Raw genomic sequence first — 113,208 nt, forward strand, 5'->3', positions numbered from 1 at the left:
CAGCTCGCCGGAAACACGGACGAGCTGATCAGCCGAGTTCGGGATAGCACGTACGGGAAAGATCTGGACGAAGCGCTCGACGAGCTGGAGCAAGCCGAGAGTCTCATCGGATTCGAGCACGCACTCGACGCGGCACTGCTCAAATACTCCGAGCATCTCTCACGCGTGTTCCCGCTGTCGGTGTGTCCAGTACTCGCGTACGTGCTCGCCAAGCAACGTGAGGTGGAGAACATCCGTGCCATCGCGCGTGGACGCGAAGCAGGACTGTCCGAAGACGAAATCGAAGACGAACTGGTGGTACTATGAGCCAGGAAATAGCCGTCATTGGAAGTCCGGACTTTACGACCGGATTCCGACTCGCAGGCGTCCGGAAGTTCGCAAACGTTCCAGACAGCGAAAAAGACGCTGACTTGGACGAGGCGGTTTCCGAGATTCTGACCGATGACGACGTGGGCATCATCGTGATGCACGACGACGACCTTTCACACCTCTCTCGAAACGTCAGAAACGACGTGGAGACGAGCGTGGAACCCACCCTCGTGACGCTGGGTGGTGGCGCGGGAAGCGGTGGACTCCGCGACAAAATCAAGCGTGCAATCGGTATCGACCTTATGGACGAAGACGAACAAGGAGACAACGAATGAGCCAGGCAACAGACAGCGATGTCGTCCGTGAGGACGGCGTCATTGAGAGCGTGAGTGGTCCGGTCGTGACCGCCACGGACCTCGGTGCCCGGATGAACGACGTTGTGTACGTCGGCGAAGAAGGGCTAATGGGCGAGGTCATCGAAATCGAAGGAAACAACACGACGATTCAGGTGTACGAAGAAACCTCGAACGTCGCACCCGGGGAACCCGTCGAAAACACGGGCGAACCGCTTTCAGTTGATCTCGGGCCGGGTATGCTGTACTCCATCTACGACGGTGTTCAGCGCCCGCTCGACGTGCTCGAAGACAAGATGGGCGCGTTCCTCGACCGTGGTGTCGACGCACCCGGTATCGACCAAGAGAAGACCTGGGAGTTCAACCCCGAAGTCGAACCAGGTGACGAGGTCGAGCCCGGCGACGTCGTCGGTATCGTCCCCGAAACCGAGAGCATCGATCACAAAGTGATGGTGCCGCCGGACTACGAGGGTGGCGAAGTCGTCTCCATCGAAGATGGCGACTACGCCGTCACCGACACCGTCGTCGAACTCGACAACGGTGAAGAAATTCAGATGCAACAGGAGTGGCCGGTTCGTGAACCGCGCCCATCCGTCGACAAACAGACGCCACGGACGCCGCTCGTGTCCGGTCAGCGTATCCTCGACGGCCTGTTCCCTATCGCAAAGGGTGGAACCGCCGCAATTCCGGGGCCGTTCGGCTCCGGAAAGACGGTGACCCAGCATTCGCTCGCAAAGTGGGCAGACGCGGACATCGTCGTCTACGTCGGCTGTGGTGAGCGCGGCAACGAGATGACGGAAGTTATCGAGGATTTCCCGGAACTGGAAGACCCGCGAACCGGCAAACCGCTGATGTCGCGGACGTGCCTCATCGCGAACACGTCGAACATGCCCGTGGCAGCACGTGAGTCGTGCATTTACACGGGAATCACCATCGCGGAGTACTACCGTGACATGGGATACGACGTTGCGCTCATGGCCGACTCCACCTCGCGGTGGGCAGAGGCGATGCGTGAAATTTCCTCGCGTCTCGAAGAGATGCCCGGCGAAGAGGGCTATCCGGCGTACCTCGCCGCCCGACTCGCCGAGTTCTACGAGCGAGCAGGCAAGTTCGAGAACATCAACGGCACGGAGGGTTCGGTGTCGGTTATCGGTGCAGTGTCGCCGCCCGGTGGCGACTTCTCCGAGCCGGTCACGCAGAACACCCTGCGTATCGTGAAAACGTTCTGGGCGCTGGACGCTGACCTCGCCGAACGGCGGCACTTCCCGTCCATCAACTGGAACGAGTCGTACTCGCTGTACAAAGACCAGCTCGACCCGTGGTACGAACAGAACGTCGAGCCGGACTTCCCGGAGAAGCGCCAGTGGGCGGTTGACGTGCTGGACGAGGAGGACGAACTCCAGGAAATCGTTCAGCTCGTCGGTAAGGACGCACTTCCGGAAGACCAGCAGCTCACGCTCGAGGTCGCACGGTATCTGCGTGAAGGTTGGCTCCAGCAGAACGCGTTCCACGACGTGGACATGTTCTGTTCGCCGGAGAAGACCTACCGGATGCTCGAAGCCATCCAGACGTTCAACGAGGAGGCGTTTGCCGCGCTCGAAGCGGGCGTCCCCGTCACCGAAATCACGGATATCGACGCCGCGCCGCGCTTGAACCGAATGGGAACGGCCGAAGAGTGGCAGGACTTCATCAGCGAAGTCGAAGAAAACATCACCCAACAGCTCAGGGAGAAGTACTAATGAAAGAATACCAGACAATCACGGAAATCAGCGGTCCGCTGGTGTTCGCCGAGGTTGACGAGCCGATCGGATACGACGAAATCGTCGAAATCGAAACACCTGACGGCGAAACACTGCGTGGACAGGTACTCGAATCAAGCGACGGTCTCGTCTCGATTCAGGTGTTCGAGGGAACCGAAGGTATCGACCGACAGTCGTCGGTTCGATTCCTCGGCGAGACGATGAAAATGCCCGTCACGGAAGAACTCCTCGGCCGCGTGCTCGACGGTTCCGGCAACCCGATCGACGGCGGCCCGGAAATCATTCCGGACGAGCGTCGTGACATCGTCGGTGCGGCTATCAACCCGTACGCTCGCGAATACCCCGAAGAGTTCATCCAATCCGGTGTGTCCGCAATCGACGGCATGAACACGCTGGTTCGTGGACAGAAACTACCCATCTTCTCGGCGTCCGGTCTGCCGCACAACGAACTCGCGCTCCAGATTGCGCGACAGGCGAGCGTGCCGGAAGAGGACGAGGGTGGCGACGGTGAAGGAAGCGAGTTCGCAGTTGTGTTCGGCGCGATGGGAATCACCGCCGAAGAGGCGAACGAGTTCATGGAGGACTTCGAGCGAACCGGTGCGCTGGAACGCTCCGTCGTCTTCATGAACCTCGCAGACGACCCCGCAGTCGAGCGGACGGTCACGCCGCGTCTCGCACTCACCACGGCAGAGTACCTCGCGTTCGACAAGGATTACCACGTGCTGGTTATCCTGACGGACATGACGAACTACTGTGAGGCACTGCGTGAAATCGGTGCCGCGCGTGAAGAAGTGCCGGGGCGACGTGGATATCCCGGTTACATGTACACTGACCTTGCGCAGCTGTACGAACGCGCAGGTCGTATCGAAGGCCGTGAAGGGTCTGTTACGCAGATTCCGATTCTCACGATGCCGGGCGACGACGACACGCACCCGATTCCTGACCTGACCGGGTACATTACCGAGGGTCAGATCTACATCGACCGTGACCTGAACTCGCAGGGAATTCAGCCACCGATCAACCCGCTTCCATCGCTGTCGCGCCTGATGGACGACGGTATCGGCGAGGGACTGACCCGTGCAGACCACTCCGGTGTGTCTGACCAGATGTACGCCGCGTACGCACAGGGTGAAGACCTTCGTGACCTCGTGAACATCGTCGGTCGAGAAGCACTGAGCGAACGTGACAACAAGTACCTCGACTTCGCAGACCGCTTCGAGAAGGAGTTCATCGACCAGGGATTCGAGACGAACCGAACCATCGAAGAGACCCTGACCATCGGCTGGGACTTGCTCAGCATGCTCCCAAAAGAAGAACTCAACCGTATCGACGAGGAGTACATCGACAAGTACTACCCCGAAGAGCAGGCCGAAGAAGTCGCGGCTGACTAAGTCGGATTCTCGTTTTATTCTTTCTTCGAAATCCACACAGAATCTACCGTTTCTCGTGCATCCGCTGTTCGAACTGCGAATAGCGTTCAATCCGCGACCTTCAACAGAAGGCGGAGAATTGGATTATCAAGGACTGTTTTCCATTCACTACCATCAGCTGTCGGTATCGGATGTCGTTCTCACCCTCGGCCGAGGTGTACGACGTTGTCTAGCAGTAGAAGGATAATTTGCCGTGAGAGCCGAGTTTCTCCCGAAGCGTGGCGTCGGTCTCGGATATCGGGTAACCGAATTCAGAAATTGGATTCGCCAGAACACGAAGGGTTGAGACGCGCCAGATAGACACGTCAGTTTGTGTAGAACCCATCGCAGTGGATAGTCGTCGTCCAGATTTCGAAATCGCCAAATCGTTTGGCATCTCTTCGCAGTTCCGAAATAAATACGTCATCGCTACGGTCTTCCGACACCAGCAGTTTTCCATAGCGAGAGCTAGTTCCGCACATTGCGTACCATCACAGTCGGCGCAGAGATGACACTACTGAGAATAGCGATTGCCACGGTGTAGAAATTCAGGGTGCGTGAAAAATTCGCCCGGTCGCTCTTCTCGTATTATACCGTGAAGAGGGTGACCAGTGCCAGAATGACCATCGTTTCCGGAAGGACGGTCATAACGAGTGCGACACCGAAGGAAACCGAATCCTCAGCGAGTGCACCGACTGCTGCGGATCCGATGCTACGCTCTGCAATACCTGCACCGAGGGCAGCAAGCCCCACGGAGAGTGCTGCAAGGCCAGTTGCCGGGAGTGCAGGCCCGCCTGCGCCCTCTGCGCCGGTCTGTTGCATTAGTGTGAGCGCGTCCATAAACATAGCTGTCTGTTCCATCATGTACCTAGGTGTTACTGGTTCTAGGCCATCAATAAAGCTTCCTAAATGCCGTCGCGCCAGTGGTTCTTGGGTCACGAGGATAACCATTTAAGATATTAGATATACAACAATAAATGGCGATATTCAGATACTGTTCAGTTCATTTCCAACTGATTATTGAAAATTCAGGGGTGAATATTCGAAGCATTGGTGTTCGACCGACGGCTATTTTTCGATTGATGCGGTGTTCAAAACATACTATATTCTGTTTCCAACACTAACAAAAATTCATAACGAGAAGTCGAGACTATGGACGGATATTCAAGGGAGAAAAAATCGTCGTCGCTTACTCTTTCGAGGTGTATCGACGTTCGTAGCCGAACGGTTTGTACACCTTACCACCGCCTTCGTAGTACTTGCTGAGGAACTCGACGAACTCCAGACGCAGGGCCTGCAGTCCTGCACTCGTGATACCGAGCGCGAGCACGACGAAGTGGCCGACGAGGAAGATTAGCAAGGCGAAGATGACACCGGCGATTCCCGAGTGGATGAGTCCGGGGAACATGATGGCGGCTTCATGCCCGTAGTGATGGGTCACCCAACTCGGACCGTGGTCGATCAGGAAGTGGAACTCGCCATGGTGGTTGTACGCACCGAAGACCAGCAGGTTGACCACGAACGCCATCCCGGCTTTCGCGAGCAGCACTGCCGCGATTCGCACGTACGAGAGGACGTTCACCAGAACCTGGAGGCTCTCCAACGCACCGGCGATGATACCGGCACTACCGTAGTGGAGCATTTCGCTGATAACCCTCGACGGGAATCCGATTCCAAGACCGACGGCGAGCGCCGCCCATCCGACCGTCGTGGAGAATCCGGCGAAGCCGAGTGCCAACGGATCCCCGTTGAACACGGTAAACAGGAAGTCGGGTTTTGCCCCCGTCATGGTCTTGCTGAAGATCCAAATCCAGACACCGACCATCAGGACGACCCAGGAACCGCTCTCGAGGTACGCGTCCTTGATTCCGTGAGACTCCAACTTCTGTGCGAAGTCGAAGATGTAACCCAGCGAGACGTGCAGAAGTCCTGCTAGGAGGCTGAGGACGATCCAAACGCGTGCGAAGTCACCAGTCGCTGGCGAGAGACCTTTCTCGATTGGCGGGTGCCCACCTGGCCAAACGACTTCACCGAGTATGTGGAGGCCGAACACCTCACCGAACAGCACACCGAACAGCGCTGTGAATCCGCCGGCCCACATGCCGATTTCACCGAGATGTTTGAGCGTCCTGCTGTCTGCCTTGCTATAGATGAGATATCCGATCAACGTGTACAACACCCCATAGCCAAAGTCGCCGATCATGAACCCGAAGAAGAGCGGGAACGTGAAGAAGAGGACGATGGACGGGTCGAACTCCGAGTATTTCGGTCTATCGACCAGCCTGACGAGTTCCTCGAAGGGTGTGACCGGTTCGGGGTTTTTCTGAATAACCGGTGGCTCGCTCGTCGTTTTTGTAGCGGTTCCACCGTCGGTTCGGGCAGTCTCACCGCCGTCCGCGGCAGTTGGGGTACCCTCACCTCCCTCGACAGTGTCGTGTTCCACGACTTGTCCTCTGTCGTTGTAGGACACGCGTTCGAGTTCGTCGATCTGGATGGATTCGCCCAACTCCTGGTTGAGACTGGATTCCAACTGAGAGTACTGCTTGCTCGGAAGCCATCCCTCAGCGACGAAGGCGTGTTCAGTCGTTGCGAACTGAAGCGGAGCTTCGGCCTTCTGCACCTCGATGGTCAGCTCTTCTTCGGCCGCAAGCAGGAACTCCGCTGAATCGAGCTTGATGTTCTCGAGGTCGTTCTCGACGCCCTTGAGCTTCGATTCGTACTGTTGGTATTCGTGCTGTAACTCGGCGACGTACTCTTCCGGACTACCGGAAGCGTCCGGAACCTCGATGGGCGTGAAGTCGACGCCAACGAGTGTTTCATCGAGCACGTCTTCTTCGGCATCCTCGACGGGGTATGCAAAGACGGCGATGACGCCGTTTTCGACAAATAGCTCGAATTGCTGAATTTCGTCGGAGTTACTTACAGCATCTCTGACGGCATTCTCGTTTCCTTTGCCGACTGCAACGAGGAGGTTTTCGTATCCCGACAGCAGATCGATATCGATTCCGAGATCGGTGAGCGGTTTTGCCGAATCGATTTTCTCCTCGACTGTGTGGAGGTCGTCCTCCAACTCACTTCGTCGGTCGTCGAGTTCGTTGACCCGAACACGAATATCCTCGAGTTCGGTCTCGACCGCTTCGTCAGTGACGATTCGTTTGACGTCGACCTCGTCCTCGTCGATGTCGAGCGTACTCTTGATAGCGCGGATCGTAACGAGCTTCTCAGAGATATCGTCCGCTTTTTCGACTGGATTACCTGGGTCAAAACCTTCCCAAGAACCATCGTAATCCGTCAAATCCATCAAACGTAGATCATAAACGATCTCGATCACATCGTGTAGAACCCGTTCCGATCCGGTGATCGAGACGCGACTCATCTGTTCTGGTCTAAGCATGTAACCCCCTTACACGCTTTTTAACGCGCTTTTCTTGCGTCCCTTTTTTTTGGTCGATAGTCTCGCTACTCATCACGCACTCATTCGTAGAGTGGCTATTAGTCGTTTACGAAGCCGACCGCTCTATAGCTATGCAGCCGGCCTGTCTCGGCAAGTGTCTACTCTCCCCGTTCAAACTTCCTTCCGGTCGTTTCGAACGCGTGGAACGAAAGTATACCGAAATCAGATGTAACCGACTGCCGACGCGAGAATGACACGCTGATTTTCTTTCGCTGTTGGTCGTGGTAGGGGTTCAAACTCCGGTGAACGCCAATCGAGTCGATTGGTTCATACTAATGCCGTGCGTGGGTTCTTGTTGAGGTCACACTGTCGGTATTTTTCCGGACACTCAGACGCCACCAATCCCGACTGTAAAGTATTATCCCCTTCGAGTTTTTACAGTCAAGCAAGATGGCCAAGGACGTCAAACCCACTCGGAAGGAACTGATGCAGATAGAAGACCGCATCGACCTCTCCGAGCGGGGCCACGACACGCTGGAGAAGAAACGAGACGGCCTCATCATGGAGTTCATGGATATCCTCGACCAGGCACAGGACGTTCGCTCCGGTCTCGATGCGGACTACCAGCGCGCACAGCAGACCATAAACATGGCTCGCGCGATGGAAGGCGACGTGGCGGTTCGTGGGGCTGCCGCCGCACTGCAGGAACACCCGGAGATTACGACCGAATCGAAAAACATCATGGGTGTCGTCGTTCCGCAAATCGAATCCTCGAAAGTCAAGAAATCGCTGGACGAGCGCGGATACGGTGTGCTCGGCACGAGCGCCCGAATCGACGAAACTGCGGACGCCTACGAGGAACTGCTCGAAAGCATCATTCTCGCCGCGGAAGTCGAGACGGCGATGAAGAAAATGCTCACCGAAATCGAGACGACCAAGCGCCGTGTCAACGCGCTAGAATTCAAACTGCTACCCGAACTGTACGAAGCGCAGGATTACATCGAGCAGAAACTCGAAGAGCAAGAGCGCGAGGAGATCTTCCGAATGAAGAAGATCAAGGCCAAGAAGGAAGAAGAGGAGAAAGAGGACAAGCAGGCTCGCGAACCGGAGCGTGCGGAAGGCGAAGTCGCCGTAACGAGCTAACTTTCGGTATCGTTTTTCTTTCTGCGGTTTCTCAGCAGTAAAACCGGCTTCGAGAGTAGTCCAGGCTACGAGCTGAGCACTGTCGTACCACCATCTCCACTGGAAGCGAAGGAGGTATCAGCGAGGAGTTTCGGAAGTGTGTCGCCGATTTTTAGTATCACACGCGTGGGCTGACAGGGTGATAGACAAACTCAACGAGCCGTTTGCACACTACGACATTTCTGACCTCTGGCGTGCGCTATTCGTCACGATGAATCTGTTTCGCTGGGTTGCGAAAGAGGTCAGGGAGGAGTCAGGATGCGAGTATCCGGATGGGGGAGGATGCGGCGGTGACCGCGTTGGTGGAGGAACTTTTCGAGGGAAGGGACTCCTGAAAACCTTCAACGGTAGTTCTACCGTAAACCGTGAAGAACCGAAAAGCTGCGAAGCCGACTATTCGTTAATGTACGTGAACCACTCTTCGTGGTCGTCGATGCGCCGGTTCACGAGGTCGAAGAAGCGCGACTGGATTTCCTCAGTCACGGGACCGCGGCTTCCGTTGCCGATTTCGACGTTATCGACCTGTCGGATTGGGGTGACCTCCGCCGCACTGCCGGTGAAGAACAGTTCGTCGGCGGTGTGGAGTTCACCGCGGCTGATGGTTGCATCGTCGTGGACGGTGTAGCCCATCTCGCGCGCCACCGTGATGACGCTGTCGCGGGTGATACCATCGAGGATGCTCTGGGAGAGGCCGGGCGTGTAGATCTCGCCGTCGCGCACGAGGAAGATGTTCTCGCCGGGACCTTCCGCGACGTTACCTTCTTTGTTCAGGACGATTGCCTCGACGAAGCCGTTTCGTCGGGCTTCCTCACCAGCGAGCAGGCTGTTAACGTACAGACCGGTCGTTTTGGCGTTCGTCGGAATTTGGCTGGAGGAATGTTTGCGCCACGAAGAAACCATCACTTTCACGCCGTTTTCGAGGGCTTCGTCACCGAGGTATGCGCCCCACGGCCATGCGGCGATGGTCACGTCGGTTGGGCAGTCGCCGGGACTGACGCCGAGGCTGTCGTAGCCGTAGTACGCGATTGGCCGAATGTAGCAGGAATGGAGGTCTTGGCGGTCGATGAGTTCGAGCGTAGCCTCCGTGAGTTCCTCCGGTTCGTACTCGATTTCCATATTGTAGGGCTTGCAGGAATCATAGAGGCGCTGAAGGTGTTCCTCCCAGCGGAAGATTGCGGGGCCGTTTTCGGTGTCGTAGCACCGTACACCCTCGAAAACACCGGTTCCGTAGTGTAGTCCGTGTGTGAGGACGTGGATTTTCGCGTCGTCCCAATCGACGAACTCGCCGTTCATCCATATCGTATCCACATCCATCTCGTCAAAGCTCATACGTTCGCCTCAATGAAGGCCAAGGTAATCAGTTTTGGCGATTGTCTCCGAACGATTGTTCGGAATTACTCGAGCGGGAGTAAGCAGTGAAGCAAGTTAATCCAGCGTCTCGATAATCTGTGCGCCTTCGAGATACGGGAATCCGTGGCGTTCGGCGTACGCTCGTGCGTCGTCGGGTGAGAGCGCGCCACCGGTCTGGTCGTCCAGCATTTCACAGACGACGACGGCGGGTGCCTGCTCTGCGGCATTCGCCAGCGCGATACCGAGTTCGGTGTGGCCACGTCGTTCATCGAGCAGGCCGGGTGCGGCGCGCAGCAGGTGGACGTGCCCCGGCGCGCGGAACTCGTCGGCAAAGTCGAGTTCGTGAGGAGCGCTCGCCGCGTTTGCCAGTTCGGTGATCGTCAGGGAACGGTCGTCGTCGGTGATGCCGGTGTAGGTGTCGCGGTGGTTCACGGTCAGCGAGAAAGACGACCGTGAGTCGTAGCCGAGGTCGTGGCCTTCGCTTGCGGGATGGTCGATGATTTCGTCCATGTACGCGAGATCAAAGGCTTCCGCAACATCGTACGAAAGCGCGACACAAATCAATCCTCCTGCATCGTTGCGGAGGCGGGAGACTGCCTCCGGGGAGACCGCTGCCGCGGGGTAGATGAGATCCGTTTCTCCCTCGCGGTCGGCGGCGTCGTGGACGAGCAAGGGCGAACCCGCCCGGAACTCCTCAATTGCCCGCTCGACCGCCGCAGCGGCGGTCTGACTCATGGTGCCTCCTCGACGTGAACCGTGACGTGGTCGTCGTCACCCAAGTCGAGTTCGTTGCGGAGTTTCTTGGGAGCGATGAGTTCCAACTGGTTTTCGTCGTGGTGGGTTCGTTCGGGTGCGATAACGTGGGCTCGTTCGTACGAATCGCCATCCGTCGTTTCGATGGCGGCGGGGTAGCAAACTGCTGGGCCATAGGTTCGGTCGCCATCTTCCCAGCCGTTGATCGGGACTGGGTCGAGCGCGTCCATCGCGGATCGGGAACGGACGCTTTCGGCCGTCAATTCGACGTTCAACGTGCCGGGGAAGGGTTCGTAGCCCAGTCGTTCCATGAACTGCTCCATATATCCGGACAGTGAGATGTAGTGGCGGCCTTCGCCCATGCCACCGGTAACCGTACCAGAAAGATCGACGCCGGAGAGATTTTCGAAGATGCGCCGATAATCCTCGTATTCGCGTTTCAGTTCCCATTCGCCGTCGTCGGTGATGGCGACCCACTGGCCGTTACTGACTATTTCACGGGTGATGAGGCCCGCATCGTCGAGCTGTTGGAGGCGACGCGACGCCGTCTGATTGGAGGCATCGAGGCGGTCGGCGAGGTTGGCACACGAGACTTTGACCTCGCTTTCGAGTGCGCCATCGATGGCAAGTAGCTTCAACGCGGCGAGTTCGTCGTACCCGACCACGAGCGATGTCGCTGGCATACTCGACATTCCGTGCTTCGTTCGTTTAAGCATACCGGAAACGATATGCGTAACAGAAATGTGATGCTGTGACGCGAAGTCCCGCAGTTGGGATAGCAGATAGTCCGTCACCCCATCTAAATTTGCTGGTTTGTGGCGGTGTTCAAACGCCCATTTCACTGAGAACCACGACGAGGGCGCACACTCACAGTATCATCTCGCGCATGCCTTCGTCCTCACCAGCGAGGGGACACCGATGGTGTACAACCTCTACCCGAACGCCATCTTGGACGACAGCGACGTCAACAACATGGTCTGGGTCAAGAAGAACCTCGCGGGCGGCGAAACGTACTGGCGACACGTCGACGGCGACCTCGCGGTGTACGAGCGATACAACAACCTCCTCATCGGCATCAACAACGGCGGAGGGTCGCGCACGCAGTCGGTGTACACTTCGTGGACGAACACGACACTCAAGGATTACAGTGGAACCGGCGGCGACATCACGACCGACGGAAACGGCTGGGTCGATATCACGGTGCCATCGGAGGGTTGGGTGTTCTACGCGCCATACTAGAACTCAGTTGGTCTTTTTCCACTCCCCAGTCACCGAATCGCGCGCCCAGAACTCGCTATCCTTCTTCAGTTTCGGAACCCACGTATCCTCGGTTTTCGACAACAGTGCGACCCGCGAGGCAGGCACTTGTTTCAGCACATCGTGGTCGGGCATGTATTCTTGCACTTTCTCGGTGAACTCCACGACCTCCTCGTGGTCTAACATCGCCGAGCGGTCGAGGCGACCGCGCGAGTGGCCCACGTGCATGTACGCCTTGAGTTCCACGAAATCCGGGTCGGCGCGCTCGTAAAACCCGGCGTACCAGTCCGGATTGGCGACGTTCTCGCCGCCGACGAGCGTGGTTCGGAGGACAGTTCGTGTGTCCTCTTTCTCGGCGAGCACGTCCATCGTGTCGATGAGTTTCTCCCACGCATCGTCGTCCACCGCCCGAACCACGCGGTCGAAGGTGGCCCGGTCTGCGGCGTCCACGCTGACGTAGAGTTGCGTCGGGTTGCACTTCGCCAGCATCTCCGGATTCGTTCCGTTGCTCACGAGGAACGTGGTGATGTCTCGGTCGTGGAACGCCTCGATGAGTTCAGGCAGGTACGGATACAGCGTCGGTTCGCCGTCGAGACTGATTGCGACGTGACGCGGCTCCATCGACTCCTCGAAGATTTCGCGGGGAACGTCGTCGTTCCCACCGAATCCCGACAGGAGTTTGCGCTGGAGGCGGATGCTCGCATCGACCACGGCTTCGGGGTCGTCCCATTCCACGTCACCGAGTTCGTAGGAGTGGCCGCGGTGGTCGCGCCAGCAAAAGACACAGCGCTCGTTGCATTTCACCACTGGCGTCATCTGGATACAGCGATGAGACTCGATGCCGTAGAAGATGTTTTTGTAGCATTTCCCTTCCCCTCGAAGGGCGTTCGCCGTCCACCCACAGGTTTGGGCGGCGGTGTGGTTTTCGCTGTGGTAGTTAGGGCTGTCTACCTGTTTTGGCCCGTCATCAGAACTCGAAGCGTTCTGATTGCTCGTCGAGGTCTCCTCGACGGTGTCTGACTCGCTCATTAGGGCGGCGTAAGCGTCGTGGCGTCAAAAGATGCATGGGTCTCGGAGTTCCGAGTTCGGAGGTGGGTGTCATCCTCCATCGCCGAAGTCGAAACCGAAACGCCGCGATATATCACTGCCATCGGTTTTGATTTGGTTTCTCGTTCGATTGGAGTCACGACCGGATATGCCAGCCACGAGTGACGTGTTTCGCGTTCGGATGCACGTATCTGGTGGATTACCTCTCGAAACGGCACGTCAGTTGCTCACATCTCATCGAGCAGTTCTCGTTCCAAGGTTTCGAGTGAGTACTGTTGAAGTGGTTCGTGGCCATCTCGGAGTGTGCTTATCGTAAACGTCGATTTGGTTCGTTGGACGCCATCGATCGCTTCGAACTCGCTGATGAGTGTTTCGACCATCGACCGGTTCGAAAGCTGTGAAATGACGAAAAAATCCGTATCCCCGGCTGCGAAATAGACGTGTGTGACTCCCTCAACGTCGCGTAGGCGCTCACCGACGTTTTCGTGGTACCCCTCACCGTACTCCGCGATCACCTCTACGATGAACGTGATCGGAAATCCGAGTGCTGCCATATCGATATCGTAGTGGTCGTTTCGAATTACACCGTTTTCCCTGAGAGCGTTGATGCGATAGTTGACCGTTGAAAGCGGAATGCCAGTCTCCTCTGCAATGAATTCGGGACTTCGCGTCTCCTCGTCGGCTATCGTCTTGAGAATCAGGAGATCTTTTTCGTCAACATCCATACGTCCCGATTCGCAAATCGGCTACTCCAGTCCTTCGGTCAACCGTGCTCGCGGTATACAGCCATCGAATGCAGGTTTTCCCACCAATATCAGAATTTTGTCTTTTTGAGTCCGATTGCACTATAGACCAACTATCGAACGTTAATTGAATCGAAAGACTAAGATAGTGATTTGTCGGTGTTACTACTATGGCACACGAGCACTCACATCAGGAGACACGTATCGTCACGGGCGAAACCGTCGAACGGCTCGTCGATATGGAGACGGCAATCTCAGCGGTTCGCTCTGCCTTTGTCGATATCGGATCGGACGATGCTGTGATGCCACCGAAAACCTACGTCGATGTCCACGCCGAAAACGGGGACTTTCGAGCGATGCCCGCCGCTGTCGATGGGAGTGCTGGTGTAAAGTGGGTCAACGTCCACCCCGACAACGAAGAGCGGTTTGGTCTCCCGACCGTGATGGGCCTCGCAATCGTGAGCGATCCCGCTTCGGGGTATCCGTTGGGAATTCTCGACGGAACGACCCTCACACGGATTCGGACAGGGGCCGCTGCGGCGGTCGCTACCGATGCCCTCGCTCCAACCGACGTATCCTCGCTGGGAATCCTAGGGGCGGGTGAGCAGGCTCGGACACAGCTCGACGCGATTTTGCAGGTTCGTGACCTCGATGAAGTTGTCCTCTCGGACCTCGACGACTCTGCTATCGAGCGATTCATCGACGCCGAATCGAACCGCAACCTCTCGATTCGACCTGGTAGTCCGGAAGACGTCGCCGCGTGTGACATCGTTTCGACTACGACACCCTCTAGAGAGCCGATCCTTCGTCGGGACTGGATCGAGGCAGGAACACATATCAACGCCATCGGTGCTGACGCCGAAGGAAAACAGGAACTCGAGACAGAACTGCTCACCGACGCCGCAGTCGTCATCGACGATTGGGAGCAGTGTGCTCACTCCGGCGAAATAAACGTGCCAGTTTCGAATGGCGCACTCACTGAAGTCGATCTTCTCGGAACACTGGGTGCCGTCCTCACCGATGGGACTGAGACAGCAGCGGATTCAATAACTGTCTTCGATTCAACTGGACTGGCGATTCAGGATATCGCCGTCGGGTCAGCGGTGTTTGAGGCTGCGAAAGCCGAAGACGCTGGAGAACGTATCGATATCATCGGAGCCCAACAATGACGGTTACACTCGACGACATCGAAGCCGCTGCGGAGCGGCTCGAAAAGTCGCCCGAAATCAGAGAGACGCCCGTCGAACGGAGTTCGACACTTGGAGACCGTGTCAACGCAGAGGTGTGGTTCAAGTTCGAACACCTGCAGAAGACGGGGTCGTTCAAACCCCGTGGGGCATACAACAAGATCGCACAGATTGCGGAGGGTAATACTACTCGGGTGGTCGCAGCGAGCGCGGGTAACCACGCTCAGGGAGTGGCGTTCGCGGCGACGGAGCTGGGGTTGGATGCGCTAGTCGTGATGCCCGAAACGGCGCCGCAAGCGAAAGTCGATGCGACCCGAAGCTACGGTGCAAGTGTCGAACTGGAAGGGGATACGTTCGCCGACGCGATGGCCCTCGCGAAGTCGTACGCTGACGAACCGGGAACCACGTTCGTCCACGCTTACGACGATCCGGCGGTCGTCGCCGGGCAAGGCACGCTCGGGCTTGAACTCCTCGAACAGCTTCCCGACCTCGATACAGTTATCGTCCCCATCGGAGGCGGTGGCCTGATCAGTGGAATCGCAACGGCAGTCAAAGCGATCGATGATTCGGTGCGTGTCGTCGGCGTTCAAGCGGAGATGGCGGCAACGGTTCCGCAAAGCCTTGAGAAAGGGCATCCCATCGAGAACGCGACACCACAAACGATCGCCGATGGGATCGCCACGGGAAGCATCTCTGAGCTGACGTTCGAGAGTATCAACACCCACGTTGACGAGGTATTGACGGTATCGGATACGGATATCGCTCACGCAACGCTATGGCTACTTGAACGCTCGAAGCAGCTGGTCGAAGGTGCGGCCGCAACGTCCGTCGCGGCGCTATTCTCCGAGAAGTTCGAGTGCAGTGGGGAAACGGTTGTACCGCTCCTGTGCGGCGGCAATATCGATATCGCGACGCTTCAAGACGTTCTGACTCGTGCCCTCGTTGACCGTCGGCAGTTCGTCACGCTGTACGTTCGCATCGACGACCAACCGGGTACCCTCGGCAATATCGCTCAGATCATCGGGCGGCATGACACGAACATCAGAAGCGTTCGACACGACCGCTCGGAAGACGGGCTACCAGTTGGAAAGGCAGACCTGGTAATCCGCGTATCAACGCCGGGGGAGGCGACGATAAACAGAATCGTCTCGGAAGTGAGCGATGCGGGCTATCAGGTTCGGCGCGTCGTGCCGTCGTAGGGAGTACTCGGAATATGGCACTCACACCACCACTTGCGGAAACGTTCACGATTGCGAACGCCATCGGGCTCGTCGCGTTCGCGCTTGTTGGAGCGAGTAAGGGGATTCGTGAGGAGTTCGACCCGTTCGGAGTTCTCGTTGTCGGCTTGGTCACCGCGTTCGGTGGCGGAGCCATGCGGGATATACTCGTGGGACGGCTCCCACTGTCACTCCAGCAGTTGTCGAACGTCGGTTTCGCACTCATGGGAGTCGCGCTCGCAATCCTGCTCTCGGTGCTTCTCGAAACCCCGGATAGACACCCCATTTCGATCGGGGCTGACGCAGCTGGTTTGGCGGCGTTCACGACCGCCGGGGCGCTCGTTGCGGTCGATACGGCCGTCTCGCCGTTTGGCCTCGTCGCAGTCGCGACCATCAACGCTGTCGGAGGTGGCGCGTACGCGGATATTCTTTTGGATCGATCGCCATTTATCCTACTGCGGGGCTTTTATGCCAGCTGTGCGGTTCTCGGCGGAGTCGCGTTCTGGGTAGTAGTAGCAGGAGGCTTCGGGACGGGTACTGCTGCCATCGGATGTGCGATTACAGTTTTCTGTACTCGAAGTGGTGCAATTCACTTTGGAATGGGGTTTTCGGCGGTTTCGACGATGGTTCAGTATCGAGACAACTTCTGAATTGACGAACCGTATCAGCTGAGATCGGATGCTAATGAACTGGACGAGACGGTGGCGCTCGCATGAGAGCCACGGAAGACCTCTCGTGGGGCGGTTCGGTTTCGAACGTTTCGTTCACACAACCCCTTTAGGAGTGGACGACGCTCTTTCGACCATGGATTTCGACCCTGACCAACTCGAAGCACGGTTGATGAGCCACGGCGTTTACGTCACTTCGGTCGAAACCGACGAGGAGCGAATCGAAGTGGAGTACGAATCGATTACCGCCGGAAATTCGGGCGCGGTTCCCCACCGGGAAGTCGGGCGCGTCATCAACGTGGTTCGCGAATTGACCGAGACTCAGAGGAACCTCCGTGGGTGGGTGACCGACCTCGACGGCGAGCAGGTAGGCCGCTGGCAGGCGAAAGCTGAATGGCTCGAAGCACTCGAAGACGGTGAGCTGTCCGAAGTGGATTTTTCGGGGCGTGTAATCGAGAGCATCGACCATTCGTAACGGGTGTTTCGAGAGATTGTAGAGATGCGGACTCGGTGCGGATCCGATTCCGCGATTCGTTCTCCTCGTGGTGGTTCATGCGAAGACCTATTTCGAATCGAGAACATCGTTCTGGAGATGAGCGACTGGTCGCCGACCAGACGGGATTTCGTGCGAAACGCGGCCACGGGAGTGCCCCTAGGGAGCGCGATTGACCAACTTCCACCGGAGCGATTCGTACCGGAACCGAGCACGGTGTGGACACATCCCGTCAGCGACCGGCCCGTACGGATTCTCGGGATAGAACAAGGGACACTGTATGCGAAATCCGAAGAAACCGTGCACGCACTCTCGGCAAAGAATGGACTCGAATACTGGCGATTCGAAGCCGAAAAAGGACGATTGGACGTACACGCAACCGCTGGCACGGTGTTCGTGGAGAACGTCAAATCGATTTACACGCTCTCCGCGACGGACGGGAGCGAACGGTGGCGATACGATGGAAAGCGATTTCCACGGGTACAGTTCGTCGTGGACGATAACGTAATCGTGAGCGACGAAAGGCTACTCGCACTCTCGCTGAACGACGGTGCTACCGAGTGGCGAATCGACCCACAGAATGCCATCACGCACGCCCCTCTCCGTCACGGCGACTATCTGTTCGTCGGGACGTCCGAAGCGAAACTGTACGCGGTTTCGGCCCGCTCCGGTGCGTTCATTTGGCTCAACGAAATCGGTCAGCGCGGAAGCAGTAGTTCGAGGCTGCTACCCGTCGGAGCGACGGACGAGCGAGTTTTCGCGTGGAACAGCGATGATGCAGAACTGTTCGCCTTCACAACGGAAAACGGGGCGAAACGGTGGGAGTTCGATGCGAAAGAAAACGTCGTCAAATTTGGCGACTCCCAGTTTTTCGGAGCGATACGGAAGGATGCCGTATTTCTAGCGGATAGAGGGAATCTCCGAGTGCTCTCTGCAGCGGACGGAACCGAGCGATGGCGCGCGACCATCGACGCGAAGACGAACTGGTCGCCGCGACTGTTCGGCGACACGGTGTACGCTGGCGTCCCGGGACGGCTACGAGCCTTTTCAGCGCGAGGTGGAAACCAACGATGGCAGATGTCTGTTGACGCCGATTTGACGCCAACCGCGATTGGAGCGACGAACGATTCGGTCGTCGTCCACACCACGGGGGGGTCGGGTCAAAGTATATACGACTCCATACGCGCACTATCACCGTCCGACGGCCACGTTCGCTGGCAGTACGAGCCGTCCGCGGACGTTGCATGGAATCCACACGTCGCGGACGAAACGGTCTATTTCAGTACGGTCGGCGGAGCAATCCACGCGCTTACCGACCCCGGTTCGACACCCGTGTACGACGTGGTTCGAACTGCCACGTCTCCGCTCGGGTTGGCCACGGGTGTTCTCCTCGGCGGGGCAGCAGTCGCCGGAGCGTATCGTCGCTATCGCGGTGAGGACGCCATCGAAAGTGACGAAACGGGCGTTCCGATGTGGAACGGCTATGTACTCCACGACCGAATCCACGACGAAACCACCCTCGCCCGCGTACCCGGCGAGGAAAGTGTTCTCCTCCGGCGATTCGAGGGACAACCGAGCAACTTCGAGCAGGACGCGAGGGCGTGGGATTCCCTCGATTTTGATGGCGTCCAACGACTCCACGACTGGGGCGACGACCCGGAACCGTGGATAGCGTTGGAGCGGGTTGAGGGGCGAACACTGGCCGAACTATGTGGCTCGCTCGACCAGCACGAAATCATTCGAACGGTCGCTCGAACGGCCGAAATTGTCCATCGAGCGCACAAAAGGGATGTCGCGCACGAAGACCTCACTGCCGAGAACGTCGTGATGACAGAGTCGGGGGTGACGGTGACGAACTGGCGTTTTACCGGAGCCGACGAATCACAGGTATCGACTACCGAAGAAACCGTTTCGCGACTCGGGAACCTCGCCGAATCAGTGCTAGCCGAGAGCGGCGCTGAGATTTCCGAACCGCTCTCCGACGTGCTGCGACGAGCAACCGCATCCGCCCCCGATGAGCAGTACGACTCAACCCTGAAGTTCGCGGATATGCTCCGATGGGCCGGACGTGCCAGTCGCTAACTGGACACCCGTCGGACGAGGAAAGTTGATAGTTGCGCGAGACGATACTACGTAGTGCGATTACGCGGGGGTTCCGATGTGGGGAATGGGGAGACTTCGATTCGAGGGAGTGCTGGGTACTGCGCTCAGAAGTGTGCGGTCTGAGTTACGGATAGCGTTCATCGTGGGCGTCGTCGGCTTTCTGTTGACGTTTTACGCACTTCGACTGTTCATCTGGCCCGAACTGGCGGGCCAACTACTCAAAATGGACGCGGTGGTCGTCGCAGTTACGCCGTTCGATGTCGTGCTATTACAGGCGAAAATCGGGCTGTTCGCTGGCATACTGTTCGCTGGCGGCTGGATTCTATATCGTTCCCGGGAGACCCTTAGCGCACGAGGACTCACCCTTCCGGGACGGCGACGGACGCAGTTGCTGGTCGGGATACTAGCCGTCGTCCTGTGTCTCGGGGGCGTCGTCTACGCCTACTTCGTCTTCCTCCCGCTCCTGTTCGGCTTTCTCATCAGCAATGCGGTGACGTCGGGCTTTCAGCCGACCTACTCCATTGTGGAGTGGACGCAGTTCGTCTTCCTGCTGACGCTCGTCCTGGGCCTGACCGCCGAACTCCCGCTGATCATGGGTGGGTTGGTGTACGCCGACATCGTCTCACCCGACCTGTTTCGGGAGTACTGGCGGCACGCCGTCTTCGCCATCGTCGTTATCAGTTCGATGGTGAACGGGTCGCCCGACCCGTTCTCGATGTCGCTCGTTGCGATTCCGATGACGACGCTGTACTTCGTCGGACTCGGAACCGCGAGGGTGGTTGAACGAACCAGCGGCAGTAGCAACTCGCGGGGTGGCCACTCTGAAAGTGGCCATCCCGCTCAAATCGACCTCGCCGACCTCGATGCAAGTGGAGTTCGTGCCGCGCCGCCCGAATCCTTCGCCGACATGACGGAACACGAAGCGCTCGAACTCGCAGACAGCGCACTCGATGCGGGCGATTCCGAGAAAGCCGACGCGATTCTCGACCGATTCGACGAGCGCGATGAGTCCGATGGACGAGTTGTGGAGGGGTCACAGAACGACAGGAAAGAGGGAGGGAACGGGAATTCCGACATGTCGAGCACCGTCGAACGAACAGCGAGCAGGATGGCGACAGCGTTCGCCGAGGAGGAAACAACGGAGGATGACATCGGCGGTTACTACTACGACCTGCGGTTCGTTATCGGAAGCCTGCGGAGCAAATCGTTCCGTCTCGTCGTCGTCTTCATGGCCGTCGTCGCGCTGGTGTTCACCTATCTCTACCAAGGCGGTATCGGCGCGATCAAGCGCGATTTCCTGATTCATCTCCCTGCGGGAACACCGATCAGCGACGTGAACATCGTCCTCCTGCACCCCGTCGAAGCACTCGCGTTCGAGATGAAGGTTAGTCTCCTCGTCGGCGTCGTCGCCGTGCTACCACTCGTGCTGTACTACGCGTGGCCGGCCATCGAAACGCGAGAGTTGGCGCGTGCCAACCGCAACGTCTTTTTCGTCTGGGCGGGCGTGCTCGCGGTCGGCCTCCTCGGCGGAAGCGTCGTCGGCTATCGGTTCCTCGCGCCGAGCGTGATTTCCTACCTTGTCGCCGACGCACTCGCCGCGGACATGATTATCGCCTATCGCACCGCCGCGTTCTTTTGGCTCGTCTTCGCCACGACGGTCGGCGTCGGCCTCTGGATCGAAATCCCGGTGACGATGCTGTTGTTCCACCACAGCGGCGTCGTCCGCTACCGAACCATGCGCACCTACTGGCGACAGGTCGCTGTCGGCGTGCTGGTCGCCTCCTCCCTCCTGCCGGGCGGCGTGTTGTTGATGGTCGGGGTCGGAGTCGCGGTCATGCTGGCCTATGGCGTCGGTCTCGGAATCCTCTGGGTGGATTCGCTCGGCGAGCGGTTGGTTCGTGCAACCACCTAACCGCCGCTATATTCAGAAACCCATTTACTGGCGCACCAGAAACGAGTGGGTATGTTCCTGACGTTCAGGGAGGAAGTCGAGGCCGCCCTTCACGGGGCGCTCTCTTCGCTCGACCTCCCGACCGACGACCTCGGAATCGAAACGCCCCCGGAGGGTGTAGACGCCGTCCTCGCCTCCAGCGCGGCGTTCCGACTCGCCGGGGAAGTCGGCGCACCGCCACCGAAGGTCGCGGCAGACATCGCAGGGGAAATCGACGCCGACGAGTTCACGTACATCGCCGACGCGACACCGCAAGGACCCTACGTCAACTTCCTCCCAAGCGGTGCGTACTACGACGAGACGGTTACCGCGGGACAGAACGACGAGTACGGCCGCCTCGAATCCACGGGCGAGAGTGTCGTGGTCGAGCACACCAGCGCGAACCCGACCGGCCCGGTTCACGTCGGCCGCGCCCGTAACCCGATAACGGGGGACGCCATCGCGCGCATCCTCGATTTCGCGGGCCACGACGTTGACCGTCACTACTACGTCAACGACGCTGGCCGACAGATTGCGGTGTTTACGTGGGCCTACGAAACCTTCGACGAGGACGACCTGCCCGAACCGGAACGCGAACGCGCCGACTACGACCTCGTGCGCTACTACCGCAAAGGAAACGCCTACCTCGAAGAGGCCGACCCGGAGGACGTGGACGAGGCCGAAACCGAAATTCAGGCAATTCTACAAGGACTCGAAGACGGCGACGAAGCGACCTACGAGCGCGTCAGCGAAGTGGTCGATACCGTCCTCTCCGGCATGCGCGTCACATTAGACCGCCTGCCTGCGGAGTTCGACGAGTTCGTCAAGGAAACCCAGTTCATGTTCGACGGGAGCACCGACGACGTGGTTTCCCGCCTCAAGGAGAGCGAATATGCGGTGTACGAAGAGGATGCGTGGCAACTCGACCTCTCCGAATTCGGCTTCGAGAAGAACCTCGTCTTCCTGCGCTCGGACGACACGAGCCTGTACACGACCCGCGACTTGGCCCACCACGAGTGGAAATTCGACAACTATGACCGCGCCGTGACGGTCATCGGCGAAGACCACAAACTGCAAGCCGAGCAACTCGCGCAGGCGCTGGAAATCCTCGGCAACGACACGGAGAAATTGACCGCGTTCCACTACTCGTGGGTCAACCTCCCCGAGGGCGGGATGAGTACCCGCGAAGGGACGGGCATCGACATGGACGACCTGCTGGACGAGGCCGAAAAACGCGCCCGTGAAGAGGTCGAAAAGCGCATGGACACCCGCATCCGTGACGACGAACTCACCGAGGCGGACATCGACCGCATCGCCAGGCAGGTCGGAATCGGCGCGGTGCGTTACGACATCATCTCGAAACAGCCGACCAAGACGATTACGTTCGAGTGGGAGCGTGCGCTGGATTTCGAAGCCCAGAGCGCTCCGTACGTCCAGTACGTCCACGCACGCACCTGTGGGATTATCGAGGAGGCAGGTGGGGAGGTTCCCACGGAAATCGACCCGTCGCTTCTCGACAGCGATGCGGAACAGGAACTCATCGAGGTCATCGCGCGCTTCCCGCACGTCATCGAGGAGGCCGCGGACGACCTCGAACCGCACGCCGTTGCCACCTACACCCGCCAGTTCGCGGAGACGTTCAACACGTTCTACCGCGAATGTCCGGTTCTCACGGCGGATGACGACGACCTGCGCGACGCCCGCCTCGCGCTCGTGGCCGCGTCGAAACACACCATCGCGAACGCGCTGAACGTCATCGGCATCGAAGCACCCGAGTCGATGTAGAGAAACCGGAGGCTCACGAACAACTCACCGCCGACGAACAGTATCGCGCCAGCCCCGAACCCAAGCGCGAGCAGTACGAACAGCACTATCCACCAGAACGGAACCGAACCCTCTTCCGCCATTCCACGTCCCTAAACCACGCCGGAACACTTGGCTGTTATCGACGTTATCGGAACAGGGAACCGATTCGACCGAACAGTCCGTTCGTTTCTTCCTCATCGGGATGTTCTTTCTCGTCGGTTTCGTCGGCATTCAACTCCGGACGCACGGGTTCGTCCTGAAACGGTACCGCATTCATATCCTGTCTTTCGTCCGACTCAGCTTCGACGATTTCATCGGGTAAGTCGGAAGATTTGTTCCCGATTGCATTCGAGTCATTCGTGGTCAGAGTAGCGTTCTCGGTCGATTCCTCGGGTTCTTCGATGGAGTCGGCGAGAGCCGTGTCGAAATCGTCTTCGTTCGAGTCAGAATCGACAGTCGTCCCGTCGTCCCCCTCTTCCGTAGGGTCGATAGATGGTGCGGAAAATTCGTCGTCCGGAGCCTCCTCCAACTCGTCGAAGCTCTTTTCGAACTCCGGTTCGGTGTCCTCGGAGTCAGCCGACGCCGCAGCGGTGGAGGGAGCATCGTCCGGCACCGCCTCGACGGTCGGTTCACCGTCGTCGGACGCGTCGTCCGTTTTGATGACGCGCCTGTCGATGAGGTCGTGGTCGGGGTCGGAACCGAGAATATCGTGGTTCGTGTCGGCATCGACTTCCTGGCCATCGGATTCACGCTGGTTGGACTCCGTATCAGGGTTCGACTGGACTGGTTCCGGTTGGTCAGAACCCGACTCGGAGTCGGCAGCCACCGACTCCGAGGACACCGTCGAACTCGGACTGGGTTCGCCCGAGAATTCAGGCGTGTCCGTCTCGCCGGTGAGAATGTCGGCGAGTTCGCGGTACGCAGTTGCGGCGGAGGCGTTCGGTGCGAACACTGCCAGCGGTCGACCCGCATCGATTCCCATCGGCACCGTTTCGTCGTCCGGAACCACGGTGAGAACATCCGTGTCGAGGGTTCCCTCCACGTCGTCCGCGTTCAGGATGTCGTTACTTCGGTGGGTGAGCACTGCACCGCGAACGGTTCCTTCGACACGGTTCGTGAGTTCCGCAGTTTTCGCGGTGTCGCGGACTGCGGCAACGTCCGGCGTCGTGACGAGGAGAACGCCGTCCGCGAGCGAGAGAGGGAGAATGGTGTCGTAACTGATGCCCGCGCCGGTATCGAGCAAGACGTACTCGTACTCGTCGCGGAGTTGGGCGACAACCTGTTGTAAGTTCGCCGTTTGCGACTGCGCGAAGGCGTGAATGTCGGTGCTGCTGGGGAGCACGTTGATATCGCCCGGCGCGTCGTAAATCGCGTCCTCGACGGTCGCATCGCCCGCAAGCACCTCGTGGAGAGTCGAGCCAGTCGGCTCGAAATCGAGGTAGCCTTCGACGTTCGCCATCCCGAGGTCGGTGTCTACGACGATTACCTCGTGCTCCGCCGACGCGAGCATCGCGCCGAGGTTGATTGCGGTCGTCGTTTTCCCAACACCTCCTTTCCCACTTGCAACCGCGTATACTGTCCCGGTCATGGTTGTTACGTCAAACCGAACAATAGCACGTATATAAACCTAGTCCGTTGGCGGGAAGAAACTATCGTGCATCAACGAATCGCTACCGGCCTGCAGTGGCGAACGATAGAAGTGATAGACCGCCCCCTATCCACGTATGGCTCTCGAACTCACATCAGACGACGTCCTGCTCGCTATCGACTTCCAGCAGGGCTTTCGAGATTCTTCGTGGGGAAAGCGCAACAATCCCGATGCCGAAGAACGCGCGAGTGAACTGCTCGCTGCGTGGCGCGGTGCTGGCCTCCCCGTCGTCCACGTTCGACACGACTCCCAAGAAGAAAATTCACCACTCAGAGGCGACAGCGAGGGATTCTCGTTCCTCCCGGAGATGCAACCGGAAGCCGACGAACGAACCTTCGACAAGCAGGTCAACAGCGCCTTCATCGGCACCGACCTCGAATCGTGGCTCCGCAAAGGTGGGTACGAAACCCTTGTCGTCGTCGGATTGACCACCGACCACTGCGTCTCGACGAGTACCAGAATGGCCGAAAACCTCGGATTCCGACCAATCGTCGTGTCCGACGCGACGGCGACGTTTGACCGTATCGCGCCGGACGGAACCGAAATCGACGCCGAAACGAACCATCAGGTCGCACTCTCTCACCTTCAAGACGAGTTCGCCACGATTGTGGACGCCGACAAGATGCTGGCCGTTCTGCAGTAACTTTCGAAGAATTGAGCGCGTTGGAATCGAATGGATTCGATTCGTCCGAACGAGTAGTGAAAGGGAGTGTTGTCAACAGTCGCCGAACACGTTTGCGTTCTGAGCCGTCTCGTACCGCTTTGCAACGCTATCCCAGTCTACGACGTTCCAGAAGTTATCGACGTAATCGCCGCGAGCGTTCTCGTACTGGAGATAGTAGGCGTGTTCCCAGACGTCCAGGACGAGGAGCGGTGTCGAGCCTTGAACTGCGATATCGTTGTGATTTTCCGCCTGAATGACCATTGGTTCGTCCGAGATATGGTCGAAGACCAGCATTCCCCAACCGGATCCCTCGACGTTCTTGGCCGCCGCGGAGAAGTCTTGCTTGAATCCCTCAAATGAACCAAAATGCTCGTCGATAGCATCGGCGAATTTACCGTACGGTTTCCCGCCACCGTCCGGTGACATACTCTTCCAAAACACGGAGTGATTAACGTGTCCTGATAGATTAAACGAAAGGTCGCGTTTGACTGCTTTCACCTCGTCGAAATTTCCCGATTGTCGCATTTCTGCTAGCGATTCGAGCGCAGCGTTCGCACCATCGACGTAGCCCCGATGATGTTTATCGTGATGCAATCGCATGATTTTCGCGTCGATCGTCGGTGCCAGTGCGTCGTACTCGCACGGGAGCGGGGGAAGTTCGTACGTCATGGTTGTGTTGGAAGTTTCGTCTTCTGCGATGGCGGTCGGCATGCTAATACCGACGATTCCGGCAGTAAGACCAGTCATTTGGAGGAACGACCGGCGCGTTGAGGCTGCGGACAGCGTCGTCGGTTCGTTTCTGTCGCTCATATTCTATGCCACCATAGTAAAATATTAATTCGAGTAGTAAAATATAATTTTCCGATTCAAAAATGGGTTTGTCGTCAAAGACGATGGAAGGTCAAAGGGTACTTACCGATAGAAGCGGCTAGAAGGGAGTAATGAGCCAGCAGGAGGAAGGACAGTCCGACAGGAAACGATACGAGTTCCAGAAGGTCATCGAGGATCTGAAACAGTACGAAGGCTCTGGGACGCAACTCGTTACTATCTACATCCCATCGGACAAACAAATCAGCGACGTAGTCGCGCACGTCACACAGGAGCACAGCGAAGCGAGCAACATCAAGTCAAAACAGACGCGAACGAACGTTCAGGACGCGCTCACGTCCATCAAAGACCGTCTTCGGTACTACGATACGTTCCCGCCGGACAACGGTATCGTCATCTTCAGTGGTGCCATCAACTCCGGTGGCGGCCAGACGACCATGGTCACGAAGGCACTAGAAGACCCGCCGGAACCGGTGCAATCGTTCCGGTACCACTGTGACTCGGCGTTCCTCACGGAACCGCTGGAGGAGATGCTCGGCGACAAGGGACTGTATGGCCTCGTCGTGCTCGACCGACGCGAGGCAAACGTCGGCTGGCTGAAAGGGAAACGGGTCGAACCCGTCAAATCCGCCTCGTCGCTCGTGCCGGGGAAGCAGAGAAAAGGTGGTCAGTCCGCTCAGCGTTTCGCCCGCCTTCGATTGGAGGCTATCGACAACTTCTATCAAGAAGTCGCAGGAATGGCGAACGACCTGTTCGTTCCGAAGCGCCACGAGATGGACGGCGTCCTCGTCGGCGGTCCCTCGCCGACCAAGGACGAATTCCTCGACGGAGATTACCTCCATCACGAACTTCGGGACATGGTTCTCGGGAAGTTCGACGTGTCCTACACCGACGAATCCGGACTCTACGACATCGTAGATGCGGCGTCCGAGACGCTCGCCGACGCCGAGGTGATGAAGGACAAACAGGAGATGGAGACGTTCTTCAAGGAACTCAACGAGGGCGACCTCGCCACCTACGGATTCGAACCGACGCGCAAAAACCTCGTGATGGGCGCGGTTGACCGCCTACTCCTCTCCGAAGACCTCCGCAAAGACGTGGTCGTCTACGACTGCGGCGACAAGGAGGAGTACGAGTTCATCGACCGCCGAAAGAACACGCCGGAGCACACCTGCGGTGACGGTTCGGAAGCCGAGATGGTCGAGCGCGAGGACGCCATCGAATACCTGATGACCATCGCCGAACAGCGCGGTACGGAGACGAAGTTCATCAGCACCGACTTCGAGAAAGGCGAACAACTGTTGAACGCCTTCGGTGGCGTCGCTGGCATCCTTCGATATTCGACCGGCGTCTAAACTGGCTGTTGTCCTTCCGACGTCGATTCGTTTTTATCGTGTTTCGAACGGACTTCGAGACAGTGAACGCGTCGTCGATCATTCGTCGCTCGATTGCTTTCGACCCTTCGGCATCGTGGAGTAGTTCAGCGTAACGTCGATATCCGGGCGATTGCTCGGCATCGTCGAGAATCTCGTACTGACCTCCATGTCCGGGCGGTTTTCCGGCATTGTCGAACCGGCGGTGACGCTTTCGCTGGCGGATTCCCCCTCACCACCCGAACCTAATTCGCTCGCTTCTATCTGTTCTTGCAGTCGGTCACGGGCCGTCTCGATTTGCTCGCGGAAATCCTCCACGTTCTCCGCCAATTGGGACTGCAACTTTCCTTCGGTGGCCTCCGAAGCGATTTCGGACTGTTCGTCCGCCGTTTCAGCGAGTTCCGAATCCGCGTCGTCTTCCCCGCTGTCGTCGCCGCCGAGGGCATCCGAGAACTCCTTGCTCTCCTCCCATATCTCCTGCATCTCCGCGGAGCTCCAGAACTCGCGGAAATCGACCGCCGTCGCGAGCGCTTTGAGGTCAAGCGCCTTTCGAAGGTCACCACTCTCGACCGCTTCCGGAACGTTCGAGAATTCGATGACGTTCGGTAACTCCGAAACGTCAACCGTTTCAAAAAACGTCTCCGCGTCGAATGAATCAAAGACATCCTCACCTTCGTCAAGCACCGTCCAGAGGTCGTCGGCCGTGGTGGTTACTTCGTCGAACGTTTCGGCGGATTCGAAGGCATCTTCGAGTCGTCCGACGGACGCTCGAACGCGGTTCGTGAACGCGTCGAGGGAGCTATCGGCGTCGTCGTCCGCAGGTGGCTGTTCCGACCGCGAACTCTCGAAGTCCGCGAGTGACTGTTCCAGTTCGTCTGTGAGATCGTCGAATCGGTCGGGCATTGGAATCACCAGAGTTTGGGAACTCACGAAAGCAGTTACGGACGACCGGAACGTGTGTTGACGGTGCCAAACACGGTTCTCCGGGAGGCCCGAGAGACTGTATCGGAGTCCTGTCTGTACACTGTCCGAGGGACTGGTTTATAAATTTACTCTCTGATATTGAAAGCCAGAACCACAACTGGAACTGAGCATCGATTGTCAGTGTATGCAGTCAAGCAATCTCCAGAATCCGCTCGTACTGACGCCGGTAGACAAGAACGTACGTGACTGAAAGAGTCACTGCGAAGCAGGCAGGCACGAAGAGCGTCCGCGTAAATTGGTCGGGTGGTGCGAAAAAAGTCGCGACAACCGTCGCAGAGAGACTGCTGATTGCGAACGTCTGCGCGATGAGATTTCCGCGCGTCGGTGGCCGCTGTCGCTCGTGCAAGTGGCGATACCTGATGAGGTAGTACAGTGCGGGGAGCCAGAAGAAAATGGACGAAATGCTCCAGAACGAAGGAAACGAACTTCCTCGGGCGGTGGCGTCGGAGTACACCCAGTAGTTCACCGAGAGAACCGTGACCACGTACATGGCAAGGGATGCGAGATACCAGGGAGACAGGGAGGGAATAAACATGAATTCGAGCAAACACTACAAGTATTTACCGTAGAATCGGCTCGAACCCACGCTGCGTCACGGAGTACAGGTCAACTGCATAACCGAACCCACTTTATTGTCGGGGGCACTCACATCGCACATGAGTAGATTCGCGGAAGTAAACGACCAGTACGAACCCGAGTCGGTCGAAGACCGGGTGTTCGACTACTGGGACGAGGTGAACGCCTACGAGAAAACGAAGGCAAACCGGGAGGGTGCGGAACGATTCTTCTTCGTTGACGGCCCACCCTACACCTCCGGGGCGGCCCACATGGGAACGACGTGGAACAAGTCGCTGAAGGACGCCTACATCCGCTACCTGCGAATGTCCGGCTACGACGTAACCGACCGCCCGGGCTACGACATGCACGGGTTGCCCATCGAGACGAAGGTCGAGGAGCGGATGGGCTTCGAGAACAAGAAGGACATCGAGGAGTTCGGGATGGAGAACTTCATCCAGGAGTGCAAGGAGTACGCCGACGAGCAGTTGGCGGCGATGGACGAGGACTTCCAATCGTTCGGCGTCTGGATGGACTGGGACAACCCCTACAAGACGGTGAACCCCGAGTACATGGAAGCCGCATGGTGGGGCTTCCAGCAAGCCCACGAACGCGGTCTCGTAGAGCAGGGCAAACGCTCCATCAGCCAGTGTCCACGCTGTGAGACCGCAATCGCCAACAACGAGGTCGAGTACGAGGACGTGGACGACCCGTCCATCTACGTGAAGTTCCCATTGAAGCACAGAGAAGGAAGTCTCGTCATCTGGACGACGACACCGTGGACGGTTCCGGCGAACACCTTCGTCGCCGTCGATTCGGAGGGCACTTACGCCGAAGTTCGTGCAACCAAGAACGGCAAGACTGAGACGCTCTACGTCGGCGAGCCCAAGATCGAGGAAGTTCTGAAGAAAGGTCGCTACGACGACTACGAAGTCGTGTCCGAACTGACCGGCGAGGAACTCCTCGGGTGGGAGTACGAGTACCCGCTGGACGACGAAGTGCCGAACCACCCGAGCGGCGAAGGAACGCTTCAGGTGTACGAAGCGGATTACGTCGAGGTCGATGGGGACGGTACCGGACTCGTCCACTCCGCGCCCGGCCACGGTGAGGAGGACTTCAACCGCGGGACGGAACTCGGTCTGGACGTGTTCTGTCCCGTCGGCGGCGACGGCGTCTACGGCGACGCAGGCGGCAAGTACGAGGGACAGTTCGTCAAGGACGCCGACGAGGAGATCATGGCCGACCTCGATTCGAACGGCCACCTCCTCGCCTCCGGCACCGTCAACCACAGCTATGGCCACTGTTGGCGGTGTGACACGGGTATCCTCCAGATCGTCACCGACCAGTGGTTCATTACGGTCACCGACATCAAGGACGAACTCCTCGACAACATCGAGGACAGCGAATGGTATCCACAGGAGGCCCGCGACGAGCGGTTCTACAACTTCGTAGAGAACTCGCCCGATTGGAACGTCTCGCGCCAACGCTACTGGGGCGTTCCGATCCCCATCTGGACGCCAAGCGCGGACGAGTCCGCGAACGGGAGCGGTGAAACCGCGGACGGCTGGAACGGAAACATGGACGATGTGGTCGTCGTCGGCACCCGGGAGGAGCTCGCTGAAGCGGTTGACCAAGACGTAGACCCGGAAGAAGTCGACCTTCACCGACCCACGGTTGACGACCTGACCATCACGAAAGAGGGCACGACCTACACCCGCGTTCCGGACGTGTTCGACGTGTGGCTGGATTCCTCGGTCGCGTCGTGGGGAACGCTCGACTATCCCAGCAACGAAGAGGACTTCGAGGAACTGTGGCCCGCCGACCTCATCATGGAAGCCCACGACCAGACCCGCGGATGGTTCTGGTCGCAACTCGGCATGGGCACCGCCGCGCTCGGCGAAGTACCGTACGACGACGTGCTGATGCATGGGTGGGCGCTTGCCGAAGACGGGCGGAAAATGTCGAAATCAATCGGGAACATTGTCTCCCCCGAAGAGGCAATCGAGCGCCACGGGGCGGACCCGATGCGCCTGTTCCTCCTCTCGCAGAACCCGCAGGGTGAGGACATGCGCTTCTCGTGGGACGAGATGCAGAACATGCAGCGGAGTCTGAACATCCTCTGGAACGTGTTCCGATTCCCTCTCCCCTACATGCGATTGGACGGCTTCGACCCGAAGGAGGTCGATGTGGAGGATGCCGAAACCGAACTGGTAGACGAGTGGATCCTCTCGCGCCTCCAGACCGTGACGGCGGAGATGACCGAGCAGTGGGACGAATATCGCCAGGACCGAGCGCTTCGTTCCCTGCTCGACTTCGTCGTGGAGGACGTGTCGCGATTCTACATCCAGGTCGTCCGCGAGCGGATGTGGGAAGAAGAGGACAGTGAGAGCAAGCAGGCCGCCTACGCGACGTTCCACCACGTCCTGAAGACGGTCGTTGCACTGCTCGCACCCTTCGCCCCCTTCGTCAGCGAGAAAATCTATCAGAACCTCACGGGCGACGAGGGTAAGGAGAGCGTCCACATGCTCGACTGGCCCGAAGTCGAGGAGTTCTGGCACGACGAAGAGATGGAGGCCGACGTGGCAGTGCTCCGCGCCGTCGAGGAAGCGGGCGCGAACGCCCGCCAGCAGGCCGAGCGAAAGCTCCGCTGGCCCGTCTCCCGAATCGTTGTGGACGCGCGGGACGACAGCGTCGTCCGCGCGGTCGAGAACCACAGCGACTTGCTGGCGGATCGCTTGAACGCCCGCGATGTCGAACTCGTCTCGCCCGACGAAGGATGGGGCGAACTCGCGTACAGCGCCGAGGCGGACATGAGCGTCCTCGGCCCGGCCTTCGGTGGCGATGCAGGCAAAGTGATGAACGCGCTCAACGAGGCTCGCGTCAGCGACGCAAGCCTCTCGGAACTCGAAAGTGCGGTCGCGGACGCGCTCGGCGAGGGGGTCGAACTGGACGACGAGATGGTCGAGTTCGTCACGCAGACGCCGGAGGACGTGACCGGCACGCCGTTCACAGTAAACGGCGACGAATTCGGCGTCGTCTACGTCGATACGACGCTCACCGAGGACATCGAAAGCGAGGGTTACGCCCGCGAAGTCATCCGCCGTGTCCAGGAAATGCGCAAGGAGATGGACCTCGATATCGAGGAGGAAATCCGCCTCGAACTCGACGTTCACGACGACCGAGTGGCCGACTTCGTCGAAGACCACATGGAGCTGGTGAAAGACGAGGTACGTGCCGAAAGCGTCTGCGACGTCGAAGATGGCCATCGCAAGGAATGGGATGTCGAAGACGTGAAAATGACCATCGCTATCGTGCCGCTTGCGGAAGCCGAGGCGTAGGGATCGACTGCAAACAGAATCGAATTGCAGTTATTTATCAGCCGTTTTTGAGTTGAGTTGAAAATGCGCGTGATTAAGTGAGTACAGTCGCCAATTTACGCGAAGTAGCGGCCACTTGGTGGCGAACGTCGAATATGAATGAGTTACGAGAATAATGAATATCCAGCCACTGGCGAACGAGTCGGGAATCGAGATCATCGACCCCATCGAAAAGACGCGGTACGTACTCCACACTCCAGAACCAGTTTCGCTTACGCCGGTCGAAGCAGAAGGTCTCGATTTTCCGGTCGAGAAAGCGGTTGAACTGCAAACGTCGGCAATCATCCGTCAGAAAGGAAGCTACACATTCATCCGCGACGATGATTTTTCCGTCGTTTTTGATAGTAACGAAGCGAGTGCCATCGAACGGTTACCGAGCGACATGTACTGTGTCGAAGTCGGTGGGACACCGATGAAAATATATTTTTCAGTCACCAGTTCGATCGTCTTCGAACAAAGTAATTCTACATCGAAATTCAAATTCGGCAGCGAACAACGGGTCGTCGTCGGTGCTCGTTCACGGCATAAAACACCTGCTGGCACCATCTCGGTCACCGACGATACCGAAGACGTGATGCAGGCGATGTCGTTACTCGGGTCATCGGTAAAGACGGGAAGCCCGGAACGCTCGTTTCCAACGCTTCGCGGGCACCCGCCACTCATCGAGCGTGGAGACGAATTTCACGTTCCCGAATCGGTCGAAGAGCCGACGACGAACGCGACGCTCGTTCTCCCGTCGAAACGCAAGTATTTGTACCCGGCGACCCCGCTCGCGTTCTACCTTGGTGCGTCCATCGAAGCGGGAAACAGCCCACGACTAGTGGTGGGGGACTTCGAATACGATTTACTGCATCATGACACATACGAGCGAACCGTCGAGCGCGTCTTCCAGCAAGCGTTCTTTCTGGACTGTCTCACACGGACGAACGGCTTATATCCGGTAACGCTTCACGAGCGTGAATTGGTCAAAGGGAATATCGATTTGGATTTCGAAAGTCTCTACGGGGCATCGGTATCGGAACGCCTCGACGAGTATCTCGATGTTCCGTTCGATGCCCTCGAGCCAGCCATGCCGACATGGCATCTCGCCGTCGATATGGTTCCGGCCACGAAAAACGTCGAATTACTCCCGTTTTTGGCGAACAGTCTCGCACTGATTCGAACGGCGAACCCGCCAACAACGCCAAAACCGATGGCAGAGGCGGCTGAATCGATGACCGATTTTTATCGGGAAACGTACTCGGAACCCGACTTCCCACCGAACGGCGAGCAGATATCATCCTCTCACATTTTCGAACTGGCGGGCGAAACCGATACGAAGGAACCTGCATGGGTTGGGCCGGGGTACCCACTTCAGTGGAACAAACTGACCCACGCGAGCCTTTATCGGAGCGCTGTTCGGAGCGAACGCTTCGATGCGACGGATTCGACTATCGACATCGAAATCGTCTGTAACGACCCCTCGATGGAGAACGAAAGCGATGTCATCCGTTACTACGACCTTCGGGACTTGCCACAGTTCGATGTGTCCGTTCACCACCGGACGACGATGGCCGAACTCGTGGAACTCCTCGGTACACAGTCAGACTTCTTTCATTATATCGGGCACATTTCCGACGACGGCATCCGTTGCGTAGACGGATATCTCGACGCAGAGAGCCTCGCCGAAGTGAACGCCAAAACGTTTCTGCCCAACGCGTGTAGCTCCTACGAGCAAGGGAGCACACTCATCGAACGTGGCGTGGTTCCACGGCAGAGGTCGTTACGCTCTCGAAAGTCGGCAACACTTCTGCGACGGATATCGGCCAAACATTCGTCCGGTTGCTCAGTGTCGGATTTGCGTTCCGAACTGCGCTGTCGATAGTTCATCAATATTTCCTAACTGGGTATCGCTATGTCGCCATCGGCGATGGCAGTGTGAGAATATGCCAAGGGGAAAGTAATTATGGAGCCATCCCTCACATCAACTCCATCGATTCGGATACGGTCATCGTCGAAATGTCGGTATTTACACAATTGAAGAGTCCGGGGGGATCGTCGAACTACCCGTGGAGAGACGATGCATCACGGTACTACCTTTCTACCGACCACTACCCGTGGAGGATGCATCACGGTACTACCCTTCTACCGGCCAAATCGCGACAGTTCGTGTCTCCTTAGACGAACTGGATGAGTTTTTGAACGAGCAGAACGCGGCCATCGAAATCGACGGGGGACTGTACTGGAACAAAGAGATGTCGGCGAACGGTGTCCTAGAATTACTGGAATACGATCCTCATAACGCGTCAGCGATGTCGGGCGCGACGGACACCTGACTCACCGCGCGTTCGATGGTGTCCGTCCCGTACACCGCTTCGACACCTGCGTTTGCGAGTTTCGTCCGGGCATTCTGTGCCAGCATCGGGTGGACGCAGGTGACGAATACGCGACCGACATCCCGTTTCTGGAGCAGGGACACGGCTTCACTCATGGTCGAACCGGTGGCGATGATGTCGTCGGTGACGACCACATCCCTGCCGCTCACGTCGGTATCGCTGGGTGTCATCTCGACTTCGGTTCCGGAGAGTCGCTTCTTCTCGAAGTAGTCCGTGACACCGCGACCGTACGTCTTTTGGACGGTGTCGGCGATATCGAGCGCCCCTTCGTCGGGTGAGAGAAACACGGGGTCGGTCAGGTCGGCGGGCAGTGGGTCGGCGAGACGGCCTGCGGCGTCCACCGATTCGGCGGGAACGTCGAAGAAGTCACAGACGGCGGTTTCGTGTGGATTGACCGTGAGCACGCGGTCGGTTCCGGTGCTGATGGCGCGCGCGACTGCGCGGGACGAAATCGGCTGACCGCGTTCGAACGTTTTGTCCTGCCGGGCGTAGCCCATGTACGGGAGGACGGTAACGACTTCCTCGGCACCCCACTCGGCGGCGGCGTCCTGCAACTGGAGCAGTTCGAGATGCGCGTCGCTGGAAACAGTCGAAGCAATGACGATGGCACGAGTGTCCTCGAATCCAGGCGCGCTTGCGAGCAATTCGCCGTCCGGGAACGACCGATACTCCACGGACGCGAGCGGTTCGTCCAGTTCGTCGGCAAGTGTGGCCGCCAAAGATTGCGAGGCAGACCCACTGAGTATCATACGAAAAATCTGGGTAGCCCCGCTTAAACCCGTTTTCACTCGGTCGCCCGAGTGACCGTGGCTCCTTTAGACAAACGGACCCGACGCAACAGATCGAGAGAACGGGCGCTATATTCCTATATGAATATAATAATATTTTATTTATATTTTAAAATAGTAGTGTCGTTCAATGGTCTCGGTAACCCGGCTCAGTGTTGATGTATCATTGCCGGTAGACGAAACCGACCTCACGCCAGCCGAGACAAGTGTTTTGAACCTGCTCGCGGAAGGTCGGTGTACCCCTGCATACGTCGCCAGCGAATTAGCAGTCAGAGCAGATACAGCGAGAGCCACGCTTGACGGATTACGGGAACTCGAACTCGTCGAGAAACCGTATCGTGGACTGTACGAGCTACGACTCGATACCGACGATGACGCGAAATACAGGACGACGGAAACGCTCCTCGTGAACGTTCCGTTCGAAGACGACGAGTTCACGCCAACCGAACGAGGAGTTCTCAATCTCCTCCTCAAAGGACGAGCGATACCTGCCTATCTCGCACAGGAACTCGACGTTACACAGGCATGTGCTAAAGACCGCCTCCGCGAACTCACTCGGCTCGAACTCGTCCGGAAGGTTCATTGCGGACTTTACGAACTCGATGTGGAGTAGCACACCGAAAGCGCCCGAACCCCTGTTAGTCCCAGATGGCGGCTCCGCCACCCATTCCCGACCGACGAAAGAAACGTTCCTGATTCGGTCGCGACGTACACTCCCTCACCGAATCCGATAGCCGCGACGGGGTCAGCCACCGGAAGCGCGACTTCTTGCCAGTCGTCTCCATCGCGAACGAACAGCGCGTCGGCGGCAGCATACGCGTCTTCATCGGTCGAACTCACGACGCGAAAGTCACCATCCAGTGCATCTATCCAACCGTTTCCGAGCCAGTAGAGGCCCTCAGCCGTGGCCGCGAGTGGAACGCCGTCGGTAGAAACGTCTCGAACGTCGTTCAGACCGACGTTCCGGACTCCGTCGTCCACGATTTGATAAATACCGTCGGCAGTCGCCAGCATATCCCCGTCGATAGCCCGTACTTCGGGAAGCGAGGCCAGTTCATGCCATTCGTCGTCGCCGTCGTCGTACCGCGCGAGGGTTCCGTCGTCGCCCGCCGCGAGGAGGGTATCGCCGTCGAAACCGACCGCAACTGTCGGGCCGAATCCGAGCGTGCGGAAATCGCTGTCGAGCGCGTCTTCGTCGGTGGCGACTGCGAGCGAATCGCCCACAGTCGCCACATCACGGGCAACGCAGCGGTGGGCCATCGAAAACTCACCCACGATGTCCCCGGAGATTTCGACGCGGACGACGCCCAGTTCCGTAGCGACGTAGACGGTTACCGTCCCCTCCCGGTCGTTGTAGACGCGTTTCTCGTCGATACTGGTCATGCCCGAGTTAGGGATGCGAATCGTGGAAAACGTTCGGGTTCGGATTACCGCCGTTCGGTTTCGGTCGAAACGACGGTTCCCTCGTCGTCGAACGTCAACTGTAACTCCTCGCCGTCGAACGGGATTCGCAGTCGGAGGGAAAGCGGGTCGTCTTCGATGACAGAAAGGTAGTTGCGGTGGAGCGCCCAGTCGACATCCCACAAGGGACGGGCATCGATATCGACGCCGTGAGCGTCGTGAAAGCCGACGACTCGCGGATGGTCGCGGACGAGACAGCCGAGGGGAAGGTTCGCCATCGCCCAGCATTCGCGGCACGTCACCCGGAGTCGGTACGGCACGTCGCCGATGCTGAGGTTCGGGTCAGTGTCGGTCAGTTCCCCGTCCATGTGGGAACCACATTCCGGGCACGTTCCAGCGGATGCGAGGGCGTTCCAGCGACGAGTCCACGCGTCGAAGGCGGAAAGAAGGTCGTCTCTGCGCGTGGTTGGAGCGGGTGGAAACGGGTTATGGAGGATTTCTTCGCTGCAGTCGTCACAGGTGATGCGGATTCGTTCGTGTTCGTATTGTGCGGAGAGCGCTTCGTTCCCGCAGTTGTAGCACGTTCCGGATGCCGAGAGGGTCGTGCCGTCCGCTTTTTCGGTGAAAATTCCGGCCGTCAGCGCGCTGGCAACTTTTCGCCCCGCGTAGGTGAGTTCGTAGCCCTCCGGCGTTTTTCGGACGTACTGCCCGACGAGACGCTGAAGGTGGTAGTTGAAGTTGCCACTGTCGCGGAGGCCGACGCGTCGTTTGAGTTCCGCGTAGGAGAGGGCGTATTCACCCTCGCGGAATGCCTGCTGGAGTTCGTATAGCATCGACACCAGTCGCTCGTTTCCGATCGCGGCGAGTACGTCGCCCGGGTCTGGACGTGAGTCGTCCATCGTAGCTACAAGTCGCCTCCCGTCCCGTATATCTCCCTCGAAAAGATGTCAACTATCTATGTGCAATCTCGTGCGCAGAACGATTTCAAAACGGCAGTCCCTTCGGTTTCGTATGCGGGGTTTGAGTCGAAATATCGGCCTCTACTACGCCTATAAGGCGACCAAGGCGGTCGAGTTCTAGCGCCCGATAATGTATCTCTACTTCCTCTCGCTCGGGTTGGATTTCACCGCCATCGCAGTTCTCGAAGGGATTTACAACGTTACGACCGTTCTCGGCGAGATTCCGACAGGCTACGTCGGCGACAGAATCGGGCGCAGAAACAGCCTGCTCATCGGAACCACGGTCATCACGCTGACGCTCGTCGGTATCGGCTTTGCGGAAACCTTCCTCGAACTCGCCGTGCTGTACGCCTGCTGGTCGATGGGGTACAACTTCCGGTCGGGAAGTGACGACGCGTGGCTATACGACACGCTCACCGACGAGCTGTCGGCAGACCAGTTCGCTGACGTTCGCGGGCGCGGACAGGCAGTCGCTCTCCTCGTCGGCGTCCTCGGCAGTGTCGCCGGTGGCTATCTCGGCAACATCGACCTGGCGTATCCGTTTCTGGTGGCCGCCGGAGTGTCTGCTATCGGTGTGCCGATATTGCTGAGTTTGGAAGAACCGACGAGCTACGAGGAAAGCGATGCGGATGATCTCGGTCTGCGGGAGGCGGTCGGCGTCATCGGCGAAACGCTCTCGCATCTTCGACTTCGTGCGTTCGTAGTTTACTACTTCGTCCTCTTCTCGGCGGTCTCGTATCTCGTCTTCATGTACGTTCAACCGGTACTCGAAACGGTTCTCCCGCAGGTTGGGGTTTCTGCTAGCGAAGTCGAACCGCTTCTCGGCTGGTTCTACGCGGCGATTAGCCTCTTTTCGGCGGGACTGAGCTATCACACCGGGACGATTCGAGAGCGGGTGGGACTTCGACAGTGGTTCCTCGCCATTCCGTTCGTCGTCGGAATCGGACTCATCGCGCTCCGAGCACTACCGATTCTGGCGATTCCGGCGTTCCTGTTCGCTCGTGGAATCGCCGAAACGTCGCGGTCGCTGGCTTCGCAGTACGTCAATGACAGAATCGACACCCTCGGACGGGCAACCGTGCTCTCCGCGTTGGCCATGGTGAGTTCCTGACGGTCATCCCGTTCCAACTCGGCAGTGGCCTGATTTCGGATACGACATCGCCGCTGACAGCACTCGCGGTCGCTGGCGGGGTTTTGATAGTCGGGTCGTTCGCCGTCCTCGCGTGGGAATCTCCTGTCAAATCGGCCATCGGACACCCTTCTGAGGCGGAGTAGCGCGGGTATTCGGAATCTCTTTCAAGACAGAATCCCCACCCCAGAACATGAAGGTGTTCGGGTCGAGCGGAACGCGAGGGGTCGCAAACGACGAGTTGACCCCCGAGTTCGTGCTCAAGATTGCGAAAGCGGCAGGGACGGTGTGGCGCTCCGACCGAGTCGCTCTCGCACGAGATACGCGGGCCACTGGCGACATGCTCGCCGATGCCGCCGCCAGCGGGTTAGCGAGCGTCGGGGCGGACGTATACCGCCTCGGTGTCGTGCCGACGCCCGGTGCGCAGGCGTACGCGGAACGCGAGGGTGTTCCGGCATTGATGATAACAGCGAGTCACAACCCGCCGGAGTACAACGGCGTGAAGCTCATCGGCAACGACGGCATCGAACTCGCCATCGGGAGCCTAGAGCGCATCGAAGGGAAGTTCCTGACCGAGGCGTTCGAAGCAGTTCGCTGGAGCGAAACGGGCCACAGCCACCGTATCGAGGATGCCCGTGATTGGTACATCAGCCAGCTTCTCGAAAATATCGACACGACGAAAATCGTCGACACGAACCTCACCGTCGCCCTCGACCCCGGACACGGTGCAGGCTCGCTCACCTCCCCTGAGTTCTTCCGAAAACTCGGCTGTGACGTCGTCACGGCGAACAGCCAACCCGACGGTCACTTTCCCGGACGCAATCCGGAACCGGTTCCGAAGAACCTCCGTGACCTTGGACGACTGGTCGAATCGAGCGGTGCGGACGTGGGAATCGCACACGATGGGGATGCAGACCGCGCCATTTTCTACGACGAAAACGGCGACTACATCGAGGGCGACGCGACGCTAGCCGCGCTCGCCGCCGCACAACTCGAACCCGGCGATGCCGTCGTCTCCGCCGTCAACGTCTCCCAGCGTCTCGTGGACGTTGCCCGCGAAACGGGTTCGACGCTCGAACTAACACCCATCGGCAGCACGAACATCATCACCCGTATCCGTGAACTAGAAGACCAAGACGTGACGGTGCCCGTCGCTGGCGAAGGCAATGGCGGCATCTTCTTCCCGAACTATCGACTGACCCGCGACGGCGCGTATACCGCCGCGAAATTCCTCGAACTGCTGGTCGACCGAAACGCCAGCGAAGTTGTCGAACCGTACAACGGCTATCACAACGTCCGAACGAACATCTCGTACACGACGGACGCCGAACACGACGCGCTGCTTTCCGCCGCCGAGCAGAAAGCGAACGAGTCGGACGCGGAGTTGAACACCCGTGACGGCTATCGACTCGACTTTGGCGACGCGTGGGTGCTCGCGCGATCCAGCGGTACCGAGCCGATGGTTCGAATCTACGCGGAGGCACGCGAACGCCACCGCGCCGAAGAACTGTCGGAGGAGATGGAAGACGCCCTTCGAACCGCGAAAGCAAGCGTCTGAGCGGAAGAGCTGAAAATTATCGTTCCGGAAAGTCCGCTAATGCGTCCGACAATTCCGTTTTTCTCACACGAGTCCGTTCGAGTTCGTCTTCGACAGCGCCGCTGGTAAGACGCTCGCGTTCCTCATCGGTCAACTCCGCTCGCGCCTGTGCCGCCGTTCGCAAAGTGTCGAACCGGGAGTCGTGGGTGAGTCGCTGAACCTCGCGGAGTCGAGCGACCGCCTCCGCCGACGCGAATCGGTCTGCGACGCGAATCGCTTCCTCACACCACCATCGGAGTTCGTTGGCAGGGGCTGGCGGCCACCCGATCATGAGAGGGTCTGCGTCGAGGCGGTCGAGATACGTCTCGTTCGTGGCAACGGCGCGTTTCAGTTCGGCGGGGTCGGTCACGTAGTGGTCGAGTTTCGACCGGGAGTAACGGGCGAGTTCGAGCAACTTGGGAATCGGTTTCTCGCCCGCGTCGGTTTCGAGCACGTAGGTTCGGAGTTCATCCGGCGGCGAATCGAACTCGATGAGGGGGTACTGCTCGGTCGCGGTGAGAAACCGAACGACCTCGCGGGCGCTCGATTGGCGTTTGAACTCGCGGAACGCCACAGAGACGGCCTCGTCCGCGGTTTCAATCGGCTCGCGGAGTTCCTCGGTCGGGGCGTCCAAGTCGGCCGCACCCAACTCCTGAAGTCGCTCTAAATCGTCGATCCGTTCGTCCAACTCGGTGATTCTGTTGGCGACGTCGTGACGAGCGTCGCGGTATCGCTCGCGGCGTTCTCGACGCTTGTCGAGGAGGGCTGCGATTTCCTCGGCGGGTTCGAGCGTGCTGCGAATCCGGTCGAAATCATCCTCGCTCAATCGGCGTTTGTTGGAGATGTCCTCCGCCCGCTCGAACGACTCGCGGGCGGGAACGTCGTCGGGGAGGTTCGTCACTAGGTCGGCAAACTGGCCCTGAAACTCCACGAACGACTTGAAATCCCCGGTTCCGGTGGCTTTGCCTTCGTACCGGTTGAGCAGTTTGGTGGCGCGGTCGTGGGCGTCTCCAACCGCCTCGACCCGCGTTTTTCCGTGTTCGGTGACTGCGGCCTCGACTTCTCGACAGGCTTCGTCCGCACTCCGGAGGTCGGTGAGTGGGTCGCTCATCTCACTCATATGTTTCGTCGGGGTCGAACACTTTCTCGCCGACCACTTCGGCTTCGGCAGTAGCGTCCTCGCTCAGGGAGTCCAATTCGCGGTAGAAACAGGATTCGTAGCCGGTGTGACAGGCCCCGCCTTCCTGTTCGACGCGGTAGAGAAACGCGTCCCCGTCGCAGTCTACGCGAATGTCTTCGACGTGCTGAACGTGGCCGCTGGTGCCGCCTTTCTGCCAGAGTTCGTCTCGGCTTCTGGAGTAGTAGTGTGCGAGGCCGGTTTCGAGGGTTTGCTCGACCGCTTCAGGTGAGACGTAGGCCAGCATGAGCACGTCGCCAGATTCGGCGTCTTGGGCAATTGCGGGGAGCAGGTCGGCGTCGTCGAACGCAAGCGCGACTTCCGTAGTCATAGTTGGGCGAAGGTAGTGGTGGGGAATAGGCTTTTTCGCTCGGACTGGGGTACAAAATCAGTCTTCGACGAGTTGCGCGAAATCGTCGATCGGAATGATCTCCATCGTCTGCATATCCATCCCGTGACTCTCGACCGCGATTCCAGACTTGAACGCCGTGTCCCTGTCCGGGGCATCGAAGATGAGGATGTAATCGTACTCGCCCAACACTGCGTAACTGCCGTCAAGGGTGATGCCGAATTCCTCGAATTCGGCCCGAACATCGCCCCAGACCGACGCCAACTCCTGTGCGTTTTGGATTTGCTCGCGAATATCGACGAGAGCAACGTATTTTGCCATGTGAACTTCTAACGCACTCCGTCCGAAAAGGTGTTTTCACCGATGTTTCAAAAGAGGGGGTGATATCCGCGGGGCTAGCGAACTCGAATCGGCTGGCAGACGACTCAGTTACCACCCATCACCTCGAAAACTTCCCGGTCGCCGTCCTGAATCTCGCCGACCACTGTGCTGAGGTCTGCAAATTCGACGTCCGGTTTCGTCCGCATGTGCCCGATCAACTCCTCCAAGCGTCGCGTTCGCGGCGGTTGACCGATGACCTGTGGGTGCATGGCGAGGGTGAAAATTCCGTCGTCCACGTTCTCGTACATCCAGTCGAACTGCGCCTGCCAGAGGTCAAACACCGACTGTTCGTCGGCGAATCCCCACAGAATCGACTGTTCCCAGACGAACATCAACGCCGGGAAATCGGCCCGTTTCCACGAAATCGGGACTTCGACGATGTCGGTCGAATCGCCGAGTTCGAACGGGTCGGAATCAGGTGCTTTCCAATCTTTGCGGAGATGATACGGCACGAAGTCGTTGCCCATCTGGCTCGAATCCCACTCGAATCCCAATTCTTCGATGATTTCGAGCGTGTGCTTCGAGAACTCCCATGCTGGCGAGCGAAATCCGGTGGGTTTGCGTCCCGTCACGTTCTCGATGTTGGAAATTGCGCGCTCGTATTCCGACTGTTCCGCCTCCTTGCTGTCGAACGTGCTCGGGTTGACGTGTCGCCAGCCATGACACTGCACGTCGTAGCCGCGGTCGTGAACCTCCCCGACACGGTTGGGGAAGCTCTCTATGGTGTGGCCGGGGACGAACCACGTCGCGGGAACTCCACGTTTGTCGTGCAGGTCAAGGAGGCGAGGCGCGCCGACCCACGCGCCGTAAATTCCACGGGAGAGTTGCGTCGGCGCGTTTGACGCGCCGAACGTGTGTATCCAGACGGACACCGCGTCGAAATCGTAGGTCAGGCAGACGGTTGCTCGGGACATCGCAATGGGAGTCGACTGAAAATGTGATATCCCTATCTCATTCGTGTGGCATCGCTGTTCGTTGGATTAGCAAGGGGAGAAGCGGATATGGTTCGATATTTACTGCGTACGGAACGCGCGGTCGCCAGCGTCGCCCAATCCGGGAACGATGAACCCGTCGTCGTTGAGTCGGTCGTCAATACTTACCGTCAGCAGATCCGCTTGTGGGAACTTCTCGTGGACGTTGAGGAGGCCATCGGGGGCGCTGACCGCGGAGAGGACGAAGAAGTTCTCCGGGTTTGGTTGCTCTTTGAGCACCTCTTCGAGGACGGCACACATCGTACTGCCAGTAGCAAGCATCGGGTCGGCCACGATGACCGTGTCCTTCTCCGTGATTTCGGGCAGTTTCACGTAGTCGATGGTGATTGGGAACTCGCCGTTCTCGTTCATTCCGGCATCCTCGTTTCGGCCAGCACTGATGACGCCCTGCTTCGCGCGGGGGAACGCCTTCAGGAGGCCTTCCACGAACGGCGTCGCGGCACGAAGCACGTTGATGATGACCACGTCGTCCAATCCTTTGACGCGCTCGCCGGTCGTCTCGGTGAGGGGAGTGTTGATGGAGACATACTCGGTATCCATCGCGCCGTCGATGATTTCGTAGCCACAGATGCGACCGAGTTTGACGAGGCCTTTGCGGAAACCGACCTGTTCCGTGTTCTCGTCCCGGATTTTCGAGAGGGTGTCTTTCGCCATCGCGTGCGTGATGAGGTGAGCGTCACCTCGCTGCTCGATAGTCATATGCGATTCGTGCATGGCGAGGGGCTATAAGCTAACGATACGAGCGAAGCATCGGGAGGTTCTGACACGGAGGAAAGGTCACTCGCCGAACGTCAACAGTCCGTCTTCGGACTGTGGAAATGGATTTTCGAACCCGGCCCAGTCAGCGTCCATTTCCTCGTCGGTCAGCAAGCAGTCGTCCAGTTCAGCGACGATGGTGTCCTCGTCAAAATTCGTTCCGATAAAGACGAGTTTCGTCTCGCGGTCGCCCCATTCCTCGTCCCATTTGAGGTCAGAACGATTGTTGCGGTAGAGCTTCTGGTCGATTTCGGGGAGGCTCGCGATCCACTGGCCCGCCGTATCGACGCGGGCGGACGATCCGGCCTGTCCGTACTCCATCATCCAGTCCTGTCCGGCGAGCCAGAACGTTCCCTTCGCCCGAATGATGCCGTCGGGAAGCGATTCGAAGAAATCGACGAGGCGTTCGGGATGGAACGGTCGGCGTCGGCGGTACGCGACCGACGAAACGCCGTAGATTTCCTCCGGATGGCGGTGGTCGTGGGAGTGGTCGGCGTGAACGTGGTCGGGAGAATGGTCGTGGTCGCCAGTGTGCGCCATCGCTCGCTTCCACCCCGCGGAATCGCTGACTGCGTCCCGGTCGAACAGCCCGCGTTGAAGGACTTTGTCGGGAGAAACCCGACCGTGTTCGGTTCGAATCAGTTCGGCTCGGGGTTGGAGCGCGCGGAGAGTCGCCTCGATTTCGTCCAGTTCCTCGTCGGTCACCAGGTCACATTTGTTGAGCACGAGCACGTCACAGAATTCGATTTGTTCGATGACGAGGTCGGACAGCGGGCGCGTCTCGCCGTCTTCGGTTTCGGTTCGCTCGACCGGCGAGTCGCCATCGAAGAAATCGCGGAACTGGCGCGCGCTGACGAGGGTGACGGTCGTATCCACGTCGTACCGTGCAGCGGCGCGCGATTCGGTCGTGAACAGGCGCGCAATCGGAGCGGGTTCGCTGATGCCCGAGGATTCGACGACGAGGGTGTCGAACTCCCACTCGCGGGCGAGTCGGCTGACCTCGGTTCGAAGGTCATCCTGTAGTTCACAGCAGATACAGCCGTTGGAGAGTTCGGCGACGCCGTTTTCGGCGGTGAGTTCAGTTCCGTCCTCTATTAGTTCGGCATCGACGTTTATCGTACCCATATCGTTGACGAGCACCGCGATGTCCCTATCATCGCTCTCGTTCAACAGGTGGTTGAGCGTCGTCGTTTTGCCAGCACCGAGATTGCCACTCAAAATCGTAACCGGGATTCGACCCTTACTCATTAGCTATCCCGTGGCACGAACTGAAGCGTCTTAAGCCTACCCGCGGGGCGAGCGACAAGAGAAGAATAGGGAAGCATGCGATAGGAACCCGACCCGGTTGCTTAAATAGCGAGGACGATACTGTGGTAGTATGTCACTAGCCGACAGGATAGAGACGTACCGTCGGCACGTCTCGGAGTGGCTCCGCGGCCTCTATCACGGGATGATTTCGCATCCGGCGTACGAGTTGATAGAGAAGGAAGCCGAGGATACCGAGGACGAATTTATGCTCGCGTGTTTTCCCGACGTGTTCGGCGTCCCGAGTCCGATTTCGTACTATACTGCCGAACTTCTCCCCTACCTGACCGACGAATTCGAGGCATGGGAACGCCGAATGTGGGACCGCGAATCGCTCATCGAACGCAAAGGACAGCAGTATCATTTTTAACATGAAGAAGTTCGTTTTCTTCGGCGGCAAAGGCGGCGTCGGCAAAACCACGGTTTCGAGCGCGTACGGACTGAAGAGTGCGAACGCGGGATTGAAAACACTCGTCGTTTCGACCGACCCCGCACACAGCACCTCCGATGTGTTCGACCAACAGTTCGGTGACGAACCCACGCCGGTCGATGGCCACGACAACCTCTGGGCGATGGAAATCGACCCCGAGCAGGAGGTCGAAAACCACCTGATGGAGATAAAACGGTCGATGGGCGACCAGGTGAGTCCGGGGATGGTCAACGCCATCGACCGCCAAGTCGAGATGGCACACCAGACGCCCGGCGCGTACGAATCGGCGTTGTTCGACCGATTCGTCGATGTGATGCAAAATGCGGAGGAGTATGACCGCGTTGTATTTGACACTTCTCCGACAGGTGGGACGCTCCGACTGCTCTCACTGCCGGAATTCCTCGAAGGGTGGATCGAACGCCTCCTTCACAAACGGAAACAAAGCATCGACCTGTTCGAGAAAGCCGCCATTGGCGACCGAGAACCCCGACGAATGGTCGAAGGCGACCCTATCATCGCCCGATTGCAGGAGCGAAAGGAGATGTTCGAATTCGCCGGCGAGGTGCTTCGCACCGAGGCGGCCTACTTCCTCGTGCTCAACCCGGACGAGCTATCGATTCGCGAGACGGGGCGGGCCGTCGAGGAGTTGACCAAGTACGACCTCGCCGTCTCGGGACTTGTCATCAACAAAGTCACCCCCGAACCAGAGGAGGACGAATCGGGAAGCGGGGCGAAATATCTCCGAGACCGATGTCGAACCGAGCGCGACCGAATCGAACACATTCGCGAATCGTTCGACGAACCAGTGGTTGCGGTCATCGAATCGCGTGTCGAGGAAGTAAAAGGTTCGTTGCTGTCGAACGTGGCAGACAAATTAGACGTTACTGTCGAGCCGACACCGAAATCTACCGGATAGTTGTCGAACGAAAGACGACATTGTCACAGAAAGTGGCGATTCAAACCCATCATACTGCCAAGAACAAAAAGAACACTTATTACCGTTCATCATATTTTTGGCCATGAGGCACAATACCATGGCGACCGCAATCATATGGCTAGTATTGGGTGTGCTGGTGCTTTTCAGTGTGGGGTATATCGGCTACTCACGGTACCTTGCACAGTTCGTTGAACTGGACGACGACCGTAATACACCAGCACATAAGTACGAGGACGGGCAGGAGTACGTTCCTGCAAAGAAAACCGTCCTCTTAGGACATCACTATTCGAGCATCGCAGGTGGGGCACCCATCGTCGGCCCGATTACGGCGGGCGCGGCGTTCGGGTGGCTTCCCGCCATTCTATGGATCGCAATCGGAAACCCAATTCTCGGCGCAGTACACGACTTCATGGCCCTATCGGGGAGTCTCCGACACGAAGGGAAATCGATCGGGTACATCATGGGCGAGTACGTCGGCGAGCGCGGCAAGAACATGTTGCTGTGGTTCGCGTTCCTGACCATTATCCTCGTCATCGCGGTGTTCGCGCTGGTGGTCGCAGTCGTGTTCAACGCCTTCCCGAGTGCGGCGACTGCAAGCGTCCTCTACATCATGCTCGCGCTCGTGTTCGGCGTGTGGCTCTACCAACTCGACCTTCCGTTCGGAGCGGGAACAGTCATTTTTGTCTCTGGTGTTTTCGCCAGTGTCTGGGTCGGTATTCAGTACCCACTTGCGCTGTTTCCGGCGGCAGGTGACGCCGCGTATCCGGCGGGCACCATCGTCCTCTTTTCGGGTGGGACGGGACTCCCACTCGCAGGGTCGTACGGTGCGAACGTCGCAGGATGGGTGCCAGTCATCATCATCTACGCATTCATTGCAAGCGTTCTTCCGGTGTGGACGCTCCTACAACCACGAGATTACCTCTCTTCGTTCCTGCTGTACGCGGGGGTCGGCGGGATGGTGCTGGCTGTTATCGTCGGATCGTTGGGGCTGTTTAGCCCAGTTACCGTCGATGGAACGACCTATTCGTCGCTCTCAACACAACTTCCGGCATTTACGGGATTAGTCAGTCCGACGCTCGGGCCGATTTTCCCGTTCCTCTTCGTCACCATCGCCTGCGGGACGATTAGCGGGTTCCACTCGCTCGTCTCCTCAGGGACGACGGCGAAACAACTGAACACGGAAAGTGACGCTCGCGTCATCGGCTACGGGGGAATGCTCGGTGAGGGTATTCTCGCCGCAACCGCGGTTTCCGCGCTGGCAATCGTCGGCGTCACCGACTTCGGTAGTGGGCTGGCAGGCGCACTGGCGAACTTCCCGACCGGTGGCGGCATCATGCTCACCAGTTTCGGGATTCCGGCCCGATACGGTATTCCGTTCATCGGATTGGTGTTCGTGAGTTTCCTGCTGACAAGCACCGACACAGCAGTTCGTCTCGGACGGTACATGTTCGAGGAAATCGTCGGCACGCCGGAAACGAGCACCCAAAAGACGCTGACGAACCGCTATACCAACGCGGGAATCCAGTGTGTTCTCGCGTACGTTCTCGTCTCCAGCGGAACGTGGGAGAGCCTCTGGCCCCTGTTCGGTAGCGCCAACCAACTGCTCGCTGCGCTCGCGCTGCTGGCGGCAACCATCTGGTTGGTCAACTGGGACGACAGCAAACAACTGCTTAGCACTGGCGCACCGCTCGTGTTGATGTTCGCCGTGACAATCGTTGCACTGCTGTGGATTGCACTCATTCGCGCACCACAGGGCATCATGGAAGCCGAATCGACGGCGACCGCAATTTCGCTCGGCGCACAGGCAATCATCTCGCTCGTCCTTACAGGGTTAGCGCTCGCGCTGGCTAAAATCGGTTACGAGAACATCATGTCCACCCGACGTGAGCGCGCCGGACCTGCGGTCACGGACGGTGGCGAAGCGGACGACTAAAACCGAATTCCAACGTTAGGGTTTGAGTCGGCGCACGACACGCCGGAAAAAGCCCGATTTTTTCGAATTGAGTGGTCGCCAAAGAGCAAACGCCTCGCTCACGTCGGCGTTTTTGTTGTCGATGAGTTCTTCTCGGTCGGGAGCGACGACGACGAGGTTGATTTCGTACCGTCCGTAGTAGCCGTATTTGAGAAGCGTCCGGTCACGGAATCCGGAGACGAACTCGCGTACGTCGGAAGGGATTTCATCGGCAACGAGGACGAACGTGAACTCGGTGCCGAAATGCTCTTCGTCGGCGTCTATCCAGTCTTCTGCGAGTTCGTGGCCGAGGTCAACAAGCGATTTGATATTCGAGACGCGAGGTGAGTCGGTTCGCCGGACGAACAGATGTTCTTCGGCGGTGTGGTTCGCGTAGTTGAGCGATTCGTGAAAGAACTGTTTTTGATTTTCCATCAGCAGTCGACCGTAGAGCGTAAACTGCTGGTCGCGAACCGAGTAGGATTTCTCCAGGTCGTAGTTGATGAACAGTCGGTCACTCACCCGGTCTACGTACACGTCCTCCCAGTCAGGAATATCGATTTCGCTCTCCCCGCCAGAATCATCATCCCGTTCCTGGGACGAGTCGTATGGCTCGATACCGCCATCCATGCTCATTCGGTTGGTCGGGAGCGATAAATATCCACTGCTGGGACGTGAGTCGGTACCGAGACTCATTATATTTTTATTACAAATGATAGTGTGTGACACACTGTGATGAGTGCAGACCCACTCGGCCGAGCGATGCTCGACTACCAGCGCGGTGGACTGCGTGGTGATTGTCAATACCGGGACGGTGTGGACACACAAGACGGCCACATCTACGAGAACTACTTCAAACCGCCAGCGGAGTGGAACGACGACTTGAAAAGCCTCCTCGATTCGCTCGAATCGCCCATCGTTGACGTTGGCTGTGGGTCGGGCCACTATGCCGAATTTCTGCAAGAGCGAGGTGAGGTCGTCGCCATTGACGTGAGTCCGGGTGCAGTCGAGACTGCCAGGGAGCGCGGCATCGAAGACGCTCGCGTGATGGATATGTTCGCGTTGGATTTTCCACAGGACAGATTCCGCACCGCGCTCGTCAACGGAACCCAAATCGGCCTCACCCAGTCGCTCGCCGGAGCTCGCGACTTCCTTTCCGACCTCGCTCGAATCACCGACGAGGATGGCGTGGCGGTCGTGGACAACTACGACCCATCGACACTCGACCACGAGGAGTTCTTCGGCTACCGACCCGACCCGCGTCCGGGTGTCGCCCATCGAACCTTCCACTTCGAGTACGTTCGCGACGTCGAGCGCGAAGTGGGGCGAGACCTCCATTTCGTACTCTTTTCCCCCGACAGACTGCGGGATGTGACCGTCGGAACGCCGTGGGAGGTCGCCGAGGTGCGACCGAGGGAGGGCTACTACAAAGCGGTACTGCGGAAACCGTGAAACGGGACGGATGAAACGTCGAAGAGGGCCAGGGATAACACATAACACGAAAGCGTCCGTATCGGGGAGCATGGGTGGAAAGCGAACGGAAGCGTGTGGCAGGTGTGGTCTGTCGTCCGTCGTCGATGCCGCCTCGGATGGCGAGACACGCGACGTGTACGGCGATGACCGAATCGAAGTTTCCGAATCGGAGATGCGAACGGTCAGCAGACACGCGGAACTGCTCGGCAAGGCAAAAGACAAGCTCAACACGTTTGCCGAGCGGGTTGCATACGGAAACGTGCGAGAATAATAGTCCATCGAGCAAGGGCAAAAATACTTATTTCGGCCAGTGAGACGGGAGTTTGCGGGGGCTGGCAGTAAGAAGTAAAACCCTGCATGACATACCACCCATCGACCGAATGGAAGAGAGTATCTCTGGCTTCAAGCTCCGCGGTAGCTGGGGAGATATCGTCGAGCATGGCGAGCGAATCACGCAGGCCCTTCGAGAGGCAGATGTTTCAGGTACAGCGTTCGAAGAGTGGGACGAGTGGCGACCGAAATCGCACGAGAGACTCGGGGAGGACGTTGCCGAAAAAACTGCCGAGCAGGCGCATGTGAGCGAAGGGAAGGGCGAGCAAGCGGGTGAGTCGCCGGACGACGACCTCCGAACAGCAGGAGAAAAACTGACCGAATCGTACGAGAAGCTCGAAAAAGACGACACCGAGGGCGCGATGGACAGGTGGCAGGACTCGGTTAACTACGTCGCCCGTGCCGCAGACTCGGCGAGTAGAAAGGCGATTCGCAAGGTCGAGGATACGGTGTACCAGCGAGTGATGACTCAACTCGCACCGTACTACTTCGACAATGACCTCGTCAGCGCCAACATTCAACAGACGAGTCGAATGGAAGACGGCGAGGAAGGCTTCATCTTCGAGGTGAACGTCAACGACGACGAACTCAAAGAGAGCGTCTCCGCCCTGCTCAGCACCTACGAGGACGAAATCGACCGATGGCACGTGGATGTCGAAAAGACGACCGAAACGGTGGAGGCCGCAGAAGGTGTCGAAGCGCCGAAGCAGGATGACGGCCCGCGCGCCGACACGACATAAGAGTTGTTACATTTCGAGTCGGTACACTATTCACACGAGGGAGAATACTGGCCAGACATGGATGGCGGGTTGTTGACGTTGATTATTGCCGGTGTTGCAAGCCTGTTCATGGCGTGGGCCATCGGCGCCGGTTCGAGCGGTTCGACCCCGTTCGCGCCGGCGGTGGGAGCAAATGCCCTTTCAGTGATGCGCGCCGGATTTTTGGTCGGGATTCTCGGCTTTCTGGGGGCGGCTTTACAGGGTGCGAACGTCTCCGAGGCGGTCGGAAAGGAGTTAATTCTCGGCGTCCAGTTATCACCGCTCGCCGCGACCACGGGACTCCTCACCGCAGCGATACTGGTCGCAATCGGGGTGTTTACCGGGTATCCTATCGCAACCGCGTTCACGGTTACGGGGGCAATCGTCGGCGTCGGGTTGGCGCTCGGCGGTGCCCCTGCATGGGCAAAATACCAACAAATCGTCGCACTGTGGGTGTTGACCCCGTTCGTCGGCGGCGGGGTCGCCTATGCGACTGCCCGAACTCTTCGACACGAGGATGTTTCCGAAAAAATCGCGGTGCCGATACTGGGCGGCATCGTCGGACTCATCGTCGCCAACATCGGCTTCGTCTTCCTCGGGCCGCCGGAAGTGAGCGCGTCGATCGCGGAAAGCGTCGCAAACACCGTTTCGCTACCTACGATTGGCGGGGTCGATTTCGGAATCATCCTTGCGTCGCTCGTCATCGCGGGGGTGGTTGGATTCGCGCTCCGACGAGAGCTCCTGATAGACATGACACGGGGGCAGCGTCGGTTTCTTCTCGTGCTCGGTGGATTGGTCGCGTTCTCGGCGGGCGGGAGTCAGGTCGGACTCGCAATCGGACCGCTTCTCCCGCTGTTAGAACCCTTCTCGATTCCATTGGTGCCGGTGCTCGTCGGCGGTGGCCTCGGCCTGCTCGCTGGTTCGTGGACCGGAGCCCCTCGAATGATAAAAGCACTCGCACAGGATTACTCGGCGCTGGGACCGCGTCGGTCGATTTCTGCACTCATCCCGGCCTTCGCTATCGCACAGGCTGCCGTGTTTTTCGGCATTCCCGTCTCGTTCAACGAAATCATCGTCAGCACCATCATCGGAAGCGGCTACGCCGCCAGTGACGGTGGCGTCAGTGCGAGAAAGATGCTCTACACGGTACTCGCGTGGGTGCTCTCACTGGCCCTCGCGCTCGGTGTCGCCTACGGCGTGTTCACCGCGGTTCAGGCGATTTTCTGAGTTAACCAGCAGCGTCGATTTCGGCCCGACCGCTGGTCGCACTTCGAAGGCGATCACAGAGCGCGTCCGTCTCTTCGACCGCCACTCGAACCGAAAATCGCACGTCTTCGCCGTATTCGGCCTCGAACTCGACATCCTCGCTTTCGATGATTCCACGGACGGTTCCCGAATCGTCGTAGGTGACCACGATGTCGAGTCGTTGGTGGGGCCGCTCTTCGACGACTTCCGCGTCATCCACCGCCTCCTTGACGGCACGGGAATACGACCGCACCAACCCGCCGACGCCGAGATTGGTTCCGCCGTAGTACCGCGTGACGACGACGACCACGTTCTCCACGTCGCGCTGTTGAAGGACGTTCAGAGCCGGTTTTCCGGCGCTTCCGGAGGGTTCGCCGTCGTCACTGGAATATTCCCGAAGGAATCCGCTGCCAGCATCGCCACCGCCGTCGGCGCGGTTGGACGTTCCATCGGCCTGAACTCGATAGGCAGGCACATTGTGAGTGGCGTCCGAGTGACGGTCGCCGATTCGCTCGACGAACGATTCCGCGATTTCGACGCTCTCTGCCGGAGCAACATAACCGATGAACTCCGACCCTCGAACCTCGAAGGCGGCTTCCCCCTGTCCAGCCACGGTTCGATACGTTGTGCCAGCCATTGGCGCAGTGTTTGTGGGGAGCAACCGAAAAGGCGTGGATTTCGAACCGACAGCGAAAGAAAACGAGCGCGAACTCGGTAATTAACTGAGTTGAATCTGACGGACGAATTCAAGGTTTTTCAGTTCGTTCAACACGTCACCCGGCAGATCTTCGTCGGTGACGAGATAGAGTCTCGGGTCGTCGGTGAACTCCGGATCTTCGCTTATCGTCTGGCGAATCGAAATGTCGTTGTCGGCCAACAGCGATGTGACCGTGGCGACGATTCCGGGTTCGTCGGCATCCATGACTTCGATCGTCAGCACCGACAAATCCAGCACGGGAGCCAAATCCATCAGACTCGGAATCGAGGAGATATTCTGGAAGATCCGCCGTAGTTCCTCGTCCTTCAAAATCGCGTCCGTCGTCGAATCCACGACCCGTCGGTCAACCCCGACCTCGCGGGCGATTTGCGTGTTCGGAATCTCGATGCCGCCCGAAACGACGCGCCCCTCGTCGCTCACAGAGAAGCCGCGTTCGAGGAGGAGTCGGATGACCTGCTGTTGGCTCGGACTCCCCTCGAACTTCTGCATGATTCTGTCGAACATCCTTGTCGATGGTAGAGGTGCCCGACGATTTAGTCTGTGGGGTTCGAAGAGTGGACTTCATCACATCGCGCGTCGTGAGAAACCCATGCAACGACATATCGTCTGGGAGTTAGTTGACGGCGTCAGCACCGAACATCTCACCGTCGAGTTCGACCCCGTCCGCGCGGACGGGGTCGTCGTGGGAGTCGCCGAGGGCGAGGAGCCAAAAGAGCCGTTTCGAGTTCGCTATCGCGTGCAGTGCGACGAATCCGGAATGGTGGAAAAAGCCAATATTGACAGTTTCAGTGAGAATTCCAGAATCGAACTCGAACACGACGGCAACGGCAACTGGACGAAAAACGGAGAACCCGCACCGGAACTCGCGGGATGCAAGGACGTGGATATCGCGGTGACGCCGTTCACGAACACGATTCCGATTCGCCGACTGGATTGGGAATTGGGAAAGAGAGAGACGATTTCGGTCGTCTATCTCGACGTGCCCGCGATGACCGCGAAAGCAGTCGAACAGCGATACACTTGCCTCGAACCGCTGGATTCGGACGGTGGACTGTTCCGGTACGAGAGTTTGGAGAGTGAATTTACTGCCGAATTGCCGGTAGATACGGATGGCGTGGTGTTGGATTATCCGAGCGTATTTCGGCGGATAGGGGTATAAACGAACGAAATTTCATCATGCAATTTCAGCATCCAGTCAGAGTCGGTTGAATAGAGATTGAGGGCCTTGTACCAAGCAAAATGAACCGATTATTTATATATACCTGCTGTGGATGCTCCGTGTGACAGTACGGACAGACCGCCTCCTCTCAGTTCTCGTAATACTAGTTTCACTGCTCCTCATCGCGCAGACAACCACTGTCCCTCGAAATCAGTTGCTCGGAACAATCGGTCTCATCACGGGAGGGCTGTCGATCGGATATGCCGCGTCGCAGATTGTCGATACTCGCTGATAATTACTGTTACAGTGATTCTTTCGTACTCGCCACGTCGCTCCGCCGTTCATCAATCTGCGTCGCGTCGTCCAACGCGCGCGCAGTCGCCTTGAACAATGCCTCGATTTCGTGGTGTGCGTTCTCCCCGACGACCCCTGCGTGAAGCGTCAATCCGGCGTTCATCGCCAGCGAGCGGAAGAAGTGTTTCGCCATTTGGCTGGTCAACTCGCCGACGCGCTCCTGTGAGAACTCGCCGTCGAACTCGAAGAGCGGTCGCCCGCTCACGTCAATGACGATGTCGGCGACCGCCTCATCCAGCGGAACTTTTCGGTCGGCGAATCGGTGGATTGCTCGGCGGTCGCCAAGGGCTTCGTCGAAGGCTTCGCCGAGGGTAATCGCCACGTCCTCGACCGTGTGGTGGTCGTCGATGTGCAGGTCGCCGTCGGCGCGCACCGTCAGGTCGAATAGGCCGTGTCGTGCGAAGCTGTCGAGCATGTGGTCGAAAAAGCCAATTCCCGTTTCGACGGTGGCATCGCCGTCACCATCCACGTCGAGCGTCACTTCGATGGTCGTTTCCGCCGTTTCGCGGGTTACGGCGGCGGTTCGATCGCTCATACGGAACGATTCGGCCGGAGAAACAAGGTGGTTCCGCTTGGATTTGATAGGGTAACGTCTGACGCAAATATATTTATGTGGAGTTCTAAAAGATAGGTAGACCATGAAACGAGATGTTCTAAGCGTACTGATGGTTGTCATCGGTGTCCTCCTTAGCGGGACGGTACCCGGCCTCGTCCTCGGCGCACCGATGGCTACCGCAGGCTGTTTCCTGCTCGCCGAGCCGCGACTCGGGGCGCAGTCCGACGTGTTGCAGCGAATCGCCAGCAAGGCTCGCTAATCGAGCCCTTTCCGTGCGTCCGCCAGCGTAAACGCCCCCTGATAGAGCGCACTTCCGACGACGACAGCGGCGGCACCCGTCTCGCGGAGCGTTCGAACGTCCTCCACGGTTGCGACGCCACCACTCGCCACGACTGGGATTTCGACAGCTTCTGCCACGCGCCGAACTGGGTCGGTCTGAACACCTTCCATTCGTCCCTCCACGTCTACGTCGGTGAACAGAATCGCGCCAGCGGCGAGCTCCTCGTATCTCGTCGCCGCCTCCGCCGGGTCGAGACCGGTCGATTCCGTCCATCCGGAAACGAGAACTTCACCGTCTTTTGCGTCGAGACTTACCATCACCGACTTCGGATATTTCTCGCTGATTTCCGCGACGATATCCGGGTTTTCGATTGCGGCGGTACCGAGGATAACGCGGTCGACGCCGCGCGAGAGCAGGTTAAGAGCGTCGTCTGCGGTGCGGATGCCGCCTCCGAGTTGGACATCGACATCGACGGCATCGAGAATCGCATCGACCGCGGAGGCGTTCTTTCGCTCGCCGTCGAACGCGCCGTCCAAATCGACGAGGTGGAGCGTGTTCGCGCCCTGTTCTATCCATTCCTCCGCGGCTTCTACTGGGTCGCCATATGTCGTCTCGGTGCCTTTCTCACCCTGCACGAGTTGAACGACTTCGCTGTCTTGCATATCGACTGCGGGAACGACTTCGAACGTTGGGAACATACCCATCCTTAGACGGGGAGTCGTCTAAACCCAACGAGTCGTTACCGTTTAAGAGGTCGACGAGAATGTACGTGTATGGTCGAAGTTTTGCTGGTCGTCGGTATCGCCGTCGCGGTATTTGTCGGGTTTAACATCGGTGGCTCCTCGACTGGCGTTGCGTTCGGCCCCGCAGTCGGGAGTCAAACTGTCTCGAAACTCGGTGCCGCAGGGCTCATGTCCGGTTTCGCTCTTCTCGGCGGGTGGACCGTCGGACGAAACGTTATCGAGACGATGGGCGGGGAAATCGTCAGTATGACATTTACGCTCGGAATGAGCGTCGGCGTCCTCTTTTTCGTCGGGATGGCCCTGCTCATTTCGAACCTCTTCGGCGTGCCCGCATCCACATCGATGACGGCGGTCGGCGCGATTGCGGGATTGGGAGTCGCAACCGGAACCCTCAATCAAGAGGTGATGTTCGAAATCGTCTCGTGGTGGCTCATCGCGCCCGTCCTCGCGTTCTGGCTCTGTGCCGTTATCGGACGATATCTCTACCCGTATCTCGACGTGTGGTTCAAACTCGAACAGTCGGAAGGGCCGCTGTTCGAGTTCAACCACGTCGGGTCGGTACCGTATCCGACCGTCTCGGCAAATGCAACGACGAAAGAACTGTTCGTCACCATCCTCGTGGTCGGTATTGGCTGTTACATGGCGTTCTCCGCTGGCGCGTCAAACGTCGCAAACGCAGTCGCACCGCTGGTTGGAAGCGGTTCGATTGGGGAAAGCGAAGGTGTTCTGCTCGCCGCGGGGGCAATCGGGCTCGGTGCGTTCACCATCGCCCGCCGCACTCTCGACACGGTCGGGAACGACCTCACGGATTTGCCACTCCTCGCGGCGCTCATCGTCGAAGTCGTGAGTGCGAGTCTCATCACCTTCCTTTCGTTCATCGGTATTCCGGCCAGCCTCGCGGTGAGTGCGACGATGTGCATCGTCGGACTCGGATGGGGCCGAGCGACGCGAACCGTTCGAATTTCCGATGCGGCAGCCGTCGCGGTTCGTGGACGTGGCGACGAAGCGGAGAGTCCGGGAATGTCGGTCAACGCGCTCACCGCCGAGCAGAAAGAAGTGGCAAAAATCGGTGAAGAAGACCCGAACACCCTCCAAGCTAGCGACCTGTTCGACCCGTCCACGACGGCGCGAGTTGTCGGGCTGTGGATACTTACACCGTCGATTTCAGCTATCGCGTCCTATCTGCTGTTTTCGTTCGTGCCGCTCTCGCCCGCGTGAATCGTTCCTGATTTATAACGGAGGCAAGCGAAACAACAACTACTAACCATCCCCCGGACGAACCCCTGGGTGATGCCCACCGTAGAATACCTAAACTACGAAGTGCTGGACGACCAGGGCTTGGACCTGGACGACGACGACCTGTTCAACAACGCTGCCGACGCTGGCCTCGACGCCGAAGATTACGGCTCGCTCGAAGTCAACGAAGGCGAATACATCCTCGAAGCCGCCGAGGCACAGGGCTACGACTGGCCCTTCTCGTGCCGCGCAGGTGCCTGTGCGAACTGTGCCGCTATCCTCAAAGAAGGCGAAATCGACATGGACATGCAGCAGATCCTCAGCGACGAGGAAGTCGATGACAAAAACGTTCGCCTGACCTGTATCGGCAGCGCGGCGACGGACGAGGTCAAAATCGTCTACAACGCAAAGCACCTCGACTACCTGCAGAACCGCGTTATATAAACCCCAACGGGTTTCAGGGGGTTTTCCTTTTATTCGCGAGACACTGGATAGAGACTACTGCACGTTCGAACTCGATGCCCGCCTAAGCATGTAGACCGCAATCGAACCCAACACCAAATCCAACGCGATGAGCACGACGAGGGCCGGCACGAGAGTGTTCCACAGTCCAGTGAACTGCGACACCTGAATGACCTCCATCACGTCCGCATCGAGCATGATCGCCCTCGCGGCATCGACACCGTAGGTGACTGGGTTGTATTTCGCGACGGTCTGAATCCACTCCGGAAGCACCTCCAGCGGCAGGAACGCAGTCGAGACGAACAACAGGGGAAACTGGAGCAAGTTCGCGCCGATGATAGTGGATTCCTGATCTTTGGTCAACACAGCGAGCGTGTTCGACAGTGAGGTAAACCAGATCGAAAACAGCACCCCAACCGCGACGATGCCGACCGCACCGACGACACCGGTTGCGACTTCGGCACCGAGGAGGATGCCGAGACCGATGATGATCGAAATCTGAATCGCGATGCGAAGCACCTCGGCAGCAGTCTTACCGACGAAGACGGCGGTTCGATTCATCGGCGTCGCCAGCACCTTCTCGAACATCCCGTTCTCGATGTCGTTCACCAGACCGATGCCAGATGTCGTGGCCGCCGCGAGCGCGACCTGGATACAGATTGCCGGGACGAGATACGTCTCGTAGGAGATGCTCGAACCGCTGCGATTGACCGCACCGGTCGCGACCTGTCCGAACACCTGTGTGAACAGCACGAGGAAAATAATCGGCTGAACGAGCGACACCACGAGAACGAAGGGGTTTCGAACCGCCTTGATGTTCCACCGTTTGAAGTTCACCCACACGTCCCCGACAAACGAGTTACTCGAACGTCTAACGGTCGCATCGGAAGGGTTTCCGTCCGCCGACGGGGTACTCATCTGTCGCCTCCCTGCGCCGAATCGGCCATCGGTTTCGCTTCCTCCACGTGTTCACCAGTGATTGCGAGGAACACGTCGTCCAGCGTCGGTGCGCGGACGTTGAATCCAGTGACGGTCAATCCTGCATCGCGGAGTGCAACGAGGAGGTCGGTGCCGTTCGTTCGTGCCGACTGCGCCGTCACGCTGATTCCCTCGTCGGTGAGCGTTATCGTGGCATCTGGGCCGAAAATAGCCGATTCGCACGCGACTTCGAGCGCTCGCTCGCGGCCACCGTCGTCGTCGAGTTCGAGGTCGAGAACTTCGCCACCGACGCGGCGCTTCAGTTCTTCGGGCGACCCCATCGCAACAATTTCGCCGTCGAGGATAACGGCGATTCGGTCACAGAGTTGGTCTGCTTCTTCCAGATACTGCGTCGTAAGGAATATGGTCGTCCCCTCGTCGTTTATGATCCGGAAGTAATCCCACAGTCGCAGTCGTGCCTTCGGATCCAATCCCGTCGTCGGTTCGTCCAAGAAGACGAGCGGTGGCCGGTGGACGAGAGCAGTTGCCGTGTCGAGCCGTTTTTTCATTCCGCCGGAAAAGTCCTCGGCCTTCTTGTCGGCGACACCCGCCAAATCCGCGAGGTCGAGCAGTTTGTCGATTCGACCCGAGCGCTCGTCGCGGGGAACGCCGTACGCCTCACATGCGAACTGGATGTTCTCCCGGGCCGTCAGTTCGAGGTCAACGCTGGTCTCCTGTGCCATATAGCCGATGGTCTCGCGGACGCTCCGTGCTTCCGTCCGCACATCAAACCCGTTTACCCGAACCTCGCCCGCCGTCGGTTGCAAGAGCGTCACCAACACCTTGATAGCCGTCGTCTTCCCGGCCCCGTTCGGCCCGAGAAAGCCGAAAAGCTCGCCTTTCGGAACCGTCAAGGAAACGCCCTTTACTGCCCGTGTTCCGTCGGCATAGGTCAGTTCCAACCCATCCGTCTCGATTGCGGGCGGCCCTTTTTTCCCCTCATTTCCGCCCGTCGCCCGCTCCGCGTCCGATTGTGAGTGCTCCTGCGCACCGACTGACGAGTTCTGTCCGGACATATTCGTTCCTCACGAACACCTACGGGAACGACCCACAAATATATCCGAGTGAGAAATTCTTCACAGTGACGGTCTCGGAACGTCCGAGCGTCCGCATCTGAACGTCCGCGAACCGGAGCGATGGTGGCTTAGATGCGCGCTTCGAACTCGTACTCCATCGGCCCGGCCAAGCCGGATGAATCGTCGCCAGTCTCGCGAAAGTCGTGGCGGTACAGCGTTTCGAACGAACCGAAGTCGGTTTGTACATAAAATTCGAAGCAAGGGAATCCGTCGTGCTGGCCGCGAACATCGACCGTGTCACGTCCAACCGTGAGTTCGAGGTGATAATCAACCGGAGAAGGGTGTGGAACCAGCGGATTGCTCACACTGGCGTGAATCTCGAACTCGACGTGGTCGTCGTACCATGTGGGGTCGGTACAGAGAATGCCGTCGGTGGACGCTTTTCCAGTTCGAACGTCTTCGGTACCATCCCTCCGGGTGATTCGTTTGACCGAAATACCGGTATCGGCATGCTCCGTCAGCGTTCATCGTGTGAAATCGACGACCGCTTCCTGTTCGACCCGGCAACGACCTGTGGTAACCACGTGTGGAGTGAACTCTCGGTCATCGCCGCGGAACTCCACGGTTTGTTCGGTCTCCCGTGGATTCACGATCCATGCCGACGGGATGAACGTCGCTGCCCGTACCTTCACGAGGTCGAATTCCTGCTGACGCATGCGTAGGTTACGATTTGTTGGTCGGTAAAATTAGTGAACGGATTGTCTTTCGTATTGGGAAGACCGCAACACCTAACATCCCTCCCTGAGCGCTACCGTCTGGTGCATACTCCGATTCCAGACCTCCTGCGACTGCTCGCACTGCCCGTCCTCGGGTGGGCCGCTTGGCGCGACATACGGACGCGCCGGGTGTCCAACGTGACGTGGTATCCTCTTTCAGCACTTGCAATCGTTTTGCTGGTGCTGGAGGGATGGGTCGCATGGAGCGGGCCGCCGTTCGCACGAGAATGGTTCGGATTGCAAGTCGTCGTCAGCGAATGGTACTTTTTCTACGTCGCCGTGAGTCTGGGCTTCGTCGCGCCGCTGGTCATCGCGTTCTGGTGGTTCCGAGCGTTCGGCGGCGCGGACGCAAAGGCGTTTCTCGTCATCGCCGCGTTGTTTCCAGCGTATCCTCTCTACCATCTCGGAGAGTGGGTGTTTCCCGTGCAGGGAACCGTCCTCGGCGTGTTCTCGCTCACGATTCTGACGAACACGGTATTGCTCGGCGCACTCTATCCCGTTTCGCTGTTCGTCCGAAATCTCATCGCGGGTCGATTCGCATCGGTAATGTTCGTAGGGCGCGTCATTCCATGGGACGAAATTCCGACCGCACACGGCCGACTCCTCGAAACACCGGACGGAACCAGTCGCAGTGGTGCGGATTTGGACGCGATTCGAATGTATCTGCGCTGGCGCGGGATTATGCTGACTGATCTGCGCGAACGAGCGACCGACCTGCGAGACCCGGCCACGCTGCCCGCGGAACCGAATCCACCGACGGACGGGGCGGTGTCCACGACTGACGAGGCCGTCACCGACGGCGGAGCGGTCATCGAAAGAGCGCAGATTTCGAGCAAATCGGGATACGAAGACCCGTGGGGGGCGGCACACTTCTTGGACGGCATCGACCACGGCGCGTACGGGACGACACCGACGCAACTCCGGGAAGGGTTGGAAGTGCTGGTCACCGAAGACGAAGTTTGGGTCTCACCCGGTATCCCATTCATCGTCCCGATGTTCGGCGGCCTCGTTGTCGCGTTCAGTTACGGCGACCTGCTTTCGGGCCTCCTCGGTGCGCTGGGTATCGTGGCTATCTGATTCCGGTGAGCGTCGTGAGTACGGTGTATATTCCGTAACCCATAACTCCCGCACCGATGAGCGAGACGACCCACGCGCTGAGCGTGAACGCTATTTTTCGTCCGGAGACGCCGCCCGACCCGACGACGAGACCGCTTCCGATGACGCTGGAGATGATGATATTGTTGAACGAAATGGGAATTCCCAGCGCGATAGCCGCCTGTGCGATGAGAAATCCGGGCACGAGTGCGGCAATCGACCGTCGAACGCCGAGTTGCGAATACTCGCGGGAAACCGCTTGAAGAAGTCGAGGCGACCCCATCCACGCACCGAGCAGGATGCCGACGCCACCGAGAACGAGCAAAGTAACGTCGGGCACGTCGAAGGTCGCAAAGAGCGGTTCGAGCGGTCCGGTAGCGAGACCGACCTGACTACCGCCGCTGGAGAAGGCGACGACGGCACCGAGACCGACGAGGAACTGCCGTATTCCGCCGTCTATCGATCGCTCCATCGAACGTCGCAGCACCGCGAAAACGACAGCTCCGACGACGAAGCTCGTTACCACCATCACCACGTCGAACGAACCGAAGAGCGTCGGAGTTGCGCCGACCCGTGCCGAAACGAAACGAGCGACCGTCCCCTGACCCGACGGGCCGGGTATGATGGCAAGTTCGACGTTCGCGAGCACGAATCCGACGAATCCGCCGAGGAGCGGAACCCCGACCGTCTCGGGAATCGAATCGTTTCGGAGGAGCGAGGCCGTGGTGTACGCGATCGTCGCCGAAACGAACGGGACGGAGACCCAGAACGTTCCGATTTCCCGGTAGGTGTCCCACGCCGGGTTTCCACCGAGTGCCAATCCGACACCGACCATCGCGCCGGTCGTCGCGAACGCTGCCGGAATCGGATAGCCCGTCGAAACGCCGACAGCGATGAACAACGCGGCAGTAAACAGCCCTGCGGCCGCCCCCAGCGGAGAGATCGAGACGCCGTCGATGAGGCCAGTGCCGACCGTCTCCGAGATGCTTCCCCCCTGTGCGATGGCGCCGAGCGCCGCGAACACGCCGATGAAAAACGCCGCACGCATCGTCGGAATCGCGTTCGCACCGACTGCGGGGGCAAACGGCGGCGAGTTGCTCGAAGCCCCGAGTGACCACGCCATGAAAAGACTGGCGAGCATCGCTACCAGAACCACGGCAATCGTTCCGGTCGTCACAGTGTTTCCCGAATGAATCGATTCAGCCGTGGTCGGATTCCGACGGCTCGGCGAGTGATGATGACGGTGGTTTCCGACCGACGACCGACTGCTTGTGGAACGGTTCCGACGAGCTGTCGGCGAAGTATCCCACGCCTCGTCGAACCGAGGATGGTGATGTCGTGCTCCGACGCTTCTTCGACGACGGTTTCGGTGACGTTGCCGGTTCGAATCTCCGTCCATATCTGAACGGGTTCGATTCGGTTTGCCATGTTTGGTATCAGGTTTTCCGCCTCGATGGTTCCGTCATTGACGACCCGAAGCAGATGAATACGGGCGTCGTTCGACAGCGCGATAGCGCGAGCAACGTCCACTGCGAATTCCGCATGCGGCCCTTCGGCGACGGGAACGAGGATCGAATCGACACCGTCCGCGGGGCCGATTTTTTCGACGAGTACGTCGCACGGAACGCGCGCGACGATTCGGTCGGCGTTGCTTCCGAAGACGATTTCACTCGGGCGGGCGCGCTCCTGCCACCCGATGATAAGTGTATCACAGTCGAACTCGACCACGGCGTCGGAGAGTGCTCGGACGATATCGTGGGAAACGAGCAGTTGTCCACGAACGGGGACGATGTCACGCGCAGTTTCGACTACTCTATCGAGGATTTCCTGTTTTTTTCCGCCGAACTCACGGATGATGACCTCGTCAGTAAATAGTGCAAACGGTGATTCGCGTTCCGTCACGAGGACGCTCAGCACGAGTACGTCGCCGTTTCGTTCGCGTGCGATATCGACCGCGGTACGGGTCAACTGCGGGGCATGGACCGGATCAGCAACCGCAACCGCGACCCGGTAGTCGCTCGAGTCCCCCATCAATGGTGGTACGGGCGCTATGAGCAAAAGTATTGACACGCATCAGCGTTTCATTCCGGAAACTTGTGTCGAAAGGATAAACCGGATACTCACGCTCGCCGAGTCGGTTGGGTTGGCCGTCGGAAAGGCATCGTTTCCGGTGGAAACAACCCAACTGCGGTGAGTAGAAGCGAGGGTGGGGGTGTGGTCACGTGAATAAAAACGGGAACGGATAAACTCACCAGTCCAGATTTCTGGCTTCGGGAAGATTCGAAAACCGACGACTATTCGGGGAAATCGCTATCGACGTTGCCATCCCGGTCTAGATCGACGACCGCGTCGAACAAGCCGAGGAAGCGCTCGATTTGCACTTCGTCGTGGACGCCTTTCGAAAGGTGGAACAGGCCGACCGCATCGTTTTCTTCGAGCAGTTCCAGTACTTGCGAAACAGTCTCGTAGACGCGTTGTTCGTCGGCGTAGTACGCCATTTCGGTGATGGAATCGAAGCTGATTCGCCGTTTTCCGTCGGTTTCCGCGAGGAAGTCCTCCGTTACGGAGAGAATGCCTTCGAGGTCGTCGGGTGCGGAGACGTAATGAACGTCGTCCGTGCTCCGTCGGGAGTAGCCACGTTCGATGGACAACGTGTCGAGAATGTCGGCTTTGCTTTCGTCCACGTCGTAGTGGTCAAGTTTCTGTTTCACCTCGCGGGCGGTCGTACGCGTCGAAATGACAAGGAATCTGTCAGTGTCAGTTTTCAGAAAATCAGTGTCGATTCGGTCTGTCTCACCCGTACTCGGGTGCAAGAGAAGGATACCGGTGCCGCCAGGTACCGTGTCCGGCGTGTTCTCGATAGCGAGTTGGTAGTCCATATCGTCCGTTAACCAGTGGCACCGACTTAAAATATGCGGGATTCGGGGTCAGAAGACGCTGTCCGCAGTGGCCGCTCCAACGACACTGAAGATGGCACCGACGCTGATGGCTTTTAGCGTATTCACGACCACCTGTCGGGAGGCGACGCCATCGATGAGACCGTCCCCGTAGAACGTCTCAGGGGCGGCGAAAACGATAGCGAGCAGCACTACCGAGCCGAACGAGACGATCATCAACGAGATGAATCGGGTGGGTATTCCCGCGACATCTGCTTCCCGATCCGGATTTCGGTCGTGATCGGCCTTGTACAGTGCACCGTATCCGATAGCAAAGACGATACAGACGGTTATCAAGCCGTGAAAGACGGACATGTTTTCCGCCAACCGCCACACTTCTTCCGTGACGACGAACGGTCCGGCGAGGAGGAACCCACCAACTAACTGCTGGGCAGTATCAGCGAGGGCGAACCGTTTTCTCGAACCAACCATACCCACGGAAAAGAACCGAGGGAATGTAAAGCCCTCGCGCGTTCCGATTCTTTCCTACGGTACGAGGGCAGCGCGTGGCACAAACTCATCGCTCCGAAACCGTCCCGCTCCGAATCGGTTTTGTCTCCGGCGTTCGTCTCCACGGCCATGAGCGTGCGCGAGGAGTTCGACGAGTGGGCAGCGGACGGCAGGGACAAAGGTATGGAAGAACGCCACTGGCAGACGGCGAAGTACGTCCTCGCCCGGATGCCGGTCGAAGCGGGCGACACTGTCCTCGATTTGGGATGCGGAAGCGGGTACGCAGGACGGGCACTTCGGGATACGAACGACGCGGGACGAGTGTACGGCCTCGACGGGTCGCCCGAGATGGCCCGCAACGCGCAGGGCTACACCGACGATTCGGACGTTTCGTATCTCGTCAGCGACTTCGACCATCTTCCTTTCAAGGACGACGGCATCGACCACATATTCACGATGGAAGCGTTCTACTACGCAAACGACCCGCACGAAACGCTTCGAGAAGTTCGGCGGATTCTCCGCCCCGGTGGAACCTTCTTCTGTGCAGTGAACTACTACGAAGAGAACGTTCACTCCCACGAATGGCAGGATTCCATTTCGGTCGAGATGACGCGATGGAGCGCCGAGGAGTACCGCGAGGCGTTCCGTGATGCCGGCTTACACATCGCGGAGCAGGACAACGTTCCCGACACGGACATCGAAATCCCCGCTGAAGAGGCGTTTCCGACCGACGGGTGGGACACCCGGAAGGAGATGGTCGAACGCTACCGCGAATTTGGAACGTTGTTGACGGTCGGCGTCTCTCCCTGACCCCCTTCGTTTCGGGTGGAACGAGACGACAAACTGGCTTTCGATTTCATCTTTGGAGCGAGTCGCATCTTCCCGCCGCCGTTTTTCCGGAGGATTTAACCAAATCGCAGGGCGTCTTCTACGTGATATGGCGAAAGTTAGCGTAGTCGGTGCGGCAGGCACGGTCGGGGCCGCCGCAGGCTACAACATCGCACTACGTGGCATCGCGGACGAACTCGTCTTCGTGGACATCCCGGACATGGAAGACAAGACGGTTGGACAGGCCGCGGACGTGAACCACGGGGCCGCCTACGACTCCAACACGGTGGTTCGACAGGGCTCCTACGAGGACACCGCCGATTCCGACGTGGTTGTCATCACGGCAGGCATCCCACGGCAGCCGGGCCAAACCCGTATCGACCTCGCTGGTGACAACGCGCCCATCATGGATGACATCGGTTCCTCGCTCGCGGAGTACAACGATGACTTCGTGACCATCACCACCTCGAACCCGGTTGACCTGCTCAACCGCCACCTGTACGAAGTCGGCGACCGCGCACGGGACAAAGTCATCGGCTTCGGTGGCCGCCTCGATAGCGCACGATTCCGCTACGTCCTGAGCCAGCGTTTCGACGCGCCGGTGCAGAACGTCGAAGCGACCATCCTCGGCGAGCACGGCGACGCGCAGGTTCCGGCGTTCTCCAAGGTTCGCATCAACGGCGCGGACCCCGAGTTCTCGGACGACGAGAAGGAGGAAATCCTCGGCGAACTCAAAACCAGCGCGATGAACGTCATCGAGAAGAAGGGCGCGACCCAGTGGGGTCCAGCGACGGGCGTCGGCCACATGGTCGAAGCTGTCCTGCGTGACACTGGCGAAGTCCTCCCTGCCTCGGTCAAACTCGACGGCGAATACGGCCACGACGACGTGGCGCTCGGCGTTCCTGTCAAACTCGGTAAGAACGGCGTCGAAGAGGTCGTCGAATGGGACCTCACCGAGTTCGAGCGCGAACAGCTTGGCGAGGCAGCGGACAAACTCGCAGAGCAGTACGACAAAATCGCGTAAGTAGCGGTTTCGGGGAAATTCGAGTTCTTTTTCAGCAGTCGGGATAGCGTGATTGTCGAAACACGTCTCACAGACTCGAGTGAAGGTATTTCAGCTCAATTCGTGTTCTTTCCGATGTTTTGAGCAAATACCGACTCCAAACAAACCGCCAGTGTCCCCACTCCTCCCCGCCCGCGAGGAATTGTACTCAGTGCTCGCTTTGCTCACCCTTCGTACGAAACTCGCGGGCGCAACCTTCCAGCAAGACGGCCAGACTATGTGGCGCGCTGGCACAGGCCTGAGGACACGGCGTCCGAAGGGCTGTGTTGATAGCGTGCGAGGGATGACTGAGTGAAAGAAGTGAACGAGGGAGTCGGTTGGGGAGAGTGTGGCCTGCGGTGGCGGTTGCGGTATGATTGGAGTCGGCACCAGCTAGCGACACGGTAGTAAACACAGAAACCGAGCGGGAATCAACAATCATTCCACCGGCAGAGTTCCGATAGCCACTACAAGATACCACGAACCGAACTGTTTCCTGCTACCGACCTTTCTCCAATCGCGTTCCAATCCGTTCAGGCAGTCCAGCATCACGAACCGCCTCCTGCACCGTCTCGATATCGTACTCGACACGACGCTCCTCGACTGTTATTGGATCCAAATCCAGAACCGCATACGCCGCCCGAGAATCCTTGTCCCGTGGTTGGCCGACGCTTCCGGGATTCATGACGACGCCCTCGTCGTACACCTCGTGGTGCTGGACGTGGGTGTGACCCATCACGAGCACGTCCTCGTCACCCAGTAACTCCGGAGAAAATTCACCCGGATATGTGTAGTGGTCGGGGTCATCAGGATGGCCGTGGACGATTCGCACCCGGCCATCACAAGCAGTCGTGGTGAGAGGGCGGTTCGCCAGCCACTCGCGCTGGAGGTCGTTCAGTTCGTTGCGGGCGTACTCGACGCCCGCGTTCGCCATGCTGTTGAAGCTGAATGCCGTGCCCGAAACGACGGCGCGGTCGTGGTTGCCCATCACGCTCGCCGTCACCCGGTTGCGGAGGATGTCGATACATTCGGCAGGCCACGGATTGTAGCCGACCACGTCGCCCGCACAGAGCAGGCCATCGACTGTAGGCATGTCGTCCAGCACGGCGTCGAGTGCGACTCGGTTCGCGTGAACGTCCGAAATGACGCCGACTTTCATGCGGGGCGATACGTTCGCCGTGGACTTAATTCCCGTTCTCGATTGCGAACGAGAACGAATCGCCATCGTTGGCATCGCCCGCATCTCCACCAGTTCGGGCCACGCCGACCGCGCAAACAGGGTGTTCGAAATCGAGATCGTAGGCCATACCTGCCGCCTCTTCGGCGTTCTCGCCTCTGAATGCAAATGGTTCGGGCGTGTCCTTCTCATAGGTTGCGACGAATGTCGGTTGCGTCACTTCCTTGACCACCAGGGCGTCCCGTCGAACGATGCCGATGTACGATTTCTCGCCAATCGTCCCCGCGATTCGGGGCGTGTCGTAGTCGTCCTTTTCGTAATCCAACGCGAGCAAGGTTTCTGCGAGGGCGTCCCGGGCGGGATAGCCGAGTTCGAGTTTTTCGGCGATGGGGTCTACCTGCGACCCGTTTCCGATGACTGCAGTATCGCCGACGTTTCGCGCACAGTTGTAGGAAATGTAGGGGTTGTCCGTCTCCGGCGCGTCCTCGGTTGGCGCGATGGTCACTGCGTCGTCGCGCGCGACTGCTTTTCGGTTCGGGAACGAGCGCGAGGAAACTCGGTATGCCCCAATTTCGGGGCCGATAACGATGAAGCGTCCAACGTACATACACGAGGATGCGCAATCATGGCGCAAATAGGTAGTGGTTTGTGCATGGTTACGGGATGAGCCAAAGTAACATACGGAGACCAAACGCGCAACGCTTACAAGCAAGCGGCAAGTACGGTATTCTGCAGCAAGCCAAGTCCCATGGGGTAGTGGCCAATCCTGAAGCCTTCTGGGGGCTTCGACCGCGGTTCGAATCCGTGTGGGACTATCCCCTCATTTCGCCTTTTTTGACGATATCGACAATCATCGGTGCCGAGAACCCCTTCGTTTCAACTGGAGATTACTGCCAGTTCGTGTTCGATTCCTCATTCGACACCGCATCATCGATCTCGTCTAGCGCCCGCTCGTCGTTGTACTCCGCCATTCCACCAGCCTCGCCAGTTACCTCGTTATACACCGCTTCCCGCACTTCCTCCGCGGATTCAAACCGTTCGTCTACGAGTCGGTCAAGGACGCTTCCCAGCGACTCCGTTTCGTTCGCCAAGTCGAGTCGCTGGTCACCGTACTCGGCCGCCAGCTCCTCGCTCGTCGTCGGATACTTGTGCTCGCCGAGCATCCGTCCGGCCCCACCAAGCATATCCTCGATGGTTTCAGCGCGTTCGTGCTGTCGCTTTCGTGCGCTATCCAGTACATCCTCGGTATCGTGACCGTCTTCAGCAATGGTATCGAGCGTACATCTGGACGTCCCAAATTCGTACTGGCCACCAGTGATACCCAACGGCCAATCCTATTTGTCCACTTCGAGCAGGGCAACTCGCTCGCAGACGAGGTCGGCAAGCGTCGCAGTTGTTGCATTCAATTCTCGCTCGGATATCTCGAAAAAGTCGAACACCGTCTCGCGGTCGGGATTTCCGAGCGATTCACCAGGCTCCAGTAGGTCGGAAACCGCCTCCACTGCCGCCACTTCCTGCTCCTCTCGCAGGCCATCGATCACGACAACTATCTGTTGTTCGCCCTCTGAAACCCCCATTTCGAGCGCCTGATTGATTTGGCGACGACCCGCGGCATACAGCAGAATTTCGACTGCGGGGTCGTGAGCGACGTTTTCTTCCCGCTCGAATGCACGATTCGCGTGTTCGACCGCCGATTCGAGATGCTTGCGTCCAGCGACGTAGCGAGCATCAAAGGCCTGTATCGCACAGCCGAACTCATCGGCGATGGCTCTAAGACGGGAGAGAAAGTCGTCGATGTCGTCGATGTTCGCCCTCCCTTCGGCCAATTTCATTCGAAATCACCGAGGCTCTGCTGACCGTTATTTTCGTTTGCGGCTTGGGTTGCACTCGCCTTCACGTCCGCGTCGGCCTCGATACCATCTAGTGAGGGGTCTTTGCGCCCCACGTTTTCGAGGATGGTTTCGGTCGTCTTTCGCCGACCGCGAAGTGCGCCGAGGACGACCGATTTGTCCGCTTCACGGAGATCCGTTCGGGATTCGATTCCCACTTCGTACAGACGACGGGCGCGTTTTCGACCGACGTTTCGAACCCCTGCAAGGTCGAGAAGTTCCTCTTCGACGCCGTATTCGACTCGTTTTCGCGCCTCGCGCACAGCGGTTGTGGTAGCGGATGGAAGGCTTTCATCGTCGCTTCGCTGGAGTTCGCTTGCGAGTCGCTCCGCCGCGTTCAGCAACCACTCCGCCGTATCCACTTTGCCACGAATGTCGCCAGGGCCGACTGCGTAGCGCTCCGTAATCCGATCTTCGTCCAGTTCACTCGCCCAATCTTCGAGGAGTCTCGCCGTCTTCAGCGCCGAGAGCCAATCCTCGAACGCGTGGTCTTCGAACTCCGAGGGCATCGAACCGAGGAACTCCGTTTCCCGCTCGTAGGCGATTTCCGTGTACCGTTCGCGGTCTCCCGACCGAAGATAGAGTTGGTACATGTCCGGCGTGCGCGAAACGAGGTGATACAGCCCCAGTGCAGTAGGGTCGTCGTTTGCCGCACGCAGGCCGTCGATGATTTCGGCGGCACTCATCGGATCGAGGTAGAGTTGCGAGACGCGGTGGCCAAGTCCGGTCGCCCGGAGGCGGTCGTCGCGTTCTAGAAAACCGTTTCGTTCGAGATAGTCGAGCACTCGCTGGGTGACGGTTTCGAGACGGCCGGTTTCGTCGGTCTGGGTCGCGTACAGGGTTCGTTCGAGGAAATCCAGTAGTTCGTCTTCCGACCCTGCGAATCCGGACGCGACCGTGGCGAGAATGTGTGTTCGCAGTGCGGGTTCCGCAGCGAGTTTCGAGTGTACGGGTTCGGGGTCGGCCCAGACGTACTGGTCGAACAGTTCTTGGAGTTCTTCGTGGCTTTTCGCGATGAGCACCGCCTCGCCGTAGGGGTCGAGGCCGGGTCGTCCCGCCCGCCCGAACATCTGGTGCACTTCGAGCACGTCGAGCGGTTGCATCCCGCCAATGTCGCCATCGTAGCGTCGCCAGTCGCGAACGATGACTCGCCGACTTGGGGTGTTGACCCCCGCCGCGAGCGTCGGCGTTGCGCTGATGACTTTCACGAGTCGGTCGCGGAACACCTCTTCGACCAGCGAGCGGTGTTCGCTGGCCAGTCCTGCATGGTGGAACGCGGAGCCCTTCTCAACCGCGTTTGCGAGATCGTCGCTGGTTTCGGTGTCGCTCACGTCTCGGATTTCGTCGGCGACTTCGCGGAGTTTCCGTCGCTCTTCGTCGGTGAGATAGCCTTTCGTCACGTCCGCGAGTCGCTTTGCTGCGGCCTCCGCGTTCCGTCGGGAGTTGACGAAGACGAGTGACGACCCTTCATCACCGAGGGTATCTTCGACCAGTGCGGCGGTCTCTTTCTGCTTTCCGCGCGCGAGCTCCTGTTGCGTGCCGTCATCGAAATGCAGAGCTTGTCCGTAGAGAACACCTTTCTGGAGATCGATGGGCCGCCACGACGAATCGACGAGCGTGGCGTCGAGCCACTCGGCCATCTCGTCCGCGTTACCGACCGTCGCGGAGAGCGCGACGGTCTGAAGGTTCGGGTTCACACGTCGGAGTTTGGCGAGGGTGACTTCGAGTGTCGGCCCACGGTGTGCGTCGTTGACGAGGTGAACCTCGTCGGCGACGACGCAGGAGAGGTCGTCAACCCATTTCGCACCGTTTCGCACGAGCGAGTCAACCTTTTCACTCGTGGCAACGATGATGTCCTTCGTTGCGAGCCAATCGCCGTCGCTGTCGTAGTTGCCGGTCGAGACGCCGACAGAAACGCCGTACTGTTCGAACTCCTCGAACTCTTCTTTCTTCTCGCTGGCGAGCGCGCGAAGCGGGACGATGTAGAGGGCTTTCCCGCCACGGGCGACGCTCGAAAGCATCGCCAGTTCCGCGATGAACGTCTTTCCGCTGGCGGTCGGAATGCTGGCGACAATACTCTCGCCGTCGGTGATACCTGCCTCGACTGCTTCCGCCTGCGGTGGATACAGTTCCTCGATGCCCTGCGCTTCGAAATGTTCGGGGACGCCGTCTGGTAATCCCACTAAATCGGCGACTTTCACGCACGCTCACCCTGCGTGCGCGATGCGAATCCGGTCATTACCACCGATTGGCGCGTCTTCCCGTTTAAACTGTCGGGTGACACCTGCATCCCTCCGTCAACCATATCTGCCTCCCTGTCAGATGTTCGAGCATGAAGATCGAATATGACCGTAACACGTGTACGGGAATGTTTCAGTGTACCGCAGAATGGGACGAGTTCGTCGAGAACCGCCAGGACGGAAAGGCAGATTTGCTGGAAAGCGAAGAGGTCGAAAACGGAATCTTCGTGCGCGAAGTGCCGGAAGACGAGGAGTTCGATGCCGAGATGTCCGCCCGCGTCTGTCCGGTGGATGCAATCAAAGTGTACGACGACGATGGCGAGCAAATCGTCTGAATACGTTCTCTTTCACGTTTCGAAACCGGTTCAGATGTTCAAGCAGGGTAGCGTTTCGACTGCGTTCGAAAGGGTACCATTTCGGGTGGAAAACGCCAGAGTAGAGCGCGGTAGAGAATAAAATCAGTTGCTAAATTGTAGGGTCTGTTGTCGAGTCTGATTCGAGCAAATCGACTTAACTATCGAACCGTGCCTGCTGCATGAACGGTTGGATATCGTCGATATCGCTGAGTCGTGAGTCTGACTGGAGAACCGCCTCGGTTTCATCGATGGGAACGGAGATGCTGATCTCTTTGGTACGTCCGTAGCGACCTTTCGAGACGACGACGGCGTTGACGATGCCGAGCATGTCGAGTTCGCTGATGAGGTCGGTGACGCGGCGTTGGGTGAGGATGTCGGCGTCAATTTCCTCGCAGAGGTGTTTGTAGACGTTGTACACCTCGCCCGTGTTGATGTTGTGGACGCCGTTCTTTTCGAGTGAGATGGTCGAAAAGAGGACGAGTTTCGACTGCGTCGGAAGCGTCCTGACGACTTCCACCACGCGGTCGAGTTCGATTTTGTCCTGTGCCTTGCGTACATGGCCCTCTTCCACGCGCTCTTTCTGGTCGCGTTCGGCGAGTTCGCCCGCAGTTCGAAGTAGGTCGAGTGCGCGACGGGCGTCACCGTGTTCCTGCGCAGCGAACGCGGCACACAGCGGAATCACGTCGTCCGAGAGGGCGTCTTCTTTGAACGCGACGTCCGCTCGGTGTTGAAGAATGTCGCGGAGTTGGTTCGCGTCGTACGGTGGGAAGACGATTTCTTCCTCGCCGAGGCTCGATTTCACGCGTGGGTCGAGGAAATCAGTGAACTTCAGGTCATTGCTGATGCCCATGATGGACACCCGCGAATTTTCGAGTTCCGAGTTCATCCGCGAGAGATTGTAGAGCGTGTCGTCGCCGGATTTTTCGACCAGTTTGTCGATTTCGTCCAGCATGATGACGACGACTCGCTCCTGATAATCGACGGCCTCGAAAAACGTGTTGTAGACGCGGTCGGTTGGCCATCCCGTCATCGGGACGGCTTCCATCTCGTCGGCATCGGCTTCCAATTCGTCGATGCGATCTTCGATTTCCACCAATGAAGTGAACTCCGTGTTCGCCAACTGGTTGGATTCGGCGGCGATACCGTCGCGGATGTCTTGAAGTTCGGTAATTCGCTCCTCGATGTCGGCCTGGTTGTTTTCGATGAATTTGTTGGCGAGTTGCGCGAGTACGCGGTACTGCGTGTCGGTGACTTCGCAGTTGATGTATTCGACTTCACACGGAACCTCGTACTTCAGCGATGTGCGTTCGAGTTCCTGACTGACGAACTTCGCGCTCGCGGTTTTTCCAGTGCCCGTCTTCCCGTAGATGAGGATATTGGACGGTGTCTCCCCTCGGAGAGCGGCAACGAGGATGGTCGCCATTCGATTGATCTGTTCTTTCCTGTGCGGGAGTTCGTGCGGCGTATATGAGGGTCGGAGAACTTCCTTGTTCTCGAAAATCGGTTCACCACTGAGTAGGTCATCGAACAACCCTTGGTTGCTCTCACCACCCGTGTCGTCCAACACGACTTCGTCCAAATCAACGCCCTCGAAACCACGGCTCCCGTGGTCAGTTCGTTCGTCCGGTGGAGTGGTATTTTCGTCTGACATTCGTCGTCTACGTACCCCTTCGTTTCCACTGGAGTCATCGCGCCGTGCGGAGAGAGACGGGAAGACATCGGGAAGAACACCCGATTTCGTTTCCCACAGAAGCAACAGCGCGTCCAGTTGATGCAGATGAACAAAAGGTAGAGCACAGTATTAAAATCTTTCTTATTAATGGGATGACGGGCGAAAAACGGGTTTTTCGGCGGTAGTCATCGGAAACAGCATCGTTTCAAGTCGAGACAGGGATTCAGTTGGAACTCGTATCGTGGATCGGGTCGAAAACTCGGATTAGAAAGCACATAAAAATCGTGTCAAAGAGTAAACCAAGTCGAGCGGTGAAATATTTGTTGTTTTCCAACACCAGTACGAACCATCTTCACAATCTGTTGCTATCGGTACCAATCATTGCTTCCTGTCAGTTCCACTGCTCCAGCTTCGTCAGGTCAACGACGTTGATTTGATTTCGTATCCGGTTTCGTGACGATATCCAGTTGGCGACTATATTCCGAGAATTATCGGATTCCAAAGAGAACAGATTAATCTCGTGGATTTCAGGTAGAACCAGTTTGAGCAAATTCCTGGAGAAACGCCTCGTCTTCTGAACCCCTTCATTTCAAGTGGAACACGCTCACTTGGAGAGCGAGGTTTCACAAGATGCAGAGTAACAGAGAGTATCAGAGATTCCCTCGGTTGTCGTTGGAGACCAGATATCGAGGTATGTTACCAATCGACTCTCTAGCCCCCCACCCCTTCGTTTCGGGTGGAACGCGAGAAAGGGAGGGAGGGGGGAAGTCAATATTTAGAACACGAATCTTTATTACAACCCGAAAGAAACAATATCTGCAAACTAGAGCAATTTGTTTTCTAGAGGAGAGTGTTGTCTGTAAGTTACCCGCCGCTGACACTCCCCCACCTCATCTATGGCGAGTTCCACCCGAAACGGAGGGGTGGGGGTCACCCGTCACCGACGATTTCGTGGCTCTTGGTAGCATCCAACATCCGTCACGGAATGCTGATTTCACTTTCTGCCAACTTTGCTCTGACAGAGTTCAACAGAGCCAACGACCCGAGCCATCGTCTCGCCCGTTCCTACTATTTCCGCACAAATTACTCCCGTTTCTGCTTCCGCGCCCCCGTCAACCCCTCCATTTCGAGTGGAACACACGGGCGACATTTGTGTACGGATTTCTGCCACCTTTTCGTGATTTTTTGTCTATCGGTGCTTCCGAATCTGTTTCTTCTCTTCCTTCTTTTCCGCTTTCTTCCCTCTCTTTTCGGCTTCTCTCCGTCCACTTCTCCCTTCTGTTCCTTCTCTCCCCTCTTCCGATTGAATTCTTCTGCAAACAGACGAGGATATTGTGTCAAGAGTTGTCTGACGTAGGTTTAAGTGAGTGGCGTAAAGTTGTACGCGCAACAGCCCCGCATGTCCGGTTAAACCGCCCGATAGCGGATATCTCTGGTGTGACTGCCGACAGCGGGGTCTGGGAGTAAAAAGGATGGGATTGTTTACAGGTCTCAAGCAAAGTATCAGTCGTGTTACAGATAAGCTCTTCACGTCCGAAGAGCCGAAGCGAATCGGTATCTACGGCCCACCGAACGCCGGTAAGACGACACTCGCCAATCGAATCGCCCGTGATTGGACTGGTGACGCCGTCGGTCCCGAAAGCCATGTTCCACACGAAACACGACGCGCACGAAGGAAAGAAAACGTCGAAATTGAGCGAGACGGGAGAACCGTCACCATTGACATCGTGGACACACCCGGTGTGACGACGAAAGTCGATTACGAAGAGTTCCTCGACCACGACATGGAAAAGGATGATGCAGTCCGTCGCTCCCGCGAAGCGACCGAAGGTGTCGCAGAAGCGATGCACTGGCTTCGGGAGGACGTAGACGGCGTCATCTACGTCCTCGACAGTTCGACCGACCCGTTCACGCAGGTGAACACGATGCTCATCGGCATCATCGAGAGTCAAGACCTTCCCGTTCTGATTCTCGCCAATAAAACCGACCTCGAAGATTCGAGCGTCCAGCGTATTAGAAACGCCTACCCACAGCACGAGACGATTCCACTCTCGGCACTGGAAGGGGAGAATATGGACGAAGTGTACACAAAAATCGCGGAGTACTTCGGGTGATTCCATGCCGGAAGTGAAAAAATCGGACGACGGCGTCCAAATCGACCTCATCGGTGGTGAACGGATGTCTGGGAAGACCAGCATGGAAAAGATTCGGATGATCCTCGACAGCGTTCACGAGGGGAACATCGTCATCTTAGAGGAGGGTCTTGCTCCCGACGAGGAGAGCAAGCTCATCGAAGTGACGATGGCCGAAATCAGCCCCGACGAGTTCAGCGGCATCGAAATCGAGACGTATCCGCGCTCGAAGACCTCCGACAGTGGGTTTCTCGGTCGCCTGATGGGTCGTGAATCCACCAGTTCGAAACTCACGGTCATCGGCCCTGCGAACCAGATTGAGACGCTCCACAAGGACGAAAACCTCATCAGCGCACTCATCTCCCGTAAATAATGCCACACACGTGTACGAACTGTGGGCGCACGTTTGCCGACGGGTCGAAAGAGATGCTTTCGGGGTGTCCCGACTGTGGTGGAAACAAGTTCCAGTTCCAACCATCCGGGTCGGCTCCAGACGAAACCACGGCCTCCGGGTCGGCAGATACGGCTCCGGACGCAACGAGTTCGGGTGCCGATACCACGTCGAGTTCCAGCGCGGTCGGTCGTGCAGCCTCAACCGTGAGAGGATGGGTCGGCTCGCGTGACCCCACGTCGGACAATCAGGTTGACCGTACGCGGGAAAATCAGGTTGATCAAACGAAGAGCGACAAGGCCACCGCCTCGCGTGGCCAGCGACCGAACTCCGGACAGAACCGACAAGCAAATCGAACACGAACGTCGGCAGACGAATCGGCAGCTAATTCATCTGCTTCGACAACCGATTCGTCTCCCGCGACAACTGCTGGCGGCGCCACGACGAAGTCACCCTCCGAGGTGGATGCTGATACCGAACCGGCTGCTATCCAGCCCGGTGAAGACCGCGCACAGGCGAGCGCGCGGTCGGAAGTCGTCCCCGAAGACGAACTTCCCGAAAAACCGACACAGGAAGGATCGGGGCCGGCCGAATCACCGAACGAGAATCAACCGAGCCTCGACGAACTCCGAGAGGAACTCAACAGCCAGTTCGAGAGCATCAAAGTGGTCGAACCGGGGCAGTACGAACTCAACCTGATGGAATTGTACGAGCGCGACGAGTACATCATCGCGCTCAAGGAGAACGGTCGGTACGTCATCCAAGTTCCTGATTCGTGGTCCGGGTCACCCGATAGCTGAAATCGTTCGTCCTGCCGGTATTCAAACGGCGCGCGATAGCAGGGAGGCGACCTTTACCTCGGGATGGCTGATGCAGTAGTATGAATTCGGCCGAGCAACTCGCTCAAAACTTGCTTGCGGAGTCGAAGGCGTACGGATACACACTGACGATTTGGGGTGGTGGTGCGATACTGATGAATCAGTACGGGTCGCCCCGCATTCTCGAAATCTTCCTCTACGTCGTCGGTGCGCTGTTTGCATTCGCGGTACTCGCGAGTGTCGCCTTCGATGACCTGTTCGACGACCTCGGATCGGATCACGACGGGAGACTCATCGTTGCGTCTATGGTTCACGTCGCCGCGACGTTCGGGAACCTGTTGCTGAGTTACGTCATCCTGACCGTCCTCAATCCCGGCTTTCCAGCGATCTGGGCATTCCTCGTTATCGGATTCGAGGGAACGTTTACGTACAACGTGCTACTCCTCTTGGAGGACGGATTCGCTCGTTTCGTCACCGACCGGATCGACAGAGCTGGCGTGGGGTCATGATTTCCACTCGAAACCATGCCCTCCCGGTCGAACCTGCCACGTTCGATGAGAGCGGTTTCCGCATCGCCAAGACCCTTTAGTGCGGAGTGCGAACGACGGTTAAATGTTCAGTAACGCCAGACAACGGATTCAGCAGGTTCTGTTGCTTTTTCCTGCCGCCCTCGCTCGTCTTGGTTTACTCGACCGAAAGAAGGGCGAAGAGGCGTTCGACCTCGCCATTCCGGTAATGGTCACCGGTGGGATGCGCACGTTGCTTCGCGTTGCGGACTTCTTCATGGTAAGTGTCGCCCTCGATGAGGATGCAGTTGCCGCGCTGGAGTTCGGTTTTCAGTATTTTTTCATCCCGTTCGGTCTCTCGTTGGCGCTCACGAGCGGCACCATCAGTATCGTCTCGCGGTTCAAGGGTGCGGATAATGACAAAAAAGCGGATTTCGCCATCAAGCAATCGTTGTGGCTCGCCCTCCTCATCGCCGTTCCGACGACGGTTTTCACGTGGTTCTATGCGAAACCAATGATCGGCGTCCTCACCGATAACTCTCGCGTAATCAAACTCGGTGCCATCTATCTCAAAATCATCATGCTCTCCGTCTCGTTTCGGTTTTGGAGCATGATTGCGGCCCGTGCGCTTGCGGGAAGCGGCGACACAAGAACGCCGATGTACATTCGTTTGCTCACGCTTCCGACCAACATCATCCTTAACGCGGTGCTCATCTTCGGTTTCGGCCCCTTCGCGTCGATGGGCGTCGCTGGTGCGGCGTGGGGAACTGCCGTGGCGAACACCCTCGCAGCAGTGCTGTTTACCGGCGTTCTGCTTTCAGGACGCTACTCGGTTCGTCTCCGTCTCGGTGGCAGACAGTGGGACACCGACATCGCCCGCGAAATCGTTCGCGTCGGACTTCCGCTTGCGGGAACCCGACTCTCGCGGACGCTCGGTCGGTTTCCATTCCTGTTCGTACTCGGGACACTCGGCACTGGCGTCGTCGCCGCCTACGCTATCGGTCGGCGCGTGATGCTTCTCGCGCTGATGCCCGCGTGGGGATACTCGACAGCCTCCAGTACGCTCGTCGGGCAGAGTATCGGCGCTGGCAACGACGACGAAGCGAACGAATACGGCTGGCAGACCCTCCGAATCGCGTTGGCGACCCAACTGCTCCTCGCGGCCATTCTCATCGCGGCGGCCCGCCCCATCGCTCGCGGGTTTGGCACGAACAACCTCGATTTGACCGTCGAGTTCGTTCGCGTGTTCGGCCTCGGCGTTGCGGCGTTCAGCGTTTCGCGAACGATGCGTGGCTGTCTTCGCGGTGCGGGGGATACGAAGTGGCCACTGTACGGAACGTTCGCGGGCACCTATCTCTACAAACTTCCCGTGGCGTTCCTCGCTGTTCCGGTGGGAGTCGTCCTTTTCTCGCTCGGAACCTGGTCGTTTTCACCCGGAATCGGACTCGGTCTGCTCGGAGTCTACGCCGCAATTCTCGGCGACATGTACTTTCGGGCGGGCGTCAACACGTTTCGGTTTTGGACTGGCGAGTGGAAACGAATCGCCCGCGAATCCAGCGTGGGAACCGGGACACGGGCCGATTAGCCGAAATTCTCGTAGCATACGAACCAAGTAACTGACTGCTATTCTTGCATGTAAACCGATTCTGGAGTGGAAACGAAGGGGTTCTGCACCGACTCGGCAGATTTTAAGCGTTCGAGTGGAAACGGTCGGGTATGAGCACCCCGACGAAAATCGTCATTGGCACCGTTGGATTGACGGCCTTGGCCGCAGTTGCGGTCATCTTCAACCTCTGGCTCGCGGCCTGAGTTCGATGTTCAGCAAACGAACGCTCCCCGAGGACGTAGCGGCAGTTCGGGACGAACACGCACCCGACGCGCTCGTCCTCGACTGTGGACGGGATTTCGAGACGCTCCCGGTTCCGGCGCGGGACGACCTCGCGCTCCTGACGGACGAACTCCGTCCGTTTTCCGCGTCCGACGAGTGGCTACCAGACGACGCGCCTGAACTCCTGCGGCGATTCGCCGGAACCGACCTCGTGGTCGGGATGCCGGGCGACGGAAGCGTGGCGTGGACACATCAAACGTCACCACCCGTCGTCTTCGTCAAGGCACGAGTGGAGGGGTCACCGGAGGAATTCATCGATTTCCTGCTCGCGGAGGCGCTGGTCGAAGTCGGACTCGACCTCCCGGAGCATTTCCTGGAATTTTTCGAGGGACGCTATCGGGAGCTCGCCGATGTGGTTCCACTCGACCCGGGAAGCACGTACCAACTCGCCGTCGCACTGACGGACGCTTACAACGGCCTGCACACTCGCGATGTGTTTGCGAAGTGGCGCGAACCCGCTCCCCGCCTGTTCGAAGCGTGGCAGGATGCAGGCGAGCGAATCGAACCCCGACTCGGAGGCGTGATGGGTGAAGTCGCTCGTGGACGAACCGACTTCACGGACGCCGCGGAACTCGCGTGTAGCGCCATCAAACACGGTATCGAACCGCCAGCACCGTTTTCGGCGCTCGATACGGAGGCGTATCGCCACCACGGTGTCGATTATGCCATCAAATGGGCAGAAAAGACGTTGAATACTGAGTAGTTGGGGCAAAGGTTGCGAAAGGAGAGTTAGGAACCGAATCTATTGGTTCCCTTCCTTCAGACCGCCTCCGTTCCTGTTTTCCCTGTTCGAACCTGACAGGCGTTCTCGATGGGTACGACGAATATCTTCCCGTCTCCGGGTTCGCCCGTGTTTGCGGCACCGCGAATCGCCTCGATGACATCCTCGGCGGGGATGTCTGCAACGACACATTCGACTTTCACTTTCTGATGTAAGTCCACGACGTACTCTTCACCGCGCCACTGGCCGAGTTTCGCTGGTTGACTCCCCCGACCACTGACGTTCGTCACGGTCAGACTCGGCGCGCCGATGTCGGCTAGGGCGCGCTTCACGTTGGTCAACCTGTCGGGGCGGACGATTGCAGTGACGAGTTTTATTTCGCCACCGTTGGGTGGAGTACCACCGTCGGCACGCAGGTGCTCCGCAGGCATCTCTCCGGACTCGCCGATTCCGAACTCGGGGTAGGTTTCGACGCCGTGTTCAGCCACGTCAAGTCCTTCGCGCTCGTGTGCGGGCGTGACGCGAGCCTGTCCGAGTGCGCGGGCGATGCCGAACACCGAACCGGTCGCAACGACGGTCCAGAGACCGATGAGCAGAACGCCTGCCGTCTGAACTGCCAGCCCCGAGAGTACGGCGCCAAGACTGAACCCTTGCCACGTTCCGACCGCGACGAACGGGTAGGCCAGCGTTCCCAGAATTCCTGCGGAGCCGTGAACCGGGAACACCGCGCACACGTCGTCGATGTTGAGGCGTTTTTCGACGAACTCGAAGACGAAGGGGAGTTGTGCGCCTGCCAGCAGGCCGACCACGAGCGCACCGGGCCAGACGATATCGTCGGCGATTCCCGTGACTCCCACGAGTCCGGCGAGCAGTCCGTTCGCAACGTAGAGGGTGTCAACCTTGCCGGTACGAAGCAACGAAACGGCGCCTGCACCGAGCGCACCCGTCGCCATCCCGAGCGTCGTGATGAGCGCGACTCGACCGACCGTCGCGAACGCGGCCAACGAAATCGTTCCATCATCGACCGCGAACACCGTGGCCGCGGTTCCGACGTTGAATCCGTACCAACCGAACGCGAGGATGAGCGTCCCGAGGACAGCGAAAGTCACGGAGTGACCGGGTATGACGTTCGCGCTTCCGTCGTCGTCGAAGCGACCGAGACGCGGTCCGACGACCCATGCCGCGGTCAGTCCGGCGAGACCGCCCATCCCGTGAACGACCATCCCACCCGCGAAATCGTGAAAGCCAATCGTCGCGAGAATGCCGCCAGCCCACGTAAATCCGACGACGACCGGGTAGATAACCGCCGCCAGCAGGACAGTGTAGGTCACGTAGGTGCGGAGTTTACACCGCCCCGCGACGGCCCCGCTCACGATGGTTGCGGCGGTCATTGCGAACACCGCACCGAACAGCCACCCTACCCAGTCGTTCACGCCACTGGGTTCGAGAATGGCCGCAAACTCGCCACCGACCGACCACATCCCGGGCGCACCGGTGAGATAGCCGACGATGCTCGATAGTGCGGCACCCACGAGGAAAAAAGCGAGAACGCCAACGCTCCACGTGAGTAGGTTCTTCGTCAACTGGTTGGCGACGTTTTTCGAACGCACCTGTCCGGCCTCCAGCATGGCGAATCCGGCGTGCATGAAGAAGATGAGGAACGTCGCGACGAGCACCCACAGCAGGTTGACGCCCTCGGCGAGCACTTCGAGGTCACTTGCACCCTGTGCAAGGATGGTCAAGTCATTCATTCGTCATCCCCTTTTCTCGTGATGAGCACGATATCATCTGGACGACTGTCCACGAATAGCGAATATTCTGAATTGCTTGTTTGCTTCGTCACGGTATAACGAGACAGGGTTGTTGTATATAAGGTTGATTGTTGAAAAGTACAATTTTAACGAACCTTCGTTGGTCAAACGACCAGTTTATTATCGAATACAAGCTGTTTAAGGTTGTAATACGGTCAAAAAGTGGTCGTTCAGGGACTCATTTCTGGACAGTCGTCCACCAAAAAATCAGACGGTGTCGAACGAAGTATCTTTGTACCCACGACTTGGTGCGCACGAGAACCACTCGCAAAACGGCGTGTATCGACAGTTTCCACCGAGAATCGAATTTTCACCCGAACTGATTACGACTGCCGACCAACTTGCTCACGCGAGTTGGTCGGCGATATCTTCCGCGAAATAGGTCAAAATGAGGTCCGCGCCGGCACGTTTGATGGACAGGAGGGATTCGAGTGCGGTTTCCTGCAAGTTGAGCCACCCCCTCTCGTTTGCTGCGTGGATCATCGCGTACTCGCCGGAAACGTTGTAGGCGGCGACGGGGTGGTCGAACTCCTCGCGGATGTCGCGGACGATGTCGAGGTACGGCAGTGCCGGTTTCACCATCAACACGTCCGCACCTTGTTCCACGTCGAGTTCGACTTCGCGCATGGCTTCGCGCGAATTGGCCGGGTCCATCTGATAATGCCGCCGGTTTCCGAATGACGGTGCGCCGTCGGCCGCGTCGCGAAATGGGCCGTAGAACGCTGATTCGTATTTCGCGGCGTAACTCATGATGGGCACGTTGGTGTAGCCCACGTCGTCCAGTGCCTTTCGAATCGCGCCGACCATTCCATCCATCATCCCGCTGGGTGCGACCATTTCGGCTCCAGCCGCCGCGTGCGAGACGGCGGTTTTTTGGAGCAAGTCGAGCGTTTCGTCGTTTTTCACGGTGAGTCGCGGATCGTCCGCGGCCGCGTTTTCCAGCACACCACAGTGACCATGGTCGGTGTACTCACAGAGACAAACATCGGTGATGACCGTGGCGTCCGTCTCGCTCGTGATCCAGCGAGTCGCTTCCTGGACGACGCCGTCATCCGCCCATGCCCGACTGCCGTGTTCGTCCTTCGATTCGGGAATGCCGAACAGCATCACGGCTTCGACACCGGTTTCGAGCACTTCCTCGACGCGGCTCACGCTCTCCTCGATTGGAACTCGCTCGTGTCCCGGCATGGTTTCTATTTCGACCCGTTCGTCGGTCGTCGCGTCGACGAAAACGGGCGCAATGAGGTCGCTCGCCGCTACGTTCGTCTCGCTGACTAGTTCGCGGAGACCGTCCCGACGGAGACGACGCGGGCGTTCGATAGGGTTCATACCGGTGCTATCGGCGGAGCACCCAAAACCGCGTCGCTCCGGACGCGGGTCAAAACGCATTTAGTACATCACGTCAATAGCCGTAGCAGATGCAAATCGCCTCGCTCGTCGCAGCCGAGACGACTCCCCTCGTTGGCCTGTTCGCCCTCTCGATATTCGGTTTGGCACTCCTCTCATTCGGTTCCGGTTCAAACTCACTTCGGCAGTTCCTCGCCGATTACGGCGTCATCCTGCTTGTTGCCGGTGTCGCTATCGCCGCCATCGTCGGCATTTACCTGTTTCTCACCGGTGACGAAGAACTCGCGAAACAGTGGCTCGACCAGTACGGACTACTGGCGCTCTTCCTCATCCTCATTCTGGAGGGGGCGATGTTGCTGTATTTCGCGCCGAGCGAGAGTCTCGTTCCGTTTTCCGTGACCGCCCTCGCGTCACCCGACGACATTCAGGCTATTGCCGTCATCATCCTCGTCGCCGTCGTCGGCGCGACGATTGGCCAGTACGCGCTGTTCTCGCTGGCGAAACGCGGCGGTCGGGAGTATCTGCTCGAAAAGCCGTGGTTCCGCATTAGCGAGGACTCGCTCGACCGATTCGATGGCTGGTTCCAACGCTGGGGTCGCATCGTCGTTCCGGTGAGTAACGCACTGTTGTTCACCCGTGGAATGCTCACCGTTCCCGCCGGGTTCGCGGAAATGCGTGACTGGGAGTTCATCGTTCTCTCGGCGATCGGAACGCTGATTTTCCAGTCGTGGCTCGCCGCGTTCGCGATTTTCACCATCGAGCTCGGCCTCCTCGATTTCCTCCCGTTCTGAATTTCTACCTGTCGTCTGATACCATTTCAACTTCTCATTGACATTTTAACCCCGGTCGGAAACTCCCCGATGGAATCCGACTTTCGTTGGAACTGACGTGGTTTTACCATAGCGATAGACCTAACCCTCCTGAAAACGTACCTTCGAATGCGCCCGTGTGCCGTTTGTCGCGTGCCATGCTATGAACGCCGCGCGGGCGCATTTCCTTTCGAAATCGTGTTTCTCAGATAGCAGATGGTATGTCGAAAAGCGAGACGGTCTATGGTAACACCGGATTGAATCTCACTCAGTATCAGGCTACTTCGGTTCGACTGCGCTCTTCGGCGGCCTGTCGGTCGGCACGGCGTCGATTTTTGAGTGCCAGCACGCCGAAGGCGACCGCTCCGATAGCCCGGAGTACGAGGTCGAACGACCCCGGTTCGAACGTCGGCAGGCCGACCAGTCCGAGGAGACCCGTCACGGTGTTGAACAGCAGAAGCGGTGCCATGAGCAGGAGCGCGGCCAGCGCGAACCACGCACGGTCTCCCCTGCTCACGTCGGCGTAGAGATAGCCGATGACGGTCGCACCGAGCGCCACGACGCCGACGAACACTCCTGCGACCGGAATCAGCACGTCAGGAACGAAGTAGCCGAGATTGGTTACGTCGTTCAATCCGATGACGTGAACCTCCTGTCCGGTGCCGACACCACGTAGAAGCAGAATTCCGGGCGTCAGCACGAACGCGAACGGGACGATGGCCTTGTTCAGCGACAGAGAAAACGCCTCTACCCCCGTTTGGAACTGATCGGATTTTGCGATTCCCGAGGCGGCGTAGGCTGCGACCGCCACCGGCGGCGTGATGTCCGCAATGACGCCGAAATAGAGGATGAACAGGTGAGCCGACAGAATCGGAATCCCGAATCCCGCGATGGCATCTCCGAGCATCGAAACGAGGATGATGTAGGTCACCGTCGTCGGCATCCCCATTCCGAGAATGATGGACGAAATCGCTGTAAGAACCAAGAGAACGACGATAGAGCCGCCGCTCACCTCTCGAATGAGTTGCGTTAGGTTTGGCCCGAGTCCGCTGACGCTGATAACGCCGGGGATGATGCCCGCCGCGGCGACCGCGATGACGACCGCGGTTGCGGTTCGTGCGCCCGAATCCATCGATGTGAACACGAACCCGCCGTACTGGAATCCACGATTGTCCGCGAGTTTCGGTCGCCGAAGCATCTTCGCCCCTTTCACCACCGCGCTATCGACCTGTCCGTCGAAATCGAGTAGTGGTGCGTCAGCATGTGGGCGAAGCAGTAGCGTGAGTAGACTCACCGCGAGGGTTAGCCACCCGAGTTGTCCTGCTACCGCGTTCAATGCAGCGATAGGCGTCATTCCGGTTCCGCCGCCACCAGTGAGTAGGGAGACGATACCGACGCCAGCGCTCGCGAACGAAGCGAACTGGATGGCGGACACCCCCACAATCGCTCCGATGAGCGGCACTCTCGAACGTCGGTTGTACGCCGTGACGAATGCGATGAGTGCGCCGATGGCGATGAGCGTGTACCACGCCGCCCGCTCGATGGAGAGGCGTTCGATGATGAGGTAGTAGAGAAGCAGGACGAGCGGGACGAGATAGAACCACCCGCGAAGGAGGTGCGGCCGAACGCTGACGATTTCCGAATCGGCCAACCCGCCGATGTTCTCCTTCGATGCTTCGAGATGCACCATCACCCAGACGCCGAAGAAGAAGACGATTGCCGGAATCGCCGCCGCCATTATCACGTCACGGAAGGGCGTCAGCGTGTACTCGACGATGAGGAACGCCGCCGCTCCCATGACCGGCGGGAGAATCTGTCCGCCGGAGGATGCTGACGCTTCGACGGCCCCCGCGAACTCGGAACGATAGCCGGAACGTTTCATCAGCGGAATCGTAAAGGCTCCCGTCGTCACCGTATTCGCAATCGACGACCCGCTGATGGTGCCCATGAATCCTGAAGCGAGAATCGAGGCTTTGGCAGGGCCGCCCTTCCTGCGTCCCGTCGCGGCATACGCGAGTTCGATGAACCACTGGCCCGCGCCACTCATCTCCAAGAACGCACCGAAGAGGATGAAGATGAAGATGAACCGAACGCTCACCGTGACGGGAATACCGAAAACGCCGTTTTCGGTGTTGTACCAGAGGTTCTGGACGATGGAACTCCAGTCGAGGGGCGGGATCGAGAGAACGCCGACGATTGGCGCGTCGATTGGAATCAGATACCCCCATCGCGCGTAAACGATGAACGATGCGACGATAACCATCAGGTACAGGCCGAGTGCTCGGCGCGTCGCGTCGAGCACGAGCAGAACGCCGAGTGCCCCGAGGATGAACGCATAGGACACCTCGTTCAACGGAATACCGACGGCTGAAAGGAAATCGAAGACCGGCGAGAGAAACGGATACACCTCCGAAATCGTGCGCCCGAACCCGAGTCCGAGCGCTCGCATCCGTCGAATCTCGTCGAAATCGGTGAGCATGTACCAAACGGACAACAGTGCCACCCCAATCATCAGAAAATCGACCGGCGTTACCCGGTTTCTGTCCGAATCCACCATCGCCCAGCGAACCCCTCTACGCAGAGTTTCGGTGCCTCGTGTCAACGGGCTATAGTCACCGAATCGTTCCCGCACTGCGGGAACGATTCGACCGAGACGACGCGAGAGAAATCCCCGTCCGGTCGTCGTCGGAAACATGAAAAAGGACAACAGCAGAGCGAACGTAACATGAACCGCGTTCACCTGCAGTAGTTGAAGTGCACCCAGCGAAATCTGACCGATTGCCGGAAGCGTTACCTCAAAAATGAATCCGCGGGCCGCGAGCCACATCTGGAACGCGGAAAAGGTGATTGCGATGGCCGAGGTGACGAGTGCAACCGTGCCCCGAAGATGTCGCCTGTGTTCGAGTTCCTCGACCAGTGCTTCCTGTTCTTGCTCGCTGAGTGTGTCGCTCATTCTGGACACCGTTTGACGACGAACAGTTCGACCGATTCGCCACCTGAAAGCTCCACCAAGTCGTATCGTTCGTCCCCGACTCGTAATTCGTGGTTCGCAACGTCACCGGGTGCGACGTAAATCCGCTCGTAACGCCCTGGTGGGTCGAAGACGAACCAACCGTTTTCCGTCGTAACGTTCGCCCGTGCTGGAAGTCCGGCCCCATAGGATTGGAACCGCATTTCGGTCATTTCCAACTCGCTCCCGTCGACGGCGTACACGTCGTGAACCGGCGTCTTCTCGACGCTGTGCGTGTACGCAAGCGTCACTTCCGTGCCGTCTTCGACCGGCGAGACGAGTATCGGTTCGCCCGTGTCGGCGTCGGCGACGACGAGAACTCGCTCACTTCGTTCGCTCGGGCCGCGATTCGTGTCCTGTACTCCTGACCCCGCCCCCACCGGAATCGTGAGCAGGAGGATGGCACACAGGACGAGCGACAGTCGCGCAGTATTATGAACTGTTGTTCCCACCGGAGTCATTGCCTCCTGACCCGTTCCCGCCGGTTTGATTGCCACCTCCTCCCTGTGTCGTGGCCGGGCCGAAAATCTCTCTCGCAGCAGGATGTAGCGGAATGGACATTCCATCGAGTGCACTCTCCCGGTTGATGAACTGCTGTTTCAGGCTCAACTGGCCAGTGTTGTTGAAGATGGATTCCGTCACGCCCCTGACAGCGGCGTTCGGTTGGTCTTGCGTCGTCGCAATCATCGCCTGCACCGCGATGGTCTGGACGGGTTCGTTCTGGCCGGTGTAGGTTTCCGGCGGAATCGTATCGTCCGCGAACCATTCGGCCTGTTGTTTGATGTTCTGGCGTGCCTGTCCAGAAATCTGCACGAAGGCGATGTTGTTTGTCGTCGCCAACTCCTCGATTGCACCGACGGGCCACCCGCCAACGACGAACGCGGCGTCGATGTCGCCGTTTCGCAGCTGGTCTGCCGCCTGCGAGAAACCGGTGTTCTGTTCCGTGAAGTCGTTCTGTTGGATACCGACCGATTCCAGAATTTGCAGCGCGTTCACTTGCGTCCCGCTGCCGAGGTCACCCGTGTTGATCGTGGCTCCTTGGAGGTCTTGCAACGTCGAGATATTGCTCCCTTGGAGCGTCACGATGTGGATCGTCTCCGGGTACAGGGTTGCCACGCCTCGAAGGTTCCGAATTTGTGTTCCTTCGAACTCGCTGATGCCAGTTCCGTTGTACGCGAAGAAGGCGACGTCGTTCTGAATGAGCGCGAAATCGGCGTTTCCTTGTGCGAGTCCACCGACATTTTCGACGCTTGCACCCGTTGACTGCACCTGTACCGTGTAGTCGGTGTTGTTCTCGATAATCGTCTTGAACTGGTTCGAGAGCGGGAAATACGTCCCGCCGGTTCCACCCGCGAACCATGTTAATCGCTGTTGCTGTGCCAGTGCGGTTCCGGAAAGACCGAGAAGCCCCACAGCTCCCGCGGTTTTCACGAAGTCGCGTCGGTTGAGTTCCCCCACCATGTTTCTGACCTCTTCCTGAGAGTTCATATAGCCAATCGACGCTTCGCAACGGAAATCCTCCGATATCGGGCGGTAACGATGATTATCTGTGGGAAATGGTCTCTTACCGAAGGTATTTCGAATCGAAAGTATATTTTGCTCGCGTTTCGAGAACTGGTGTATGGAAACGATACATGCCAACGAATATCATGATCTCGTCAAAGTGAGTGACCCGCAGGTTGCCCCGGACGGCGAGCGCGTCGCGTTCGTTCGTTCCGTTCCGAAGGACGACGAGGAGTACGAATCGACGGTGTACATCGTTCCCCTCGGTGGCGGCGAACCGAGGCAGTTCACCATTAGCAAAGGTTCGGACAGTAGCCCACGATGGAGTCCCAGTGGCGACCGGCTCGCGTTCGTGAGCACCCGTGGTGCGGACGACGACCGGCCACAGTTGTGGGTGCTTCCGACGGCGGGTGGTGAGGCTCGCCAGGTTACGGACGTGGCAGGTGGTGTCTCGCAAATCGCGTGGTCGCCCGACGGCACACGAATCGCATTCGTCCAAGAGAGCACTGAGGACGACCGCGAAGAAGAGCGCGACATTTCGCTCGACGGTGAGGAGTACGAACCCGAAACGCCGGACCCTCGCGTTATCGACCGGAAAGTCTACCGGGCGGGCCAGCGCTACTTCGACGGCAAGCGAAGCCACGTCTATCTCGCGACCCTCGAAGACGATTCCGTTGCCCGACTTACCGACGGCGACTTCGACTTTTCAGGACCGGAGTGGGGCGACGAGACGACGCTTTACTACGGTGTCAAACGCGAAGGTGACCCGGACGACAACATCATCGTGGATATCGCCGCCTACGACACCGACTCCGGCGAGGAGGAAACGCTCTTCCAAACCAGCGGGTGGGGTGCATCGATGTCCGCGACTGAAGACGGACGCATCGCCTACGTCTACAGTCCCGAGGAGCGGGCAACACTCCGCCAGACCGAAATCAAACTGTTCGACCCGGCGACTGAAGGGATGGTGACACTCACCGCCTCGCTCGACAGAACGATTTCGAACCCACCGCAATGGGACGCGAACGAAGAGCGTGTTTACTTCGGGACGCCGGACGAGGGTGATTACACCATCTGGCGGGTTCTCGGTGACGCCAGTGATGACCCACAACAGGTCATGTCCGACGGACACGTCACGGATTTCTCGGTCGGTTCCGACGCCATCGCCTACGCGAAATCCGAGTGGGACCATTCCGGCGACGTGTTCGTCTCGACGCCCGGCGGGGCCGAAACCCGGCGACTCACTCGCACCAACGCCGAGTACTTGGATGCCAGGGCGGTCGGCCAACCGGAGGAACTGTGGTTCGAATCCGACGACGGCACCGAAATTCAGGGTTGGGTGCTGACGCCGCCGGACTTCGATGCTGACGACCAGTATCCACTCGTCGTCGAAATCCACGGCGGACCACATGCGATGTGGTCTACTGCCGGAACCATGTGGCACGAGTTCCAGACGCTCGCCGCAGAGGGTTACGTCGTCTTCTGGTGCAACCCGCGCGGTTCGACCGGGTACGGTGAAGAACACATGGCGGCAATCGGTGGTGGCTGGGGAACCGTCGATTACGAGGACGTGATGGCTGGTACCGACCGCATGGTGGAACGCGACTACGTCGACGAAGACAACGCGTTCGTCACCGGTGGTAGTTACGGTGGCTACCTCACGTCATGGATCGTCGGCCACACCGACCGTTTCAAAGGCGCGGTCACGCAACGCGGCGTGTACGAACTCAACAGCTTTTACGGTTCGACCGACGCGTTCAAACTCATCGAGTGGGACTTCGATACGACACCGTGGGAGGAACCGGAGTTCCTCTGGGAACGGTCGCCCATGGCCTACACGCAAGATGTGACGACGCCGACGCTCGTCATCCACAGCGACGACGATTTTCGCGTCCCCGTGAACAACGCCGAAATGCTCTACTTACTTCTCAAGAAAAACGACGTGGAGACGCGCCTCGTGCGGTACCCGCGCGAGGGCCACGAACTATCCCGAAGCGGCGAACCCGGCCACGTCGTCGACCGACTGGAGCGCATTGTCCGCTGGTTCGATGGCTACTCGGACTACCACGACGTACCGAAAGCGCTGGAGCGTGGCGATGACGGACTCTCCGCGGCGGAAGACGAGAAGACGGACGGCGAGAACGACGGAGACGAATAGAGACATCTGTTGTCGTGGGGAGGTATGTTTCGTCCGGGATTCGAATTTCTGAAACTCCGCCGTAGTCGTGTGGTTTTTGACTGGAAACGAAGGGGTTGCGTTGTGCTCTCATGCCTTCTGTGAGATAATTCGAACGGGGATTTAATCGATCGAACGGATATCCACGGAACGATTCTATCGTGGTCGAAGTAGTCGATACGTAGGGTTGCTACCTCAGCGTTCGGTCGTCGTTCATTCGTCTTTGAATTCTGCTCCGAAGGCTACGCCAATCGCCACCCCCAACCCACTCCCTATCGAAATGCCCATCGCAATTCCAATTCCGATACCGATGCTATCTATCGCAGCACCGAGAGCGGTTCCGAGCCCAACTCCGAGCGTCATCCCCACTACGATCCACGTCACCAGCGAATCGACACCAAAACCCTCTCCAGCGTCAGTACCCATAGCAGTCCGATAGTGTCTATATGTGTTATCTATTCGCATTGTATTTTTAGTTGCGTCTGTCACACCTGTCACGAGCTACGGATTTCAACGGAACTGGTGTGATTCGTTTTTAGTGCACTGCTTCGCTCTCGCCGTTCCATCGGTTCGCGGTATCGTTTTGTTGATTTTATCGGTATATTCGGCCGTTTTGAGGTAGCTGACCACCTCGACAGTAAGGACATCTTCCCGTCGATAGCCGCACTGGTATCGAGCCCTCAATACCATTCTGTGGTCGATTTCACTAGCGCGTCGAATTATCCACACCTCGGTGTTTCCACTCGATTTCGACTCGAAAGAAGGGGGTTCAATCCACGATGATTTCGGAACCTTCGTTCTCGGATTCGTGCGTCGGTTGCATCTCGTTTTCGTAGCGGTCTATCCAGTCGGCGAAACACTCCGGGCAGAGCCGTTGACTGTCGATTTGCGAGCGGTCAACCGTCAATCGAACTGTTCGAGCGAGTGCGTCTTGTAGCGGTTCTTGGCAATCGTCGCACAGTTCTGGCTCGTCTTCGTCACTCATGCGCGGTCAATGTAACGCCGAATATATAAAACTCGTTAGGAAGCACGCGCACGGGCGGATGCCCGATTCACGCGGGTGGTGCGTATTGCGTTTCGTTGGTCGGTAGTTGCGATGGCTGATACTGTACATCCACCGGGGTACCTGCCTGGGAGAAGAACAGGCGGACGTGGCCAAGCCATGGGATTTTCACTTCGGCCGTGCCGCGAATCCACTCCGGTTTGACGGGTTCGCTGATTCGGACGACTTGGTCGTATGCACCGTTGTTGTCGCCTTTCGTGATGAACCCTGCGTGCGGGGCGGGACAGTTCGGCAGTTCGTCGCAGTTGTCCGCTCCACCGAGATATGCGGGATTCGCTTTGCCGTACCAGTTCTCACCCTCATCGACCCAGAATCGCGCACGATGGATAATCGGCGTTTCGTAGGTGCTTCCGTCCGGCCGGTAGATTATCACGTCGCCGGGCTGATTGAAGCTTTTGTAGCCGGTCTTCGCTCCCTGCTGGTACGTGACGATACCCGTCCCGTCCTGGGCAGCACTCGGTACGAAGCGACTTTCGTCCATGATGAAGATGAGGTCGCCACGCTCCATCTGTGGCTCCATGCTTCCACTTTCGACGGCGACCATGGGCGGCCACACACCGCTGACGGCAAAGAGCACGAGCCCGATTGCGACGACGACAGCAGCGCTCTCCAACATCTCTCGGACGAACACGACCGTCCCGTTGTCGGTGTGTCGAAACCAACGAAGCCACGAGACAAGCCCTGAACCATCCGGACCGGTGTCCCGTACGTCGTCTGACGACGACTCGTCTGGGGGACTCATTACGGTTCTCTAAACTTCCCCGGGTTGTCAACCTTCTGGGTTAGTTCGCTACGTTTTTTGCTCGCCCGCGTGTTTGCCGAGATGTGCCATTAGAAACCCCGGCTCGAATCGTCAGAGAACTCACGAGCCGAGGGTACAACGCCGACCGGGAAGCCGTGACGCTTCTCGCAAACGCGGAGGATCCCGATAGTGCGCTCGACCGTGCAGTCGAATCAGCCCCCGAACACGCACTGAAACTCTCCGTCGAACACGTCAGGGACGTTCTCGACACTACTCCGACTGGCAATCAAAACCCCTCTGTTTCGACTGGAGCTGAAACGATGAAATCATCAACAACAACGGTGACTACTCCAGTTGAAACTGAGGGGTCTGTGTCACGGAACGAAGCCCGTCAATCGGTCGATATCGAGGGCGACGTAACCGGACAGAGCACCGGAACCGGCGAGTACAAGGATTTCGTCACGGTGTTCCGCGACCGCTTCCAGCAACTCTCGGGCCAACTCCGTGGACGGGTGAACGCCCGTCCGACGAACGCAGTTGCCAGCATGCCCGGCGGAAGCGACGCCGCTATTGTCGGCATGATTAGCGACATTCGCTCGACCGCGAGCGGGCATTGGCTCGTCGAACTCGAAGACACGAACGGAACGTTCCCGTGTCTCATCATGAAGGACAAGGAGTTCGCTAGTCTCGTGAACGAGCTGTTGTTGGATGAGACGATTGCGGTCGAAGGGACGCTTTCGAGCGACGCCGGTATCCTGTTCGTCGACTCGCTTCATTTTCCGGACGTGCCGCGAACCTACAAACCATCGACCGCCGACCGCCATGTACAGGCCGCGCTCATCAGCGACGTTCACGTCGGCAGTCAGGAGTTCATGGCGGAAGCGTGGTCGCGGTTCACCAGTTGGCTTCACACCGAGGAAGCGGAACACATCGAATATCTCCTCATCGCTGGAGACATGGTCGAGGGAGTCGGTATCTACCCAAATCAGGACGAGGAACTCGATATCATCGACATCTTCGAACAGTACGAGAAATTTTCGGAGTATCTGAAAGAGGTTCCGGGAGACATGGAAATCGTCATGATTCCTGGCAACCACGACGCGGTTCGACTCGCAGAACCACAACCCGGATTCGATGAGGAACTCCGCGATATCATGGACGTTCACGACGCTCGAATCACAGGCAACCCATCGATGGTGACGATAGAGGGTGTTTCTGTGCTGATGTACCACGGCGTTTCGCTGGACGAGGTCATCGCGGAGATGCCCGAGGAGAAAGCGAGCTACGAGGAACCGCACAAGGCGATGTACCAACTCCTCAAGAAACGCCACGTCGCACCCCAGTACGGCGGACACACCCGGGTTGCGCCCGAGGAGAAAGATTACCTCGTCATCGACGAAGTGCCCGACATCTTCCACACCGGTCACGTCCACAAACTCGGTTTCGGGAAGTACCACAACGTCCTCGCGATGAACTCCGGCTGTTGGCAATCTCAGACGGATTTCCAGAAAAGCGTAAACATCAATCCCGACTCCGGGTTCGCCCCAATCGTCGATTTGGACACGCTGGACGTCACGGTTCGGAAGTTTACTTGAGTCGAAACCTCGTTCTCTCCTCCCTATTTTCCAGTCGAAACGAGGGGGGTTGTTTTCTATCTAATATGGTAAAACTCTAATGAAGTTGTGAGTTCATCTGTTTGAATGACTGTTGTTCCCCGAAGAGGGTACTGCACGCGCTCTTCTCAACCCTGTCGAGAATAGCGAACAACTCGGTCAAGACCACATCGTCAAGATTCGACTCGTTCTGCGTCTTCCGGCAGTTCCAGTTGAAACATGCTGTCTTCGATGCCGGTATCGAACGCTATTTCCTCGAACGTCTTCGTCTGGACGTACTTTTCGTCTCGCAGGTCTTCGTCCGTATCGGTTCGTAATAGTCCCTCGTTTCGGAGTTGGTGGCTCGCCTCCTCTCTAAGTGGAAACCAGTATGTGCCGTCCACCCACATGGTAACATAGTCGAGTTGTCGGATGAACGAATCAGCTTCCTCTGTCGGTCGAAACGTGAGAACGTGCGTCTCGCGGCCCGCTACGGTATCCGTCCCGTCATAGCTCACGTCGAAGTCCGTTGTCGGAGAGGAACCGATGAGGGTTGGCCTCGTATGCCCACCGGTCTCCGCTGACGGTTCGTATTCGTACTCGTAGTACTGGTTCGATTCGGCATCGTACACCAGTAGTCCATGCTCGTTTTGTACCATCACACCTTTTCCACCATCCAATTTTCCCATCGGAGCATTCACGACTTCGAGCCCGAAATCGAATTCACGCACGGTCTCAGTGGAGAGTACTTCCGAACGAATGTTAGTAGGAAGTCGTTCCCAGATTTCGAGTCGTGTCTCTTTGCGTCCGCCGCCGTACTTTTCGGTCTTGTGCTGTATTCCGTGAAGTTCGTTGGGCAGATTGTCCGTCCTCAGTAGTCGCTCGACGATCTCGCTTGTTGGAGGGGGTATCACCGTTCGCGGGCATGAATAGTAATTAATTCTACAATAGCATCAATCCACACGGAAGCGGGAAAACTGCTCGAATAGGGCGTTCAGTGCGTTAAAAGGTATCGTGGTGAAACTCGGTTCAGCGGTTCAACGTGTGAATCGCATGTCCGAGCGCATTCTCGGCACACTCCATCACGGCCTCCGAGAGCGTCGGGTGGGTGTGAATCGTCGCGGCGAGGTCTTCGAGGGTCGCGCCCATTTCGATGGCGAGTCCCAACTCAGCAATCAGTTCGGACGCTTCCGGCCCAACAATCTGTGCACCGAGGACGAAGCCGCTCGGTTCGTCGGCGACGATTCGGATGAAGCCTTCGGCGTGGCCCGTAGTCAGTGCGCGTCCGCTGGCTTGGAACGGGAACTTGCCGACGACCGGTTCGAAGCCCTGTGATTCGGCCTCTTCCTCCGTCAGCCCAACAGTGCCGATTTCGGGGTCGGTGAACACTGCGGCGGGCATCGCCTGATAGTCGAGGGCGGATGGTTCGCTCGCGATGACTTCCGCGGCGACTTGTCCCTCCTTGCTCGCTTTGTGTGCGAGCATCGGTTCGCCAGCCACGTCACCGATGGCGAAGATGTGTTCCTGTTCGGTACGGGCGCGGTCGTCCGTTTGAATGAACCCTTTCTCGTCGGTTTCGATGCCCGCGTTTTCGAGTTCGAGCGTGTCGGAGACTGGTTGGCGACCGACCGCCACGAGCGCCTTCTCGGCACCGAATTCGGAAACTTCGCCGTCTTCGTCCTCGGTTCTGACGGTGATGCCTCGACCTGACTCTTCCCATTCCTTCGCGGCCTGTCCGAAGTGGAAGTCGATTCCCAACTCGTCGGCTTTCTTCTTGACCGGCCGCGCGAGGTCGTCCTCATAGCCTGGAAGCACCGAATCGAGCATCTCGACGACGGTTACGTCGGAGCCGAGTTTGGCGAAGACACCCGCCAGTTCCATGCCGATGTAGCCCGCGCCGACGATGACAATGCTCTCGGGCACGTCGTCCAGTGCGAGCGCTTGCCGCGAACTGAGTACGTGTTCGCCGTCGAACTCGAAGCCGGGAATCTCGATTGGTCGGCTTCCGGTTGAAATGATGGCGTTTTCGAACTCGACCGTCTCCGAACCTTGTCCTTCGCCGCCGTGAACGACGCGAACCGATTTGTCGTCCGCGAACTCGGCGCGGCCTTCCATCAGCGAGACGCCATTCGCCTTACAGAGCTTTTCGACGCCGCCGGTCAACTGAGAGACGACGCCGTCTTTCCAATCGACCATCTCGCCGAAGTTCACGTCGAGTTTCGTGTAGATCCCCATCTCCTCGGCGTTGCTCGCGTCGTAGGCCAAATCGGAGGCCGTAATCATCGCCTTCGACGGGATGCACCCGTAGTTCAGGCAGGTTCCACCGTAGGCGTCCTTTTCGACGAGCGTTACGTCGAGTCCCAGCTGGCCGGCGCGGATGGCGGCGACGTAGCCACCCGGTCCTGCGCCGATAACCAGCACGTCCGTTCCTGTCGAGATATCTCCGACGACCATTACCTGGATGGATGAGCTACCGGGTAAAAAATCAGGTGGATTACGAACCGGCAACTGGACACATGTTGGCAACCACCAAGATTTAGTACGCGGTTTGCTCTCAGGGACGAAATCCTTTTGTTTCGATTACAACAATCGAAACCATGAACCGTTCTCTCCGCTACACTCTCGCCATCATCGTCGGTGCTGCCGTGACGGGTACTGTCGCTTTCTTCGAACCACCCACCGATAAATCGCTCATCCTTCTCGTTGGCATCGCGCAGGTGTACGTTATTGGCACAGCAATTGCACTTCGTTACGAGTCGATTCTCCGAAGCACCGACGGAAAAAATGGGCGAACGGCGTGTTCGCTGGCGTTTCAACCTTCGGCAGTCTCAGTTTCCTGAACGGTGTCAGTCCGACACCGAACTTTACCGTGGCCGTGCTCGGTTACGGCCTTGCCGCATTCGGTTTCGTTGCTGGTGTCGCGTTCGAACACGGGCGGAAACCCGAGTCGTCGTAGCAGCTGGGTAACCGCTTCGCTCTCTCCACGAGAAAAACGTAAAACCAGTTCCTGCGACGGTTTTCGACTACTCCAATAGAAGCAGTCGCGGGTTGTGCAGGTATTCGAGCAGTTGGTTGGCGAACGACGCCACGACCGCACCATCGATGATGCGGTGGTCGATGGACATCGAAATCGGAAGCGTGTAGCGTGCTTCGACCTCGTCGTCTACGACAACGGGACGCTTTTTGAGTTCGCCGAGTCCGAGGATACCGACCTCGGGGTGGTTGATAATCGGCGTCGCGTACTCGCCGCCGATAGCACCGAAGTTCGTGATGGTGAACGTGCCACCCTGCATCTCGCCGCGGGTGATGGTGCGGTCGCGGGCCTTTTCGACCAGTTCGTTCATCTCCGAGGAAATCTGGAGCATGTCCTTCTTGTCCACGTCCTTCAGGACGGGAACCATCAGGCCGTCGTCGGTCGCCACTGCGATACCGATGTTGTAGTAGTTCTTGACGACGATCTCCTCGTTCTCCTCGTCCAGCGCGCTGTTGAGGTACGGATGATCCTTGAGTGCCGCCACGATGGCCTTCAGCACGAACGGCATGTAGGTCAGCTTGATGCCGCGTTCCTCGGCGATTTCCTTGAGTTCGGCGCGCGTCTCCACCAGTTCCGTCACGTCGATGGAATCGTGGTGAGTGACGTGCGGCGCGGTGAACTTCGACTTCTGCATCTGCTTGCCGATGGTTCGCCGAATGCCACGGTACGGAATCCGCTCTTCGCGTGGGCCGGTCTCGCCTGTCGCGACAGCGGCCGCGTCTGCGGCCTGTGCTTGCTGTTGTGCCTCGGCGTATTCCTGCACGGCTTCCGGCGTGACGAACGCCTGCCCATCGCGTTCCTCCGTGGCCGGGACGGCATTCAGGTTCACACCCTGCTCGTCGGCGAGTCGCCGAGTTGCAGGGGCGGCCAGCGTCCGGTCGCGGTCAGCAGGTTCAACCGTGTCCGGTCGCGGTCCGACGGTGCTTGTGCCACCGTTTTCGGGTTGGATTTCGAGGTCGTTGTCGGATTCGACCTCTTCTGCTTCCTGTTCGATCTCGTCTGTTGTGCTTTCCGCCGCCGTGCGAACGTCGTGTTCCGTCACGCGTCCGCTCGGCCCTGTGCCGTCGACGGTAGCGATGTCAACGCCGAGTTCACGCGCGAGTCGCCGAGCGCTCGGGGCCGCGAAGACGCGTCCTTCCGGCGTTTCGGTTTCCTCCGAAACTTCCGGCTCCTCCGCGACCTCCTCTTGCGATTCGGTCGGCTCTTCGGATTCGGCGCTCTCGGTTGCCGATTCCTCGTCGTCCTCACCTTCCACGTTGAACGTGATTATGACGTTGCCAACGGGAACAACTTCGCCTTCTTCTGCGCGGAGTTCGCGGACGCTCCCGTTGACGGGCGATGGAATCTCCACGATTGCTTTGTCCGTCTCGACTTCCGCGACGGGTTGGTCTTCGCTAACCGCGTCGCCTTCTTCGACGAGCCAACTGACGAGTTCACCTTCGGCGACACCTTCGCCGACGTCCGGGAGTTTGAATTCGCGTACCATGTTAGAAGTTCACCGCGTCGCGAATGCCTTCCTTGATGCGGGCCGGTTCAGGCAGGTAGTAGTCTTCGAGGCTGTACAGCGGGAACGGTGTATCGAAGCCGGTGATTCGCTCGACCGGGGCTTCCTGGTACAGGAGCGCCTCTTCCTGAATCGTCGCCGCAATTTCTCCGGCCAGACCGCCCGTCTTCGGGGCTTCGTGGACGACTGCTGCGCGTCCGGTCTTTTTGAACGATTCGATGATGGTGTCTTCGTCGAGCGGTGACACCGTTCTGAGATCAACGACTTCCACGTCGATTTCGCCTTCGAGTTCCTCGGCGGCTTCCATCGTCGGTCGGGTCATTGCGCCCCATGTAAACACCGAGATGTCAGTCCCCTCACGGCGGACTGCGGCCTCACCGAGTGGCACCTCGTAGGATTCCGTCGGCACTTCGCCGCGGAACGCGCGGTAGATGAGTTTCGGTTCGAGGAAGATGACCGGGTCGGGGTCACGGATTGCCGACGTGAGCAGGCCTTTCGTATCGTAAGGCGTGCTCGGCATGACGACTTTGAGACCGGGCTGATGGGTGTAGAACGCTTCCATCGACTCGGAGTGGTGTTCCGGTGCACGGATTCCGCCACCGTATGGTGCACGGACGACCATCGGACACGTAAACCGTCCGCGCGAGCGCGTGCGGATTCGGGCGGCGTGCGAGACAATTTGGTCGAAGGCCGGGTACATGAAGCCGGAGAACTGCATCTCCGGAACGGGTTTCAGACCGTAGGCGGCCATACCGATAGCCGTACCGACGATACCGGATTCCGCTAGCGGTGTGTCGATGACGCGGTCGTCGCCGAACTCCTCGTATAGGCCTTCGGTCGCGCGGAACACGCCGCCGTTTTTGCCGACGTCTTCGCCCATGACGATGACGTCGTCGTCTTGTTTCATTTCAGTGTACAGTCCGTCGCGGACCGACTGGACGAGCGTAAGGTTTTCCGATTCACTAGTTGCCTGACTCATGATTTAATCCTCCAGAAGGGCTTCGTCTCCGTACTGTTCACGGAGTCGTTCGAACGATTCCATCTGTTCGCGGAGTCGCCGTGGCATCTCCGCGTACACGTGGTTGAAGATTTCCTCGGGTTCCGGACGTTCGACTGCCTCCGCCTGGTCGATGGCGTCGGCGACCTGTTGTTTGATATCTTCCTGAATAGCGTCCGCGCGTTCGTCGTCCAGCAGACCGTTTTTCCGCAGGAACTTCTCCATGCGCGGAATCGGGTCTTTTTTCTTCCACTTCTGGACTTCCGCATCGTCACGGTAAACCGTCGGGTCGTCGGCGGTCGTGTGTGCGCCGAAGCGGTACTGCACCGCTTCGATGAGCGTCGGGCGCAGTTCGTCCTCGCCCGGATTCTTTGCCTTGTCCACGGCGTCCTTCGTTACCGAGTAGACTGCCAGCGGATCCATCCCGTCCACCTGCACACCTTCGAATCCGTAGGCGGTGGCTTTCTGTGCGATGGTTTTCGAGGCGGTCTGGCGTTCTCGTGGTACCGAAATCGCCCACTGGTTGTTGTTACAGAAGAAAACGGCAGGTGCGTCGAAAACCCCCGCAAAGTTCAGCCCTTCGTGGAAATCACCTTCGCTGGTTGCACCATCGCCGAAGTAACAGAGGAATGCCTTGTCGTCCTCGCCTTTGAGTCTGGAGGCCCACGCCGCGCCCGTCGCGTGAAGGATTTGTGTCGCGATCGGCACTGAGACGGTGAAGAGGTTGGAATCCTCAGCGATTTCGTTCCCCACCTCGTGGCCCATCCAATAAAGCATAGTCTGCGTGAGTGAGAGACCACGAACCAGCGCCGCGCCGTGTTCACGGTAACTCGGGAACATCCAGTCGTCGTCATCGAGCGCGTAGACGCTGCCGATTTGGGCACCTTCCTGTCCCGAGAGGGGTGGGTAGGTTCCCATGCGACCTTGACGCTGGAGGCTGACTGCTCGTTCGTCGAAGTGACGGGCGAGGCTCATTTGATGGTAGATATCCACCAGTTCCTCATCGGAGAGGTCCGGCACTTCCGCACCGTCCAACACCGTTCCGTCTTCATCCAGTATCTGTACTCGTTCCTGGGGGTCTTGGTGTACGATGCTCACGGTCGAACCCATCCTGACATATGCGAAAGAACTCTGGCGCGCGTTATAGGGTTTTCGTAATTAACTTCCCATAGGAACTGCTCCGTCTGCCATTTTGATGGGATTGTTGTTTATGGCTCGAATAAATTTCTCCATTTAAAATTTCTTCCCGTTTGTGAGTTGAATGATGAACAGTTCATCGACTTGCTCGACTTCGCATCCCGGCTCATTCGTGTCTATCTGGTGGAAAACCACGGTATTCCGTTTTTTTAGACGGAAGCGAAGCGTGCTTCACCCCCGGTTTCACCGTTCTTCAAACCGAACTTCGATAGCTCTCGGGTCGTTTTTCCCGTGACTAAACGGAGGCCCTCCGTGCCTCCCGCCTCGCCTGCTCGACGCTCTTTCCATCCCGAAGAATGGCATCCACGAACAGTTCGCCCGCTTTGTACGACGAGCGAACCATCGGGCCGCTGGCGCAGTAGAGGAACGCCAACTCGTCTTCGGCGACCTGCCGCCACGTCTCGAACTTCGCGGGGTGGACGTACTCCTCGACATCGAGGTGCGTCCGCGACGGTTGGAGATACTGGCCAAGCGTGACGATATCGACATCCGTCTCACGAAGGTCCGAGAGTGCCTGATACACTTCGTGGTCGTATTCGCCGAGGCCCAACATTAGACTCGTTTTCGTGTAGATATCCGACTCGCGTTTCACCTGTTCGAGCACGCCGAGACTTTGTTCGTATCCCGCACGCGGGTCACGAACCGGTCGTTGGAGCCGTTCGACAGTCTCCACGTTGTGTGCGATAACGTCGGGTTCCGCGTCGATAATCTTCCGAACCAGTTTTTCTTCGCCCTGGAAGTCCGGAATCAGCACTTCCACCAGGATGCCGGGGTGGCGCTTTTTGATCTCCCGAATCGTCTGAGCGAAGTGTTCTGCACCTTGCCCTTCGAGGTCGTCGCGGTCGACCGACGTGAGAACTACGTAATCGAGGCCGATTTTCGCGATGGCGCTCGCGACGTTCGCGGGTTCGTCCGGGTCAAGCGGCTCACCACCACCCGTATCGACGTCACAGAACCCACAGTTCCGAGTGCATTTGTGCCCCATCAGCATGAAGGTGGCCGTGCCGCCGCCCTCCGACCCTCTGCCGCTCCAACATTCACCGAGGTTTGGACAGTTCGCTTCCTCACAGACGGTATGCAAGTCGTGCTCGCGGAGCGTCTGTTTGATTCCCGTGAACTCCTGCCCCGATGGAGGCCGCATCTTCAGCCAGTCGGGTTTGCGCCGCCCACTCATTAGCCACGATTTCGGGCCGCCACGACAAAAGGGTAGGGTATTTGCGCACGTTCTTCCCGTTTCTACGTAACACCACGTATATTTCGCCGTTGTCGACTGGAAATCCTGAAATACTCTCGCTCGTCGGTGTACAAGTGCCAAATAACAATGCTTCTGGTTCGTCTACTCCCTTGCTATGGCAACTCCGAACAGCAGCGTGGAGACGGGCAGAGGCATGGAAACCAACGGATTGGACTGGTTCAGCATGCTCCTCGTCGTCGTCGGTGCTCTCAACTGGGGAATCATTGGTGTTACGGGCCTTATTGGTGGACAGGTGAACGTCGTGCGACAAGCGATGGGACTGGTGTTCCTTCCCGACGTTGCTCTCATCGTCACGAATCTCATCTACGTTCTCGTCGGATTGGCTGGGTTGTATTTCATCTACACCAGCTATAAAATCGGCCGAGCGAGTCGCCGGTCGCGCCGACAGACTGCACGACAAACCGAGTAGATTCTTTTGGTGGTTACCTGCGTACCGCTGTTTTGGTGACGATTTCTACATCTCTTCTGGGATATCTATAAATAGTATCAGGATTTTATTATGCGAGTAACGGTAAAACCATGGTGGATGTATCACGGGAGGAAATAACAGATGGCTCTCTAATACGGGCTCTCCTACTTCTTGCCGCCCCGCTTGTCATGCAGAACTTCGTGCAGGTCGCACAACAAGTGATCGATACGTTTTGGCTCGGACGACTCGGTGAGGACGCAGTTGCGGCGGTTGGACTGAACTTTCCACTTGTCGCCCTCTTGTTCTCCGCTGTTATGATAACCAACGTCGGAACGCAAGTCCTCGTGTCTCAGCGTGTCGGGGCTGACGATGAATCGGGCGCACGTCGTGCGGTTTTCCATGGTGTTACGCTCGCGTTCGTTCTCGGGGTGCTCCTTACCGTATTCGTGTTTCTCTTCGGATCCGAAATTATCTCGCTGTTCGGTGCCGAATCGTCGGTCGCATCGTTCGCGGTCATTTATCTCACCACCTACTCACTCGGACTCCCGCTGATGGGAATGGGTGATGCAATCGAGATGGGCTTCATCGGTTGGGGGGATTCGCGAGCTGCTCTTTACATTAACATCACTGCCGTCGCTATCAACATCGTCCTCGACCCGATTCTCATCTTCGGCTACGGGATTCCCGACTTCGCCGGTTTCGAAATCGCCGGTGCCGCGCTCGCAACCATCCTCGGCTACGGTGTTTCGTCCCTGCTCGCCCTCAGCATGATGCTTCGCGGGCGGAAGGGATTCTCCCTCACGAGACAATCGATGACGTTTCGGCTGGATGACTACCGCAAACTGCTCGATATCGGCCTTCCGATGTTTGGCCAGCGCGCCGCCAGCACTTCGGTTCGCCTCCTCATCGTCGGCGTTGTCGCGGCAGCAGGTGGTTCCGCGGCTCTCGCGGCGTACAACGTCGGTGCTCGTATCGCCAGCGTCGCGTTTATTCCCGCCAGCGGTCTTTCACAGGCCGCACAGAGCGTTATCGGCCAGAATATCGGGGCCGACAACCCGATGCGTGCGAGTCGAACGACGTGGACCGGTGCGGCTATCGCCGCTGTCAGCCTCACTCTCATCGGCGTCATCCAGTGGGTCGCTCCCGAACTGTTGGTCAGGACGTTCGTTCCGGACATGACTCCGAGAGGCTTCGGACTGACCGTCGAGTATCTCAAAATCTTGGTTTATGGGTACTGGGCTATCGGTGCGATGTACCTCTTCAACGCCGGTTTCAACGGCGCGCGCCGGACGAAAGTGAGCATGGTCGCCGATTTATTGAAATATTGGGGAGTTCGACTGCCCATCGCCGCAGTCGGTGCGCTGTGGCTCGGTTACGAAGTTCACGCCGTTTTCTGGGCGGTCACGATTTCGAACGTGGTCGGCGCAGTCGGTGCTGGCGCGTATTACTACTATCTGACCAACAATGGGATGCTCGAACGTGCTGTAGAGGTCGTTTCGAATCCGGCGGACTAGGCTATTGCTCAGCAGTTCGAAGGGGAAAGAATGGGGAGCGCGGAGCGTTTGACCGCGTCTGGAGAGTGAACCCCTGGGTACTTAAAGACACGGAGGGTAGACTGAAAGTAAAACCGATAGCAAGCTCGGTGAAAAAAGGCATGTCTGACGGAAGGCAGACATCGATGTCTGACGACCGTCGTACATAAATCATTCGGCCGTTTGAACGCGAACGTCTTGTTCCTTGACGAACCGGCGGACGCGACGTTCGAACGGTTCGTCACCGGGCCACGAAACGGATTCTTCGACACCGAGTCGGACGGGGTCACCGACGTACACTGCGACTTCATCGGTCTCCGCTGGAACCGTAATCCGTGCGTACAATCCTCGCTCGACACCTTCGTACGAATCCAGTAACGTCACGTCCGGCGTTTCGAGCAATCGACCCGTCGTCTCACCACCGGGTGCCAGTGTCGGATACTCACCATCGACGCAATGCAATCCCGATAGCACCGCATCGCCGACGAACTCGAACGTTTCGAGGACGGTTGCAGCTCGGTCGTGGTCGGTGAGCGTACCGTAGACGAAAACTAACATACGCCGTCTTCCCCGTTCGTGTCCGTGCCCTTCGGTGATGTTCCGGAATGGCGGTCGGTCGCTTGCCGAAGCCACTTCTGTTGCTCGTCGCTTCCGCTCCGTTCGGTCAGTTCGAGATTCACTCGGATGTCACACTGTTCCAACTTGTCCCAGAGTGGGGCGAGACAACGAACGAATTCGGCGTCCAGAAGTACCACCAGTTCGTCGTATTCGCCATCATCCAGCACGAGTCGCTTGATTTCGACGCGTATCTGCCGTGCCCACTCGCTTCGCTCGACTGGTGTAAAATCATCGAGCGTGATTTCGTCGGGCCCGATTCTGGCGTTCGGTGAGAAGAGGACATGTTTTTCCGAGATGAGCCGCCAGTCGTCACACGTTTCGGCATACGCTGTTTTCATGTCGAACTGCGCCGAGTTGTACTGTTCGCGTGCTGGTCGCCATCCCCCGCGTTGCTCCTCGCTTCCGTTGACGATTGCGAGCGACCTCATTTTTCGGTACTATACCGTACGCTAGATCGATTGTATAGTTATATAGCGGTTAAGCGCCCTGCTGTCCGTGCGTCGGTTGCCCGTTCCGGTACAGCCAAACCCCGCCGAACGGTATCGCGTTGCGTGACAGTTCGCGCGCGAACCGTTGCTGTTTGGCGGCGAGTAGTTTCTCTCTCGTGGCCGGTGATGGCCGAACAGGTGCTCAGGACGCTGATGCGGACGACGGATATCATCGTCACCGCGCTGTTTTCACCTGCCGCGGTCGCAGCGATCGGTCTCGCAGACCTCTATGCGCGTCTTCCGCTCCGAATCGGTCTCGGTCTCGGTGGTGGGGCTATCGCGCTCTCCAGTCAGGACACCGGTGGGGGCGCAACCACGAACCGCAACGAAGCGATCACGCAGGCGATTCTCGTCAGTGCGGTCGCCGGACTCCCGTTCGTCCTCTTCGGTCTGTTGTTTGCGGAGCCTGCGATCGCCATCCTCGGCGCGCCCCGGAACGTCGCGCAGATGGGCGGAACCTATCTCCTCATCATCTTCCTCACCGCACCTGCTCGGCACGTCGCGCTAGTGGCCGCACGTTCCTTGCAGGGAACCGGCGATACGAGAACGCCGATGTACGTTAACGTCGTCTCCAACTTGCTCAACATCGGCGGCACCGTTGCGCTCGGACTCGGTCTCGGCCCGTTCCCGGAGTGGCGAATCGTCGGTGTCGGCGTCGCCACCGCAGTCGGTAACCTGTTTACCGCGATCGTACTTCTGTTAGCGATTCATAGCGAATGGACGCGAGCCTCGTTCGCGTGGCCACGCGACAGAATCATCACGAAACAACTGCTCGTCGTCAGCGCCCCGCGAATCGGCGAGGGTATCGCTGCAACGATCGCTGAGTTCCCGTTCAACGCCATACTGCTCGCCTTCGGAACGGAAGTCAACGCGGCCTATCAAATCGGTCGGCGCGTGTACCAGCAGGTGACCGGGCCACTGTCCCGAGGTTACAGTATCGCCTCCAGCATCGTCGTCGGCCAAGCCCTCGGCAATGGCGACCCGGAACGAGCACGGTTCGAGGGTGGGGCAACCGTCGCCCTCGGACTGCTGACGGTCGGCGGCATCGGTGGTTTGCTCTTTCTCACTGCGGAGCCGCTCGTTCGAATTTTCACCTCCGACCCGCCAACGCTGGAATACGCCGCGAATTTCGCCCGCGTGTACGGATTAGCTGCCCCGTTCCTCGTTTCGTTCGTCGTCCTCGCCGGGTCGCTGCAAGGCGGAAGCGACACGAAAACGCCGTTCTTCGCTCGCACGTCGGGTATGTTCCTGTTTATGGTCGGCTTCTCGTGGCTGGTCGGCGTTCGGCTTAACCACGGTGTAGTGGGCGTTTATGCAGGAATTTTGTTGTATTACGTCTGGTCGATGGTGATCGTGGGGGTGGGATTTTACTGGGGCGGATGGGCGTCGCGCGCCACGGCGATGATGGAAGAGCGCGGGAGTGTCGAAGAGACCTGATAGCACTGACATAGCGGCAGAAAACACGGGTGCAGAAAAGGGTAGGTGGAACGGTAACTTCCGTTGATTGTATGCCGAACTCCCACTTCACCACGGACGACATCGACGGCCCGCACGCCGGACAGCTGGTCGCGACGGCAGGAACAGAACCTGACGAGGCCGACACAGCGATGGTGTTGGTTCACGGGCGTGGCGCGACTGCCGAAAGTATCCTCGAACTCGGACAGGAGTTTCAGCACCCGGAAATCGCGTACGTCGCGCCACAGGCGTCCAGAAACACGTGGTATCCGCAGTCGTTTCTCGCGCCAATCGAGTCGAACCAACCGCATCTCACCTCCGCGTTGGCGCTGCTCGAAACCGTTCTCTCCGGCCTCGAATCCGCCGGAATTTCGCCGGAGCGAACCTTCCTGCTCGGCTTCTCCCAAGGGGCGTGCCTGGCGACGGAGTTCGTCGCCCGGAACGCTGAACGGTACGGCGGTGTCGCCGGATTCAGCGGTGGTCTCATCGGCCCGGAAGGGACACCACGCGAGTACGAAGGCTCCCTCGACAGCACACCGATTTACCTCGGGTGTAGTGACCGCGACCCACATATCCCGGTCGACCGCGTCCACGAGACGAGGGATGTGCTCCGCGACCTCGGCGGCGACGTGACCGAGCAGATCTTCGAAGGAATGGGTCACGGCGTCGTGCAGGAGGAAATCGACCATGTCAGCGGGATGGTGGACGAATTGGTTGAACCCTGAATCCGAGCGTTCAGCATCGTTCACCACGTTTCGAACTGTTCACCCCACACAAAGACGACCGAAACAGTGGGGGAGCGTCGTCCTCGCTTATGCGGTTGGTGGAAGAGGCATCGGTATGAGCAATCCTCGTTGCCTTCCCTCGTCGATCGCCTCTCCGGAGGCGTTCCGCACGACGTTGAAGTCACTTCTCAGACTTCATTACTACTCCACGGACGCGCTCGACCGGTCGTGGACGTTTCGCTATCCGGATGACGACCATCGTGACCTGATGGTCGAAGTAACGCAAGTACTCCCTGCTGGCTCGAAATCGGTCTCCTCGCCTTCCAAATCGGATTGGGCGGACAAACCACTGAATTCCGAATTCGAGCCGATGCTCCGAGAACTGCTGCTGAAGGCACAGGGTGGTCAGCTGCACTTCGACCTCTCGTGGCGGTTCCAGTTCGACGACGCCGACTGCTTGGATCTGCTGGTCGAGGTCACCTATCTCGAAACGGAAACGCCAGGAACGTGAAAACAGTCGCCGAATGACCTCGATTATCGTTCGTCGAGCGGTACGAACTCCGCGTCTTCATCGCCGATGTATTTTGCACGGGGGCGGATCAAACGGTTGTCGTCGTACTGCTCCAGCACGTGCGCAATCCAGCCACCGACGCGCGAGACGGCGAAGATGGGCGTGTAGATGTCGATCGGTATGCCCATCTGATAGTACGTCGAGGCAGAGTAGAAATCCACGTTCGGTGCCAGGCCCTTCTCCTCGTTGATGTAGTCCTCGATGGCGACGGACATCTTGTACCACTTGGTGTCGCCTGCGGCCTCACCGAGTTCCTCGCTCTGCTCGCCGAGAATCTTTGCGCGCGGGTCTTTCACGTTGTAGACGCGGTGACCGAACCCGGCGACGCGGCGTCCTTCGTTGAGTGCATCCTGCACCCATTCGACTGGGTCTTGGTTCGCGTCGTCCACTTCCTTCAGCATCCGCATGACGTTGGCGTTCGCGCCGCCGTGGAGCGAACCGGACAGCGTTCCGATTGCGCTCGTCATCGCGCTGTGGAGGTCGGCGAGCGTGCTCGCAGTGACCATCGCGGAGAACGTCGAGGCGTTCAGGCCGTGGTCTGCATGCAGGACGAGCGCTTGGTCGAACACGTCGGCAAGTACGTCGTCGGGTTCCTCGTCGTTGAGCATGTAGAGGAAGTTCTCGGCGTGTCCGAGGTCGGTGCGGGGTTCGACCGGGTCGTCCCCGTTCCGGATGCGTGTGAACGCCGCGAGGATTGTCGGCATTTTCGCCGTGATTCGTCGGCCCTTTCGGAGGTTTGCCTCGCGGTCTGCGGGGTCGGAGTCGGAATCGTCCGGGTCGTACGTGGCAAGCATCGAGACGGCGGTTCGGAGTGCGGCCATCGGGTTCGAATCAGATTCGGCGAGTTCGCGCACGATTTCCATAACGCCGCCGTCTACTGCGCGTTCGTCGGCCATCGACTCGCTAAAGGAGTTTAGTTCGTCACGAGTCGGCAGTTCGCCGTGCCAGAGGAGATAGAGCACTTCTTCGTAACTCGCATCGCGCGCGAGGTCTTCTATCGTATATCCTCGATAAACGAGTTTACCCGCGTCTCCATCGATGTGGCTGAGTGCTGATTCGGCGACTACGACGCCCTCTAAGCCTTTTTTGACCTCGTCTGCCATACCACGACAATTCACGGGGTACCCGCAAAAGGATTATCTTTCGTGGTCGTTCTGCCGGGACTTGTTTTTGGTGCGATTCTATCGAACCCTGTGGTTCTGCCAATGTGTGCTCTCAGCTACTGTTTCAAAGGCTATAATTTCCGTTTCACAGCTGTCGCTGTAAGCGTGTAGACGACCGTACTATCCGTCATATGAATACTTTCTGAACAAAAAATACCTGCAACCGAACTTCGATTTGGCTATCGTCGCAGAAAAACGGGAAAGCGGAACCATCCTCCCTCGCCCCGAATATCGTTTTCTACGAACGTTTTTACGGGAGAACGACCAACCTCGAACCATGGAACCCGCGAGCGGCGAGGTGGAGTACGAACCCCGGAGCGTGAAGGAGGTTTTAGCGGAAATGAAAGACACCGCCGAACTGCTCATCGACCTCTCTTTTTCCGCCGTCTTCCACGGAAGCGACGACATCGCGTCCGAGGTGCTCGCGCTCGAAGGGAAGATGGACGTACTCGAACTGCAAGCCCGAATGAGTCTGCTCATGGCCGCCAGAAGCCCGGAGGACGCCGAAGAACTCGCGCCAGTTCTGGGCGTCGTCGGGGCCGCGGAGAAAATCAGCGACGCCGCGGGCGACATCGCCAAGGTCGTTCTGGAGGATATCGGCCTGCCACAGACCATGCGCGCGGCGCTTCCGGAAGCAATCGAAACGCTCGTCCGCGTTTCGATTGCAGACACGTCACCACTCACGGGGCAGACGCTCGGCGCGTTGAACCTCGAAACCGAAACCGGCGTCCGAGTCATTGCCATCCATCGCGGCGGCGATTGGATTCTGAACCCCGACAAGGACACCGACCTTCGCGTGGATGACCGTCTCCTTCTGCGCGGCCCCGACGAGGGAATCGGTTCGGTGTACGAGCAGGCCACCGGCGGGCAGTACGAACCACCGAAACCGCCGGAAGCCGACGACACCGACCTTGAACGGGCGGTTGACTCCATCGTGCTCATGAAAAACATGAGCGAACTCGCGGTCGATCTCGCGTACGGAAGCGTTCTCTTCGACAGTACGGACGTGGCGGAGGAAGTCGTGGAACTCGAAGCCGAAGTGGATGCTCTCCAATCGCGATTCGAGGCGTGGGTGTTACAGGCCGCAAGCCGCGCGGACGACCCGGTTTCCCTTCGCGGCCTCGTCCACCTCGCGAACAGCACGGAAGTCATCAGCGATGCCGCGGTCGAAATCAGCGAGGGCGTACTTCGCGGACTCGGAACTCACCCTGTCGTCGAGTATGCGGTACAGGAAAGCGACGAGATTATCGCCAGGGTAACCGTCACGGGCGGGAGCGCCTTCGACGGCACGACGCTCGGCGAGGAACAGGTCGAAACCGAAACCGGAATGCGAGTCATCGCGGTTCGCAGGCCGCCGGACGACTGGGTCATCTCACCCGGCCCGAACACCGACATCCATGCTGGCGATGTGCTGTTGGCGAAAGGAACCCGGTCAGGTGCGGAACGTCTCGAAGAACTGGCCGGGGACGAACCGACGTAATCGGTGTCACCGAGTTAGTCGAGGTCGCGTGCGAGTTGCCGCGCCGAGACGAGCGTCAAAAGGGTCGTAAAAAGCGCGCCGAGTGTGAGGGCTAACACAAACCCGAGGGCGAGAAAGGCAACCGGTGTCCCGGCCTGTCCCGGCACTTCACCGATGAGGACGACGCGATAGACGTACACGAGCACGGTGAAGACGAAGCTTATCGCGAAACCGATCATCGCGTTTCGGCGAACGTTCAACGCCTCGATGAGGTTGGCAGTCGCCGGGCGCTCGGGAATCTCATCTTGCACGTTCGGGGGTTGGAACGCTCGGATAAAAGGTTCGTCGGTCAGTTGGGGACGGTGTCGTCGGCCCTCTCCGTCGTCAGCGTTCGACAATCGCGTCGGCTTCGATTTCCACGATCATCTCCGGTGCGACCAGATTACGCACTTCGACCATGCTCGTCGCCGGGCGAATATCGCCGAAGAACTCGGCGTGGACTCCCCCGATTGCCTCCCAATCTTCGATATCGGTCACGTAGATTCGCGTCCGAACCACGTCTTCCAGGGTTGCGTCCGCTGATTCGAGCGCCGTCTCGATGTTTTCGAGCGTCTGCTTTGTTTGCGCATAGGGGTCTCCCTCTCCGACGATATCCCCATTTTCATCGGTGGCCGTCGTTCCGGATACCCGAACGTCGTTTCCGACGCGAACTGCACGCGAGTAACCGACGCGGTCTTCCCACTCGGTTCCGCTGGAGATGGTTTTTCGGTTCACGGTCGGGATACGGCGATCGAACGCAAAAAACCACCTCAGACGTTGGAATCGAACTCCTGTCCGAAGCGGAGGAAGTAGGCGGTTCCGGCGATGCTGGCCACAGTTGTCGCGAGCGAGTGATTCCCCGACTGCTCATTATTTCAGCGAACGTGGCAACGGTAATACCGAACTGCTAAGGGCGTTCAGCAACGGTGTAACTGTAATGACAACGCTCGGAACGGCGAGCGCGGCCCCTGGAGAAATAGATACGGGCCGACTCGCGGTCGGAGAGACTCGCGATGGGAGCCAATTCGGTCTCCCCGTTGCCGTAATAAACGGAGCAAACGAGGGAAAGACGCTGTACATGCAGGCCGTCAGCGACGGTGACGAACTCAATGGACTCGGCGTCATCAAACGGGTCGTCCCACAGCTCGCGCCGGAGGAAATTTCTGGAACGATTCTGATCGTCGGTCTCGTCAACTATCACGCCTTCCAAGTCGCGCAGCATCGCAATCCGATAGACGATACGAAGATGAATCGCGCGTACCCCGGCAACGAATCGGGAACGTCGAGCGAGCGGACCGCTGCGGCAACGTTCGAGGCGGCGTCGCGGGCCGACCTCGTTATCGACCTCCACCAAGGGTCTACGAGTCGAATGATAAACGAGGTTCGCGTTCGCTGTGGCAAACGCCACCGTCTTCACGACGAGTGTTTGGAACTCGCCAAGGTGTTCGACTGCGGCCACATTCTCGACCAGAAAGGGCCGGACGGACAGCTCGCCCGCGCCGCACCGGACGAGGGTATCCCCACTATCGACCCGGAACTCGGCGGCTGTGTTGGCTGGGACGAAGAAAGCATTCAATACGGCGTCGAT

Annotated in this window: 110 protein-coding genes, 1 tRNA gene and 3 pseudogenes (2 of these 114 running past the window's edge); 57 read left to right on the forward strand and 57 right to left on the reverse strand. The window is 58.4% G+C overall.

Annotated features, from left to right (window positions below):
• The 4 genes in view from ACN2TU_RS13015 to ACN2TU_RS13030 are tightly spaced (each overlapping or abutting the next) and all read left to right on the forward strand, a layout consistent with a single transcriptional unit that may run on beyond the window.
• Positions 1-306, forward strand: partial view of a V-type ATP synthase subunit C gene (locus ACN2TU_RS13015; RefSeq protein WP_435155854.1) — the final stretch only. The gene continues 750 nt to the left of window position 1, outside the view; the window shows 306 of its 1,056 coding nt (coding positions 751-1,056); the start codon falls outside the window, past its left edge; the stop codon is at positions 304-306.
• Positions 303-644 (forward strand): V-type ATP synthase subunit F, encoded by a 342-nt coding sequence (locus ACN2TU_RS13020; protein ID WP_435155855.1) that lies wholly within the window; start codon positions 303-305, stop codon positions 642-644. The genes ACN2TU_RS13015 and ACN2TU_RS13020 overlap by 4 nt, the downstream gene beginning before the upstream one ends.
• Positions 641-2,401, forward strand: coding sequence for an ATP synthase subunit A (locus ACN2TU_RS13025; protein WP_435155856.1), 1,761 nt, complete (start codon positions 641-643; stop codon positions 2,399-2,401). The genes ACN2TU_RS13020 and ACN2TU_RS13025 overlap by 4 nt, the downstream gene beginning before the upstream one ends.
• Positions 2,401-3,813 carry an ATP synthase subunit B gene (locus tag ACN2TU_RS13030; protein WP_435155858.1) on the forward strand — a complete coding sequence of 471 codons (1,413 nt, stop codon included), beginning with the start codon at positions 2,401-2,403 and terminating at the stop codon, positions 3,811-3,813. The genes ACN2TU_RS13025 and ACN2TU_RS13030 overlap by 1 nt, the downstream gene beginning before the upstream one ends.
• A gap of 606 nt (positions 3,814-4,419) precedes the next feature.
• Here ACN2TU_RS13030 and ACN2TU_RS13035 read toward each other — a convergent pair.
• Together ACN2TU_RS13035 and ACN2TU_RS13040 are read right to left on the reverse strand one after the other, a co-directional pair.
• Complete coding sequence (locus tag ACN2TU_RS13035) at positions 4,420-4,695, reverse strand: hypothetical protein (protein WP_435155859.1); 276 nt, start codon at positions 4,693-4,695, stop codon at positions 4,420-4,422.
• Positions 4,696-5,020: 325 nt separating this feature from the next.
• Positions 5,021-7,225 carry a V-type ATP synthase subunit I gene (locus tag ACN2TU_RS13040; protein ID WP_435155860.1) on the reverse strand — a complete coding sequence of 735 codons (2,205 nt, stop codon included), beginning with the start codon at positions 7,223-7,225 and terminating at the stop codon, positions 5,021-5,023.
• A gap of 450 nt (positions 7,226-7,675) precedes the next feature.
• On the opposite strand from ACN2TU_RS13040, the gene ACN2TU_RS13045 reads away from it, so the two are divergent.
• Together ACN2TU_RS13045 and ACN2TU_RS13050 are read left to right on the forward strand one after the other, a co-directional pair.
• Positions 7,676-8,368 carry a V-type ATP synthase subunit D gene (locus tag ACN2TU_RS13045; RefSeq protein WP_435155861.1) on the forward strand — a complete coding sequence of 231 codons (693 nt, stop codon included), beginning with the start codon at positions 7,676-7,678 and terminating at the stop codon, positions 8,366-8,368.
• A gap of 178 nt (positions 8,369-8,546) precedes the next feature.
• Positions 8,547-8,669: pseudogene (locus ACN2TU_RS13050) on the forward strand (hypothetical protein); the annotation flags it as partial.
• Between the two features lie 131 nt (positions 8,670-8,800).
• On the opposite strand, the gene ACN2TU_RS13055 reads toward ACN2TU_RS13050, so the two are convergent.
• From ACN2TU_RS13055 to ACN2TU_RS13065, 3 genes are all read right to left on the reverse strand, one after another.
• Positions 8,801-9,736 carry a branched-chain amino acid transaminase gene (locus ACN2TU_RS13055; RefSeq protein WP_435155863.1) on the reverse strand — a complete coding sequence of 312 codons (936 nt, stop codon included), beginning with the start codon at positions 9,734-9,736 and terminating at the stop codon, positions 8,801-8,803.
• A gap of 96 nt (positions 9,737-9,832) precedes the next feature.
• Complete coding sequence (ribB, locus tag ACN2TU_RS13060) at positions 9,833-10,492, reverse strand: 3,4-dihydroxy-2-butanone-4-phosphate synthase (RefSeq protein WP_435155864.1); 660 nt, start codon at positions 10,490-10,492, stop codon at positions 9,833-9,835.
• A complete protein-coding gene (locus ACN2TU_RS13065) occupies positions 10,489-11,193 on the reverse strand; it encodes a DUF120 domain-containing protein (RefSeq protein ID WP_435155865.1) in 705 nt (234 codons plus the stop codon). Before ACN2TU_RS13065 ends, ribB begins: the two co-directional genes overlap by 4 nt.
• Before the next feature lie 130 nt (positions 11,194-11,323).
• On the opposite strand from ACN2TU_RS13065, the gene ACN2TU_RS13070 reads away from it, so the two are divergent.
• Positions 11,324-11,749, forward strand: a complete 426-nt coding sequence (locus ACN2TU_RS13070) for an alpha-amylase domain-containing protein (protein WP_435155867.1) — start codon at positions 11,324-11,326, stop codon at positions 11,747-11,749.
• 3 nt (positions 11,750-11,752) lie between these two features.
• Here ACN2TU_RS13070 and twy1 read toward each other — a convergent pair whose 3' ends face one another.
• Positions 11,753-12,796, reverse strand: coding sequence for a 4-demethylwyosine synthase TYW1 (twy1, locus tag ACN2TU_RS13075; RefSeq protein ID WP_435155868.1), 1,044 nt, complete (start codon positions 12,794-12,796; stop codon positions 11,753-11,755).
• Positions 12,797-13,041: 245 nt separating this feature from the next.
• Positions 13,042-13,539, reverse strand: coding sequence for an Lrp/AsnC family transcriptional regulator (locus ACN2TU_RS13080; RefSeq protein WP_435155869.1), 498 nt, complete (start codon positions 13,537-13,539; stop codon positions 13,042-13,044).
• A 188-nt stretch (positions 13,540-13,727) separates the two neighbouring features.
• Here ACN2TU_RS13080 and ACN2TU_RS13085 point away from each other — a divergent pair, with 188 nt between their 5' ends.
• The 7 genes from ACN2TU_RS13085 to argS all read left to right on the forward strand — a co-directional run bounded on the left by ACN2TU_RS13085 (position 13,728) and on the right by argS (position 22,940).
• Positions 13,728-14,726: an ornithine cyclodeaminase family protein gene (locus tag ACN2TU_RS13085; protein ID WP_435155870.1), complete on the forward strand. Its 999-nt coding sequence runs from the start codon at positions 13,728-13,730 to the stop codon at positions 14,724-14,726.
• Positions 14,723-15,943: a threonine ammonia-lyase gene (ilvA, locus tag ACN2TU_RS13090; protein ID WP_435155871.1), complete on the forward strand. Its 1,221-nt coding sequence runs from the start codon at positions 14,723-14,725 to the stop codon at positions 15,941-15,943. Before ACN2TU_RS13085 ends, ilvA begins: the two co-directional genes overlap by 4 nt.
• A 14-nt stretch (positions 15,944-15,957) precedes the next feature.
• Positions 15,958-16,611: a trimeric intracellular cation channel family protein gene (locus ACN2TU_RS13095; RefSeq protein ID WP_435155872.1), complete on the forward strand. Its 654-nt coding sequence runs from the start codon at positions 15,958-15,960 to the stop codon at positions 16,609-16,611.
• Between the two features lie 154 nt (positions 16,612-16,765).
• Positions 16,766-17,104, forward strand: coding sequence for a DUF8159 domain-containing protein (locus tag ACN2TU_RS13100; protein WP_435155873.1), 339 nt, complete (start codon positions 16,766-16,768; stop codon positions 17,102-17,104).
• A gap of 117 nt (positions 17,105-17,221) precedes the next feature.
• Entirely contained in the window at positions 17,222-19,204 is a 1,983-nt protein-coding gene (locus ACN2TU_RS13105; RefSeq protein ID WP_435155874.1) for a PQQ-binding-like beta-propeller repeat protein, read from the forward strand.
• A gap of 85 nt (positions 19,205-19,289) precedes the next feature.
• Positions 19,290-21,137: a twin-arginine translocase subunit TatC gene (locus tag ACN2TU_RS13110; protein WP_435155875.1), complete on the forward strand. Its 1,848-nt coding sequence runs from the start codon at positions 19,290-19,292 to the stop codon at positions 21,135-21,137.
• A 51-nt stretch (positions 21,138-21,188) separates the two neighbouring features.
• Positions 21,189-22,940 (forward strand): arginine--tRNA ligase, encoded by a 1,752-nt coding sequence (gene argS, locus ACN2TU_RS13115; RefSeq protein ID WP_435155876.1) that lies wholly within the window; start codon positions 21,189-21,191, stop codon positions 22,938-22,940.
• Between the two features lie 166 nt (positions 22,941-23,106).
• Here argS and minD read toward each other — a convergent pair whose 3' ends face one another.
• Complete coding sequence (gene minD / locus ACN2TU_RS13120) at positions 23,107-24,549, reverse strand: cell division ATPase MinD (RefSeq protein WP_435155877.1); 1,443 nt, start codon at positions 24,547-24,549, stop codon at positions 23,107-23,109.
• Positions 24,550-24,685: 136 nt separating this feature from the next.
• Here minD and ACN2TU_RS13125 point away from each other — a divergent pair, with 136 nt between their 5' ends.
• Positions 24,686-25,252, forward strand: a complete 567-nt coding sequence (locus ACN2TU_RS13125) for a cysteine hydrolase family protein (RefSeq protein WP_435155878.1) — start codon at positions 24,686-24,688, stop codon at positions 25,250-25,252.
• Between the two features lie 72 nt (positions 25,253-25,324).
• Here ACN2TU_RS13125 and ACN2TU_RS13130 read toward each other — a convergent pair whose 3' ends face one another.
• Positions 25,325-26,083: a superoxide dismutase gene (locus ACN2TU_RS13130; protein ID WP_435155879.1), complete on the reverse strand. Its 759-nt coding sequence runs from the start codon at positions 26,081-26,083 to the stop codon at positions 25,325-25,327.
• Between the two features lie 131 nt (positions 26,084-26,214).
• Between ACN2TU_RS13130 and prf1 the strand changes: the two genes are divergently transcribed.
• On the forward strand, positions 26,215-27,456 hold the full coding sequence (prf1, locus tag ACN2TU_RS13135) for a peptide chain release factor aRF-1 (RefSeq protein ID WP_435155880.1): 1,242 nt from the start codon (positions 26,215-26,217) through the stop codon (positions 27,454-27,456).
• Positions 27,457-27,534: 78 nt separating this feature from the next.
• On the opposite strand, the gene ACN2TU_RS13140 is transcribed toward prf1, so the two are convergent.
• Entirely contained in the window at positions 27,535-28,377 is an 843-nt protein-coding gene (locus tag ACN2TU_RS13140) for a hypothetical protein (RefSeq protein WP_435155881.1), read from the reverse strand.
• Between the two features lie 211 nt (positions 28,378-28,588).
• A complete protein-coding gene (locus ACN2TU_RS13145) occupies positions 28,589-28,993 on the reverse strand; it encodes a DUF7534 family protein (protein ID WP_435155882.1) in 405 nt (134 codons plus the stop codon).
• 121 nt (positions 28,994-29,114) lie between these two features.
• Here ACN2TU_RS13145 and ileS point away from each other — a divergent pair, with 121 nt between their 5' ends.
• The 3 genes from ileS to ACN2TU_RS13160 all read left to right on the forward strand — a co-directional run bounded on the left by ileS (position 29,115) and on the right by ACN2TU_RS13160 (position 34,705).
• Complete coding sequence (ileS, locus tag ACN2TU_RS13150) at positions 29,115-32,351, forward strand: isoleucine--tRNA ligase (protein ID WP_435155884.1); 3,237 nt, start codon at positions 29,115-29,117, stop codon at positions 32,349-32,351.
• A gap of 154 nt (positions 32,352-32,505) precedes the next feature.
• Positions 32,506-34,254 (forward strand): hypothetical protein, encoded by a 1,749-nt coding sequence (locus tag ACN2TU_RS13155; protein WP_435155885.1) that lies wholly within the window; start codon positions 32,506-32,508, stop codon positions 34,252-34,254.
• Between the two features lie 232 nt (positions 34,255-34,486).
• Positions 34,487-34,705, forward strand: a complete 219-nt coding sequence (locus ACN2TU_RS13160; RefSeq protein WP_435155886.1) for a hypothetical protein — start codon at positions 34,487-34,489, stop codon at positions 34,703-34,705.
• On the opposite strand, the gene ACN2TU_RS13165 is transcribed toward ACN2TU_RS13160, so the two are convergent.
• Positions 34,666-35,514 (reverse strand): ribose-phosphate diphosphokinase, encoded by an 849-nt coding sequence (locus ACN2TU_RS13165; protein WP_435155887.1) that lies wholly within the window; start codon positions 35,512-35,514, stop codon positions 34,666-34,668. The genes ACN2TU_RS13160 and ACN2TU_RS13165 overlap by 40 nt on opposite strands.
• A 169-nt stretch (positions 35,515-35,683) precedes the next feature.
• Here ACN2TU_RS13165 and ACN2TU_RS13170 point away from each other — a divergent pair, with 169 nt between their 5' ends.
• A complete protein-coding gene (locus ACN2TU_RS13170; RefSeq protein ID WP_435155888.1) occupies positions 35,684-36,166 on the forward strand; it encodes a hypothetical protein in 483 nt (160 codons plus the stop codon).
• On the opposite strand, the gene ACN2TU_RS13175 is transcribed toward ACN2TU_RS13170, so the two are convergent.
• Both ACN2TU_RS13175 and ACN2TU_RS13180 read right to left on the reverse strand, forming a co-directional pair.
• Complete coding sequence (locus tag ACN2TU_RS13175) at positions 36,145-36,936, reverse strand: HVO_0234 family beta-propeller protein (RefSeq protein ID WP_435155890.1); 792 nt, start codon at positions 36,934-36,936, stop codon at positions 36,145-36,147. The genes ACN2TU_RS13170 and ACN2TU_RS13175 overlap by 22 nt on opposite strands.
• 44 nt (positions 36,937-36,980) lie before the next feature.
• Entirely contained in the window at positions 36,981-37,853 is an 873-nt protein-coding gene (locus ACN2TU_RS13180) for a DUF7351 domain-containing protein (protein ID WP_435155891.1), read from the reverse strand.
• 112 nt (positions 37,854-37,965) lie between these two features.
• Between ACN2TU_RS13180 and ACN2TU_RS13185 the strand changes: the two are divergent.
• Positions 37,966-39,188, forward strand: a pseudogene (locus ACN2TU_RS13185) (MFS transporter).
• Between the two features lie 47 nt (positions 39,189-39,235).
• A complete protein-coding gene (gene glmM, locus ACN2TU_RS13190; protein ID WP_435155893.1) occupies positions 39,236-40,600 on the forward strand; it encodes a phosphoglucosamine mutase in 1,365 nt (454 codons plus the stop codon).
• 16 nt (positions 40,601-40,616) lie between these two features.
• Here glmM and ACN2TU_RS13195 read toward each other — a convergent pair whose 3' ends face one another.
• The 6 genes from ACN2TU_RS13195 to ACN2TU_RS13220 form a co-directional block, all read right to left on the reverse strand.
• Positions 40,617-41,729 (reverse strand): DUF7118 family protein, encoded by a 1,113-nt coding sequence (locus ACN2TU_RS13195; RefSeq protein WP_435155895.1) that lies wholly within the window; start codon positions 41,727-41,729, stop codon positions 40,617-40,619.
• Between the two features lies 1 nt (position 41,730).
• The gene (hisI, locus tag ACN2TU_RS13200; RefSeq protein WP_435155897.1) at positions 41,731-42,126 is read right to left on the reverse strand and encodes a phosphoribosyl-AMP cyclohydrolase; all 396 of its coding nucleotides are present in this window, start codon (positions 42,124-42,126) and stop codon (positions 41,731-41,733) included.
• A gap of 57 nt (positions 42,127-42,183) precedes the next feature.
• Positions 42,184-42,465 carry a GYD domain-containing protein gene (locus tag ACN2TU_RS13205; protein ID WP_435155899.1) on the reverse strand — a complete coding sequence of 94 codons (282 nt, stop codon included), beginning with the start codon at positions 42,463-42,465 and terminating at the stop codon, positions 42,184-42,186.
• A 104-nt stretch (positions 42,466-42,569) separates the two neighbouring features.
• Complete coding sequence (locus ACN2TU_RS13210; RefSeq protein ID WP_435155900.1) at positions 42,570-43,439, reverse strand: polysaccharide deacetylase family protein; 870 nt, start codon at positions 43,437-43,439, stop codon at positions 42,570-42,572.
• Between the two features lie 99 nt (positions 43,440-43,538).
• Positions 43,539-44,216, reverse strand: a complete 678-nt coding sequence (upp, locus tag ACN2TU_RS13215; protein WP_435155901.1) for a uracil phosphoribosyltransferase — start codon at positions 44,214-44,216, stop codon at positions 43,539-43,541.
• A gap of 78 nt (positions 44,217-44,294) precedes the next feature.
• Complete coding sequence (locus ACN2TU_RS13220) at positions 44,295-45,521, reverse strand: GTP-binding protein (RefSeq protein ID WP_435155902.1); 1,227 nt, start codon at positions 45,519-45,521, stop codon at positions 44,295-44,297.
• Positions 45,522-45,651: 130 nt separating this feature from the next.
• On the opposite strand from ACN2TU_RS13220, the gene ACN2TU_RS13225 reads away from it, so the two are divergent.
• The 3 genes from ACN2TU_RS13225 to ACN2TU_RS13235 all read left to right on the forward strand — a co-directional run bounded on the left by ACN2TU_RS13225 (position 45,652) and on the right by ACN2TU_RS13235 (position 48,878).
• Positions 45,652-45,948, forward strand: coding sequence for a DUF7990 family protein (locus ACN2TU_RS13225; RefSeq protein WP_435155903.1), 297 nt, complete (start codon positions 45,652-45,654; stop codon positions 45,946-45,948).
• A 1-nt stretch (position 45,949) separates the two neighbouring features.
• Complete coding sequence (locus ACN2TU_RS13230; protein ID WP_435155904.1) at positions 45,950-46,924, forward strand: ArsA family ATPase; 975 nt, start codon at positions 45,950-45,952, stop codon at positions 46,922-46,924.
• Between the two features lie 103 nt (positions 46,925-47,027).
• Positions 47,028-48,878 (forward strand): carbon starvation CstA family protein, encoded by a 1,851-nt coding sequence (locus ACN2TU_RS13235; RefSeq protein ID WP_435155905.1) that lies wholly within the window; start codon positions 47,028-47,030, stop codon positions 48,876-48,878.
• Positions 48,879-48,893: 15 nt separating this feature from the next.
• On the opposite strand, the gene ACN2TU_RS13240 is transcribed toward ACN2TU_RS13235, so the two are convergent.
• Positions 48,894-49,526: a DUF8052 family protein gene (locus tag ACN2TU_RS13240; protein ID WP_435156190.1), complete on the reverse strand. Its 633-nt coding sequence runs from the start codon at positions 49,524-49,526 to the stop codon at positions 48,894-48,896.
• Between the two features lie 105 nt (positions 49,527-49,631).
• On the opposite strand from ACN2TU_RS13240, the gene ACN2TU_RS13245 reads away from it, so the two are divergent.
• The 4 genes from ACN2TU_RS13245 (at position 49,632) to ACN2TU_RS13260 (ending at position 52,684) form a co-directional block, all read left to right on the forward strand.
• Complete coding sequence (locus tag ACN2TU_RS13245; RefSeq protein WP_435155907.1) at positions 49,632-50,348, forward strand: class I SAM-dependent methyltransferase; 717 nt, start codon at positions 49,632-49,634, stop codon at positions 50,346-50,348.
• Between the two features lie 70 nt (positions 50,349-50,418).
• A complete protein-coding gene (locus tag ACN2TU_RS13250) occupies positions 50,419-50,640 on the forward strand; it encodes a DUF8007 family protein (RefSeq protein ID WP_435155909.1) in 222 nt (73 codons plus the stop codon).
• A 109-nt stretch (positions 50,641-50,749) separates the two neighbouring features.
• Positions 50,750-51,439, forward strand: coding sequence for a DUF5828 family protein (locus ACN2TU_RS13255; RefSeq protein WP_435155911.1), 690 nt, complete (start codon positions 50,750-50,752; stop codon positions 51,437-51,439).
• A gap of 57 nt (positions 51,440-51,496) precedes the next feature.
• Complete coding sequence (locus ACN2TU_RS13260) at positions 51,497-52,684, forward strand: inorganic phosphate transporter (protein ID WP_435155912.1); 1,188 nt, start codon at positions 51,497-51,499, stop codon at positions 52,682-52,684.
• A 1-nt stretch (position 52,685) separates the two neighbouring features.
• Here the strand turns inward: ACN2TU_RS13260 and ACN2TU_RS13265 are convergent, their stop codons facing one another.
• Positions 52,686-53,339: an IMPACT family protein gene (locus ACN2TU_RS13265; protein WP_435155913.1), complete on the reverse strand. Its 654-nt coding sequence runs from the start codon at positions 53,337-53,339 to the stop codon at positions 52,686-52,688.
• Between the two features lie 81 nt (positions 53,340-53,420).
• Positions 53,421-53,924: an ACT domain-containing protein gene (locus ACN2TU_RS13270; protein WP_435155915.1), complete on the reverse strand. Its 504-nt coding sequence runs from the start codon at positions 53,922-53,924 to the stop codon at positions 53,421-53,423.
• Between the two features lie 85 nt (positions 53,925-54,009).
• Here ACN2TU_RS13270 and ACN2TU_RS13275 point away from each other — a divergent pair, with 85 nt between their 5' ends.
• Both ACN2TU_RS13275 and ACN2TU_RS13280 read left to right on the forward strand, forming a co-directional pair.
• Positions 54,010-54,579 carry a putative glycolipid-binding domain-containing protein gene (locus tag ACN2TU_RS13275; protein ID WP_435155916.1) on the forward strand — a complete coding sequence of 190 codons (570 nt, stop codon included), beginning with the start codon at positions 54,010-54,012 and terminating at the stop codon, positions 54,577-54,579.
• A 121-nt stretch (positions 54,580-54,700) separates the two neighbouring features.
• Positions 54,701-54,871, forward strand: coding sequence for a hypothetical protein (locus ACN2TU_RS13280; protein WP_435155917.1), 171 nt, complete (start codon positions 54,701-54,703; stop codon positions 54,869-54,871).
• 9 nt (positions 54,872-54,880) lie between these two features.
• Here the strand turns inward: ACN2TU_RS13280 and hisB are convergent, their stop codons facing one another.
• Positions 54,881-55,468: an imidazoleglycerol-phosphate dehydratase HisB gene (gene hisB / locus ACN2TU_RS13285; RefSeq protein WP_435155918.1), complete on the reverse strand. Its 588-nt coding sequence runs from the start codon at positions 55,466-55,468 to the stop codon at positions 54,881-54,883.
• 103 nt (positions 55,469-55,571) lie between these two features.
• Here hisB and ACN2TU_RS13290 point away from each other — a divergent pair, with 103 nt between their 5' ends.
• The gene (locus ACN2TU_RS13290; protein ID WP_435155919.1) at positions 55,572-55,748 is read left to right on the forward strand and encodes a hypothetical protein; all 177 of its coding nucleotides are present in this window, start codon (positions 55,572-55,574) and stop codon (positions 55,746-55,748) included.
• On the opposite strand, the gene hisA is transcribed toward ACN2TU_RS13290, so the two are convergent.
• Positions 55,745-56,467 (reverse strand): 1-(5-phosphoribosyl)-5-[(5-phosphoribosylamino)methylideneamino]imidazole-4-carboxamide isomerase, encoded by a 723-nt coding sequence (hisA, locus tag ACN2TU_RS13295; protein ID WP_435155921.1) that lies wholly within the window; start codon positions 56,465-56,467, stop codon positions 55,745-55,747. The genes ACN2TU_RS13290 and hisA overlap by 4 nt on opposite strands.
• 75 nt (positions 56,468-56,542) lie before the next feature.
• Between hisA and ACN2TU_RS13300 the strand changes: the two genes are divergently transcribed.
• Together ACN2TU_RS13300 and fer are read left to right on the forward strand one after the other, a co-directional pair.
• Positions 56,543-57,730: an inorganic phosphate transporter gene (locus ACN2TU_RS13300; protein ID WP_435155923.1), complete on the forward strand. Its 1,188-nt coding sequence runs from the start codon at positions 56,543-56,545 to the stop codon at positions 57,728-57,730.
• 72 nt (positions 57,731-57,802) lie between these two features.
• Entirely contained in the window at positions 57,803-58,192 is a 390-nt protein-coding gene (gene fer, locus ACN2TU_RS13305; RefSeq protein WP_435155925.1) for a ferredoxin Fer, read from the forward strand.
• A 54-nt stretch (positions 58,193-58,246) separates the two neighbouring features.
• On the opposite strand, the gene ACN2TU_RS13310 is transcribed toward fer, so the two are convergent.
• The 3 genes and pseudogenes from ACN2TU_RS13310 to ACN2TU_RS13320 all read right to left on the reverse strand — a co-directional run bounded on the left by ACN2TU_RS13310 (position 58,247) and on the right by ACN2TU_RS13320 (position 60,920).
• A complete protein-coding gene (locus ACN2TU_RS13310) occupies positions 58,247-59,128 on the reverse strand; it encodes an ABC transporter permease (protein WP_435155926.1) in 882 nt (293 codons plus the stop codon).
• Positions 59,125-60,204 carry an ABC transporter ATP-binding protein gene (locus ACN2TU_RS13315; protein WP_435155927.1) on the reverse strand — a complete coding sequence of 360 codons (1,080 nt, stop codon included), beginning with the start codon at positions 60,202-60,204 and terminating at the stop codon, positions 59,125-59,127. The genes ACN2TU_RS13310 and ACN2TU_RS13315 overlap by 4 nt, the downstream gene beginning before the upstream one ends.
• 128 nt (positions 60,205-60,332) lie before the next feature.
• Positions 60,333-60,920 (reverse strand): annotated as a pseudogene (locus tag ACN2TU_RS13320) (DUF3238 domain-containing protein).
• A 102-nt stretch (positions 60,921-61,022) separates the two neighbouring features.
• Here ACN2TU_RS13320 and ACN2TU_RS13325 point away from each other — a divergent pair.
• Positions 61,023-62,057: an A24 family peptidase C-terminal domain-containing protein gene (locus ACN2TU_RS13325; RefSeq protein ID WP_435155929.1), complete on the forward strand. Its 1,035-nt coding sequence runs from the start codon at positions 61,023-61,025 to the stop codon at positions 62,055-62,057.
• On the opposite strand, the gene ACN2TU_RS13330 is transcribed toward ACN2TU_RS13325, so the two are convergent.
• The 4 genes from ACN2TU_RS13330 to ACN2TU_RS13345 form a co-directional block, all read right to left on the reverse strand.
• Positions 62,050-63,216 carry an inorganic phosphate transporter gene (locus ACN2TU_RS13330; RefSeq protein WP_435156191.1) on the reverse strand — a complete coding sequence of 389 codons (1,167 nt, stop codon included), beginning with the start codon at positions 63,214-63,216 and terminating at the stop codon, positions 62,050-62,052. The genes ACN2TU_RS13325 and ACN2TU_RS13330 overlap by 8 nt on opposite strands.
• 32 nt (positions 63,217-63,248) lie before the next feature.
• Entirely contained in the window at positions 63,249-64,106 is an 858-nt protein-coding gene (locus ACN2TU_RS13335; RefSeq protein WP_435155931.1) for a universal stress protein, read from the reverse strand.
• A gap of 263 nt (positions 64,107-64,369) precedes the next feature.
• Complete coding sequence (locus ACN2TU_RS13340; protein WP_435155933.1) at positions 64,370-64,954, reverse strand: DUF7090 family protein; 585 nt, start codon at positions 64,952-64,954, stop codon at positions 64,370-64,372.
• 48 nt (positions 64,955-65,002) lie between these two features.
• Positions 65,003-65,443, reverse strand: a complete 441-nt coding sequence (locus tag ACN2TU_RS13345; RefSeq protein WP_435155935.1) for a DUF2391 family protein — start codon at positions 65,441-65,443, stop codon at positions 65,003-65,005.
• Positions 65,444-65,590: 147 nt separating this feature from the next.
• On the opposite strand from ACN2TU_RS13345, the gene ACN2TU_RS13350 reads away from it, so the two are divergent.
• Positions 65,591-66,271 carry a class I SAM-dependent methyltransferase gene (locus ACN2TU_RS13350; protein WP_435155937.1) on the forward strand — a complete coding sequence of 227 codons (681 nt, stop codon included), beginning with the start codon at positions 65,591-65,593 and terminating at the stop codon, positions 66,269-66,271.
• Positions 66,272-66,398: 127 nt separating this feature from the next.
• On the forward strand, positions 66,399-67,313 hold the full coding sequence (gene mdh, locus ACN2TU_RS13355; protein ID WP_435155938.1) for a malate dehydrogenase: 915 nt from the start codon (positions 66,399-66,401) through the stop codon (positions 67,311-67,313).
• A gap of 517 nt (positions 67,314-67,830) precedes the next feature.
• On the opposite strand, the gene ACN2TU_RS13360 is transcribed toward mdh, so the two are convergent.
• A complete protein-coding gene (locus ACN2TU_RS13360) occupies positions 67,831-68,490 on the reverse strand; it encodes a metallophosphoesterase family protein (protein ID WP_435155940.1) in 660 nt (219 codons plus the stop codon).
• Positions 68,491-68,515: 25 nt separating this feature from the next.
• Positions 68,516-69,115, reverse strand: a complete 600-nt coding sequence (locus ACN2TU_RS13365; protein ID WP_435155942.1) for an IMP cyclohydrolase — start codon at positions 69,113-69,115, stop codon at positions 68,516-68,518.
• Positions 69,116-69,250: 135 nt separating this feature from the next.
• Between ACN2TU_RS13365 and ACN2TU_RS13370 the strand changes: the two genes are divergently transcribed.
• Positions 69,251-69,323 (forward strand) — tRNA-Gln (locus tag ACN2TU_RS13370).
• 72 nt (positions 69,324-69,395) lie between these two features.
• Here ACN2TU_RS13370 and ACN2TU_RS13375 read toward each other — a convergent pair.
• The 3 genes from ACN2TU_RS13375 to ACN2TU_RS13385 form a co-directional block, all read right to left on the reverse strand.
• Positions 69,396-69,776, reverse strand: coding sequence for a DUF5789 family protein (locus ACN2TU_RS13375; protein WP_435156192.1), 381 nt, complete (start codon positions 69,774-69,776; stop codon positions 69,396-69,398).
• 66 nt (positions 69,777-69,842) lie between these two features.
• The gene (cgi121, locus tag ACN2TU_RS13380; RefSeq protein ID WP_435155943.1) at positions 69,843-70,340 is read right to left on the reverse strand and encodes a KEOPS complex subunit Cgi121; all 498 of its coding nucleotides are present in this window, start codon (positions 70,338-70,340) and stop codon (positions 69,843-69,845) included.
• Positions 70,337-72,598 carry an ATP-dependent DNA helicase gene (locus tag ACN2TU_RS13385; protein ID WP_435155944.1) on the reverse strand — a complete coding sequence of 754 codons (2,262 nt, stop codon included), beginning with the start codon at positions 72,596-72,598 and terminating at the stop codon, positions 70,337-70,339. The genes cgi121 and ACN2TU_RS13385 overlap by 4 nt, the downstream gene beginning before the upstream one ends.
• Positions 72,599-72,729: 131 nt before the next feature.
• On the opposite strand from ACN2TU_RS13385, the gene ACN2TU_RS13390 reads away from it, so the two are divergent.
• Positions 72,730-72,972 (forward strand): ferredoxin, encoded by a 243-nt coding sequence (locus tag ACN2TU_RS13390; protein ID WP_435155946.1) that lies wholly within the window; start codon positions 72,730-72,732, stop codon positions 72,970-72,972.
• 175 nt (positions 72,973-73,147) lie between these two features.
• On the opposite strand, the gene ACN2TU_RS13395 is transcribed toward ACN2TU_RS13390, so the two are convergent.
• Positions 73,148-74,644, reverse strand: coding sequence for a Cdc6/Cdc18 family protein (locus ACN2TU_RS13395; RefSeq protein ID WP_435155948.1), 1,497 nt, complete (start codon positions 74,642-74,644; stop codon positions 73,148-73,150).
• A 1,493-nt stretch (positions 74,645-76,137) separates the two neighbouring features.
• Here ACN2TU_RS13395 and ACN2TU_RS13400 point away from each other — a divergent pair.
• From ACN2TU_RS13400 to ACN2TU_RS13430, 7 genes are all read left to right on the forward strand, one after another.
• On the forward strand, positions 76,138-76,779 hold the full coding sequence (locus tag ACN2TU_RS13400) for an Era-like GTP-binding protein (protein ID WP_435155950.1): 642 nt from the start codon (positions 76,138-76,140) through the stop codon (positions 76,777-76,779).
• 4 nt (positions 76,780-76,783) lie between these two features.
• Positions 76,784-77,170, forward strand: a complete 387-nt coding sequence (locus ACN2TU_RS13405; protein WP_435155951.1) for a DUF2073 domain-containing protein — start codon at positions 76,784-76,786, stop codon at positions 77,168-77,170.
• On the forward strand, positions 77,170-77,988 hold the full coding sequence (locus tag ACN2TU_RS13410) for a Zn-ribbon domain-containing protein (RefSeq protein ID WP_435155952.1): 819 nt from the start codon (positions 77,170-77,172) through the stop codon (positions 77,986-77,988). Before ACN2TU_RS13405 ends, ACN2TU_RS13410 begins: the two co-directional genes overlap by 1 nt.
• A gap of 80 nt (positions 77,989-78,068) precedes the next feature.
• Positions 78,069-78,515 (forward strand): hypothetical protein, encoded by a 447-nt coding sequence (locus tag ACN2TU_RS13415; protein ID WP_435155954.1) that lies wholly within the window; start codon positions 78,069-78,071, stop codon positions 78,513-78,515.
• Positions 78,516-78,618: 103 nt separating this feature from the next.
• On the forward strand, positions 78,619-80,097 hold the full coding sequence (locus ACN2TU_RS13420) for an MATE family efflux transporter (protein WP_435155956.1): 1,479 nt from the start codon (positions 78,619-78,621) through the stop codon (positions 80,095-80,097).
• A gap of 131 nt (positions 80,098-80,228) precedes the next feature.
• A complete protein-coding gene (locus ACN2TU_RS13425) occupies positions 80,229-80,321 on the forward strand; it encodes a hypothetical protein (RefSeq protein ID WP_435155957.1) in 93 nt (30 codons plus the stop codon).
• A gap of 5 nt (positions 80,322-80,326) precedes the next feature.
• On the forward strand, positions 80,327-81,103 hold the full coding sequence (locus ACN2TU_RS13430) for a DUF7089 family protein (RefSeq protein WP_435155959.1): 777 nt from the start codon (positions 80,327-80,329) through the stop codon (positions 81,101-81,103).
• A 56-nt stretch (positions 81,104-81,159) separates the two neighbouring features.
• Here the strand turns inward: ACN2TU_RS13430 and ACN2TU_RS13435 are convergent, their stop codons facing one another.
• Positions 81,160-82,872: an ammonium transporter gene (locus ACN2TU_RS13435; RefSeq protein ID WP_435155961.1), complete on the reverse strand. Its 1,713-nt coding sequence runs from the start codon at positions 82,870-82,872 to the stop codon at positions 81,160-81,162.
• Between the two features lie 405 nt (positions 82,873-83,277).
• Positions 83,278-84,261 carry a porphobilinogen synthase gene (gene hemB, locus ACN2TU_RS13440; protein WP_435155963.1) on the reverse strand — a complete coding sequence of 328 codons (984 nt, stop codon included), beginning with the start codon at positions 84,259-84,261 and terminating at the stop codon, positions 83,278-83,280.
• A gap of 89 nt (positions 84,262-84,350) precedes the next feature.
• Between hemB and ACN2TU_RS13445 the strand changes: the two genes are divergently transcribed.
• Positions 84,351-85,070: a DedA family protein gene (locus ACN2TU_RS13445; RefSeq protein ID WP_435155965.1), complete on the forward strand. Its 720-nt coding sequence runs from the start codon at positions 84,351-84,353 to the stop codon at positions 85,068-85,070.
• Between the two features lie 292 nt (positions 85,071-85,362).
• On the opposite strand, the gene ACN2TU_RS13450 is transcribed toward ACN2TU_RS13445, so the two are convergent.
• Genes ACN2TU_RS13450 through ACN2TU_RS13460 form a run of 3 tightly spaced genes read right to left on the reverse strand, consistent with a single transcriptional unit; the run spans position 85,363 to position 89,559 of the window.
• A complete protein-coding gene (locus ACN2TU_RS13450) occupies positions 85,363-88,041 on the reverse strand; it encodes a TRAP transporter permease (protein WP_435155967.1) in 2,679 nt (892 codons plus the stop codon).
• Complete coding sequence (locus tag ACN2TU_RS13455; RefSeq protein ID WP_435156193.1) at positions 88,038-88,478, reverse strand: DUF1850 domain-containing protein; 441 nt, start codon at positions 88,476-88,478, stop codon at positions 88,038-88,040. Before ACN2TU_RS13455 ends, ACN2TU_RS13450 begins: the two co-directional genes overlap by 4 nt.
• Before the next feature lie 52 nt (positions 88,479-88,530).
• On the reverse strand, positions 88,531-89,559 hold the full coding sequence (locus tag ACN2TU_RS13460; RefSeq protein ID WP_435155969.1) for a TAXI family TRAP transporter solute-binding subunit: 1,029 nt from the start codon (positions 89,557-89,559) through the stop codon (positions 88,531-88,533).
• A 160-nt stretch (positions 89,560-89,719) separates the two neighbouring features.
• On the opposite strand from ACN2TU_RS13460, the gene ACN2TU_RS13465 reads away from it, so the two are divergent.
• Positions 89,720-91,759, forward strand: a complete 2,040-nt coding sequence (locus ACN2TU_RS13465; protein WP_435155971.1) for a S9 family peptidase — start codon at positions 89,720-89,722, stop codon at positions 91,757-91,759.
• Positions 91,760-91,990: 231 nt separating this feature from the next.
• On the opposite strand, the gene ACN2TU_RS13470 is transcribed toward ACN2TU_RS13465, so the two are convergent.
• The 3 genes from ACN2TU_RS13470 to ACN2TU_RS13480 form a co-directional block, all read right to left on the reverse strand.
• Complete coding sequence (locus tag ACN2TU_RS13470; protein ID WP_435155972.1) at positions 91,991-92,203, reverse strand: hypothetical protein; 213 nt, start codon at positions 92,201-92,203, stop codon at positions 91,991-91,993.
• A gap of 343 nt (positions 92,204-92,546) precedes the next feature.
• Complete coding sequence (locus ACN2TU_RS13475; RefSeq protein ID WP_435155974.1) at positions 92,547-92,762, reverse strand: DUF7569 family protein; 216 nt, start codon at positions 92,760-92,762, stop codon at positions 92,547-92,549.
• Positions 92,763-92,829: 67 nt separating this feature from the next.
• The gene (locus ACN2TU_RS13480; RefSeq protein WP_435155975.1) at positions 92,830-93,582 is read right to left on the reverse strand and encodes a S24/S26 family peptidase; all 753 of its coding nucleotides are present in this window, start codon (positions 93,580-93,582) and stop codon (positions 92,830-92,832) included.
• Between the two features lie 83 nt (positions 93,583-93,665).
• Between ACN2TU_RS13480 and ACN2TU_RS13485 the strand changes: the two genes are divergently transcribed.
• A complete protein-coding gene (locus ACN2TU_RS13485; RefSeq protein WP_435155976.1) occupies positions 93,666-95,177 on the forward strand; it encodes a DNA-directed DNA polymerase II small subunit in 1,512 nt (503 codons plus the stop codon).
• A gap of 191 nt (positions 95,178-95,368) precedes the next feature.
• On the opposite strand, the gene ACN2TU_RS13490 is transcribed toward ACN2TU_RS13485, so the two are convergent.
• Together ACN2TU_RS13490 and lpdA are read right to left on the reverse strand one after the other, a co-directional pair.
• Positions 95,369-95,833, reverse strand: a complete 465-nt coding sequence (locus ACN2TU_RS13490; RefSeq protein ID WP_435155977.1) for a LolA family protein — start codon at positions 95,831-95,833, stop codon at positions 95,369-95,371.
• 370 nt (positions 95,834-96,203) lie between these two features.
• A complete protein-coding gene (gene lpdA / locus ACN2TU_RS13495; protein WP_435155978.1) occupies positions 96,204-97,628 on the reverse strand; it encodes a dihydrolipoyl dehydrogenase in 1,425 nt (474 codons plus the stop codon).
• A gap of 143 nt (positions 97,629-97,771) precedes the next feature.
• Between lpdA and ACN2TU_RS13500 the strand changes: the two genes are divergently transcribed.
• Positions 97,772-98,014, forward strand: a complete 243-nt coding sequence (locus ACN2TU_RS13500; protein WP_435155980.1) for a hypothetical protein — start codon at positions 97,772-97,774, stop codon at positions 98,012-98,014.
• A 183-nt stretch (positions 98,015-98,197) separates the two neighbouring features.
• On the opposite strand, the gene ACN2TU_RS13505 is transcribed toward ACN2TU_RS13500, so the two are convergent.
• The 4 genes from ACN2TU_RS13505 to lipA all read right to left on the reverse strand — a co-directional run bounded on the left by ACN2TU_RS13505 (position 98,198) and on the right by lipA (position 103,080).
• A complete protein-coding gene (locus tag ACN2TU_RS13505; RefSeq protein WP_435155981.1) occupies positions 98,198-99,694 on the reverse strand; it encodes a dihydrolipoamide acetyltransferase family protein in 1,497 nt (498 codons plus the stop codon).
• A 1-nt stretch (position 99,695) separates the two neighbouring features.
• Positions 99,696-100,691, reverse strand: coding sequence for an alpha-ketoacid dehydrogenase subunit beta (locus tag ACN2TU_RS13510; protein ID WP_435155982.1), 996 nt, complete (start codon positions 100,689-100,691; stop codon positions 99,696-99,698).
• A gap of 3 nt (positions 100,692-100,694) precedes the next feature.
• On the reverse strand, positions 100,695-101,819 hold the full coding sequence (pdhA, locus tag ACN2TU_RS13515; protein WP_435155983.1) for a pyruvate dehydrogenase (acetyl-transferring) E1 component subunit alpha: 1,125 nt from the start codon (positions 101,817-101,819) through the stop codon (positions 100,695-100,697).
• A 322-nt stretch (positions 101,820-102,141) separates the two neighbouring features.
• The gene (gene lipA, locus ACN2TU_RS13520; protein ID WP_435155984.1) at positions 102,142-103,080 is read right to left on the reverse strand and encodes a lipoyl synthase; all 939 of its coding nucleotides are present in this window, start codon (positions 103,078-103,080) and stop codon (positions 102,142-102,144) included.
• Positions 103,081-103,255: 175 nt separating this feature from the next.
• Here lipA and ACN2TU_RS13525 point away from each other — a divergent pair, with 175 nt between their 5' ends.
• Both ACN2TU_RS13525 and ACN2TU_RS13530 read left to right on the forward strand, forming a co-directional pair.
• Positions 103,256-103,570, forward strand: coding sequence for a DUF378 domain-containing protein (locus ACN2TU_RS13525; protein WP_435155985.1), 315 nt, complete (start codon positions 103,256-103,258; stop codon positions 103,568-103,570).
• Positions 103,571-103,680: 110 nt separating this feature from the next.
• Positions 103,681-105,084, forward strand: a complete 1,404-nt coding sequence (locus tag ACN2TU_RS13530; protein ID WP_435155986.1) for an MATE family efflux transporter — start codon at positions 103,681-103,683, stop codon at positions 105,082-105,084.
• A 189-nt stretch (positions 105,085-105,273) separates the two neighbouring features.
• On the opposite strand, the gene ACN2TU_RS13535 is transcribed toward ACN2TU_RS13530, so the two are convergent.
• Positions 105,274-105,660 (reverse strand): gamma-glutamylcyclotransferase family protein, encoded by a 387-nt coding sequence (locus tag ACN2TU_RS13535; RefSeq protein WP_435155987.1) that lies wholly within the window; start codon positions 105,658-105,660, stop codon positions 105,274-105,276.
• Positions 105,654-106,148 carry a DUF6884 domain-containing protein gene (locus tag ACN2TU_RS13540; protein ID WP_435155989.1) on the reverse strand — a complete coding sequence of 165 codons (495 nt, stop codon included), beginning with the start codon at positions 106,146-106,148 and terminating at the stop codon, positions 105,654-105,656. The genes ACN2TU_RS13535 and ACN2TU_RS13540 overlap by 7 nt, the downstream gene beginning before the upstream one ends.
• Before the next feature lie 186 nt (positions 106,149-106,334).
• Between ACN2TU_RS13540 and ACN2TU_RS13545 the strand changes: the two genes are divergently transcribed.
• From ACN2TU_RS13545 to ACN2TU_RS13555, 3 genes are all read left to right on the forward strand, one after another.
• Positions 106,335-107,645 carry an MATE family efflux transporter gene (locus ACN2TU_RS13545; protein WP_435156194.1) on the forward strand — a complete coding sequence of 437 codons (1,311 nt, stop codon included), beginning with the start codon at positions 106,335-106,337 and terminating at the stop codon, positions 107,643-107,645.
• Positions 107,646-107,716: 71 nt separating this feature from the next.
• The gene (locus ACN2TU_RS13550; RefSeq protein WP_435155990.1) at positions 107,717-108,388 is read left to right on the forward strand and encodes an alpha/beta hydrolase; all 672 of its coding nucleotides are present in this window, start codon (positions 107,717-107,719) and stop codon (positions 108,386-108,388) included.
• Between the two features lie 115 nt (positions 108,389-108,503).
• A complete protein-coding gene (locus ACN2TU_RS13555) occupies positions 108,504-108,899 on the forward strand; it encodes a hypothetical protein (RefSeq protein ID WP_435155991.1) in 396 nt (131 codons plus the stop codon).
• 23 nt (positions 108,900-108,922) lie between these two features.
• On the opposite strand, the gene citZ is transcribed toward ACN2TU_RS13555, so the two are convergent.
• Positions 108,923-110,062, reverse strand: a complete 1,140-nt coding sequence (gene citZ, locus ACN2TU_RS13560) for a citrate synthase (protein ID WP_435155993.1) — start codon at positions 110,060-110,062, stop codon at positions 108,923-108,925.
• Between the two features lie 337 nt (positions 110,063-110,399).
• On the opposite strand from citZ, the gene ACN2TU_RS13565 reads away from it, so the two are divergent.
• Positions 110,400-111,602 (forward strand): potassium channel family protein, encoded by a 1,203-nt coding sequence (locus ACN2TU_RS13565; RefSeq protein ID WP_435155995.1) that lies wholly within the window; start codon positions 110,400-110,402, stop codon positions 111,600-111,602.
• A 14-nt stretch (positions 111,603-111,616) separates the two neighbouring features.
• Here ACN2TU_RS13565 and ACN2TU_RS13570 read toward each other — a convergent pair whose 3' ends face one another.
• Positions 111,617-111,892: a DUF7536 family protein gene (locus ACN2TU_RS13570; RefSeq protein WP_435155997.1), complete on the reverse strand. Its 276-nt coding sequence runs from the start codon at positions 111,890-111,892 to the stop codon at positions 111,617-111,619.
• Positions 111,893-111,965: 73 nt separating this feature from the next.
• Positions 111,966-112,355, reverse strand: a complete 390-nt coding sequence (locus tag ACN2TU_RS13575; RefSeq protein ID WP_435155999.1) for a RidA family protein — start codon at positions 112,353-112,355, stop codon at positions 111,966-111,968.
• 202 nt (positions 112,356-112,557) lie between these two features.
• On the opposite strand from ACN2TU_RS13575, the gene ACN2TU_RS13580 reads away from it, so the two are divergent.
• A protein-coding gene (locus tag ACN2TU_RS13580; protein ID WP_435156001.1) for a succinylglutamate desuccinylase/aspartoacylase family protein crosses the window boundary here: on the forward strand, positions 112,558-113,208 show its 5' portion. Its footprint extends 306 nt past the window's final position; the window shows 651 of its 957 coding nt (coding positions 1-651); its start codon is at positions 112,558-112,560; its stop codon lies beyond the right edge, outside the window.

This window comes from Haladaptatus marinus (genome assembly GCF_051194195.1).

Coding starts and splice junctions, on each gene's coding strand:
- ACN2TU_RS13020 (WP_435155855.1), top strand. CDS start 303: ATGAGCCAGGAAATAGCCGTCATTGGAAGTCCGGACTTTACGACCGGA.
- ACN2TU_RS13025 (WP_435155856.1), top strand. CDS start 641: ATGAGCCAGGCAACAGACAGCGATGTCGTCCGTGAGGACGGCGTCATT.
- ACN2TU_RS13030 (WP_435155858.1), top strand. CDS start 2,401: ATGAAAGAATACCAGACAATCACGGAAATCAGCGGTCCGCTGGTGTTC.
- ACN2TU_RS13035 (WP_435155859.1), bottom strand. CDS start 4,695: ATGATGGAACAGACAGCTATGTTTATGGACGCGCTCACACTAATGCAA.
- ACN2TU_RS13040 (WP_435155860.1), bottom strand. CDS start 7,225: ATGCTTAGACCAGAACAGATGAGTCGCGTCTCGATCACCGGATCGGAA.
- ACN2TU_RS13045 (WP_435155861.1), top strand. CDS start 7,676: ATGGCCAAGGACGTCAAACCCACTCGGAAGGAACTGATGCAGATAGAA.
- ACN2TU_RS13055 (WP_435155863.1), bottom strand. CDS start 9,736: ATGAGCTTTGACGAGATGGATGTGGATACGATATGGATGAACGGCGAG.
- ribB (WP_435155864.1), bottom strand. CDS start 10,492: ATGAGTCAGACCGCCGCTGCGGCGGTCGAGCGGGCAATTGAGGAGTTC.
- ACN2TU_RS13065 (WP_435155865.1), bottom strand. CDS start 11,193: ATGCCAGCGACATCGCTCGTGGTCGGGTACGACGAACTCGCCGCGTTG.
- twy1 (WP_435155868.1), bottom strand. CDS start 12,796: ATGAGCGAGTCAGACACCGTCGAGGAGACCTCGACGAGCAATCAGAAC.
- ACN2TU_RS13080 (WP_435155869.1), bottom strand. CDS start 13,539: ATGGATGTTGACGAAAAAGATCTCCTGATTCTCAAGACGATAGCCGAC.
- ACN2TU_RS13085 (WP_435155870.1), top strand. CDS start 13,728: ATGGCACACGAGCACTCACATCAGGAGACACGTATCGTCACGGGCGAA.
- ilvA (WP_435155871.1), top strand. CDS start 14,723: ATGACGGTTACACTCGACGACATCGAAGCCGCTGCGGAGCGGCTCGAA.
- ACN2TU_RS13095 (WP_435155872.1), top strand. CDS start 15,958: ATGGCACTCACACCACCACTTGCGGAAACGTTCACGATTGCGAACGCC.
- ACN2TU_RS13100 (WP_435155873.1), top strand. CDS start 16,766: ATGGATTTCGACCCTGACCAACTCGAAGCACGGTTGATGAGCCACGGC.
- ACN2TU_RS13105 (WP_435155874.1), top strand. CDS start 17,222: ATGAGCGACTGGTCGCCGACCAGACGGGATTTCGTGCGAAACGCGGCC.
- ACN2TU_RS13110 (WP_435155875.1), top strand. CDS start 19,290: ATGGGGAGACTTCGATTCGAGGGAGTGCTGGGTACTGCGCTCAGAAGT.
- argS (WP_435155876.1), top strand. CDS start 21,189: ATGTTCCTGACGTTCAGGGAGGAAGTCGAGGCCGCCCTTCACGGGGCG.
- minD (WP_435155877.1), bottom strand. CDS start 24,549: ATGACCGGGACAGTATACGCGGTTGCAAGTGGGAAAGGAGGTGTTGGG.
- ACN2TU_RS13125 (WP_435155878.1), top strand. CDS start 24,686: ATGGCTCTCGAACTCACATCAGACGACGTCCTGCTCGCTATCGACTTC.
- ACN2TU_RS13130 (WP_435155879.1), bottom strand. CDS start 26,083: ATGAGCGACAGAAACGAACCGACGACGCTGTCCGCAGCCTCAACGCGC.
- prf1 (WP_435155880.1), top strand. CDS start 26,215: ATGAGCCAGCAGGAGGAAGGACAGTCCGACAGGAAACGATACGAGTTC.
- ACN2TU_RS13140 (WP_435155881.1), bottom strand. CDS start 28,377: ATGCCCGACCGATTCGACGATCTCACAGACGAACTGGAACAGTCACTC.
- ACN2TU_RS13145 (WP_435155882.1), bottom strand. CDS start 28,993: ATGTTTATTCCCTCCCTGTCTCCCTGGTATCTCGCATCCCTTGCCATG.
- ileS (WP_435155884.1), top strand. CDS start 29,115: ATGAGTAGATTCGCGGAAGTAAACGACCAGTACGAACCCGAGTCGGTC.
- ACN2TU_RS13155 (WP_435155885.1), top strand. CDS start 32,506: ATGAATATCCAGCCACTGGCGAACGAGTCGGGAATCGAGATCATCGAC.
- ACN2TU_RS13165 (WP_435155887.1), bottom strand. CDS start 35,514: ATGATACTCAGTGGGTCTGCCTCGCAATCTTTGGCGGCCACACTTGCC.
- ACN2TU_RS13170 (WP_435155888.1), top strand. CDS start 35,684: ATGGTCTCGGTAACCCGGCTCAGTGTTGATGTATCATTGCCGGTAGAC.
- ACN2TU_RS13175 (WP_435155890.1), bottom strand. CDS start 36,936: ATGACCAGTATCGACGAGAAACGCGTCTACAACGACCGGGAGGGGACG.
- ACN2TU_RS13180 (WP_435155891.1), bottom strand. CDS start 37,853: ATGGACGACTCACGTCCAGACCCGGGCGACGTACTCGCCGCGATCGGA.
- glmM (WP_435155893.1), top strand. CDS start 39,236: ATGAAGGTGTTCGGGTCGAGCGGAACGCGAGGGGTCGCAAACGACGAG.
- ACN2TU_RS13195 (WP_435155895.1), bottom strand. CDS start 41,729: ATGAGCGACCCACTCACCGACCTCCGGAGTGCGGACGAAGCCTGTCGA.
- hisI (WP_435155897.1), bottom strand. CDS start 42,126: ATGACTACGGAAGTCGCGCTTGCGTTCGACGACGCCGACCTGCTCCCC.
- ACN2TU_RS13205 (WP_435155899.1), bottom strand. CDS start 42,465: ATGGCAAAATACGTTGCTCTCGTCGATATTCGCGAGCAAATCCAAAAC.
- ACN2TU_RS13210 (WP_435155900.1), bottom strand. CDS start 43,439: ATGTCCCGAGCAACCGTCTGCCTGACCTACGATTTCGACGCGGTGTCC.
- upp (WP_435155901.1), bottom strand. CDS start 44,216: ATGACTATCGAGCAGCGAGGTGACGCTCACCTCATCACGCACGCGATG.
- ACN2TU_RS13220 (WP_435155902.1), bottom strand. CDS start 45,521: ATGAGTAAGGGTCGAATCCCGGTTACGATTTTGAGTGGCAATCTCGGT.
- ACN2TU_RS13225 (WP_435155903.1), top strand. CDS start 45,652: ATGTCACTAGCCGACAGGATAGAGACGTACCGTCGGCACGTCTCGGAG.
- ACN2TU_RS13230 (WP_435155904.1), top strand. CDS start 45,950: ATGAAGAAGTTCGTTTTCTTCGGCGGCAAAGGCGGCGTCGGCAAAACC.
- ACN2TU_RS13235 (WP_435155905.1), top strand. CDS start 47,028: ATGAGGCACAATACCATGGCGACCGCAATCATATGGCTAGTATTGGGT.
- ACN2TU_RS13240 (WP_435156190.1), bottom strand. CDS start 49,526: ATGGATGGCGGTATCGAGCCATACGACTCGTCCCAGGAACGGGATGAT.
- ACN2TU_RS13245 (WP_435155907.1), top strand. CDS start 49,632: ATGAGTGCAGACCCACTCGGCCGAGCGATGCTCGACTACCAGCGCGGT.
- ACN2TU_RS13250 (WP_435155909.1), top strand. CDS start 50,419: ATGGGTGGAAAGCGAACGGAAGCGTGTGGCAGGTGTGGTCTGTCGTCC.
- ACN2TU_RS13255 (WP_435155911.1), top strand. CDS start 50,750: ATGGAAGAGAGTATCTCTGGCTTCAAGCTCCGCGGTAGCTGGGGAGAT.
- ACN2TU_RS13260 (WP_435155912.1), top strand. CDS start 51,497: ATGGATGGCGGGTTGTTGACGTTGATTATTGCCGGTGTTGCAAGCCTG.
- ACN2TU_RS13265 (WP_435155913.1), bottom strand. CDS start 53,339: ATGGCTGGCACAACGTATCGAACCGTGGCTGGACAGGGGGAAGCCGCC.
- ACN2TU_RS13270 (WP_435155915.1), bottom strand. CDS start 53,924: ATGTTCGACAGAATCATGCAGAAGTTCGAGGGGAGTCCGAGCCAACAG.
- ACN2TU_RS13275 (WP_435155916.1), top strand. CDS start 54,010: ATGCAACGACATATCGTCTGGGAGTTAGTTGACGGCGTCAGCACCGAA.
- hisB (WP_435155918.1), bottom strand. CDS start 55,468: ATGAGCGATCGAACCGCCGCCGTAACCCGCGAAACGGCGGAAACGACC.
- ACN2TU_RS13290 (WP_435155919.1), top strand. CDS start 55,572: ATGAAACGAGATGTTCTAAGCGTACTGATGGTTGTCATCGGTGTCCTC.
- hisA (WP_435155921.1), bottom strand. CDS start 56,467: ATGTTCCCAACGTTCGAAGTCGTTCCCGCAGTCGATATGCAAGACAGC.
- ACN2TU_RS13300 (WP_435155923.1), top strand. CDS start 56,543: ATGGTCGAAGTTTTGCTGGTCGTCGGTATCGCCGTCGCGGTATTTGTC.
- fer (WP_435155925.1), top strand. CDS start 57,803: ATGCCCACCGTAGAATACCTAAACTACGAAGTGCTGGACGACCAGGGC.
- ACN2TU_RS13310 (WP_435155926.1), bottom strand. CDS start 59,128: ATGAGTACCCCGTCGGCGGACGGAAACCCTTCCGATGCGACCGTTAGA.
- ACN2TU_RS13315 (WP_435155927.1), bottom strand. CDS start 60,204: ATGTCCGGACAGAACTCGTCAGTCGGTGCGCAGGAGCACTCACAATCG.
- ACN2TU_RS13330 (WP_435156191.1), bottom strand. CDS start 63,216: ATGCTCGCCAGTCTTTTCATGGCGTGGTCACTCGGGGCTTCGAGCAAC.
- ACN2TU_RS13335 (WP_435155931.1), bottom strand. CDS start 64,106: ATGGGGGACTCGAGCGACTACCGGGTCGCGGTTGCGGTTGCTGATCCG.
- ACN2TU_RS13340 (WP_435155933.1), bottom strand. CDS start 64,954: ATGGACTACCAACTCGCTATCGAGAACACGCCGGACACGGTACCTGGC.
- ACN2TU_RS13345 (WP_435155935.1), bottom strand. CDS start 65,443: ATGGTTGGTTCGAGAAAACGGTTCGCCCTCGCTGATACTGCCCAGCAG.
- ACN2TU_RS13350 (WP_435155937.1), top strand. CDS start 65,591: ATGAGCGTGCGCGAGGAGTTCGACGAGTGGGCAGCGGACGGCAGGGAC.
- mdh (WP_435155938.1), top strand. CDS start 66,399: ATGGCGAAAGTTAGCGTAGTCGGTGCGGCAGGCACGGTCGGGGCCGCC.
- ACN2TU_RS13360 (WP_435155940.1), bottom strand. CDS start 68,490: ATGAAAGTCGGCGTCATTTCGGACGTTCACGCGAACCGAGTCGCACTC.
- ACN2TU_RS13365 (WP_435155942.1), bottom strand. CDS start 69,115: ATGTACGTTGGACGCTTCATCGTTATCGGCCCCGAAATTGGGGCATAC.
- cgi121 (WP_435155943.1), bottom strand. CDS start 70,340: ATGAAATTGGCCGAAGGGAGGGCGAACATCGACGACATCGACGACTTT.
- ACN2TU_RS13390 (WP_435155946.1), top strand. CDS start 72,730: ATGAAGATCGAATATGACCGTAACACGTGTACGGGAATGTTTCAGTGT.
- ACN2TU_RS13395 (WP_435155948.1), bottom strand. CDS start 74,644: ATGTCAGACGAAAATACCACTCCACCGGACGAACGAACTGACCACGGG.
- ACN2TU_RS13400 (WP_435155950.1), top strand. CDS start 76,138: ATGGGATTGTTTACAGGTCTCAAGCAAAGTATCAGTCGTGTTACAGAT.
- ACN2TU_RS13405 (WP_435155951.1), top strand. CDS start 76,784: ATGCCGGAAGTGAAAAAATCGGACGACGGCGTCCAAATCGACCTCATC.
- ACN2TU_RS13410 (WP_435155952.1), top strand. CDS start 77,170: ATGCCACACACGTGTACGAACTGTGGGCGCACGTTTGCCGACGGGTCG.
- ACN2TU_RS13415 (WP_435155954.1), top strand. CDS start 78,069: ATGAATTCGGCCGAGCAACTCGCTCAAAACTTGCTTGCGGAGTCGAAG.
- ACN2TU_RS13420 (WP_435155956.1), top strand. CDS start 78,619: ATGTTCAGTAACGCCAGACAACGGATTCAGCAGGTTCTGTTGCTTTTT.
- ACN2TU_RS13425 (WP_435155957.1), top strand. CDS start 80,229: ATGAGCACCCCGACGAAAATCGTCATTGGCACCGTTGGATTGACGGCC.
- ACN2TU_RS13430 (WP_435155959.1), top strand. CDS start 80,327: ATGTTCAGCAAACGAACGCTCCCCGAGGACGTAGCGGCAGTTCGGGAC.
- ACN2TU_RS13435 (WP_435155961.1), bottom strand. CDS start 82,872: ATGAATGACTTGACCATCCTTGCACAGGGTGCAAGTGACCTCGAAGTG.
- hemB (WP_435155963.1), bottom strand. CDS start 84,261: ATGAACCCTATCGAACGCCCGCGTCGTCTCCGTCGGGACGGTCTCCGC.
- ACN2TU_RS13445 (WP_435155965.1), top strand. CDS start 84,351: ATGCAAATCGCCTCGCTCGTCGCAGCCGAGACGACTCCCCTCGTTGGC.
- ACN2TU_RS13450 (WP_435155967.1), bottom strand. CDS start 88,041: ATGAGCGACACACTCAGCGAGCAAGAACAGGAAGCACTGGTCGAGGAA.
- ACN2TU_RS13460 (WP_435155969.1), bottom strand. CDS start 89,559: ATGGTGGGGGAACTCAACCGACGCGACTTCGTGAAAACCGCGGGAGCT.
- ACN2TU_RS13465 (WP_435155971.1), top strand. CDS start 89,720: ATGGAAACGATACATGCCAACGAATATCATGATCTCGTCAAAGTGAGT.
- ACN2TU_RS13470 (WP_435155972.1), bottom strand. CDS start 92,203: ATGGGTACTGACGCTGGAGAGGGTTTTGGTGTCGATTCGCTGGTGACG.
- ACN2TU_RS13475 (WP_435155974.1), bottom strand. CDS start 92,762: ATGAGTGACGAAGACGAGCCAGAACTGTGCGACGATTGCCAAGAACCG.
- ACN2TU_RS13480 (WP_435155975.1), bottom strand. CDS start 93,582: ATGAGTCCCCCAGACGAGTCGTCGTCAGACGACGTACGGGACACCGGT.
- ACN2TU_RS13490 (WP_435155977.1), bottom strand. CDS start 95,833: ATGGTACAAAACGAGCATGGACTACTGGTGTACGATGCCGAATCGAAC.
- lpdA (WP_435155978.1), bottom strand. CDS start 97,628: ATGGTCGTCGGAGATATCTCGACAGGAACGGACGTGCTGGTTATCGGC.
- ACN2TU_RS13500 (WP_435155980.1), top strand. CDS start 97,772: ATGAACCGTTCTCTCCGCTACACTCTCGCCATCATCGTCGGTGCTGCC.
- ACN2TU_RS13505 (WP_435155981.1), bottom strand. CDS start 99,694: ATGGTACGCGAATTCAAACTCCCGGACGTCGGCGAAGGTGTCGCCGAA.
- ACN2TU_RS13510 (WP_435155982.1), bottom strand. CDS start 100,691: ATGAGTCAGGCAACTAGTGAATCGGAAAACCTTACGCTCGTCCAGTCG.
- pdhA (WP_435155983.1), bottom strand. CDS start 101,819: ATGGGTTCGACCGTGAGCATCGTACACCAAGACCCCCAGGAACGAGTA.
- lipA (WP_435155984.1), bottom strand. CDS start 103,080: ATGAGTGGGCGGCGCAAACCCGACTGGCTGAAGATGCGGCCTCCATCG.
- ACN2TU_RS13525 (WP_435155985.1), top strand. CDS start 103,256: ATGGCAACTCCGAACAGCAGCGTGGAGACGGGCAGAGGCATGGAAACC.
- ACN2TU_RS13530 (WP_435155986.1), top strand. CDS start 103,681: ATGGTGGATGTATCACGGGAGGAAATAACAGATGGCTCTCTAATACGG.
- ACN2TU_RS13535 (WP_435155987.1), bottom strand. CDS start 105,660: ATGTTAGTTTTCGTCTACGGTACGCTCACCGACCACGACCGAGCTGCA.
- ACN2TU_RS13540 (WP_435155989.1), bottom strand. CDS start 106,148: ATGAGGTCGCTCGCAATCGTCAACGGAAGCGAGGAGCAACGCGGGGGA.
- ACN2TU_RS13545 (WP_435156194.1), top strand. CDS start 106,335: ATGGCCGAACAGGTGCTCAGGACGCTGATGCGGACGACGGATATCATC.
- ACN2TU_RS13550 (WP_435155990.1), top strand. CDS start 107,717: ATGCCGAACTCCCACTTCACCACGGACGACATCGACGGCCCGCACGCC.
- ACN2TU_RS13555 (WP_435155991.1), top strand. CDS start 108,504: ATGAGCAATCCTCGTTGCCTTCCCTCGTCGATCGCCTCTCCGGAGGCG.
- citZ (WP_435155993.1), bottom strand. CDS start 110,062: ATGGCAGACGAGGTCAAAAAAGGCTTAGAGGGCGTCGTAGTCGCCGAA.
- ACN2TU_RS13565 (WP_435155995.1), top strand. CDS start 110,400: ATGGAACCCGCGAGCGGCGAGGTGGAGTACGAACCCCGGAGCGTGAAG.